This window comes from Halioglobus japonicus (assembly GCF_001983995.1).
Classification (GTDB): domain Bacteria; phylum Pseudomonadota; class Gammaproteobacteria; order Pseudomonadales; family Halieaceae; genus Halioglobus; species Halioglobus japonicus.
The window spans coordinates 2475194-2590536 of sequence record NZ_CP019450.1 but is presented as its reverse complement, the minus strand read 5'-3'; the positions used below and the strand labels follow the sequence as shown (position 1 = coordinate 2590536).

The following is a 115343-nucleotide window of genomic DNA, read 5'->3' as shown; positions in this document are numbered from 1 at the left end:
CTTCCACGGCCTTGTCCCGCTCGCGCTTGTCGCGAATCCCGTCGTAGGTTTTCGTGACCCACGCGCGGCTTTTCTCAAAACCGGTAATCGCCCAGGAGCCGAGCTTGTCCATCAGCTTGAGCCAGCTGAGGTCGGTGAATATGGTCATGCCGAATAACAGCACTGCCAGCAGAATCAGCCGGCTGCCAACCGCACTGAACGCGACCGTAAAGGATCCGCCAATGGCCTGCCCGAGAATACCGCCGGCGCCCTGCGGCAAGGACGACTGCCCGGTATCGTTCATGGCTGCCAGGGCTGTGCCCGCAATCATAACCAATACCAGCCCCAGGGTGCGAATGCCGAACGTGAGCCAGTCGAAACCATGGGGATTATTGCGCTCCAGCAGCAGGATTAGCGCGCGATAGGCCAGCAGAATGGGAAACAGGTAAGCCGCATAGCCAACCAGGGAGAAAAACACGTCTGCCAGCCACGCGCCAGTGGGGCCGCCCAGATTGGAAATAGCGCTGCCGTTGCCACTGGCTGACCAGCCGGGATCAGTGCCGCTGTAAGTTGCGAGTGCCAGCAACAGATAGAGGCACACGGCGCTCACGCCAATAAAGGCCCCTTCGCGCAGTCTTGGCCCCATAAAGGTCTCGCTGTCGGTGGATTCTGCCACGTAGTTATTGTCCCTGGTCCCTGTGCCCACGCTTTTCTATGAAGCGTTGCTATAAATGCTATAGCGACAACTAATTGTCGCTCAATTATTTATTTAATTCAAAGGCTTATGTTTGTCTTTTAGAATTCTCCGAGCCTTTGCCCGACGCCTGCCTTTAAATTACCATAGTCCGCCCCCATTTCGGAAACCAACACAACCTCAATCCAGGACCAGCAGTAATGAGCGAAGCCAGACATATTCCCCTGATCATCCTTGGCAGTGGCCCCGCCGGCTATACCGCCGCAGTCTACGCCGCCCGCGCAAACCTCAATCCCGTCGTGATTACCGGTATGCAGCAAGGTGGCCAGCTGACCACCACCACCGAGGTAGAGAACTGGCCCGGCGGCCACGCGCACCTGCAGGGACCCGAACTGATGCAGAACATGCAGGAGCATGTTGAGCGCTTTGACACGGAAATCGTGTTCGACCATATCGACGAGGTCGATCTGGAAGCGCGCCCCATGGTGCTCAAGGGCACCTCCAGCTACACCTGTGACGCGATGATCATCGCCACCGGCGCCTCCGCCCAGTATCTGGGCCTGCCCAGCGAAGAAGCCTTTATGGGTAAAGGCGTATCCGCCTGTGCCACCTGTGACGGTTTCTTTTACCGCAGCAAAAACGTTGCAGTGATTGGCGGTGGCAACACCGCTGTAGAGGAAGCGCTGTACCTTGCCAATATCGCCGAGCACGTCACCCTGGTTCACCGCCGCGACGCCCTGCGCTCCGAGAAAGTGCTGCAGGACCGCCTGTTCGCCAAGGAGAAAGAAGGCAAGGTCACCATCATGTGGGACCATACCCTCGATGAAGTCCTCGGTGACGATTCCGGCGTAACCGGCATGCGCATCAAGTCAGTGAAAGACGACAGCACCCAGGACATCGACCTGGCGGGCGTGTTCATAGCCATTGGCCACAAGCCCAACACGGATATGTTCGTCAACCAACTTGACATGAAAGACGGTTACATCGTCATCAAGAGCGGTCTGGATGGCAACGCCACCAGCACCAGCGTGCCGGGTGTCTTTGCCGCAGGCGACGTCGGCGATCACGTTTATCGCCAGGCCGTCACCTCTGCGGGCTTCGGCTGCATGGCGGCGCTGGATGCCGAGAAGTATCTCGACAACCTCTAACAGCCTGTGTTTCGTCAAAAAGGCCGCCTCTGCGGCCCTTTTTTGTGACTTCGTGCCCCGCAAAGTCACGGGCGCGTATAATGCGTGTATGCGCGCTATCAGCCAACTTGCCGACAACGAGCCCTTCCCGCCCACGGGCGAGGCCCTGGATTACCCCAACGGTCTGCTCGCAGTGGGCGGTGATCTGTCGCCCAGGCGGCTGCTGGAAGCCTACCGGCACGGTATATTCCCATGGTACGAAGAACCCCAGCCGGTGCTGTGGTGGACGCCAGATCCCCGCTCTGTATTGCTGCCCGGGCAACTGCACATCTCGCGCTCGCTGCGCAAAACCCTACGTCGCAATCGGTTCCGGCTGTCGGTCGACCTGCACTTTGAATCAGTGATGCGCCACTGTGCGCAGCTGCGCGGCGACGGCCTGGGCACCTGGATAGGCGACAATATGCTGGCGGCCTACTGCGACCTGCACCACATCGGCCACGCCCACTCTGTCGAGGTATATAACCCCGCCGGTGAACTGGTGGGGGCCTCTATGGTATTGCCATCGGCAGGGCGTATTTTGGCGAGTCCATGTTCAGTCTGGAGGCGGATGCTTCCAAAGTTGCCCTGGTGGGGTTGGTCAACATTCTGACACGGGGCGGCTTTGAATTGATTGACTGCCAGGTAGAGAGCGAACACCTGAACAGTCTCGGGGCATTCAATATGCCCAGACTAGACTTCGAACAGCGGCTTAGGGACACTATAGATGTCGCGCATGATCCGGAGATCTGGCGCCTACCGGCAACTTGTGGAGAATTGTTGTGACGTCTTCCCTGCGGGACCTGAAGGTCTACACGACCTACCCCCATAGCTGTAGCTACCTGGAGGAACAGGAGGCTACGACGTTGTTCGTAGACCCGCGCCAGGAGATTGATCAAGGTCTTTACAGCAACCTGTCGGTACTGGGGTTCAGGCGCAGCGGCAACCACCTGTACCGCCCTCACTGCTCCAGCTGCGATGCCTGTATTCCCGCGCGCATTCCCGTGAAACGTTTCAAGCCCAACCGGAACCAGAAGCGGGCCCTGAAACGCAATACCGACCTGGAAGTGGAAGTCACCAGCGATATCCGCGATCACTCAGCCTTCGGGCTTTACCAGCGCTACATCGAACAGCGTCACGCCGACGGCGATATGTATCCGCCCGATCGCGAACAGTATCAGTCATTTCTCGACAATGCCTGGGAATGCACACGCTACTACCGCTTTTACCACGGCGGCCAACTCACAGCGATCTCGGTCGTGGACGAGTTACTGGATGGCTTATCGGCCATTTACACGTTCTTCGACCCCGACCTGGTCGACCGCAGCCTGGGGCGCTATGCGATTCTGTGGCAGATAGAGCGCACCCGGGAACTCGGCCTGGACTACCTCTACCTGGGCTACTGGATCAAGAATTGCCGCAAGATGAGCTACAAGTCGGAGTATCGCCCTCTGGAGCTCTATCTCAACGGCCGCTGGAGCCTGCTTACCTGAGGCAGGCCACGGGCTCGCACCTGCGCGCCCTATCGCGATTCCCGGAGACAATTTCACGCTTTTTGCGGTGGCGCATCGCCTGGCTTTGAGGCAAAATGCGCCCCTTATTTTCATCCGAGGAATACTGCCGCATGGCGAAAGAAGACCAGATTGAAATGGAAGGCGAGGTGATCGACACCCTTCCCAACACCACGTTCCGGGTCCAACTGGAAAATGGTCACGTGGTAACCGCACACATCTCCGGCAAAATGCGCAAGAACTACATCCGCATTCTCACCGGCGACAAGGTTCGCGTCGAACTGACGCCCTATGACCTGACCAAAGGCCGCATTACCTACCGCGAGCGTTAATCAGGTCGCTGACTGAGGCATCTCAACTCTCAGCCAGCTCCACCTCTTCCTCTTCTACCAGAACATCCAGCTTATCGTCCGCCTTATTCAGGCGGACGAGCGCAGTGCCGCCTGACTGAGCGAGTTCGCCAAACAGGACCAGCTCCGCCAGGGGCTTCTTGATATGTTCCTGGATAATGCGGGCCATGGGACGCGCGCCCATATTCCGGTCGTAGCCTTTTTCGACCAGCCACAAACGCGCATCTTCATCGACATCGATAGTCACGCGTTTCTCATCCAGCTGGCCCTGCAGTTCGGTGAGGAATTTATCCACCACCGTGAGAATCACCGCTTCATCGAGAGGCTCGAACTGGACAATGGAGTCCAGGCGGTTGCGGAATTCGGGGGTAAACATCCGGTTGATCGCCTCGAGGCCATCCGTGCTGTGATCCTGCTGGGTGAAACCAATAGTACGGCGGCTGATATTCTCTGCGCCGGCATTGGTGGTCATAATCAGGATAACGTTGCGGAAATCCGCTTTGCGACCGTTATTGTCGGTCAGCGAACCGTGATCCATCACCTGCAACAGCAGATTGAACACTTCCGGGTGTGCTTTTTCGATCTCATCAAGCAGCACTACCGCGTGAGGATTCTTGGTGACGGCGTCAGTTAACAGCCCGCCCTGGTCGAAACCCACATAGCCGGGAGGCGCACCGATCAGCCGCGACACAGTGTGGCGCTCCATATACTCGGACATATCGAAGCGGATTAACTCCAGACCCAGCTGCATTGCCAGCTGGCGCGTCACCTCGGTTTTGCCCACACCGGTGGGACCGGCCAGCAGGAAAGAGCCGATTGGCTTGTCCGCAGCCTTGAGCCCGGCCCGGGCGAGTTTGATCGAAGTGGCCAGGCTGGAGATCGCCTGATCCTGACCGAACACCACCATCTGCAGATTCTTCTCCAGTTTCTGCAGTACTTCCTTGTCGTCGGACGACACGGTTTTGGGAGGAATACGGGCAATCTTTGCAATCACTGACTCAATGTCGCCCACGCCGATCACTTTCTTGCGTTTGGAAGCACTTTGCAGTTGCTGATAGGCCCCTGCCTCGTCTATTACATCGATGGCTTTGTCCGGCAGAAAACGGTCGGTAATATAGCGATCTGAGAGTTCAGTGGCGACCTTCAGTGCCTTGTCGGTGTAGCGCAGCCCGTGGTGCTCCTCAAACCGGGACTTGAGTCCCTTGAGAATCTTGTAGGCGTCTTCGACAGAGGGCTCCATGACGTCGACTTTCTGGAAGCGACGGCTCAGGGCTTTGTCCTTGTCGAAAATGCCGCGGTACTCCTGGAAGGTGGTTGAGCCCACACAGCGCAACTTGCCGGAACTCAGCAGCGGCTTAAGCAGATTCGAGGCGTCCATCACCCCACCAGAAGCGGCGCCAGCGCCGATAATCGTGTGTACTTCGTCGATGAACAGAATCGCGTGATCGCGCTTTTTCAGCTCCGCAAGCAAACCCTTGAAGCGCTTCTCAAAATCGCCGCGGTACTTGGTGCCCGCCAGCAGTGAGCCCAGATCCAGGGAATAGACCACCGCATCTTTCAACGTCTCCGGCACCTCACCGTCGACAATCTTCTTGGCCAGACCCTCGACAATCGCGGTCTTGCCCACGCCCGACTCTCCCACCAACAGCGGGTTGTTCTTGCGCCGCCGGGCCAGAATCTGGGCCACTCGTTCCACTTCCGGTGCGCGCCCGATCAGAGGGTCAATGTGTCCTTCGGCCGCTTCCTTGTTGAGGTTGGTGGCAAAGCTGTCCAGGGGGTTGCTGTCCGCCTCTTCGCCGATGGCCTCTTCGCCACCGGTGGAATGTTCAGCCTCCGAGGAATCACCCTCGCCCTCGACCTTGGAAATACCGTGGGTGATGTAGTTGACCACATCCAGGCGCGCCACATTCTGGGTTTTCAGGAAGAACACGGCCTGGCTTTCAGATTCACTGAAGATCGCCACCAGCACATTGGCCCCGGTGACCTCACTCTTACCGGATGACTGCACGTGGAAAACGGCGCGCTGCAGCACGCGCTGGAAGCCGAGCGTTGGCTGCGTGTCGCGGTCTTCCTCTTCCTCGGGAATCAGCGGTGTAGTTGCATCGACAAACTCTACCAGGTCGCCGCGCAGCCCACCGATATCGGCGCCACAGGCCTTTAACACCCGGATGGCGTCGTTGTTGTCCAGCAACGCCAGCAATAAATGCTCTACGGTCATGAACTCGTGCCGCTTGGACCGCGCACTGCGGAAAGCGTCATTCAGTGACTGTTCCAGGTCATTACTCAGCATATACCTCTCCCGGGTTCCTAACCTTCAGATGCTTCGATCTCGCACAACAGGGGGTGTTCATTTTCCCTGGCGTACTGATTCACCTGCGCCGCCTTGGTCTCGGCAATGTCGCGGGTGAAAATACCGCATACCCCTTTTCCCTGGGTATGCACAGTGAGCATTACGTGCGTGGCCTGTTCGCGGTTCATCCTGAAGAAGGTCTCCAGGACTTCCACGACAAATTCCATAGGCGTGTAATCGTCGTTAATCAGGACAACTTTGAACAGCGGTGGGCGCTTAAGTTCCGGTTTGCTCTCCTCGAGTGCGAGGCCGCCGTCGGAGTCGTGCTGCTCCTCACCCATGCGTATGGTTGTGTTGCTCCGAATGTACTCCAAGATACTGCTCACTACTGTTGTTGCGTCTTCAACTACTGGATATGGATACAATACCCGCCTTTTCAAGGGGTAGCAATGAGACTCAGTGTAGCTGGATGGGAGGGAAAGTGAGGCCTCAAAAAGACCTCACTGGAGCGTTCAAATCGGTCAATCGGTGGGCGCGGTCACCTGAATGCGGTCAATACTGAAGTCGACCGCGGTAATAGTGTATCTGCTGGCACCGGCTACCCTGCCCCAGTAACCTGCACTCTGAGCCGTCTGGCGAAATACGTAGACCAACGCCTGGCCCCGAGCATCGATGCTCCAGCGGCGCAGTTCCTGTGCGGCCCGGTTATCCAGCAAATCGTTGCCTAACATTTGTTCAAGTGTCTGATTGGGGAATGCCATACCACCGCCTGCGCGCAGGCTGTGACCAAAATATTCCTCCCCGACTGTCGGGTCACCGACAATCGTCAGCGGCTTCCCGGTTGCCAAGTCGAACCTACTCCCAGCGGGATACAGGCTCAACTGCAGGGTGCGGGCCAACTGCGGCCCCGGCCAGTGATAACGGGCGTTGCCCGCGTCGAGCACGGTAATGCTACCGCTGCCCACCACCGAGGCGCGGCCGCTGGCAAGCTCAACCACCATCGCCGTATCTTCATCGACACCATACCCCCATGCTGCGTCCGCGAGATCCAGGGCGCGGACCAGGCGCCCCAGACGCGCCTTGCGATCAAAGTGTTGATCGACCAATCCCTGGCTGAGAAAACCAAGACCGGCCGTCATACTGAGGTGGCCGCTTTCCTGCTCCTCTATGGCTTCATAATCCACCGGGCCCGGCTCGATCAGTGCGGTAAAGCTATCGCCACCGGTAATCATGCGCTCGCTCATAATGGCGGCGCCGGCAGAGGTTCCTCCCACCACAGCGCCGGCCTGCAAGCGCTGATGAATTAAGCTCAATAGCGGCGACAATTGTCCGCTCTCGCTGCGCAGCAAAGAGACAATGCGCATCTGGTCACCGCCGGTAAACCAGAACCCGGCAGCGTCGCGCACCAGCGCAACCCGCTGCTCGTCCCAGGCGTGCTCCTGCCATCGACTCTCGTCCACATCCTCTGTAGTGGAGTCATCGCGCAGGGCCACGGGAAACACCGTCAGCCGGTCGGCGTTCACGCCAAAGGCTGTGAGACTGTCTGCAACGTCGCGAGCCGAGCGCGAAGGCTGTCCACTGGCGGCGGGCACAATGACAACCGGGCCATTGGCCGGCAGCGCGCGGATAAACGCGCCAAACACATCAGCGTTATCCGCCCTGACGGCACCACCGGCGATGACCAACGTCCCTTTGTTGGCATTAGCCTCTGCCGGTGCAGCCGCCACAGGCAAACTGCACAGCAGGAGAACCCACATTGATAGCAATGTTTTCACGCGGCTACCCCTCAGAACACGTAGGTGTAGCGCAAGGTAACATAGCGACCCAGGGAGTCATGATTGATGTAATCCACGTTCGAGCTAAGGCCCAGCACCTCTGGCGGTTCTTCATCGAACATATTGCGCACGGTTAACTGCAGATAGTTATGTTCGTTCACATCGTAGTACAGGTTGAGGTCAAACACGGTCCAGGAATCCACATCCACGGTGGCGTCTGCGGGAAGACCGACGGCCTCCAGCGTGCGATTGGAGGGATCATCCTTGTAACCATCGGTGTAGCGCAAGCCCAGTGACCCGCCCCAACGATCCATGCTGTAGCGCACCTTGGCATTCGCCAGCCACTCCGGGTAGCGGAAATCACCCACCTCATCGATGACGGGCGAGGCATCAGAGGCGCGGCGCTCGTACTCGAGCAGGTAGGTTGCGTCGGCAATCAGGGTCAAGACACCCGGTCCTACATCCAGCGACTGGGTGTATGTAAGGTCCACGCCACGAACATCTTCATAGCCCAGGTTGGTCAGCTCAAAGTGCGCATCGATAACAAAGTCACCCTCCACTTCCAGACCCGCGGTACCGGTGGGTAGCTCACCCTCGCCAACAACGGGGAACTCACCGCCAAGGGCTCTGCGGATAAAGTCGTCCTCGTCGATACCAATAACATCGTCGTAACTGATATCCCAGTAGTCGACAGTGATATCAATGCTATCCGTGGGCGTCCACACGAAGCCTGCACCCCAGGTATCGGCCGTCTCGGGCTTCAGGTTGTCATTGGCGACCTCTTCAGAGAGCAGGTTCTCACCATCGGCGCTGGCATCACCTCCGCAGGCTGCGGGTGTTTCAGCACAATCTACGGTAAATGAACTCAGCAGCGTACCTGCACCGACCTGCGCAAGCGAGGGCGCGCGATACGAGGTGGAGTAGTTGCTGCGCAGGATCAGGCTGTCAACAGGCTGCCAACGCAGTGCCACTTTGGGGTTAAAGTCGTCACCGAAGCTATCGTAATCGTCGTAGCGACCCGCCAACGTCAGATCGAGGTTGTCTGTGAGGGGAATGTAGAATTCCGCAAACAGGGCCCATTGATCACGCTTCGCATCCGCAGAGGTGGAACTGAACCCGAGTATGGGTTCGGGGTTGCCGGTAGTCGCCAATGCAATCCCCGCGGGAACGTCTTTCACTTCTTCATGGCGCCACTCTGCGCCGAAGGCGCCCTGCACTTCGCGACCATTGAAATCGAACAGCGGCCCAGAGGTCACCAGATCGATGGCGTACATTTCTGACTCACCGCTGCGCTCTGCCTCGGTCCGAATGAACTCGTCGATACCCTCAGCCTGACTGGTCTGGCCACCAAAGGGGTTGTACCACAGGGTGGTTTTGCCGATGTCTTCGCAGGTGTCGCCAACAAAGGAAGCGCTCGGCCGTGCGGGGTTTACATCCCAACGATTCACGAGAGTACCATCCGCACAGAGATTGCCCAAGCTGGCGTCGTAGAAGGCTTCAGACACAAACAGGCCACTACTGCCCTTTTGCTCGGATTCGTTAGAGCCGTAGGTCAGTGCAGACTCAAGATTCCAACCGGAGTCAAAATCCATTTCTATGCCGGATACAATCCGATAGGTTTCCGATTCCACACTGACAGCACGGGGCTCGGGGAACTTGCCCCAGCCATAAATCGGGAAACCGTAGAAGTCGGTCCAGTCTTCCAGCCCTTCGAAGCTGCCCTCTTCTACCATGTCATCGATCAGCGCCTGGGGCCACAGAGGGCTCTCGGGGTCAAATGGTGCGCGCGAGAAGTTGGCCGGCGAACTGGTGCCGTCAGATTCGGTGCTCTGATAAAGCACTTCGTTAAACCAGGTTGTCGAATCGTTGATATTGAACTGGTAGGTGAATACGCCGCCCACGCTTTCGTAGTTGTCCATCACCGAGGTAAACGCATTGGTATTCACCTCACAGAACTCACCAAAATTGCCGAAACCGAAATCATCGGCAGCACAGCCGCCATCCTGGGGTTCTTCGGTCTGGTCGTAGAACATCCAGAACAGGTCGTTGAATGAGGGGTGGAAGCCCTGCTGGCTGGGCCTTAATGATTCCGCACTCACATCGCGGTCACGATCGTACATGGCATTGCGCTTGTAGTAGTCAACAATACCCATAAAGCGATGCTGCTCATTCCCACCGCCAAACACCATATTTAGATTGTAGCGGCCCTCGTCAGTGCTCTCGGTGGAATCTCCGTAAGAACCGGAAATCTCGAAGCCCTCATAGTCTTCACGCAGCACGTAGTTGACGACGCCTGCTACCGCATCTGCGCCGTAGGTCGCGGACGCGCCGCTGGGAAGAATCTCGACACGCTCGATAGCCGATCCGGGAATCGAGTTCACGTCAATAAAGGATGCCTGGCCATTGGCAAACGCACTCACCGATGAGCGGCGCCCGTTGATCAGGGTGAGTGTCGAACCGGTTCCAAGACCACGCAGTGACACAGCTGAGGCGCCAACAGGTGTATCCCCTGACAGCGCGCCTGCGGTAGATGTTGTAAATGTTCCCGTGCCGCCACCGGTAATGGTCAGATCCTGCATTAACTCGCCGATGCGCTGTGCGCCAGACTCCAGAATATCCTCACGCGTCAGTTGCACCGCCTGAGTGCCGCCTTTCAAGTCCAGGCCCTTGATATGGGTTCCGGTAACCAGCACCTCCTCCACGGCTTCCTCCGCCCAGGAGGCAGGGTTCTGGATTAGTAATGCAACAGCACTTGCACAGGCAAGGCTGAGTGGACGCCGTTTATAGAGATCGAAAGCGCGTTTCATGAATGTGTATCCTCAGAGAAGTGTGGTGTTTTTTAAAAAGAATCAGGTGTCTGCAGCCAACGGCCATTAGCCATCACGCCAGCCAGGGAGCGGCCGGATGTGTCGAGCAGCAATAAATCGGCGAAGCCGCCGGCGACGAGCGCACCGCGATCAGTCAGCCCCAGCGCAGCGGCAGGGTTTGCGGTCAACGCAGGCAGGAGTGCAGAAAAAAGTGACTGACAGTCGTTAAAGGTCTGTAGCGCCAGCTCCAGCAATACCCCGGGCGACGCCGCCTTTGAGCCAAGCAGCTGGTCGCCTTCGTAGTGCGGCAGTGAACCCCCTGCGTCCGATGACACCGTCAGCCGGTCTAGCGGTACGCCCTGCTCCAACGCCTGCGACAGCGTCTCCAGGACAGACACCTCGCCGGCCTCAATAAACTCGGGAATGGTTGATGCAGTCAGGTCGATCCAACCACCTGCAACCGCGTGGCGAAAACTCTCCTCGAGTAACGCCTGGCTGCGGTTGCAATGTGTAGGATAAAAACTGTGGGCAGCGAGATCACTGTTCTCCAGCGCGGCTCGCATCACCTGCAGTCGCCCCGGGCCGTCGCCCAGGTGCAACATAACCGTGCCACCCTTGCCGCTGATGGTGCCACCGAGGCGGGTATCCGCCGCCAGTCGGCGCAGTTCCGCAGCAGACGGTTGTGAACCTCGATGATCGGCGATGGCCACCTCGCCTACACCAATCACAGGTTCAATCAGTACCAGATCTCGAACCACATCACCGGTCAGTGTCACTGCGGGCAAGCGGTAAGAACCACTGTACATGAACGCCGCCAGCCCCTTGGCGCGCAGCTCCATGACCTTGCCAAAAAGTACGTCGAGCGAGCGCGTCACCGCATCGGTGCCCAGGGCACCGATAGGCGTGGTAATACCGGCGGCGATAAAACTCTCGGCGTCGATTTCCCTGGTCCGATTCCCGTAGCCTCCTTCACCTCCGCCACCGGCGGGGTGCGTCAGGGCATCTACAAAACCAGGCCATACCGTCCGACCGCCCGCATCAATCACGTCCACTGGAGAACCTGACAGCTCGATACGTTCGGCGATTTCGACAATACGCTCGCGTGCGATAAGGATGTCCCGCCGCCCAAGGGCTTCGGGAGTGTAAAGTTCTGCATCGCGAATCAGCGTGAGCATGAAAATTCCTATTGATATCCGAAGAGCACGGCGCCGATGACACTGACGCTGGCGGGTAACAGCAGCCATCCGTAGAGTCGCGCAACCGCGCGGACCCAGTCGAGCCAGTCGAGTTTGGCGGCACCGAGGCAGCCCATGAGTGCCGCAGAAGTAGGCACCAGCATATTGGTCAGACCATCGCCAAGCTGGAAAGCCAGCACGGCCACCTGGCGCTCAATACCGAGCAAGTCCGCCATAGGCGCCATTAACGGCATGGTCAGCGCCGCCTGGCCGGAGCCGGAGGTCACGAAAAAGTTGAACACACTCTGACCGAGCAGCATGAACCAGGCTGCGAGCCAGTCGGGCAGCCCTGCCAGCGCAACGCTGCCAGCGTGCAGCAGGGTGTTGAGAATACTGGGAGTCGCAGGATCATCGCCCCCCATGAGATAGACAATACCGCGGGCAAAGCCGACAACCAGGGCGGCCGGCAGCAAATCTGCAGCACCTTTACGAAACGCTGCCATCGCGCTATTGGCCGTCATGCCATCGAGCCTGAACACCACCGCAATAACCCCACTGGCAACACCTAATATGGCGAACTGGGTCGCAATTTCCGGCAGGTAGTAGCCCTGGGCGATAACCCCCCAACTGACCCACACCACGGTCCCGAGTAGCGCCAGCAGTACCAGGCGATCGCCCAGGGAGAGTGTTGGCGCGGTCTGCTCATCTGCACCAGCGGCCTGCGGCGCCCCGCGATGAGCACCGGCATAGCGCAGGCAAAACGCCAGCCCCAGCCCGGTGAACAGACACCAGATACCCATGCGCAGCGGCATACCACTCAACAGCGGCACATCGGCAATGCCCTGGGCGATCGCCACGCTAAACGGGTTCATCCAGGATGTCGCGAAACCGATCTGGGTCGCCGCGTAGGTCACCAGCACGACGGATACCCGGTCGTAGCCCATGCTCAGCATTACAGGCAGCAACATCAGCACGAAGGGAATTACTTCCTCACCCATACCGAAGACAGCGCCACTCAGGGAAAAAATCACGAACAGGACGGCGATGAATGCCCCGCCAGTCAGTCGTTGACCGGCGATGATTCGCCCCAAACCGCGGTGGATTGCACCTGAAGCCATCACCACACCAAAACTTCCGCCGGTGATGAGAATAAACGCCATGATACCCACGGCGCCGCCCATACGACTGCCTGAAACCAGCCCTTCGTATAGTGCGTTGAACAGGCCCGGTCGATCATCGGTGCTGAATAGACTCGCCCCGCCCGCCTCGGGCACACGGCGGAAACTGTCGGGGTCAATAACCTCGCGGGTGCTGTCGCCGACGGCGACTTCGCGAACATCGAACACCCCGGGATCGATTAACAGTGATAGTACGAACACCAGCAGCGCGACGGCGCCGATCACCAGATAGGTGTCTGGCATTCGGGTGGGCAAGGTAGTCACAGGCTGATCAGTCACGGCTCCCCCGATTACCCTCTTCAGCGAGGATCTCGTTAATGCGGCCGATCACCTCCATGCTCTGGTCCTGTTGCGCGGACGCGACTTTGACCGCCAGGGCATTGAGCACGACATCGACGGAAGCGGTGGTATTGGTAAAGGTCATGCCATCACAAGCCACTAATAAGGGCGCGCTGGCAAATGCCGCCGCAGGTGCAGTGGCGCGATCCGTGATCACGACGGTTTGCAGCTCACGCGCCCTCGCCTCCTGCAATACCTCGATGGTTTCCTGGGAATACGGAGGGAAAGACATACCCAGCACCACATCCCCAGGGCGCAATACCACCAGCTGCTCACGCGGTGATGTGAAGCGGGCGTCCAGTGCGGTGCTGCGCACGCCGTGCTCCGTAAATAAATAGGACGCAAGCCCCGCCAGATGCGCCGAGATGCCCAGCCCGAATGTGAAGACGTGATCGGCATCGGCGAGGATCGCAGCTGCCGCGTCAAAGTCGCGGCGATCGATGCGCTGGAGTGTCCGCTCGATGTTCTGGATTTCCAGCCTCGACATCGCCGCCAGAACATCCTTGCCCAGGTCGAGATCAGCGTGGCCTCGCGAAGGTGCTGCGCCGTCACTGATGTCATCGCGCAACATCTCCACCAGGGCCATTTTCAGCTGGGCGTAGCCGTCGTATCCGATGCGCTGGCTTAATCTGACGACGGTCGCCTCGGAGGTACCGGTGCGCTCCGCGACCTCCATGACCGAAAGAAAAGGAATTTCCTGCAAGTGGTTGAGCAAAAAATCAGCAATGACCTGCTGCTGCCGCGAGAGCGTGGCTGCAGACGCTAGCAGCTTGTCCCGAGCCGATGTGCCCGCACTCCCTATAGCGCTTGATTTTGCGTCGTTATTTTTCATGGGTTAATCCTATTTGAAAGTTTTATTTCATGTAAAGAGCTGGCGTGAAATATTTACTCCACTGCCAGTGTAATTGTGAAAGAACTATTTAGCTTCCTAATTTCAATGACTTAAGATGGCAACCGAATGTATATTCTGCGAAATAACGCCACCCCGGGCAAAAAAAACCCGGGCAATGCCCCTAGGCATTAAATGTTTCTGGATATAACAGAAATGTGTACCTAAACTCACTCCTATAGGGAAGCAATCCTATCAGGAGTGAGTTTTTTAATGCCCGATCACAAATCTGATCAGAAAAGGGACAGAATCCCGCCTGAATACGATGGCATACAGGTAAACTCCTGCAAGAATCCCAGGTGCAAGAACTTTGGTGTACCAGCAGAAAACTCAAGATCTGATCCTAACTATCGCGTAAGTGGGAGCAAACGCCCGGTTCGTGAGAATTTCGAGCTAACCGGAGCGGGTTCAGCAAAGTCGGCAAGGGTCATTATCTGCAAATCCTGCAATGAATCTATTCCCCTAAAAAACAATCAGGCAATTGTCGAAACTATACATTCACTATCATGGTCGCCTGACAATCACTACTGCCCAAATATTGAGTGCAGCAACAATATCTCTAAGGTCGGCTTGAATGGCAGCACTGGTGCGTATGTAAAGCGGGGCCGTACAGAAACAGGCTCTCAGCGATGGAAGTGCAAAGGCTGTGGCAAAACTTTCGTTGTGCAGCGAGCCCGCTACCCTGCAACTCATGGGCGGAAATCCCACAAATATGTGGAATCAATTCTCCACCTATTGAATGGTCTTGAGATTAATCGCATTCAAGAGACTACAGAATTATCCCCTCCCGTCATTTATCACAATATGGAGCGGGCGTACAAAGCCTGCCTTCGCTTTAACAGAGAACGGGAAGCCAATTTCAAGCAACGATCTGGTCGCCATGAGGAACTATTTCTTTGTACTGATCGACAAGCCTATTTGATCAACTGGGACAAGCGAAAAGACAAACGTAACATAGCATTTCGTTCAACGATTAGTGCCGACTGTAGTAGCGGTTACGTCTTCCCAATCCATCTATCCTATGACCCCCGCGCTGATCGAGACTTTATTCATATCGAGTCATGGAAGCGGGGTGATCAAGACTACACAATGGCATTGCGTAGATATTCTCAATATTGGCTGGATGATGACTATCAATCACATGATACAAACGCTCGGTCACCTCTTGAGGCATATTCTCCGGACGCCCTGCAAAGGTTACGGGCAAGATATGAAGATGCTGATCAGAGGGACGATGTCGAACTCCCAAGTGATCAGTTGTCACTTGAGAGCATGCTGCCCCGCAAAGGCATGCAGTTCAGGGAAGACTATGTCCTGTACGCACACTTTCAGATCATTCGCTCTCTGCTGAGTGAGTCTGAAAAGGTCCACTTCTTTACTGAACAGGAGTCTGGGATACGAGCCGCCTACATGTCTTCCTTTGGCGATATGGTACGAAATGGGGACAGTGATCTCTTCTATGTGGCAATTAAAGATGGCGCCACTAGAGATGAGAGGGAAGAAGCGACACGAATTGGCCGTCGTGCAATAAGATCAGCTCAGAGGCAGCTTGGCCGAGTAACTGAGCTCGAGGCCACTTGGTATCTTGTGGAACAGACGATGAACGCCCACCTTCGAGGAGAAGGAAAGTGGAAGGATCGATGGGCGCTTTATCCAGTGCCTACCCGGGGAGAGGTGCAGAAAAGGTTTTCTCACATGACGTCAATGGAGGATGAAGACATACACGAGAAAGCTAGAGTCGCCGCGCATTGTTCGATGCTCAAGGTGGACAACTTCATGCAGTTTGCAAGAAGACGATCATCAATGCTGGAACGACCAATTTCATCCCCAGCAGGTGCAGGTAGAAAGTGGTATGGGAAGTCTCCATATAATCCCTATCGACCAGTACAGTTGCTGGAAATTCTGCGAACCTACTTCAACTACTCCCCGATCAACAATAATAAGAAGAGGGAAACACCAGCGATGAAAATTGGATTGGCTGATGGGCCGGTTGATCTGCGCAAGATTTTATTGCCATGACAAACAAGAATGGGAGTATCATGTCAATGTCCGCTTTCGTCCACAAAGCGGACGTGAATTGTGCACCAGACAAACATCCTCACCGCTCAAAAAATAGCGCCCAGTGCTTCTTAAATTCGTGTGTAATGATCATAATGCAGAGAAATTTATTATGGTTCGTATTTTTGAACCGGATGCCAGCTCATTTCTGTCGCGTGATCAGGTAGCCTGAGAGGGTCAGCGAAGTGAAAGTAGATCTAGCAGTTACTAGACAACCAAGCGCTGGTAAGTCAGAATTTTCAAAAAAAACAAGATGGCAAACAGGGGCGATAGCATGAGCATCAAGCACGTATGGGCGGCGAGTTCATCGCTGACCCTCTCTTCAGTCGCATTCGCGCAAACAAGCGGTACCCTGACATATGGGCCTGCTTCAGTGACCGCTGCTCCGACTCCCGTTGATTCAGTCGCACCGGCAGTGCCCGTGCCGATTCCTTCGTTACTGTTGGTACCGCTTGGCGTTTTGATGGCGGTCATAGGTTATCGCGCATTGCGCGGCCCGCAGGGGCGTAAATTATTGAGTGTGATGTTATTGGGGGCGGGTCTAACCCTGAGCGCACTGGGCAGCCTGAGCATTCCCCAGGCATTGGCGAGTATGCTTGAGCTTGACAACCCTGAAGGCGGGGAAATTGATCTACCTGTCGGCCAGGTAGAAATACGTAATACCTCAGGTGTGGCACTGAAGCTAGATGCCATAAGCATTGAATCCAGTTGTCTTTCGCAGGACCCAGCTAATGAGTGCGCGTCCGGCCAGATACTTGAAGCTGGTGATAGCTGCATGATCGACAACGCCTGTGCCTCGGAAACGCAAAAAGTCCTTTTTGTGACCAGCCAGACTTACACGGGCGACTTGCGGGAGAATGGTCAGGGCTCAGGTATCGAAGGAGCGGACGCGAAGTGCAACGCCCTTGCCACCGAGGCCAATTTACCAGGCGAGTTCTTCGCTTATTTATCCTCGGAGGGGCTCACGTTCAATGACAGGTACGGTAGCTTGGATGCTGTAGGCGTACCGTTTTACAGGACTAACGGGGACATTGTAGCGTCGACGGGAGGCGCTTTGATACGCGGCCCCGCCTTCTGGGAGCTATTCCCTACTGTCATTTACGACGAACGCGGCACCATACTCCCCGACGATAGCAGATTATTTTTTTGGTCGAACAGTCTTGGACCCGATACTTATGCGCCATCCCTTGATCCCCTTTTCAGTGATTGCAGCAACTACACTAGCAATGACCCCGCTCTAACCTTCCCGTCATCGTCAGAAGCCAACTCACAATTCTACGGCAATTTTTTCACCGGTCTTTCCCGCGGATTTATTAGCGACTGTTCAAGCAACTCGCGCCTGCTTTGTATAGAGCAATGATCTAACACCCGCTTTTCCGCACGCGCTGGGGGATCTTGAATCGCCCATTGAGCCTGTGAGTGTTCTCTGTTGGACCAGCACTTGTGTCCTTGGCTGGCTTCGCGCCAGCACGGGTGTGGTGGTAGCTCAAAAACGCGAAGTCCCGGTTTTATAACCCTGCGCCGGAGCGATATGATCTACAAGACCAAAGCCGGCAACGAGGGAGTTTGCCCGACGTCCGCTTTTGGCCCCAAAGCAGACAGGAGATTTTCGCTATCACTGCATCGAGCGTATCAGCCCGATTTCAAAACTGGCGTGGAGTTGAAGTTAGGTACAGCTGCGCTTGGTACAAACTAAGCCCCAAATTTGGAAAGGAAGCCTTATGATTGAAGTTCTGTACGCAATCGCTCTGGTAATGCTGGTGGCGGCCGCTTTGCCAGCACTTTTTGAGTGGCTGTGGAATATGACGATGCCAGAAGTATTTGGCATGCCAGCCTTGAACTATTGGCAGTCGTTCAGGCTGTTGTTGATCGCTCACATCCTTTTTGGAGTTCCCATTGTCACGCTGTCAATTGGATAGGGAAGCGATAAACCGGGCACCAGACGTTTGCGTCCGCTACTGGCCCCAAACCTGCCGTCAGATCACATATGCAACTCCGATACTTAGTTGAGTAGTATTACCAATGACTAGGCCAATGTTCCTCGCCTTCTTCAGCCTATTGCTAATGGGGGAGGCAGTTTTGCTACCGCTAATTATCGGCTACTTTGCTTTTGCGAGTGGGGATACTGGTGTCACACTAAATGGGGTCGAAACAAGTATCGGTGAGGTGAGGTTGGAAATTGTTCTCAGCTTATTTGTTGGTTGGCTGTTCGTGGTGGCATTTGCTGTAGGCTTCTGGAAGGGAGTACCAATTGCCAGACATGGGTTCGTAACAATTTTTGTCGTGTTACTGGTAATCATTGCTGTCAAATCATCGAGCTTGGACGTAATACCAGGTATGGCTCTCTGGACAGGATTGCTTTACTGGTACTTCTACCGGAAAACGAACGTATCCAACTATTTTTCGCCAAAATGAACGTCCGCTTTTGGCCCCAAAGCTGCCGGTGATACAGCTAGATTCTTTGCCTATAAATTATTTCATGATATAAAAAAGGCCCAGCATCATTTCCGATGCTGGGCCTTTTTTGTCCGACTAAGCTTAGGCACGCCATATCCAGAGATATTTAATGCCTAGGCAATGCCCGGGTTTATTACACTCCTTATGCCCTACATTGCGCCGACGATCGCCTCGCCAAATTCTGAGCAGCTCACCAGGGTCGCCCCTTCCATCAAACGCTCGAAATCATAGGTGACGGTGCGCGCCTGAATGGCACCGTTCATACCCTTGATGATCAGCTCGGCGGCTTCATTCCAGCCCATATGTCTCAGCATCATCTCCGCCGACAGGATTAAGGAACCCGGATTTACCTTGTCCTGGCCCGCATACTTGGGCGCTGTCCCGTGGGTGGCCTCAAACAGCGCCACGTTATCGGACAAATTAGCCCCTGGCGCAATACCAATCCCGCCTACCTGAGCTGCCAGGGCATCTGACAGGTAGTCACCATTGAGATTCAGTGTGGCGACGACGCTGTAATCCTTTGGCCGGGTAAGCACCTGTTGCAACATGGCATCTGCAATCACGTCCTTAATGACAATCACACCGCCCGTATTGGGATTTTTGATGCTCACCCAGGGACCACCATCGAGCAATTCGCCACCGAATTCCTGCTGCGCCAATTCGTACCCCCAATCGCGGAACGCGCCTTCGGTGAATTTCATAATATTGCCTTTATGGACCAGCGTAACCGAAGGCAGATCCTGGTCGATGGCATACTGAATCGCCTTGCGTACCAGGCGCTTGGTGCCCTCTTCCGATACCGGCTTGATACCAATGCCCACGTTGTGCGGGAATCGAATCTTGGTGGCGCCCATTTCATTGATAATGAAGTCCACAACCTTCTGTGCCTCGGCCGTACCGGCGGCGTATTCGATACCGGCGTAAATATCTTCAGAGTTCTCGCGAAAGATCACCATATTGCACGCACCCGGGTCGCGGACCGGAGAGGGAACTCCCTCAAACCACCGCACCGGGCGCAGACAGGTGTAGAGATCGAGCTCCTGACGCAAAGCCACATTCAGGGAGCGAAAACCGCCACCTACCGGCGTGGTCAGCGGTCCTTTAATCGCCACGGAGTACGTCGTGATGGCCTCCAGCGTCTCTTCGGGAAACCAGTCCCCCTCATACAACTCCGCCGCTTTTTCACCGGTGTAGATTTCCATCCAGGAAATCTGGCGGGCCCCACCGTAGGCCTTGGTAACCGCGGCATTCACCACATCGATCATGACTGGGCTGATATCAACCCCAATACCGTCGCCCTCGATATAGGGAATAATGGGATTGTCCGGAACATTCAGGCTGTTATCGTCGTTCACTGTGATCTTGGCGCCACTATCTGGCACCTTTATCTGCACATAGCCCATGGGATTTCTCCTGTAATGTGTTGAATAACAGCGGCGCAGACGCACCGCTGGGGGACGCTCAAAGTTTAGCAGTTCTGCCCAAATTGGCCCTTGCCCCGCTTCTTTTTTTAGTCGACCATCTCCACGCCATGGCCAAAGTCATTCTGTTCAACAAACCCTTTCGGGTACTCAGTCAATTCAGCGATACCGAGGGGCGTGAAACCCTGGCTGATTACCTCTCTGCGCCCGGTTATCGCGCTGCCGGCCGTCTGGATTACGACTCGGAAGGCCTGTTATTGCTGACCGACAACGGCAGCTTGCAACAGCAGATCGCCAACCCCAAACACAAACAGTGGAAGACCTACCTGGTTCAGGTGGAAGGCGAAATCAGCGACGACGCCCTGACAGCCCTCAGCGAAGGCGTTGCGCTGAAGGATGGGTCGAGCCTGCCCGCTCGCGCGCGGCGTATTATCAGCCCTGATATCTGGCCCCGTCACCCGCCCGTACGCGAACGTAAATCAGTGCCTGACAGTTGGCTGGAGCTCGCGATCCGCGAAGGACGCAATCGCCAGGTACGACGAATGACAGCTGCGATGGGCTTCCCCACGCTGAGACTGATCCGGCGTCAGATTGGCGACTGGGACCTCGCAGGTCTGGCACCCGGCGAATTTCGTACTATAGACGTACACGTTGCCCAATCGACCAAACCGCGAAGACCGCGCCCCCCATCTCGCAGGAGACGCTAATACCATGTCCGACGATCATAGCTGGCCGCCACATGTCACCGTAGCTACCGTTGTTGAACAGGACGGCCGCTACTTAATGGTCGAGGAGCAGGACGATCTGGCGGGCGGCCTGGTCTTCAACCAGCCTGCAGGGCACGTCGACCCCGGTGAAAAACTGCTGGCTGCCGCGCTGCGTGAGACACTGGAGGAAACTGGCTGGGAAGTGGAGCTTACCAGTGTGATCGGGGTTTCGTTTGCGACCGCGCCCAATGGCATTACCTACTACCGTACGAGCTTTGCTGCTCGCCCTGTCAGGGCCCTTGAAAATGCAGTGATCGACCCCGATATCCACCGTGTGCACTGGCTGAGCTACGAGGAATTACTCGCCAATTCTGCTAGAATGCGCAGCCCTCTGGTACTGCCCACCATAGAGCAGTATCGCAAGGGCCACCTCTTTCCCTTGGATTTTGTGTATATCGATGAACCTCAGGTTTGGTAAGCATGAACCACGCCACTAAAGTGATCGTCGGCATGTCCGGCGGCGTCGACTCGTCTGTCTCTGCTCTGCTACTCAAAGAGCAGGGCTATGACGTGGAAGGCCTGTTCATGAAGAACTGGGACGAAGATGACGGCACCGAGTACTGCACCGCCAAAGAGGACTTTGCCGACGCCCAGGCCGTCGCTGACAAGCTGGGCATTAAATTGCACGGCGCCAACTTCGCGGCTGAATACTGGGACAACGTGTTTGAACACTTCCTGGAAGAATACCGCGCCGGCAGAACACCCAACCCCGATATCCTGTGTAACCGGGAAATCAAGTTCAAGGCATTTCTCGATTACGCGCTAATGCTCGGCGCTGACAAAATCGCCACCGGCCACTACACCCGGCGCGGCGATGTCGACGGTAAGGCAGCGCTGCTCAAAGGCCTCGATGGCAACAAGGACCAGAGTTATTTCCTCCATGCCGTCGGCCATGAGGAGCTGGCTCGCACGTTGTTCCCTGTGGGCGAAATCGAAAAGCCCGAAGTTCGGGCACTGGCCGAGAAATACGAGCTCGCCACGGCCCGAAAGAAAGATTCAACCGGCATCTGCTTTATCGGCGAACGCCGTTTCAAGGACTTCCTGCAGCAGTACCTGCCCGCGCAGCCCGGCTATATCTACAGCCTGGACGGCGAGCATCTGGGCTGCCACCAGGGCCTGATGTATCACACGATCGGCCAGCGCCAGGGGCTCGGCATTGGCGGCCTGGCCAATCACTCGGACGCCCCCTGGTACGTGGTGGATAAAGATCTCGAGCAGAATCGCCTGCTCGTCGCGCAGGGCAACGATCACCCTGCCCTGTTCAAATCTTCTCTGACAACCGGCGATATCTATTGGGTCGCCGGCACACCGCCCGCCCTGCCCCTGCAATGTCACGCCAAGGTCCGCTACCGTCAGTCTGACCAGGCCTGCACCGTGTCCCGAGACGGCGCAGGCTATCGCATCGACTTTGACGAGCCACAGCGCGCCGTCACCCCGGGCCAGTCGGTAGTGTTGTACGACGATAACATCTGCCTCGGCGGCGGCGTCATCGAGCAAACATTCGTATGAGTAAATCGCTCACCGGAATTGAAAAGCAGGCACTAGCCCTCGCCGGTGTTGCTCAGGTTGCCCGCATGGTCGACCAGGTGTCGAAAACCGGCACCTACCCCATTGAATTCCTCGAGTCGTCAATCCACAGCCTGTTCGAATTCGACGCATCTGACATCGCCGGCGTCTACGGTGGTGTGGCCGGCGTTAAGCTCGGTCTGAACAACTTGAGCGCGTTGCTCGCCAATCGCGACGCCAACGAACATCGCGACGTCGTGCGCTATGTCTTTGGCATGCTATATCTGGAAAGGCAGTTCTCCTCCAGGCAGGAGATGATGTCGGTGGTGCGCAGCCGTCTCGAACATACCCAGTTCAAGGCCGAGCACTTTACCGGCCATGTAGGCGAGGTTTGCCACAGTGTTTCCGGCATTTATCAAGACACCCTGAGCAAGCTAAAGTTTCGCATAAAAGTGACTGGCAGCGCCCAGCACCTGCAGGATGATGCCAACGCCGATATTATTCGCGCCTTGCTACTGGCCGGCATTCGTTCTGCCTACCTGTGGCGGCAAATGGGCGGCCATCGCTGGAAGCTGTTATTTCAGCGTCGCAAGCTACTGGAAGCCAGCCAGCAGCTATCACGTGGCATAAGCCTGGTGTAGAATTCGCACCCCATTATCTTTGGAGCCCCTCATGGAATTATCAGCCCTGACTGCAGTGTCGCCCGTCGATGGTCGCTACGGCAGTAAAACCGCCGCTTTACGCGGTGTTTTCAGCGAGTACGGCCTGATCAAGCGCCGGGTGCTGGTTGAAGTTCGTTGGTTGCAGTGCCTGGCCGCGCATCCGGGGATTCCAGAGGTACCCACACTTTCAGGTGCCGCCAACGCGCTGCTTGATAGTATTGTCGACGAATTTGCCGAGTTGGACGCCCGCCGCATCAAGGACATCGAAGCGACCACGAACCACGATGTCAAAGCCGTTGAATACTTCATCAAGGAACGCTTTGCCGGCAACGAGGAGCTGGAAGCCGTCTCTGAGTTCGTGCACTTTGCCTGTACCTCTGAGGATATTAACAACCTGTCCCACGCCTTGATGCTGCGCGACGGTGTCGACGCTGTGCTGGTGCCGGAAATGAACGACATTGTCAGCGCGCTGACCGCGCTGGCCACCGAGGCTGCCGCCGTACCCATGCTGTCACGCACCCACGGCCAGACTGCCAGCCCCTCTACCATGGGCAAGGAAGTGGCCAACGTGGTGGCACGCCTGCGTCGACAGCTCAAGCTGATTGGCGAAGTGGAATACCTAGGCAAGATCAACGGCGCCGTAGGCAACTACAATGCGCATTTGTCCGCCTATCCCGAGGTGGATTGGCAGGCCAACGCCGAGGCCTTTGTCACCTCCCTGGGCCTGAGCTGGAACCCCTACACCACCCAGATCGAACCACACGACTACATGGCGGAGCTGTTCGACGCCATCGCGCGCTTCAACACGATCCTGATCGACTTTGACCGCGATGTGTGGGGCTATATCTCAATGGGCTATTTCAAGCAGAAGACCGTCGCCGGTGAGGTGGGCTCCTCGACCATGCCGCACAAGGTCAACCCCATCGATTTCGAGAATTCCGAGGGCAACCTGGGGCTGGCCAATGCCGTGTTTGGTCACCTTGCGGCAAAACTGCCGATCAGCCGCTGGCAGCGCGACCTGACGGACTCCACCGTATTGCGCAATATGGGTGTCGGCGCAGGCTACTCACTCATTGCCTATCAGGCCTCAATGAAAGGCATCGGCAAGCTGCAGCTTAACGAGCAGCAACTCGCTGAAGATCTCGACAACAGCTGGGAAGTACTCGCTGAGCCGATCCAGACGGTGATGCGCCGCTACGGCATCGAGCAGCCCTACGAAAAATTGAAGGAACTGACCCGCGGCCAGGATATGAGCAAGGCAGTCATTCAGGACTTTGTCAGCAAGCTGGATATCCCCGACACAGCCAAGCAGGAATTGCTTGCACTGACGCCTGACAGCTACATTGGCAACGCTATCAGCCAGGCTCAGGCCATCGAATAAATGTCGATGACAGCGGGTGCAGCGATGAATCTCGACACGGACGATTTCCTGGCCCGCTACTGGCAACAACAGCCACTGCTGATACGCCAGGCAGTGGCAAATTTTGTCCCCCCTGTTTCCAGCGACGAACTCGCCGGCTTGGCGCTTGAAGAGTCCGTCGAGTCGCGCATCATTGAATCTGTCGGCGGCAACTGGCAACTCTTTCACGGCCCCTTCTCCGCGAGCGACTACACGCGACCCAATCCATGGACCCTGCTGGTGCAGGCCGTGGATCACTATGTTCTTGAGGTCGCGCAACTGCGCAAGCTGGTCGATTTCATACCGGGCTGGCGAGTCGATGATGTCATGGTCAGTTATGCGGTAGACGGCGGCAGTGTCGGCCCCACTACGATAACTATGACGTTTTCCTTTTGCAGGGCGAAGGCAGGCGCCGCTGGCAGATCGGCCAGCATTGCGATGCCAACACTCCGATACTCCCACAGGACGACCTCCGTATTATTCGCGATTTTGACGTGCAGGCGGAGTACGTTTTGGAGCCCGGGGATATGCTCTATGTGCCCCCCGGCGTCGCGCACTGGGGGATTGCCGAAGGTGAATGCACCACCTTCTCTATTGGTTTTCGTGCCCCGCGTATCGACGATCTGGTGGCTCGATTTACAGATGCGCTCCTTGCGGCCCATGCACAGGGTGAGGCGTTTTTCCGCGACAGCAACCTGGAAGCTGCCGCGCGCCCCGGCGAGATCCGTGTCCAGGATATTGCCCGCATGCGCGCCCAGTTGCGGGCGGCGCTGGACCAGGCGGTCGACGAGCGCTGGTTCGGTGAACTGGTGACAGAACCCCGCTACGATGCCATGCCGGCAGAGGACGAACTGGCCGAATCGCTTCACACACTGCATGCCGGTGCAACCGCGCTGTTTCTCGCCCCCGAGAGCAAGCTGGCCTGGCAGGCAACCGTCAACGGAATCGATGTGTTCGCTAATGGCGCCAGTCGATCGTTTAGCGCGGGCATTCTCGAACTGATCACAACCGTGTGTGGCGAATGGGAATTACGAGACGTCATGTTTGCCAGCGCCCGGGACAATGCTGAGCAATGCGAACTGCTATGCTATCTGCTCGCAACCGGCTGTGCCTATGTCGAGTGATGATTCATTTATCAGCGGTGTGGCTTATCCTCAACCGTTTGCCGAGCTTGCCATCGAACTGGCTGAAAGCGCTTCCCGATATCTCCATATACTCAGCCCTGCTCTGGATCACGATGCCTTTGGTAGCAACGCCCTGGAGAGCGCTATCAGCGGCCTGGCGCGCAGCAGTCAGCAGACCCAGGTACGCATACTCATCAAAGACAGTCGCGCTATGGTCAGTCGCGGCCACCCGCTGCTGGTGCTGGCGCGGCGCATGCCCAGCTCGGTGAGCATTCGCAAGCTGACCGACCACCCGGACTGGCACGGCCAGACCCTGGTGATACGCGATCGGGACGGGGTGTTATTCAAACCTGGTGAAGCCAACAAAGACGGCTTTTACGAACCGGATTCAAGGGCCTCGACCGAGCGTCACTACGAGTTGTTTCAGGAGCTCTGGCGTTTCAGCGAAGACGACCCAAACCTGCGAACACTGTCGCTGTAGATACAAAAAAGGCGCCCGAAGGCGCCTTGTCATTCCACCGCTGCTCAGGCGTTGGCGTCCGCCAATACTGCATTGAGCGTTGCACTGGGTCGCATGATGCGCTTAATCGCAGCGCGATCGGCGTGGTAGTAGCCGTATCCCTCTTCCTCAACAGGCTTGCCCTGGGCCTTTTCAAGCTCCGCTACAATCGTTGCTTCGGCTTCCTCGAGGGCTTTGGCAAAAGGCGTAAACTTGGCTGCCAGTTCGGCGTCTTCGGTTTGCGCCGCAACGGCCTGCGCCCAGTACAGGCCCAGGTAGAAATGGCTGCCGCGGTTATCGAGCTCGCCCACTTTTCGCGACGGCGACTTGTTGTTTTCGAGCAACTTGCCGGTGGCCGCATCCAGAGTCTTGGCGAGGATAGCCGCCTTGCCGTTGTTCTGCTTCAGACCCATGTCTTCCAATGAGACCGCCAGGGCCAGGAACTCACCGAGGGAATCCCAGCGTAGGTGGTTCTCTTCCTGGAGCTGCTGTACGTGCTTGGGCGCAGAGCCGCCGGCGCCAGTTTCGTACATGCCGCCGCCCTTGAGCATGGGCACGATCGACAACATCTTGGCGGAGGTGCCGAGTTCCATGATCGGGAACAGGTCGGTCAGATAGTCACGCAGCACGTTACCAGTGGCAGAAATGGTGTCGCGACCACGAAGCATGCGCTCCATGCTGCGACGGATCGCTTCGACATAGGTCATGATACGAATATCCAGGCCTTCAGTGTCGTGCTCGGTCAGGTAGGTGTTCACCTTCTTGATCAGCTCAATATCGTGAGCACGATTGCGATCAAGCCAGAAGATAACCGGCGTGTCGGACTGGCGAGAGCGCGTTACCGCAAGCTTCACCCAGTCGCGGATCGCTTCATCTTTAGTCTGGCATGCACGCCAAATGTCACCTGGCTCCACCTCGTGTTGCATGATCACGTCGCCAGCCTCGCTGACCACGCGCATGGTACCCAGTTCCTCGATCTCAAAGGTCTTGTCGTGGGAGCCGTATTCCTCGGCCTTTTTCGCCATCAGGCCAACGTTTGGCACAGTACCGCAGGTGGTGGGATCGAAGGCGCCGTTGGTCTTACAGAAGTTGATCATCTCCTGGTACAGCACGGAGTACGTGCTCTCGGGCATGACAGCCTTGGTGTCCTTGGGTTTGCCGTCGGGGCCCCACATTTTTCCGCCGTTACGAATCATGGCAGGCATGGAGGCATCGACAATCACGTCAGAGGGAACGTGCAGGTTGGTAATACCCTTTACGGAATCCACCATGGCCAGTTCGGGACGGTGCTCGTAGCAATCGTGGATGTCCTGCTCAATTTCCTCGCGCTTGGAGCGCGGCAGAGACTGAATTTTTTCGTAAACGCTGGACAAGCCGTTGTTGGGATTTACGCCCAGCTCGTCAAACAACTCGGCATGCTTTTCGAACAGGTCTTTGTAGAAGACGGTCACGGCGTGACCAAAAACAATGGGGTGCGACACCTTCATCATGGTGGCCTTCACGTGCAGAGACCACATAACGCCGGAGTCTTTGGCGTCCTGCATGGTTTCCTCGAGGAATTCGCGCAGCATGGCAGCGCTCATGCGCATGCTGTCGACTACCTCGCCCTCAAGCAGTGCCAACTCTTTCTTGACTGAGACTGTGCCGTCGGGCGCGACGAATTCAATGCGGATATTGCCGGCCTGCTCCATGGTGAAAGACTGCTCGGCGGAGTAGAAATCGCCGCCGCGCATATAGTCTGCATGCGAGCGTGACGCCTTGCTCCAGGCACCCATAGAGTGCGGAAATTTTTTCGCGAACTGTTTGACCGCGCCGGGTGCGCGGCGGTCGGAGTTACCCTCACGCAGCACGGGGTTAACCGCACTGCCCAGTACTTTCGCGTAGCGCGCGGCAACGTCTTTCTGCTCCTCAGATTCGGAATTCTCGGGATAATCAGGCAGCGGATAGCCCTGCCCCTGCAATTCCGCAATACAGTCTTTCAGCTGTGGCACCGAGGCACTGATATTGGGCAACTTAACAATGTTGGCGCCGGGATCCTGGGTCAGCTCGCCCAGGAATGCCAGACCGTCCTGAACCCGCTGTTCTTCAGCTAGGTAGTCCGGGAAACCGGCGAGAATACGGCCGGCGAGAGAGATGTCGGTGATTTTTACGTCGATACCTGCGGCGCTGGTGAAGGTGCGCACAATGGGTAGCAGAGAGCAGGTAGCCAGAGAAGGTGCCTCATCCGTGAGCGTGTAGTAAATCGTATTAGCGTTGCTTGACATAGTGTCCTCTGATCGGGTGAATGACGTCGCACAACCGAGCGGTCGCGGCGAAATAAACGGGCGACATTGTACAGTATTTCTCAAGGAAATTGGCGGAATACCTGCGGTGAATGGCGTTGAATTTCCGCCGAAAGTGCTTATTTTTGGACCGGTATCCACTGAGACCGCAGCAGTCCCCAGAGATTGACGTCGACCACCTCGCCCTTGAGCACCTGCCGCTCCCGCTGGCAGCCCTCAAGGCTAAAACCCAGGGCCTTCAGCAGTGCATTCGAGCCGTCATTGCGCGGGTCCACCCGCGCGTCCAGGCGGCGGATCTGCATGTCATCAAAGGCGTAACTGACCAGCCGGCCAACGGCTTCACGGGCAATGCCCCTGCCCCAGTAATCTCGCCCCAGGCCATAACCGATTTCAAGGCGCGCATGATCGTGCTCGTAGCCAAACATAATGCAGCTACCCACGACCTGGCCCGCACTGCGTTCGCAAATCACCCATTGCACTGCTTCGCGGTCCTGGTGGCGCTGCTTCACACGCTCATACCAGATCTCGGCGTCTTCCATACCCTGCCAGGTTTCAAACGGCAGATAGCGATTGACCTCGTCGACCCGATGAATTTTCAGGAGTGCCTGCAGGTCGCGGTACGTCACCAGGCGCAACTCGAACCGGTCGGAGAATATCGACCCGGAGGGCAATTCCAAGCGTTCTTCCTCCGGCGGCAGCCCCTTACTCATTGCCCGGCCCCGCAGCTATCATCACGCCCACTTCATTGCCTTCATAGACCAGTTCCCAGGTGCGCAGGCCTCGGCAGGGTTCCTCGGTATGCTGCAGGAGGCGCCCGTCATCCAGCGCAAACCGGTAGTGATGGGCGGCACACTGAATTTCGCCGCCGCCAATAGAGGCCAGGTCGAGGGGATGCTCGCGGTGAGGGCAGACAGCCTCTATCAGGTAGCGCTGCCCGTCGCTCTGCAGGAGCAACAGCTGATGCTGGTCGATTTTATAGGTACAGCTATAGCCGTCGTGCAGGTTGATCAACTTTTCCAGTGGCAAAAAGCGCATACAAAGAGACTCGATCGCGAGATATCCAGCGAGACTAACCGGTTTTCACGCGCCGGGCCAGCCGGCGTCTTTATTGTACCTTCGGCCATAGCCAAACCCGCCCAGCAAGGTATACTCACGCCATAACGACTCAAAAGAATAAGCAACCGTGAGGAAAGCTTCATCCGCTCATGGAAGATTCCAAGCGCCCACTATCCACAGGTGCCCCCCAGAGAGATATAACCGAAGGTTATAGATTCTCCCGATTGACGACAGTGTTCTGGGCACTGGAGTGGTCATTGTTTGCCCTGTTTATCGTCCAGGTCATCCTCGGACGCTACGACCTGGCAGCCGTACTGGCTGGCCTGGCAGTTGCGTTGTGCTGCATCCCCATCCTGAAAAAACTTGGCAGGCCCGATATCGCGGTCAATGCGCTCATTATCATTCTCACCATTCCTGTATTTGGCCTGATGTGGATGCATAAGGGGCTACACGATGAAGCAGTGATCGCCATCCCTGCGCTGATCCTGTTCTCCGCCGTGGTGGGCAGCCGCTGGCTGTTCATGGCGGTCACCGTCTCATCTATCTTCACGGTATTTCTCATCGGGCTCACCAATACCACCGGCCTGCATGTCCACGAGTTGTCGCCCGGGAATCTGACCACAGCCTCTTTTATTATCGTGATCCTGATGGTTACAGGCTTTGCGGTGTGGCTGTTCGCGGAAGACATGCGCGAGAGCATGAATCGACTGAGCCGCGAAATAGAACGGGTGAATGAATCGCAGTTCATGATCCGCGAGCTCGCCCACCACGATGCGCTGACCAGTCTACCCAACCGGTTGCTGGCCCGGGAGCAGTTCGAACACGCCCTGGCGGTCAGCCAGCGCAATGGCACCAAGGTGTGTCTGATGTTCATGGATCTTGACGACTTCAAACACGTCAACGATTCCTTTGGCCACCAGGGCGGTGACGAGTTTCTCAAGGAGACGGCGCTGCGCCTTATGAGTACCGTGCGGGCCACGGATTGCGTATCGCGTCTGGGTGGCGACGAGTTCCTGATTATTCTCGAGTCCGTCGACGACGCCGAACTCATGACCAGCGTGGCGAGCAAAATTCTCCAGGAAGTCAAAAAACCGGTATCGATCGGCAGCTCGGAAATTGTTGTCACCGCCTCCATTGGCATCGCCATTGCACCCAACGACGGCGAGGATTTCGACACTATCTGCCGTCAGGCCGACATCGCCATGTATCACACCAAGGACAGCGGCCGGAATAACTACCATTTCTTTAACGAGAAAATGCACGAGCGTGTGCAGGACCGCCTCAATATCCTGTCCTACCTCTACGAAGGGCTCAGTCAACGTCAATTTGAACTATTCTATCAGCCCAAAATTGACCTCGAATCCGGCCGTGTCATTGGCGCCGAGGCGCTGATTCGCTGGCACCATCCTACGCGCGGACTGATTGCCCCCGCCGAATTTATCGGCGTTGCCGAACAATCAGGTCTGATCGAAGAAATGGGCAGTTGGGCTATGGAAGAAGCCTGCCGCTACTGTAAACAGTGCCTCGACCTCGGGCTGGTGGACAGCGGATTCACTATGGCAGTCAATATCTCGCCGGTACAGTTCGCCCGGGGTTCAATTACCAAAGTGGTGAGCGACGCGCTCAAGAAGAGCGGGCTGGATGCCGATCAGCTGGAACTCGAGCTCACTGAATCCCTCTTGATTGATAACAGCACCTCCATTAAGCGCGCACTGCTACAACTGCGCCGGATGGGTGTTGAACTGGCTATCGACGACTTCGGCACCGGCTATTCCAATCTCGGCTATCTCAAGGCATTCGAGGTTAGCGTACTGAAAATCGACCGCTCCTTCATCAGCCGTATTCTCGAAGCCGAGCAGAGTCGCATTCTTGTCGAGGCGATTATTCAGGTCGCCTCTCGCTTGAATATCAAGGTTGTGGCAGAGGGCGTGGAGAACCAGAAAATGGCGGAAGCGCTGTCTATGCTCGGCTGCGACCAGGCCCAGGGGTACTACTGGTCCCGCCCCCTAAATGCCATGAAATTCGAGAAGTTCATGCGTAATCACCAGCGTGATATACGCCGCAATGGCGGCGTACCAACCCTGCGTGCAGTGCCCTCAAAGCGCGCTGACACCGCCACTCCTTCCTGAGGGCAGGATCGCCCTAGAGCTTTTCGAGAATCTGCTGCGCCGCCGCGTAAGCCGTCAGGCGGTGGCTCTCCACGCCCGCTTCCAGAGTGGGCATTAACTGCTGTACCTCCGTGTTCTGGGACAGCTTTAAATGCAGCATTTCGTTCACCAGCTGATGCATCCAGTCACGGTTTTGCTGGGCGCGTTTGGCGTCAAAGGCGCCTTTCTGGCGGGCCTTGATCTGGTAGTCAACCAGCATGCCCCACACGGCGTCGATATTGATATTCTTGAGCGCCGAGCAGGTCATGACCTGAGGTGTCCAGAAACTGGTGTGGCGCAACAGGTTCATGGCGCTGGTGTACTGCTGTCTCGTCAGCGTGGCAAGCCTCTCGCTGTCGCCATCGGCCTTGTTGATGACCAAAGCATCCGCCAGTTCCATTATTCCCTTTTTGATGCCCTGCAGCTCATCGCCGCCGCCCGGCAGCATCAACACCATAAAGAAATCAACCATGCCAGCGACCTGGTATTCACTCTGGCCGACGCCCACGGTTTCCACCAGGATCACATCGTAGCCAGCGGCTTCGCAAAGTAGCATGGTTTCACGGGTTTTCTGAGCCACGCCGCCAAGCGCGCCCTCTGATGGTGAGGGCCGGATAAAGGCCTCTTCCCTGCGCGACAATTCTTCCATGCGCGTCTTGTCGCCCAGTATCGAACCGCCCGCGATCGGAGAGCTTGGGTCTACCGCCAGCACAGCTACCCGCTTGCCCTGCGCAATCAGGAACAGGCCAAAAGCTTCAATAAAGGTGGATTTGCCAACACCGGGGACACCGGTAATACCGATGCGAATACTGTTGCCGGAGTGCGGCAGCACCTGTTCGAGAATGTGCTGGGCTTCCACCCGGTGTGTATCCAGTTTGGATTCCACCAGCGTAATCGCCTTGGCCAGTGCCCGGCGATTGCCGGATAAGAGCTTTTCTAGGTCAAATATCATCAGAGCAGCGACCGGGGCGCAGTGCCTTATGACACTTCGCCCCGTTGATTGATCAGGCCTGTTGCGAGTTCACCGCGTCGAGCACCTCACGTGCGCAAGCGGGAATCGGCGTGCCCGGGCCGAAGATACACTTCACGCCAGCACCGTAGAGATAGTCGTAGTCCTGGCGCGGAATCACACCGCCGGCAATGACGACGATATCGTCAGCGCCCTGCTTCTTGAGTTCTTCAACCAACTCCGGCACCAGGGTCTTATGGCCGGCGGCGAGTGATGATGCGCCTACCACATGCACGTCGTTCTCAATCGCCTGACGCGCCACTTCTTCCGGCGTGGAGAACATAGGCGACAAATCAATATCAAAGCCGACATCAGCAAAGGCAGTGGCAACCACTTTAGCGCCGCGGTCGTGACCGTCCTGACCCATTTTGCACACCAGCATCCGCGGACGGCGGCCGTGATGATCCACAAAGTCGTCGATATCCTTGCTAATACCCTGCCATTCTTCGTCTTCGGCAAACGCTGATCCGTAAACGCCTGACACGGTCTGTGCCTGGGCATTAAAGCGGCCGAACTCACGCTCCATGGCAAAGGAAATTTCGCCGACCGTGGCACGGCGACGAGTCGCCTCTACGGCCAGGGCCAGCAGGTTGCCTTCGCCGCTGACCGCGGCCTGGTAAATGTCTTCCAGAATCGCTTCAACCGCAGCCTCATCACGAGACCCCCTGATTGTGGCGAGCCTGGCCAACTGCGATTCGCGCACTGCCTGGTTGTCGACTTCCAGGGTTTCGATCGCATCTTCTTCGTCGAGGGTGTACTTGTTGACACCGACGATCACGTCATCGCCGCGGTCGATACGCGCCTGTTTGCGCGCGGCAGCCTCCTCGATCTTAAGCTTGGGCAAGCCGGTCTCGATGGCCTTGGCCATACCACCGGCTTCCTCGATCTCCTCAATCAATTCCCAGGCCTTGTCGGCGATATCCTGAGTGAGGCTCTCCATCATGTAGGAACCGCCCCAGGGATCGACAACGTTGGTGATACCGCTCTCTTCCTGAATGATGAGCTGGGTGTTACGGGCAATACGTGCCGAGAACTCGGTGGGCAGAGCAATGGCCTCGTCCAGTGCGTTGGTGTGCAGTGACTGAGTACCGCCAAAAACGGCGGCCATCGCTTCAATCGTGGTGCGCACCACGTTGTTGTAAGGGTCCTGCTCTGTCAGCGACCAGCCGGAGGTCTGGCTGTGTGTGCGCAGCATTGAGCTCTTGGGGTTGCCGGGGTTAAATTCGCCGACAATCTTGGCCCACAGCAAACGCGCTGCCCGCATTTTGGCGATCTCCATATAGAAGTTCATGCCAATGCCCCAGAAGAAGGACAGACGCGGTGCAAACTGGTCGATATCGAGGCCGGCGGCCAGGGCTGTGCGAATATACTCCTTGCCGTCTGCCAGGGTGTAAGCCAACTCCAGCGCTGCGTTCGCTCCCGCTTCCTGAATGTGGTATCCCGAGATTGAGATGGTATTGAACTTGGGCATGTTGCCGGAACAGTAGGCGATAATATCGCCGATGATTTTCATGCTCGGTGCGGGCGGATAGATATAGGTATTGCGAACCATGAACTCTTTGAGAATGTCATTTTGGATCGTGCCCGCGAGTTGATCCTGGCTTACGCCCTGCTCTTCTGCAGCCACGATATAACCGGCTAGTACCGGCAGAACCGCGCCATTCATCGTCATAGACACCGACACTTTGTCCAGGGGAATGCCGTCGAACAGAATCTTCATGTCTTCCACGGAGTCGATCGCTACACCCGCTTTACCCACATCACCGGAGACACGGGGATGGTCGGAATCGTAGCCTCGGTGGGTGGCAAGATCGAAGGCCACCGACACGCCCTGACCGCCAGCGGCCAGTGCCTTGCGATAGAAGGCGTTGGATTCTTCGGCGGTTGAGAACCCCGCGTACTGACGAATGGTCCACGGGCGCCCGGCATACATTGTCGCCTGCGGGCCGCGAATATAGGGTGACATGCCGGGCATGGTGTCCGCATACTCGAGATCTTCGGTATCGGCAGCCGTGTACAACGGCTTCACATCGATATCTTCAGGTGTCTGCCAGGTGAGATCATCCAGCGGCTTACCGCGCAGTTGCTTGGTGGCAAGCTCAGCCCAGGCGTCGGGAGTGGCGGTGTTCTTGTCGTACATCTTGTCGTTGCTCATGATCGTGTGTCTCGCGTGTAATCGCTGTCGGCGTCACCTGTTAGCAGTATCGGCGACGCCCCAGTTATGGCTCTTGGCCCACCGCTTAGTGGTGGTCGTCGGCGGGCTGATTAATCTCAATCAGCACACCATCACAGCTCTTGGGATGAATAAAAATCACCTTCGAGCCGTGTGCACCCGGCGTAGGTGCATCGCCCAGGAACTGATAACCCTTTTCCTTCAGGCGCGCCACGTCCTCTTCAATATTGTCGGAGCGGAAGCACAGGTGATGCAGACCACCGCCCTTCTTTTCCAGATAACCAGCTATCGGCCCTTCACCATTCAAGGGGTGCACCAGTTCGATCTGGGTTTCCGGCAGTGGGAAAAAGGCCGTGCTGGTCTTTGCCGCCACAACGTCTTCCGTGCCATTGAAGGTTAGTCCAAAGTCTTCCATAAAGCGCTTAATCGCCTTCTCGAAGTCCGGTACGGCAATGGCGATATGATCAAGTGCGGTAATCATCGGATAGTCCTCATACAAGCTGGGCAAGGAATTCGTCGGTCACACCACGGCGGCGCGCAGCCACCTCCTCGGCAGATTCAACAACGATAACCTCGTCCGGGGTGATTTTGAAAATCGGCTGGCCCTTGCTGATGATCACGCCATCGGTGTCGACCAGCACCTCTTCGATGGTCCCCGAGAACGGCGCATACACCTTGTTGAACATCTTCATCACTTCAACAATAAACAGTGGGTCACCCGCCTCGAAGTGATCGCCCTGCTTCACATACACGTCGTGCTCCGGTGTTTCGCGGCCATAAAACATGCCGCCGCTCTCAGCGAGAATTTCGTCGGATTTGGCAACCGGCGGCGGCACCAATACTTTCGCCATTGCTTCCTGAAGCTCGGTATCTTCGAGACGCTCGGGAATATTAATCGTCAGGTCTTCGTTCACACACAGGCTGTAGTAAGACGTGGCTTCGGCAATGTTGGGCAGTACCGCCAGGATGTCGACACCGGCCTGGAAGCCTGCGTGGGCGCCACGAATCTCGCCCCACATTGACGCACTGATACCTTCTGGCGCATCGGCGGAATCCAGCACCGACTGCAATTCAATCCAGTCCTGTGCATCGAGACGATTATTGAGCTCCTGATAAAACGCCAGGGCGTCGCCGAGGATGTCATCGTCGTGATCCCAGATCATGCTCGAAGCAGGCTCACCTTCGACATAATCCATGTTCAGGAAGTGATAAGTATCGTCCAGCAGCTCGATCGGGTTTTCATTCCAGCTGATTTTACCGTCTACCATGGTGTAGCTGTCGCGGTTAACACTCAGCCAACCGGCGAGAATATGCGGCTCTTCCAGCAGGGTTTTCAGGGGGCGCAGCAACAGCGTTTGCTTCAACTCCAGAGCCGTTTTCAGGGCCTTGGCGCTATCGCCTGCGGCGCCCGCCAACTGAGCCTTGCAGATTTGCTTCCACGCGTAGTCCACGTCAAGGTTGTTGGCCCGCTGCTTCAATTCACCTACCGCCGTCAGGTAAGGCACGATAAAGCGCGTGGTGGGTCGGGCATTAATGTTCTGGCCGATAAACCAGTTCACCAGACCGTAGTGGAACTCCAGATTGGTCGCCAGGTCCTTACCGCGCATGTTGGTCTGGCGAATCACTTCCGCCATACGCTCATAGGTGTCAAGGCGTGTATCACCGACAGTCAGCAGCAGCGCGATATTGGAATCGTAGGCGCCGGCCAGGGTGTACTTCATAAAGACATCGGTGTCGGGGTTGTGCAGGCTAATCCCCTGGTCGTCGCGAATTTCGCCTTCGACGGCGTCGGACCAATACTCGATGACACCGCCGGCACTGGGCTGCAGCGCCTGGTTGGTGGCGTTGAGACGTGCTTCAACCGAATCGTTGTGGCGCAAAATACGCTCGGGCTTCGGTAGCTTGGGGCCGTGCGCCGCAAGCAATACCATCAGTTCTACCAGCGACTCCACGATAAACGTGTCATCGGGGTTTTCCGGGTTAGTGAACTTCAATGTGTAACACAGCTCGGTTACCCGGTGCTCCACCTGAATACGCGTGTTCATTTCCATGAAGAAGTGCTTGTCGCGATCGACGATACACTCGAACGTAGAGACAGAGTCCAGGCCCACAGCCTCACCAAAACGAGTCGCCTCATCTTCCATGGCAATCAGGGTTTTCAGGTCTTGCTCAAGTACGCGTTGCTCAGTCGCGTTACCGGATGCCTTGGCTTGCTCGATAGCAGCCTCCAGCGACTCAACAGTTACAGACACCTCGAGCAGCTTCTGCTCATGCATCTGCAGTGAGCAGTCGCGGCCGCCCATGGTCATGGACCACTCGCCGTTGCCCAGCACCTGAATTTCCTGGTGACGCGTTGTTTCAATATTCAGTTCAACCAAAACATTCTTGTTGTCACCAACACCGGTGGTTTTGACCTCATTGAGGATCTCCCGCACCAGCTCCGGGGTGCGCGCAGATTCACCAATACCGAGAATGCGCTGCCCCTTGCCGCCGCCGCCTGAAATAGCCTTGAGGCGCACCCGGTTTTCGGGGTACTCAGCTGCCATCTCCTGTACCGCTTCGGTCAGCGTTTCACAGAGTTCATCAACCGTGTAGATATCAACGCCTTTCTCATAGGACGCGGCCAGCACCAGGTCAGCCTTGTCAGCCAGCTCAATGCTGTCGTCATCCAGCTTAGCCTCATCAACTATGAGACCGTGTTCGGCCGCAAGGGCTTTTAACGCGGCTGCATCGGGGTGCTTCTTAAGCAGCGTAAGAGCGGTGCCATTGTCGATACCGGGAGTGACCGACACACCGTGCTTGAGTGCGGTACGCTTGGCCTCATCCTTCAGGCCTGCATCGTGAACCGTGCGCGAGCAGGGGCCGATGAAATTCAGGCCGGCTTTTTCCATGGCGGCGACCATGGTTTCGTCCTCAGCCATAAATCCGTAGCCGGCGAAGATAGAGTTGTAGCCGTTCTCGCGGGCGATATTGATAATCTGGGCTATGCGCTGATCGCGCTCTTCCTTGTTTGCGCCGGTGTAATCAGGCACGCGGTGGACGCGATTAGGATCGGTCAGTGAGCGCAGTTCGGGGCAAGTGCATCCTGATAGATAATGGAGTCTTTCTCGGACAGCAGAATACCGAAATCGGTAATGCCCATTTCGCTGAACACGTCCATGGCCTCCTTACGGATAGGACCACGGCAGATAATGAGCGGACGCATATGGGTGCAGTCGAACTGGTTGACCCATTCAGTGTGGCGACGCCCCAGACGACGGTCGCGGTGAATCAGCGGGTTGTGCAGATAGTGTTCGTTGGACACGGGAAATTCCTCTGTAATTCTTTTGGCCGGGGCTTAGTGGAACTCGCGCTGCACGGACTGCAGCGGGCTGGGCTCGTAGTGACGCAGACAGAAATCCATCTGCTCGGCCAGTACCTGGCGCAGATCTGATGGCATGACAATCTGTGAAATCGAACCGAGGCTAAGCGCCTCATTCGGATTCATCAGCTCGCGCTCATAGCGCTGGGCGAGAAGTTGCTCTTCCGCTTTCACCCAATCTGCTACCAATGTTTCTGCGGCTTCAGCAGCGGCCTCCTCAGAGAGACCTGCGGCCAGCTGTGCTTCGGTTTCCTTGGCCACCTTGGCCTTGACTGAACCGCGAATTTTCTTGAGCTCGTCTTTGTAGACGTACTCAACACCCGCCGGGCCCATAACAGCCACGCGTGTAGTGGGCAGCGCCACCACGAAGTCGGCACCCGTGGGGTAGTTGTTGTAGGAGGCATAGGCGCCGCCAAAGGCGTTGCGCACCAGCACCAGGAAGCGCGGTGTGCGCAGATCGACGATCGCATCCAGCATAGCTCGTCCGGCCTGCACAATTCCCCTGCTCTCCTGCTCTCGCCCTGGCAGGAAGCCCGTAGTGTCCTCGAGGAAGATAATCGGAATGTTGTACAGGTTGCAGAAACGAATAAAGCGGGCGTTCTTATACGCCGCGTCAATGTCAATCTGGCCGGACGCCACGGCTGAGTTGTTGGCGACAAAGCCCACAACGTTGCCGCCCATACGTCCCAGTGCAGTAATGGTATTCCTGGCGCGCTCGGGCTGGATCTCCAGGAAGTCGCCGTGGTCGCACAACTGCTGGATCAGAATGCTGATATCAACCGGGGTGTTAAAACCGGTCGGTGAGTTAAAGGCTTTCTTCAGCAGAATGTCGATGTCCCAGGTTTTGCGGTTTACCGGGTCAGACGAGGGCTGGTGAGGGGCAAGCTCACCGTTATGCGCCGGCAGGTAGTTCAGCAGCTCGCGCACCTTGCGCAGCGCTGCCACTTCATCGGGTACCACGAAGTCAGTCACACCGCTCTGGCTGTGCACGCCGGGGCCGCCCAGCTCGTCGGGGGTCACATCTTCGCCCAGCACCGACTTGACCACGCCGGGGCCGGTCAGGCCAAAGAAGGTCTCATTGGGCTGGATCAGGAAAGAGCCCTGACGAGGCAGGTAAGAGCCACCGCCCGCATTGAAACCAAACATACACATAATGCTGGGCACGACACCGGAGATCTTGCGCAGAGCGGTAAAGGCATCGGCATAGCCGTCGAGGCCGCCCACACCGGCGGGAATATAGGCGCCCGCGGAATCGTTAAGGCCTACGAGAGGGATCTTGCGCTTGGCAGCAAGCTCAAATAGGCGCGCTAGTTTCTTACCGTTGGTAGCATCCATTGAGCCGGCACGCACGGTGAAGTCGTGGCCGTAAATCGCCACATCGCGGCCGTTGACCTTGATAATGGCAGTGACCAGTGAAGCACCATCCAGGTTGGGGCCCCAGTTCTGAAAAAATACCGTGGGCTCGTCATCGGCCAGGCAGTCGATGCGCTCCCAGATGGTCATCCGTTTCTTCTGGTGCTGGCGCTGGGTATTTTTGACGCCCGCGGCGCGATAAGGGCGCTGCTGCAGTTCCCAACCCGCTTTCAGGGCTTCTTCATAAAGACCGGGCTCTGCGGCGACCTGGCCCGGCACCTTGAACTCCTGCTCTTCATTCATCGAGAACGGGTTGTCCAGAGATGCAATCAGATCATTGCTGCTGTTCTTTGTCATAATCCTTGATCCAATAATAGGCCCGCGGGCCTGGGAGAGCTTGCGGAATCTTCTCAGAGATTTCGTGTGCAAGACGTGACAGGCGAGCAGCGTCCAAACAGCGTACTCACCAGAATTTCGGCGTGTTACATTAAGTGCCGGGTTGGTCAAAGTCAATTAAGCGACACGCGTAAGACTATGTTTTCACAGCAAATAAACCGACCTGAAGCACGGTTTAGGACATTAGTTTACAATACCGAACAACCGAATAGACTTTCCAAGACATTTGCCTTGCGGTGTTATCGGTGTCAACATTTGTCACTTCGCAGCCCAGCGAAATAAGGCCGCACGCCCGCACATGAACAAAACCGTCTCGATCGAAGAAATTAGCTACTCTCCCGACAGCTGTGAGCTGTTTGAGTGTCTGCGCGATCTGCCCGGTGCCGCGCTGCTCGATTCGAGCTATCCCTACGCCCAGAGCGGCCGGTACGACATTCTGGCGGCAAACCCAGTTTGCGCCGCTCCGCTTCCGCCAACAGGTACCAATAGCGCCACCTGGCGCAACTATTTCGATGAACTGGCTGACTTTCACCGCGATCGTTACGGCGCCAGCCAGGGCGTGGCCCAGGACCTCCCCTTCTGTGGCGGGATACTGGGCTACCTGGCCTATGACCTGGGTAATCCCCTCAACCAGGTCGAGGGTTCCACGGGCGACTACTCAAGTACAGGGTTGGCCGCCTATGACTGGGCGGTTGTTCAGGATCATTTGCTGCAGCGTGCAGTGGTAGTTACCCAGCCCACTGTGTCCGCCGCCACCCAGCGCGATATCCTGAGCCGACTACGCCGGCGCAGTGATACGCCCGGCAGCGCCTTCAGACTAAAGGCGCCATTCAAATCCAACCTCTCCGAGACGGAATATCGCGAGGCATTTCATCGCATCCAGGCCTATATTCAGGCCGGAGACTGCTACCAGGTCAATCTCGCCCAGCGCTTCCAAAGCACCTATGAGGGCGACCCCTGGCAGGCTTACCGACAATTGCGCCAGGTCGCCGCAGCGCCGTTCTCCGGCTTCCTGACCCTGGGCGATGATGACGCACTGCTATGCCTGTCTCCAGAACGGTTTCTGTCGTTACAGGGACACCATGTACAGACCTCACCCATTAAAGGCACGCGCCCACGGCACCACGACCCGGCGGCTGATCACCTCGCTGCCGCGGAACTGCGCCGCGCCGAAAAAGACCGTGCGGAAAACCTGATGATTGTGGACTTGTTGCGCAACGACCTGGGGCGCAGCTGTGTGCCGGGCAGCATTCACGTGGACGCGCTGTTTGAGGTGCAGAGTTTTCCCACCGTACACCACCTGGTCAGTACCATTAGTGGGGAGCTGAGCCCGGAGCGTACGGCCTACCAGTTACTGCGCGACTCTTTTCCCGGAGGCTCGATCACCGGCGCACCGAAACGCCGCGCCATGGAGATCATTACCGAACTGGAACCGGATCCGCGGGAAGCCTACTGCGGTTCTCTGATGTATATCAGCGCCGATGGACGCATGGACAGCAATATCGCCATTCGCAGCCTGCTGTGCAGTGACAATCAGATACGCTGCTGGGGTGGTGGCGGCATTGTCGCTGACTCGCAGTGGCAGCAGGAATACCAGGAAACCTTCGACAAGGTGGGGAAATTCCTCACAGCACTGGAAGCACTGTGAGGCTTACGTTGCAGGCCCGGGCGCTCGACGCGAGGGCCTGCCTCGCTACTAGAGACTCAGCTCTCGATTGGACGCCTCGAGGAAGGCCACTTTGAGATCGGCCAGAGAATCCACCGAACGGAATTGGGGGAATTCATCCTTCACGTTCTGCGGTGCGTGAATAAGAATGCCCACATCCGCCTCTCCCAGCATCGTGGTGTCGTTATAAGAATCGCCGGCGGCAATCACCCGATAGTTCAGGGTGTGCAGCGCCTTCACCGAAGCGCGCTTGGGATCTTCCTGGCGCAGCTTGTAGTCGACCACCCTGCCCTCATCGTCTGTTACCAAACGGTGACAGAATAACGTGGGCCACCCCAACTGACGCATCAGCGGCTCGGAAAATTCGTAAAAGGTATCTGAGAGGATAATCAGCTGGAAGCGCTCCCGCAGCCAGTTGACGAAATCGATTGCACCGGGCAGTGGCTCGAGGGTGGCAATCACCTCCTGGATATCATCGATCTTCAGTCCGTGCTGATCGAGAATATCGAGACGCTGCTTCATGAGCACGTTGTAATCGGGGATATCGCGGGTGGTTGCGCGCAATTCTTCGATGCCGGTTTTCTCGGCAAACGCAATCCAGATTTCAGGGACAAGGACCCCTTCCAGGTCCAGGCAGGCCAGTTCCAATGTTCTACTCCTTAGGTGGCTGAGCGAGAGCGCAACAATCTAACCACCTGGCCCTGGCGAGACAAGCCCCAGGAGTAAAAATCAGTAGACCGGCAGCTCCAGGTGCGAAAACAATTCCTCGAGTTCCGCCTTGGTATTGCAGGAGAAGGCCTCGGTGACCACATCGCGCGTCAGGTGGGGGGCGAAATCCTCTATGAACTCATACATATAGCCACGCAGGAACGTCCCCTTGCGACAGCCGATGCGGGTGACACTACTGGCGAACAGATGGCTGGCATCCAGAGCCACCAGGTCCGGGTCCACCTCCTCGTCGTGGGCCATTCCCGCGACAATGCCAATACCCAGCCCGAGCCGCACATAGGTTTTAATGACGTCGGCATCGGCAGCAGTAAAGACCACCCGCGGCACCAGGCCGCGTTCGACAAAGGCCTCGTCGAGTTTGGAACGCCCGGTAAAACCAAACACGTAAGTGACTATCGGATGCTCGGCCACATCCTCAAGTGTCAGCTCAGACACCTGGGTCAAAGCGTGATCGCGAGGCACCAGAATACAGCGATTCCAGCGATAGCACGGCATCATGATCAGGTCTGAATACAGCTCCAGGGCCTCGGTGGCAATGGCAAAGTCCACTGAACCGTCAGCGGCCATTTCGGAGATCTGGACAGGTGTACCCTGATGCATATGCAGGGACACTTCAGGATAGCGTTCAATGAAGGCTTTAATCGTCGCGGGCAAGGCATATCGGGCTTGGGTGTGGGTCGTGGCGATCGAGAGGCTGCCTTTGCGCTCGTTGGAATACTCCTGGGCAACCTGCTTGATGCTCTCAACCTTGCGCAGCACCTCGCCGGCGGCCTCGAGAATAGCCTCACCGGCCGGGGTCACATGGGTGAGATGTTTACCGCTGCGGGCGAAGACCTCAACGCCCAATTCGTCCTCTAACAGGCGAATTTGCTTGCTGATACCGGGCTGCGATGTATACAAACTCTGGGCAGTGGCCGACACATTGAGATCGTGATGGGCGACTTCCCAGATATAGCGCAATTGCTGCAGCTTCATCCCTGCCTCCGGTGGCTCCAGGCTATTTCAGGCGCCAAATGGGCCCCAACTCTTATGAAGAATAGCCATTAACCCGAGGTTATGCCAAATTAAAAAGGAATAACCCTGAACGGGCGATTAATCCCACTCAGGTGGGTGGATTTGCGACCCCATGGGGCACATGGCCGGTGGCGATATGCGGGCTGGCGGATTCACAATGAGACTGCTGATCGTCAAAGAAAACGTCCGCCTGGTAGGCTCTCAGGAAATCGGTCTTATTCAGGCCGCCGAGAAAGATCGACTCATCAATACGGATATCCCAGGCGCGCAGCGTACGAATGACGCGCTCATGAGCGGGCGCTGAGCGCGCGGTGACAAGGGCCGTGCGAATAGGTGCTTCTGTGGCAGGGAAAGCCTGCTGCAATCGATGCAGCGCCGCAAGAAACGGCTTGAATGGTCCGCCGGCCAGTGGTCGCTTGGCAGCGGCGACCTCGCTAGCAGTGAAAGCATCCAGGCCCTCGCTCTTGTAGACCTGTTCGGCTTCATCCGAGAAAATCACCGCATCGCCATCAAACGCAAAACGCAGTTGCTCCCCGGCCTTGCCTGCACCGCCCTTATTCGACACCAGCGTTGCGGCAGCTACGCCGCAATCGAGCGCGTAGCGCACATCCTCGGCTTCGCTGGACAGAAACAGCTGACAGCCAAAGGCGTTGATATACCGCCAGGGACTTTCGCCGCCGCAAAACGCCGCCCGCGAGATCGCCAGGTCGTAGTGTTTAATGGAGTTAAATACCCGCAAACCGGTGTCGGCGCTGTTGCGTGACAACAACACCACTTCCACCTGTTGGTCGCCGCCCAACTGCTCGTTGAGTCGCAGCAGCTTGTGCACCAGCGGAAACGCCTCACCCGGCTCGAGGGGTTGCTCCTCACGCTCGACCTGATAGGCAGAGTATGCTTCTAATCCCTCCTCCTGATAAACCCGATGACTGTCGTCGAGGTTAAACAGGGCCCGGGAAGATATCGCGATAACGAGCTTGTCTTCAAGCGTAGATGGCATGGTGACAGAATACAGGCTCAGCTGACTTTTAACAGCCCCCGCTCCTCCAGCTCCATCATCAGTAATTGCTGCACAATGAATTCCCGCGGCGTTTCTGGATGATCGAGATGGACCCGTTCCAATAGCGGCCTGGCGGCTTCTTCATCAGCGTGGTGGAGCAAGGCCTTGAAGGCCGAGGAAATGAATTGCGTCGGTTCTTCACTGAGCGCTTTGATTTTGCGCAGGCTGGCACCGAGAGCAATTTCCTGCTCCGTCAACTCTGTACCAAAGGGGTAATCCGGCAGCAGACCGGCCTCCAGGTAAGGCTTCAGTCGCTCCGTCAGGTGCTCAGGCGTGTTGTCGCGCGCGTGAGCGGGAATCTCGTAGTCGGCCGGCAGTTTGCCCTGGCGTTTGGCCGCTTCAAGCAGCTCCGGCTGAAAACGCGAGTCGGCGACGTTGAGCATCTGCTTTGCCACCTCGGCGTCGCTCTTGCCGCGCAGATCAGCAATGCCGTATTCGGTGACGATAATGTCGCGCAAATGCTTGGGTATGGTGGTGTAGCCATAAGCGCCCACAATATTGGACTTGAGCTTTTTGCCCTGGCCGCGGGTGCTGCGCACACACAGCACGGAGCGAGCACCGGGCAAATCATGCGCCATGGCCACAAAGTTGTACTGCCCGCCAACACCGCTGATTTGCGTGCCGTCCTCGAGGGCATCCGAAGCGACGGCGCCATTGAGTGACGCAATCATGCCGGTGTTAATAAAACGTGCCTGGGTGCGTTGGGCGCAGTACAACGGGTAATCCAGCAGGAGTTGGTTGGTGCGCCGCACGCCGGTCATGCAAATCTGTGCATGCAGGTCCGAAGGCATCTCCCTAAGGCGCTGGTAAAAGCTGCGTGGCCCCAGGAAAAAACCACCGTGGAGCACGCGGCCATGACGCAGTTGGCCACCTTCGACCCGGGTAAGCAAGGCGGCGCGGGTCTGCGGCTCATCCAGGTCATTTGCCAGGGTGACGCCCGCCAGCTTCAGCCCATCCTCATCTATCTCAAGCTCTGCGGGCAAGATCCCCCAATACTTGAATTCACTAATGGACGCAGTCTCAAGATTGCGCGGCATAATCTCGCGCCGGCGCAAATAGGTATACATCGCGGCGTCCACCTGCTCGCTCATGTCGCCACTGTTGAGACCTTGCTGTAACTCAAGGTGATCATAGACCCGGCGCTTGACGATGCCGGCATCAATCAGCGCCATCATGCCGTTGACGAACATCTCGGTAGAGACGTACAAGCCCTGCTGAAAAGGCGCAGGATCGCCTGCCGGACTGTGCGGCAACCGGGTCACATCCGCCAGCAGAGCACGATAGGCGCTGTTGTTCTGATCGCGAAGAATACAGGCATGAGCGAGTGCATCACCCAGCGCACCAATCCCAATTTGCAGTGTGCCGCCGTCGCACACCAGAGAACTGGCATGGATTGCGGCGGCATAATCCTGCAGCGGTACCGCGGCATTGGGCGCGGCGAACAGGCACCGGTCATACCTGCCATTGCGGACAATGCTGTCGAATCGGTCTGCACTGACCTCCGCGTCGTGCTCCATGAACGGCATATCAGCGTGAATCTGTGCGGCACAGAACACATCAAGTGACTCTGCCTCAATGCGGTCAAACACCTCCAGGGTAATGTCGGGATTACTGGACAGGCTGAGTTGCAACTCACCATCGATATCGCGCGCGGCCACCATCTGGGCCATAACGTTGACGCCAGCGCCGAGCATATCCCGGGCAATATGCGTGTAGTTGCTCGAAATATAGTTCTGCTGTGCCTCAGGCACATTCTTCATGGCGCCCGCTTTGAAATACAGCTCGGAAATAGAAACATTCGGGGGCAGCTCGCCGCGGCGCAGCGGCTGCATAAAAGACAGCTCTTCGTAGTCGCCGAACAGGCGCGCAACAATAGGACCCGCCAGCCCCTCCTCGATATGGCTTGTGGGCGTCGGCACCTCCAGGCACAGCGCGGTGTAGATACTGAGCGACAGTGAGGGGTCGTCCACTGCCCGCTGGTAGAATGCATTGATCAGTTGCACCGGCTTGCCCAGGCCCAGCGGCGCACCCAGCACAATGTGCTTGCCGACCCGGGCAATCGCCTGATCAACACACTCCTCTACACTGGCAACAATCTGGCTCACTCAACGTCCCTCTAGACTGGGCTCACCGGGGCTGTCTGACTAGCGTAGCGCAGCCAGCCCCGGTGAGCCGACTGCACGACAGGCATCAGGCGCGCTTATTGAAATAGTCGCGGGTCAGCTTGAACACCAGCGGCCCGAGCAGCAGCAAGGCGACCAGGTTGGGAATCGCCATAAAGGCGTTGAGTGTATCGGCTATCAACCACACCAGGTCCAGCTGCACCACGGTGCCTAGCGGGATGGCGACAACCCACAAGATCCGAAACGGCACAATACCGCGGGTACCCACCAGGAACACCACACAGCGCTCGCCGTAGAACGACCAGCCAATCATGGTCGTAAATGCAAACAGGCACAGGCCCAGTGTGACGATGTACTCGCCACCCGGGAAGGCATTGCCAAAGGCCAACGACGTGAGGCTGGCACCGGAGATGCCCGTGGGCAGCACGTCCATGATGACGATGACCAGACCGGTCATGGTGCACACAATCAGGGTATCGATAAAGGTTCCCAGCATGGCAATCATGCCCTGCTCCACTGGCTGATCTGTCTTGGCCGCTGCATGAGCAATCGGCGCGCTACCCAGGCCAGCCTCGTTGGAGAAGATCCCCCGCGCCACACCAAAGCGCAGCGCTGCCCAGACGGTTGCGCCTGCGAAACCGCCCGCGGCCGCTGAGCCAGTCAGCGCGCTATCAACGATAGTGGCGATAGCAGCAGGCACCGCCGTGATGTTGAGCAGTATCACCACGAGGCTAAGCATGATGTAGGCAAGTGCCATCATGGGCACTAACAGGCTCGCCACACTGGATATCCGTTTGATCCCGCCAAGCACGACGGCCCGACCAGCACCATAAGTACCAGACCGGTGGCCAGTGGCGGCACGCTAAAAGCATCGTGTAATACCTGGGAGACAGAGTTCGACTGCACGGTGTTGGCAATACCAAAGCCCGCCAGGGAGCCAAACAGGGCAAATGCGTAGGCCAGCCAGTGCCAGCGTTTGTGCAGGCCGTTCTTGATGTAGTACATCGGGCCGCCACTGAAATTGCCTTTGTCATCCTGCTCGCGGAAATGCACGGCGCACACCGCCTCGGCAAATTTGGTCGCCATGCCCACCAGCGCGGTAATCCACATCCAGAACAGCGCCCCGGCCCGCCGAGGGCGACGGCCGTGGCCACGCCGGCAATGTTGCCGGTGCCTATCGTGGCTGACAGCGACGTCATCAAAGCACTGAACGGTGAAATATCGCCCTTGCCGTCGCCCTTGCGACCGGACAGTAACAGGCGCACGCCAGAGGGGATTTTGCGAATCGTGGCAAACTTCAGGCCAGCGCTGAGGTACAGGCCCGTACCCAGCAGCAGCACCAGAGTCACAGGCCCCCATGCCCACCCATTAACGGTATTAATCAGGTCTACCATGTGTGCAAAATCCTTTTATTCAAAAGACGAAAGTTTACCAGCGGAACCCTTCCCCTTGGGGGAACAGACCAAAAATTCCGCCTGTATGCATGAATACGATATCTTGACAGCCGGCGAAGCGGCCCGCCTGTATTTCCTGCACCATGCCGTGGAAAGCCTTGCCAGTATAGACCGGGTCCAGGGCCAGACCCTCCAGGGCCGCGAGTTCGGCAATGGTATCAAATACTGCCTCGCTAGCCCGACCATAGCCCTCTCCGACATGGCCATCGAGCACAAGTGTGGTGTAGTCCACGCGCGGGGCATCGGGATAGAGCGCATACCAATGCGCGATATCCTGGTCGACTTTATCGAGAAAATACTGCTCGTCATCACAGACATTGACACCCCAGATCTGGGCATCCAGCTGGTGTAATGCCGCACCCAGGGTGAGGCCTGCCTGGGTGCCGCCAGAACCTGTCGCGCTCACAATATGCGCCTGCCCAATCTCGGCAGCGGCAAAGTCTGACCGCAATTCCTCGCAGGCGGCAATATAGCCCCAAAGACCAATACCGTCACTGCCGCCAGTAGGAATCGCCAGCGCCTTGCGCCCTTGGGATGCGTAGTGCTGTTGCCAATGCTCAAACAGGGACTCGAGCCCGGTGACATATTCGCGCACGGGATAACAGCTGACCGCGGCGCCCGCCAGGTAATCGAGCAATAAATTGCCCTGACGAGGACCCTCATCGGTACCACGCAGAATGAGATGAACCTGCATACCAAGCTGCGCACCGGCAAATGCCGTGGCCCGGCAGTGATTACTCTGGATACCACCACAGGTGATTAGCGTGTCGTAGCCGTGATCCTGAGCATAGGCGGTGATGTATTCGAGCTTGCGAACCTTATTGCCGCTTAGGGTACTGCCGGTAAGGTCGTCGCGTTTAACCCACAAACGATGGCCACTGCCCCAGCGCTCACTGGCGCGGTGCATGGGAACAAGCGGCGTAGGAATCTGGGCCAGGTCATTTTTGCGCGGATAGTTCAGCAATGGCCTGGCCCGGAGAGTATCAGCTGATGGACTTCAGCGTGCCCTTGGGCAGCACGGCGTGCACATGGATACGCTGGAACTTCATTTCCACATTATTGGCCACATTCAGCACCATGTAGTTGTCATCCAGCGAGGTCACCTTGCCGAGAATGCCCGAGCTGGTAACGACCTCATCGCCCTTAGAGAGCGCACCGACCATTTCCGCGTGCTCTTTCTGGCGCTTGCGCTGGGGCCGGATAGCAATGAAGTAGAAGAGAACGAACAGCAGTACAAGAAAGCCGATCTGGAACAACTCGCCACCGGCGGGAGGCTGACCGCCCGCCGTCTGGGCGTGGGCGCTGGCAATAAACAAACTCATGCAAAAAATTCCTGTTTTCATGGTGCTCCCTGCGGGAGCGTGAGGCCGCGCTAATGTAACCGGTTTCCGCATCCCCCGCAATGAAGTGCGTTCAGCCTTTAATGTCGAAGTCATACTCCATGATTTGCGGCGCGTGGTCTGAAAAACGCTCGTCCTTGTAAATATCCGCGGAAAGCACTTTATCACCCAGCTTCGGGGTAATGACCTGGTAGTCCAGGCGCCAACCCACATTATTCGCCCAGGCCTGGCCACGGTTCGACCACCAGGTGTACTGGTCGGAATCCTGGTTGATCAGCCGGAACGAATCGATATAGCCCACCTCGTCATAGAGTGTATCCAGCCAGGCGCGTTCGTGGGGCAGAAAGCCGGAATTCTTCTGGTTACTCTTCCAGTTTCTGAGGTCGATTTCGCGGTGGCAGATATTCCAGTCGGCGCAGATCACAAACTCGCGGCGCTTGCGACGCAGCACTTTGAGATGGTCGAGGAATAGCTCCAGGAAACGATCCTTCTTGGCCTGCACCGCCTCACTGCTGGAACCGGAGGGCATGTACAGGGAAATAACACTGAGGCCGTCGTAGTCAGCTTGCAGATAGCGCCCTTCGGAGTCAGCCGGGTCCCAACCGAGGCTTGATATGACCTTACGCGGCTTCACGCGGCTATAAATAGCAGTGCCGCTATAGCCTTTTTTAATCGCATCGTTGTAATAGCAATGATAGCCCTGCGGATGAAACACCGGATCTTCCAGCTGATCCACCTGGGCCTTGGTCTCCTGAATACAGACCACATCCGCATCCTGCTTGGGCAGCCAGTCGAAAAAACCCTTGCGCGCAGCAGCGCGAATCCCGTTGGTATTTACAGTAATAATCTTGGCCAAAATTCGACTCCCTCAGGTAAGGCGCCGAAGTGTAACGCGCCATCTGACGAGTATCCAATTTTGTGGCGAATTGCGTACTTTGTTAGACCTGCAAGCCTATCCAAATGGTCAGCTTGCGCTAGAATATCCGGTCAATTATAAGTACAGGGGCCGGACGCCCCACTCAGGAGTTCACTGTGAGCAAGTCCACGGCTGAGGCCAACAAGGATATCGCCTATCGCCTCTCCAACAATCTGGCGCGGTTGTTGCGCGAATTCAGCAAGGACTTTGAGCGACGCATATGGCGACAACTCAACGAGCAGGGATACCCGGAAATCCGCCCCGCGCACGTCCAGGTGTTCGCCAACCTCGGTATGGGCTCAGTGCGTGTGTCGGATCTCGCTGAGCGAGCACAGGTGACGCAGCAAGCCATGGGAAAAATGCTCAAGGAGCTGGAGAGACTGGATTTTATCGCCCGCGACATCGACAGCGCCGACAAGCGTGCCAAAGAGATTCGCCTCACCGATAAGGGCATCCAACTGGCGGTCGACAGCATGAAAATTGTGGATGAGGTGTACGCCCACTACCGCGAGCGTGTCGGCGCCGAGGAACTCACCGCGCTGGAAACTCAGCTACGCCACGTGGTGGACAAACTGGAGCTGGAATACCTGCCCGAATCCTGGACCGCCGAACAGGACTAGAGGTTCATAAAGTCCGGGGCGTTAAATACCCAGCTTTTCTCCTCGCGCCGGCTGCAAATGCGCCACCCCGCCTCGGTGCGCCGATACTCATCGACGTACCAGACACCGATAAAGTAGGTTTGCGTCTCGCTCTCAGAAAGCCGCATTTCCATAGGGTTAAAGCACATAACACGGCCTTGACCGGTGTCGCCGTCCACACGAATCTGGAGATTGGCATTGAGGTGCTGCGAATTGGGGAACAGCTCGCGGGTCAGCGATGCCTTGAGAAACTCAAGCGTGATGTCCAGGTCGCCCACGCTGCCACCGACTGCGGAATAGTCGATCTGCGCATCTGCCGTGAAAACACTGTTTCGCAGCTCATCAATCTGTTGTTTATCGATAAGATCCGCGTAGTGATAGAGAAGGTCCTGGATCTCAAAGCGATCAGAAATTTCTTGCTGGGAGAGCATTATTTGTCCTTTGTTCAGTCGTCGATTCGCATGGAATAGGCCCGCTCATGCAGGCGCTGTGCCAGCGCCTCCAATTCAGCGGGATCGCCGGGTACGCGCGAGTGAATGTTCAGCTCTGTACTTTTCCAGCGGGGGATGACATGCATATGGTAGTGGAACACACTCTGCCCGGCAGAATCTCCGTTGAGCTGGTAAATGCCCACACCATCGCAGCCCAGCTCCTCGCGCAGCGTGTGGGCGATGAGTGTGGATACATGCCCCACCATCCCCACAGCCTCCGGCGTCGCTTCAAAGATGTCAGTGAAGTGTTCCTTGGTCACGATCAGACAGTGCCCGGGATCAGCGGGAAAGATATCCAGAAAGGTTTTCGTGTACCGGGTTTCATGCACCGGGTAACAGGGCGCCTCGCCGCTGAGAATCTTGCAGAAAATACAATCGTCACTCATACGGCCAGGGCCTCCGCTGGTGTTAGCCGTTTGCCACCTCGAACTTGATGGGCATGGATTTAATGCCACTGATAAAGTTGGAGCGCAGCCACTGAATCTCGCCATCCATCTGAGGATTGCGAATACGACGGGTAATTTCCTCGAAAATCACCCGCAATTCAAGCCGTGCAAGGTGTGATCCCAGGCAAAAATGCTGGCCAATCCCAAACGCACGGTGCTCGTTGCGCACGTCTTCACGCTGGTTACGAGTGATATCAAAGGTATCCGGGTCGTTGAACACTGCCTCGTCGGAACAAGCCGATCCATAGTACAAGTGCACCCGGTCGCCCTTCTTGATCTGCGCGCCCGCCAGCTCCAGGTCTTCCATGGCCGTACGATTGAAGGCAATGACCGCCGGGTTGTAGCGCAAGAACTCCTCGATGGCGTCATCGATGAGCGAGGGATCGTCAACCAGTGCCTGGTATTGTGCCGGGTGTTCCATCAACAAACGCATACCGTGGCTGGTAACTGTCCGGGTGGTTTCATTCCCCGCCACAATCAGCATCAGGAAAAAGTTGCAGAAGTCTTCCTCGCTGAGAGGTTCATCTTCCACGGTGCCACTTAACAGTACATTGACGATGTCGTTTTGTGGATTAGCCTTGTGATCGGCGGCGATCTCCATAGCCATCATGAACATCTCGGCGGCGGCATTAACGCCGTCTTCCTTGGAGGTCGAAAGATCCGGGTCGTCCATGCCGAGCATGATATTGGTCAGTTCGAACAGGCGCTGGCGCTTCTCGAGAGGCACACCCATGAGTTCACAGATTGCCACCAGGGGCAGATCCACCGCGACGTCCTGCACAAATTCACACTTCCCGTCCGCAATGGCCGCTTCAACCAGCTCCCGAGCAATCTCACGGAAACGAGCCTCATAGCTATCGACCATTTTGGGAGTGAACGCTTTGCGCACAATCCGGCGGTACTTGAGATGCTGGGGCGGGTCCATATTGATGAGCTGGGTGCGCACCATGGCGAGTTCGTCACCTTCCATTTCATTGAGCAGGCAGGATCGCTCTGCAGAGGAAAACAACATGGGGTTCTTGGAAACGTAATCGAGCTCCTGCTGGCGGCTGACCACCCAGTAACCGCTGGCACCGTCTTCACCTTCGTGCCAGTACACAGGCTCGTCGCTGCGTAGGTAGCGAAAGACCTCGCGAGGCAGGCCTCCCTGAAATGTCTCGGGGTTTGTGAGGTTAATATGAGGGCAACCGGTCACGACAGTACTCCTTTTTAGTTATCCGCTGTGAGCTACAGGCTAATAGTAATTAGTCTAAATCAAAGATCAATGGGTAGAGGTGTCCAGAGCGGCCGTTTGCAATGGGCAAAGTCTTCTCGTCGGGCACAGTAGAACCGCGATATCACTTTAAATATCGCGCCTAAATATCTGTTTTAATGGTTAAACCTGAACAGGAAGCTCGGTATCCGCCTGGTGCTGGCGTTTGCGCAGGCGCATCGGCAGTGTGTCATCCACCGCCAGATAGCGATAACGACCTTCATCATCGACACTGCGCTCCAGCTGACCGCGGTGATAGAGATAATTGAGATGCGCAATACACTCTCCGAGGGCGAGCCCGATCTGGCTGTCACTTAACTCCCGCTTGAACAGCACTGGCAGCAATTCGACAGCCGTCTGCGCGATGTCGGAGCAGGCTTCTTCCAGCGCGAGCAAGTGGTCTTCATGGTGCTCGATCAGGTAGCGCAGGCGATGATGCAAACCATAGAACGGCAAATTGTGTGCGGGCAGCACAAGGACATCATCCGGCAACACCTGGAGGAACCGCTCGTGGGACTGCAGCCATTCGCGCAGCGGATTCCCCTCGGGCTCAATACCGGAAACACTGATATTGGAGGTGATACGCGGGATAACTTGGTCACCCGAGATAAGGACATTGAGGGATTCGCCATACAGGCAGGCGTGTTCCGGGGAGTGGCCACTACCAACCACGACGCGCCAGCGCTGACCGTTAATCGTCAGCCGTGTGCCCTCTTCCAGACGACGATATGAGGTGGGCAGGGAACGGGTAATGTGCCCGGCACCGCCCATGCTCTTGCGCGCGGCATCGGCGCCAACTTGCCCTCTTCCGGCCCGAATCTGATGCTGTTCATTCGTCCAGCCGAAGTGCTCCGAGGTGGCTCGGGTATACACGAGGCCAGTGAGATATTCGCCCTGGGTACAGTAGAAAGGCACCTGCCAGCGATCGCACAGCCAACCCGCCATGCCGGTATGATCGGGATGCCAGTGCGTGGCAACCACCGCCTTAACCGGCTTGTCGCCCAGCTGGTTGGCAAAAATCTGCTCCCAGATTTCTTCGGTGGGCCCCAGGGCTATGCCGGAATCAATAATCCACCACCCGTCCTCGTCTTCCAACAGGTAGAGATTGATGTGATCCAGAGCCAGTGGCAGCGGCATGCGCAGCCAATAAACACCGGGGGCGACTTCGCACAGCTCGCCATGCTCGGGCGCGGCCTCAAACGGGTAACTCAGCACGGGTCGTAACTCAGAGACCGAGTTCCTGGATAAGCGCCATGACGTCATCGTGATGGGTTTTGGTCTTCACCTTGTCCATAACGTGCTTCAGCCTGCCGTCCTTGCCAATAATAAATGTGGTGCGCAGTACACCCATGAACTCGCGACCCATGAATTTCTTGAGCCCCCAGGCGCCGTATTTTTCGGTAATGGCATGATCTTCATCCGACAGCAGTGTGAAATTGAGATCCTGCTTATCGATAAAACGCCCCAATCGGGCCACAGGATCAGGACTCACGCCCAGTACCACCGTATCGAGCTTTGCCAGCGCCTTCTTGCTGTCGCGAATACCACAGGCCTGGACTGTACAGCCCGGGGTCATGGCCTTGGGGTAGAAATACAACACGACGTTCTTTTCATCGCGAAATTGCTTAAGACTGACCTTGTTGCCGTCCTGGTCCAACAGGGTGAACGCCGGCGCCATGTTGCCGATTTTAGGAAATGCCATGAATTACTCCTTGTTACGGCGCTTGTATTCGATAGCCGACACGCGCACCGGAAAGCGGCCCTCGGCCACATCTTGAAAATACTCTCGAAGGGTTTCCTTCACCGCGGGAAAAGCGATTTCATCCCAGGGAATTTCAGCCTCGCTATACAGTGCCGACTCCAGGCTCTCCGGACCCACGCCAAACGCGCCGTCATCGATCTCACAGCGGTAAAACATATAGACCTGACTGATGTAGGGCACATCAAAAACGCGGTAGAGCTCAAGCCCACTGACACGTGCCCGGGCCTCTTCCCAGGTTTCCCTGGCGGCGCCCTCGGGGGTAGTCTCACCGTTTTCCATGAAGCCTGCTGGCAGCGTCCAGTAGCCATAGCGCGGTTCAATGGCGCGTTTGCAGAGCAGCACCTTGTCCTGATAGACCGGCACACAGCCTACGATTACGCGCGGATTAACATAATGGATTGTTTCACAGTTGACACAGACAAAGCGCTCGCGGTCGTCCCCTTCGGGGATCTTCAGCGCTACCTTGCTGCCACAACTGGTACAGAAATTCATAATATTGACCGTCCCTGGGCCATTAGCTTCGATAAACGCCGAGGAGTATAGAGCTTATCCGCAGTGGGGGCGAGGTATCAGCGAATTTCCGCGTAGCGCCCGGCGTGGAACAACAGTGGCTCTCCGGTTGGCCGGCTTACGACGTCTTCGACCTTACCGACAATGATCAGGTGATCGCCGCCTTCGTGCGTCTGGTGGAGTGTGCATTCAAAGCTGACTAGCGCGCCACGCAGAATCGGTGCCCCGTTACGGCCCATACAATAGTGCGCCTCATCCATCAGGTGGTCGCCTTTTTTGGCGTATTGATTAGACAGCCCTTCCTGGTCCAGCGCCAGGACATTGATCGCAAAGCTACCCGGATTGGCGAAGGTGTCATACATGTCGGAGTTGTTCTGCAGGCTCCAAAGTACCAGTGCCGGATCCAGCGATACTGACGAAAACGAATTGGCGGTCATGCCTACCGCCCTGCCCTGTGCATCCAGTGCCGTCACCACGGTCACTCCGGTTGCAAAGCGCCCCAGTGCATTTCTCAGTTCTCGTCCGTCCAGGCTCATCCCCTGCTCCTTAATATCGGTATTGTGTAATCAAAGTCACTATTGGAACGCAGTCGCCGCCCAACCGCATCCCCTGTTTCGGTTACCAGCGCCCTGCCCGGGCACTATCGGACGCACGTGCCTCAACCCAGGTCGCCCCATCGGGACCCAGCTCCCGTTTCCAGAACGGGGCTCTGGTCTTCAAATAATCCATGGCAAATTCGCAGGCCGCAAACGAGGCTTCACGGTGTGCCGAACTAATACCCACCCACACTATTTGCTCCCCAGGCATCAGTTTGCCCACCCGGTGTACCACACTCGCCGACATCACTGGCCAGCGCTTACAGGACTGCTCGAGAATGTCGCGAATGCTTTTTTCTGTCATACCTGGATAGTGTTCGAGCTCCATGGAGTACACATCCCTGGCAACATTCTCTGCGCGCACATAGCCGGTAAATGTCGCGACAGCACCCTCCGCATTGGCGCCGGCCAACAAGTCACGCTGCAGCTGGCGGACATCAAAGTCGTCAGTTTGGACTGACACACTCAAGTGAGGCACGCCATTACCCCCGGTTACCGGTGGAAAGAAGGCTACTTCATCGCCTTCGGCCAGCTCGGGATTGCCATCGACAACCTCGTGATTAATCGCGCGAATCATGTTTTCTTCCGTCAGCACGTCGCCCCAGCTGGGGCCACCTTCCTCAATCAGCGCCTGCTGCAACGCATCCAGATCGAGACCCGACGTAAACGGCACCGCTTGCTCTGCACAATCGAGGGATTCACGCACGCGACCAAAGAAAAGCACTTTAATCATGCTGTCGGATCCAGTCGCCGGATTTACCGCCCTGCTTCTCCTGGAGGCAAACGCTATCGATGATCATGGCCTTGTCGACGGCTTTACACATGTCGTATATCGTCAATGCCGCGACTGAGACTGCCGTCAGGGCTTCCATTTCCACCCCGGTTTTACCGGACACCTTGCAGCGCCCTTCGATATTCACTGCGCCTGCGGCTTCGTCGAGTTCAAAGCTGACCTCGACAGCGTTCAACATCAATGGATGGCACAGCGGAATCAGATCGGCACATTTCTTCGCTGCCTGGATACCGGCGATGCGCGCAACTGCGAGTACATCTCCCTTGGCAAAACTGTTGTCGCGCAACAGGCCCAACGTCTCGGCAGACATCAGCACGCGGCCGCTGGCAACGGCCACCCGCTGGGTCTCGCGCTTGTCCCCCACATCTACCATGTGAGCGGCACCCTGATCATTGATGTGGGTAAGATTTGCCATAATTAATCCAGAATCGAGCCGACGGCAGAGTCTACCAGCCCCTTGAGCATTTAGACCATGCAATTTGGCCTCGAAATACTTATAACTTTGAGCGCGTATCGCATACAGTGACATTTATCAAAAGGAGCACCGAACATGGCAAAAATCTCTCTAGGACTTAACCTCGGCTACTGGGGTGCATTGTGCCCCGGCGAAAACCACACCGTTATGGCTCAGGAGGCCGAGCGCCTCGGCTACGATTCAGTTTGGATGGCCGAGAGCTGGGGCAACGACTGCTTTACGCCTCTGGCGTGGATTGGTGCCCAGACTTCAACCATTCGTCTGGGCACGTCGATCGCCCAGCTCTCCGCGCGCACGCCCGCGGCCTGCGCCATGGCAACCCTGGCAATTGATGCTTTGTCTGGTGGCCGATTTAGCCTCGGTCTGGGTGTTTCCGGCCCGCAGGTGGTTGAAGGCTGGTATGGCCAGCCCTACTCGAAGCCTGTCACCCGCACCCGCGAGTATGTCGACATTGTCCGTAAGATTCTTGCGCGCGAAGCGCCCGTGACCAGCGATGGCGAGTTCTATCCGCTCCCCTATGATGGACCTGGTTCCTGGGGCATGGGCAAACCGCTGAAACCGATTACCCACCCGATTCGCAAGGACGTACCGATTTTCATTGGCGCTGAGGGCCCGAAGAACGTCACCCAGACCGCCGAAATTGCCGACGGCTGGCTGCCCCTGTACTACTCGCCCTATCGCCAGGATGTCTACGCCGATCAGCTGACCGCGGCTAAGCCGGGCTTTGAAATCTGCCCCACGGTGTTGGTGAACATCAACGACGATATGGAACAGGCCCTGTATCCGGTTAAAGCCATGCTCGGCTTCTACATCGGCGGTATGGGCTCAGCCAAGCGCAATTTCCACAAAGAACTGATGGCGAGAATGGGCTTTCCAGATGAGGCTGACGAGGTTCAGCGCCTGTTCCTGGAAGGTAAGCGAGACGAAGCCATCGCCGCTGTCCCGGACCAGTTCGCCGACGACATTTCCCTGGCCGGCCCGAAAGACCGGATCAAGGAGCGACTGGTGGACTGGGAAAACTCCCCGGTGACCACCATGCTCGTAAACGGCGATGTGAACTTCCTGCGCGAGATGGCCGAACTCGCACTCTAACGCGCCTCAGAGCGCCGCCTGAATACGCCCCAGTTGCTGACTGTAGGGATATTCGGTGGCGCTCCAACCCAGCCGCACTACCACCGCGTTGTGCTCAGGCAGCATCATGACAACCTGGCCGCGATTACCCATCATGGCGTAAGCGCCGGGCTCCAGTGCGGGCCAGCGAGGCTCCTTGGTACCGCGATTAAGCCAGAACTGGTAGCCATAGCGAGGATCATTGCTGCTGCTGTTAGGCGCCGTGGCTCTGGCCACCCAGCCCGCGGGCAATAATTGTTGATCGCCCAGCCTGCCATCATCCAGCATCAGCTGCCCCAGGCGCGCCCAATCCCGCGCAGGTGCGTACAGGTAGGAACTGCCCACAAAAATACCCGAGGGGTCCATTTCAAAGGTAGTCCCTGCCAGCCCCAGAGGCCCGGCCAGTTGCGTTGACCAGAAATCAATAGCAGCCTGGGGGGCTGCCCCCAATTGGAGTTGGGCATAGCGCGCCAGAAGATTGGTGGTGCCCGAGGAATAAGCGAAATGGCTTGCCGGGGGATGCTCCTGCGGCTGAGCCAGGGGAACAGCCGACGCGTCGACCACCGTAAATAGCATGCGAGTGGCGTCAGAACCCGGCCCATAAACCTCCTCAAAGGCGAGGCCGGAAGACATCTGCAGGAGATTGAGCAAGGTAATGTCGCGCCGCTCGTCGTCGCGCCACTCGGGAAAGAGGTTTGCGGATGAGGTCGCCGCCAGCCCCAGCGCTTCCATTCTAGCCAGCATCATCGCGGTCACGCTCTTGGCCATGGACCACCCCAGCAGCGGCGTTGCCGCGCTAATGCCATCACGGTAGGCCTCGGCCACCAGCTCGCCATCACGCAGCACATAGAGCGCACGGGTATCCAGGCCTGCAACGTTGTCCTCGGCCATAACCGCATCCACAATAGACTGCAGTTGCGTATCAACGGCCTGCTTCGGCCCTTCAGTAGCTGCTATAACAGGGACGGCAAGAGCGTCGCGATCAATCATACCCGGTAGCTCAAGCGCACACCCGAGACCGGGAATATACCGGGCCCGCGTAACACTCATACCGTTAATATCCGCCTCTACCGTTGTCGCATCAATGCGTCGCAAAGAAATCGCTTTGGCCGCCGGTGAATAGCTCGCCAGGTCATCGAGGATTTCATCGTCACTGAAGCCGGACAGATGTATTCCAGAGCACCCAAGTTTGGCCGTCATGCCCGTACCCATGGTCATGGCCTCGCCAAGGCCGAGCGGGCTTATGTCCAAACGATGCAGAGCAATGAGTGGCAATGCGATGAGTACCAGGGCAATAACGAGAATTTTTTTCACGGTCAAATTCCAGGCAATAAAAAAGGAGCCGAATAGGCTCCTTCAGGATATGGCGGTGAGGGAGGGATTTGAACCCTCGAACGGTTTCCCGTTACACACTTTCCAGGCGTGCGCCTTCGACCACTCGGCCACCTCACCGTTGAGGGCGCGCATCATAACACAAGCCGTGGCAGTTTCCAGTCCCTGGCAAACGAAATTTTGGGCTACTGGCGGTTGAGCCTCGGCAGGGGCTGAGCGCCGGCTTCAGTGCTGCGAAACGGGTTGATATCCATACCGCCGCGGCGGGTGTAAAACGCCTGTATTTGTAGCCGCTGCGGCCGGCAATGGGCCAGAATGTCGATGAACATACGCTCAACACACTGCTCGTGAAATTCCTGGTGATTGCGATACGCCACGATGTACTCAAGCAGCGCTGTGCGATCCAGAGTTGGCCCTGTATAGTCGATCCAGACGGTCGCCCAGTCGGGCTGTCCGGTGACTGGGCACAGTGAACGCAGCAAGTGGCTGTAGAGACGTTCTTCAATGACGCACTGCCCCACCTTCAATCGGGTCGGATCGGGTTCGCCGGCGACCACGTCAATCGGGGCATCATCAATACAGCTGCCCTCAAGGCTTGTACCGGCAAGCGCGTGGTTATCGGGACCCAGAAGCTCCAGATAAACGCGGGCACCAGCGGCTGCGCTGACATCGCGCACTATCACTTCACACACGGCCTCCTCAGACGCGTAGCGGGTACTGTTGAGCGAATTCAGGTAAAGCTTGAAGGACTTCGATTCCACCAGGTTAGGCGATTCACAGGGAATCCTGAACTTGCCCACCCGGACCTGGGGCACACCGCGATCGTTTAGCCAGGAAACCTCGTAAGCATGCCAGATATCCGCACCGTGGAACGGCAACGGGGTGGCCACGCCAATCGCCGCCCTGCCCTGGCTGCGCGGTATCGGGAAAAGTAATTCGGGGCTGTAGGTATCGACAACTGGCGTGGTCTTGCCCAACAACAGGCCTTCCAATTCATCAGCCATCGGTCACTGCCTCAAGCGCTTGCCAGTGTTCAACAAGTGCATGCAGTAGACAAATGCCAGCACTGTGAACACCGCGATCATTCCAAAAGCGAATCCAACACTCACATCAGAGACTCCAAGCACGCCATAGCGGAATGCATTAACCACATACACCAACGGGTTCAGCTTGGACACATTTGCCCAGAACTCAGGCAACAGGTCCATCGAGTAAAACACGCCCCCCAGATACGTCAGGGGTGTGAGTACGAACGTGGGAACAATCGAAATATCATCGAAGCTGTTTGCATACACTGCATTGATAAACCCGGCCAGCGCGAACAAGGTCGAGGTCATTAACACGATGGCAATCACGATCGAAACACTGTGAATCTGCATGCCGGTGAAGAAGAACGAAACGATCGTGACCACCAGCGCCACGAGCAAACCACGGGTTACACCGCCCACGACATAGCCCATGAGAATAATGTAGTTGGGCGTGGGGGATACCAGTAGCTCTTCGACGCTGTGATTAAACTTGGAACCGAAAAATGATGAGACCACATTGGCATAGGAGTTGGTGACAATCGCCATCATAATCAGGCCGGGCACCACAAACTGCATGTAGCTGAACCCACCCATATCGCCGATACGCGAACCGATGAGTGAGCCAAAAATAACAAAATACAGCGACATGGTAATGGCCGAGGGCAGCAGTGTCTGCGTCCAAATGCGCATGTAGCGGCGCACTTCCTTGCGCAGGATAGTCATGAAAGCGCGATACTGTTCCTGTGCGTTCACGATGCAGCCTCCACAAGATTAACAAACATTTCTTCCAGTCTATTTGCTCGATTGCGCATACTGCTCACGTGAATACCCTGCTGATCGAGGGCGGCAAAGACGTCGTTAATGTGCTGCCCCTTCTCCACCTCTACCTCCATGCTGTGCAGGTCCATGCGCCTGACAACAAACCCTGGCACGTCCAATTGCTCGGGCAGGTCCTCCACGCTGTCGAGAATGAAGACCTCGCGATGCAGGCGCCTTAACAGTTCCTTGATCGAGGTGTTCTCTACGATCTCACCATGGTTAATGATACCGATGTGCCGACACAGGGCCTCCGCCTCTTCCAGGTAGTGTGTGGTCAGGATAATCGTCGTGCCCTCGGCATTAATTTTCTGCAGAAACTCCCACATCGCCCGGCGCATCTCGATATCGACGCCGGCGGTGGGTTCGTCGAGAATCAACAGTCGCGGCTCGTGCACCAGGGCGCGGGCAATCATCAGCCGGCGTTTCATCCCACCGGACAGATTGCGCGCCGCATCGTCGCGCTTTTCCCACAGGCCGAGCGCCTTAAGATACTTTTCAGCCCGCTCTGCAGACAGCGCACGCGACATGCCGTAGTAACCGCCCTGGTTAACGACAATATCCAGCACGCGTTCAAACATGTTGAAGTTGAATTCCTGGGGCACGATGCCGATGTACTTCTTCGCCGCCGCGAAATCACTATCGATATCTGCATCGAACACCTGCACGCGACCGCCGCTCTTGGCGACCAGAGAGCAGATAATACCGATGGTCGTAGACTTACCGGCCCGTTGGGGCCCAGCAAGGCATAGAAGTCGCCCTGCTCCACGGAAAGGCTCACGCCCTTTAGGGCCTCGAAGCCATTGCCGTAAACCTTCGAGAGGTTTTCGATGTAAAGTGCTGGTATCATGCGGGCTCAATGCGCTGTCAGAAAGGCGCGTTATTGTACCCGCATTCTTGTTGCCAGACGATAGACACCATGGACGATACTCAATACGCCACTTACTGCCGCGACCAGATGGCTCAGTTCGCCGCAACGCTTGAAAAGCGCACCGCCGATCTGGGTGAAAACGATAGCCTGAGGGAACTTGCCGCTGCTTTCACAGCGCTGGCGAACGGAGAGAGGGACCTGTACAGCGATGGTCCGGGGCTGGTGTCCCGCCTATTCACAACCTACCCTGATTTCGCGCCCACCCTGCCGCGCGACCTGCTGTGGTTTCTCGGCGGCGAATGCCTGCACTACATGCCCGATGAAGAAATCAATCGCTACCAGCAACTGGACGAGCTGCGCCATGAAGCCGCCGAGCAGGGCAAAGTGCTGGATATACAACAGGCTCGCGAAAGCCTGGGGCGCTTGCAGTAGCGCCAGGGCGATTTACTGCTTGCAGTACTTGCCGTCGGGATCGTCCTCCGGCTTGACGGTTACCGGCACACCCTCAGCGCCGGCATAGAACACCACGATTTCAGCTGGCCCCTCCAGAGCGATCCCCCTGTGTACGGTATTCATCACCTCTACCAGCGGATCGCCGGCCGTCAGCACGACACTCTTGCCTTCCACCGTATCAACGCGCACTTTGCCCTTGAGCATGTAGCCCATGGTAGGTACCGGATGACAGTGGAACGGAGGTTCCTGCCCCTCCTCAATACGCAAAATAATCGACGTGATTTCTGCCTGGCCATCCGGATAGGCGATCGCGCCGTCATCCCAGGAGGTGGTCGCCTTGAGAATGGGTTCGGCATGGCTAGCGCTGGCCGCCAGCAGCAGGCAGGTGAGCAATGTCTTTTTCATGATCTTCTCCTTGTTATTGTCGTAACTGCACGGGCCGATACACGTTTCAAGTGCATTATCAGGCTCAGACTTTATCCATTGCTGCGAAATTCGGTAGCGCTTCAATTCGGGCCAGCCATGCGCCTATGGCCGGATATTGCACCAGCTCAAAACCGCCTTCCGGGGCGACATGGGTGTAGGCATACAGTGCCACATCGGCCGTACTGAATTGCTCACCGACCAGAAACGGCGTACGAGCCAATTGTTGCTCCATGACCGCCAGCGCCTTGTGTCCACCTGCTTGTTTGGCCCTGAACTCTTTCGCTCGCTCTGCTGGCATACCCTGGTACACGGCGATAAACCTCGCCACTGCAATATACGGTTCATGACTGTATTGCTCAAAGAACTGCCACTGCTCAACCAGGGCCCGGGCATAAGGGTCCTCCGGCAGCAAGGCCGAACCGTGCGCAAGGTAATTGAGAATGGCATTGGACTCCGTCAGACAGCGGCCATCATCGAGCTCCAGCACCGGAATTTTGCGATTGGGATTAAGCTGCGCAAACGCTGGCGCCTGTGTATCGCCGGACAGAATATCGATATCCACCCACTGGTAGTCGATACCCAGAAGACTCGCTGCGAGCTGCAATTTGTAGCAATTGCCCGACCGCCGGTCACCGTAAATCTTCACCTGTCACTCCTTCCGAGAAGCCTTACTAAGCTGCTGAAGTTGCAGCAAAAAACAGCGGGAAAAAATCTTCCCCGCGGGCTTGACGCCCTGCAGCGCGGTCCCTAAAATGCGCGCCTTCTCGATTGAGACCGGCTTTGTCCCCTTCGTCTAGTGGCCTAGGACACCGCCCTTTCACGGCGGTAACGGGGGTTCGAACCCCCAGGGGACGCCACTCAGTGCGAGTATCGCCAAGCACGGCGCCACGGCGGTGGTAAAACGTACATTCCTAAGCGGGAATAGCTCAGTTGGTAGAGCGCAACCTTGCCAAGGTTGAGGTCGCCGGTTCGAACCCGGTTTCCCGCTCCAATTTCTCTCAGAATCTTTCCGATTTCCTCAGCCTTGAAGATTGAGATGTTCGAGGTGGGTCGCCACCCCGGCCGTTTCCCGCTCCAATTTCCTTTCCACCCACGCGCCACCGAAGCAGCACTCTGCTCCGGCAGTCACAGGGCAATCGTAATCAGTCGGACTTCTCCAGCTTGACCGAGAGGCTGTTCACGCAGTAGCGCAGGCCTGTGGGATTAGGGCCATCTTCGAAGACGTGCCCGAGGTGCGAGCCGCACTTCTTGCACATGATTTCCGTGCGTGTCATGCCCAGGGTGTGGTCCGGGCCTCCTCGATAGCGCCACCGTCAGCGGGTTGGAAAAAGCTCGGCCAGCCGCAGCCTGCGTCAAATTTGCTGCCAGAGAGAAACAGCGGCTCTCCACAGCAGCGGCAGTTGTATACGCCCTCGTCAGTGGTATTCCAGTACTCACCGGTAAAGGGGCGCTCGGTGCCCTTCTCGCGACACACCTCGTATTCCTCGGCCGTCAGTTTGTCGCGCCAATACTCGTCATCTTTCATGCATTTATTCCTTCTACCGATGTGGCTACAAGATACAGAATTCGATCATCATAGCCGGTTATTACCTCGCGGTAACCGCTGATTTGTTTGTCTAGCAGTGGGTCGTTGCTGTCCGCCAGCAACGGACGTCCCTGCAGCGCCGTAATTTTGGATTTTGCCGCAACAATCTGCAGATTCTCAAGACCCACCCTGCGCAACACGGCGGGGCTGAGCTGCTGGTTGCCGCGACCAATAACATGCCCCTGGCCACCAATGGCAGTGACGAAAATACTGGCAGATGCCTGCTCACGCTCAAGTAGCGCGAGTATCGCTGATTCGTCCAGATCGCTGCCCAGCAACTGTCCCGCTCGCAACGCGTCGACGCCCAACAGCGTGTTCTCAAGACCCAGGGTATCCATGATTGCCGCTGTGGTTGAGCCCGGGCCTATGAGATACAGCGTGTCAGGATCGAGCTGTTCCACAACCCACTCGGCAATTTCTGCCGCCACCAGCTCCTGGCTTTCGCGACCGCCTATCTTGGTGTGTTGCAGAAACCGGCCTTCCCCGGGCACCTGCATCTCGCCGTAAAAACGGCTGCGCACCACGTCCTCGCGGAAAGCTTCCTCGTCTATATCCCGCACTTCCTGGGTGCGAAGCCCCACCAGGCCGCCCTGCCCCAGTTCACGCAACAGCTCACCGGCGGCTTCGGGGGACACCGCAAACACGCCTGAGTGCATTTTCACCCCGGCGGGTATGCCGAGCACAGGCAGGCTGGCACCCACGGCGTCATAGACATCCCGCGCTGTTCCGTCCCCACCCGCAAACACCAGCACATCGACACCCGCGTCGCGCAGCAATGTCGCGGCACGACGCGTATCCTGAGGCGCACTCGGATAATCCTCGGGCTCACCCAGCGTGCGTGCGCTCAGCCCCAACTGCTCACATACCTGCGCGCCCATGGCCCCACCATAGGTGCTAACGGTCAGATTCGGGAGCCCTGAAATGAGCTTCAGGGCGCGCTCGGCTCTTTCCTGGGAGCGACGCAATTCCTCGGGGGTCAGGGCAAGCGCCAGCTCACGTACAGCGCGGCCGTCACTGCCCTTGAAGCCGCGACTACCACCCAATCCTGCCAGGGGGTTGATCAGTAATCCTATGTGCATGTGATTCCTAAAGCCCTGGCGGTCGTCGCAACCAGCGCATCATGCTGCAGCAGTTGCAGCGTGGCTGAGGTCAGTTCGCGTCGCACACGATAGCTGCGGCGCAGCCCATCAAAAGCAGTGGCTATCGCTTCGGGTGCCTCGGCCACGGCTTTGCGCAGCAGTGTGTCGTCCTCTTCGATACGGTAAACCTGTGCCAACAGTTCACGCACAGCCGCAGCGCGTTCAGGCGCAGTGGGAGCGACGAGGGGCAGCGATGGTGCCGCCGTCCCGGGCCCGCCAGACAACTCAATATGAAATTCATCGGCCATGGCATCGAGGAGCATCCGGGTAGCCAGCAGTTTGCCATCGAGACTATAGCCGGCAATGTGTGCGGTGCCGAAAGCCACGTTCGCCAGCAGCTGCGTATCCACCTGCGGCTCCCGCTCCCAGACATCGAGCACAACACGCGGAGCTGCGTCTTCAAGCAAACGTCGCAGTAACGCCTGATTGTCCACCACCGGCCCCCTGCTTGCGTTAATCAGCAACTGGCTCGACGTCAACCCCGCTAATGCCGCTTGATCAAACAAGTGGCGACTCGGCCATGGCTGTGCATCGGTGAGCTCAGCATGGACACAGATCACGTCGCTGTGAAGAATCTCAGCAAAGCCCGCCGCTGCTGGGATATCGCTCTCGTCCAGCCAGGGATCGTAGGCCTGCCAGCGAATACCCAGAGCCTCGAATCGCCTGGCCAGCAGACGGCCAACATGACCGAAGCCGACTATTCCGGCGACACCGCCGCTGAGCAGGCACTCCAGAAACTGTTCAGACTGCGCTATGGCGGCCAGTACATACTCAACCACGGCATTGGCATTGGACCCTGGGGCACTGCAAAAACGCACGCCCAGCGACGCCAGCGCTTGCTGGTCGATGTGGTCCGTACCAGCGGTTGCCGTGCCAACAAAACGCACCTTGGTGTTCGCGATAAGCGCTGCGTCGACGCGAGTCACCGAACGCACCAACAGCGCGTCGGCCGTACGCAGCTGCTCTGGCTGAAGCGACCTGCCGTTGACCCGGGTTACTTCAGCGCCCGCCCCCAACAGCGCCTCTACGCCAGGGATATTCTCGTCGGCGACAACGCTCAGTGTCATTGCAAGCCCCCTATGGGCAGCTGCTGCCAGCGTCGCTGCATCGGGCCAGCCAGGCCCAGCGCATCCAGATACTCACAGACCGCAGCAACATGCTCGCGGAGCAACGTATATTCCGGCAGTGCATCGACGCCCGGCACCCTGTCTTCCAGGGTGGCCAGCTGGTGTGACACCCTCACCTGCTCCCAGTGAGCGGGAAGCCTTTCTGCCAGTTTTTTCGCGCCGCGCACAGGTAAATCAGCCACTGCCTCAAAACGAGCGGCAATAGCTTCCACGGAACCGAACTCGGCCAGTAACGCGGCAGCCGTTTTTGGGCCGACCCCAGGTACCCCCGGAATGTCATCCACCGTATCCCCGACCAGGGCCAGGTAATCTGCGAACTGGCATGGACGCACGCCAAATCGCTCGAAAAAATCCGCTGCGCCCAGCTGCTGATCGGCGGCAAAATCCCACCACAGTGCGCCTTCGTGCAACAGCAGCTGCCCCAAATCCTTGTCTCTGGTGACCACGGAAAATGGGGTCGACTGCTCTGCGGACAGCCTTGCCAGGGTTGCCAGGAAGTCATCGGCTTCGTAGCGCTCACTGGCGAAACAGGCAATGCCCGCACATTCGGTCAATTCGCGACAGGCCTGCAACTGAAACGCCAGGGCTTCGTCAGGCAGTGCCCTGCTTGACTTATAGTCGGGATACACCTCATTGCGAAAACAGCTGCCGAGACTCTCATCAAAGGCGGCTGCCACGGCGTCGCCATGTTGCACCCGGGACAACAGGTCAACAAGGAACCCGGCGTAGCCATACACGGCATTAAGCGGCATCCCCGCATCGGTATGCCAACGATCGGGTATGGAAAACCAGGCCCGGAAAATATAGATGCTCGCGTCTACAAGCCAGCTACGCCGCTCCATGATCAATCCAGATCTGCTGCTGTGAAACGCTGATCCGGGAGCGCCATGGTGGTACCGAACTCATGACACAGCGCTGCATAGATTTGCTGTGCCCGAGTGGGAAGCCCGTGCAACTGCCAATGCTGGGCCTGGGCCAACACCTGCGCGCGGAACCAGCGCGTATCCGGGAGTGTGCCGTCCGGCGTGAAATTATCGACACTGACACGAAACGGGTAACCACAGGCACGGGAGAGGCACCACTCAATAGACTGAGGTTTTATCTCGACCTGCTCGAATGCACGCTGTTGCTCGGGAGTGCGACCCTCCGGCGCATACCAATAGCCAAAATCGGGCAGCTGGCGCCGCTCGATGCCGGCGAGGCACCAGTGGGAAATTTCATGTAATGCGCTCGCGAAGAAATCTTCCCGGTAATACAGCAGGTGTTGAGATTGTGGGGAGTCGGCGGGCCGGTAGTAGGGCTCGCTGGCTCCTCCCGCCAGCAGCGTTTGTTCAGTGGCCTCAAAACATCGCGCAAAAACGTGTTCAAGTCTGCTGCACTCACAAGCAGTAAATTGCAGCGCCACATTCATTCAGGCGTCGCCCTGTTTTCGCAACCAGTAGCGATACTGGCCATCCTGCTCGTCCTGCTGCAACAGTTCGTGGCCGAGAAAGGTGCAGAACTTGGGAATGTCGCGCTGTGTGGAGGGATCGGTAGCCAACACCTGCACCACCTCGCCCACCTGCATATCGCGCACCTGATTGTGCAGCAACATGACAGGCTCCGGGCAGAACAACCCGCTGGCGTCGAGAATGTGATCAGGCTCTAATGACATGCCATTATTCGCTCAATAGGATTTCCGCCTGCTCCCGACTCACCAGGTCCCAGGCCTCACTTTCAGAATGAAACAGGATACACAATTCTCCCGTATCCAACAGGCGGCGCAGGTTGCCTGCCTTCTCATCCAGGGTCAACTCCCGCTCGCCGTAGTCTGTGCCATCCCGGCTGGCAAATTCTTCCAGCACGGCCTGCAACACCTCCTGTGGCAATCGACCGGGGGGACTTCTAAATAGCCAGGCATTTGCACCCTGTTCCTTCTGCATTGACGCGATGCGGGTTAATATAAGCGTTGCTTAGCCCAAAGTGGAGACACCATCGTGGAAACCTCTTTCATCATCACCTTCATTGGCGATGATCGCCCCGGCCTCGTGGAGGCACTCGCGAGCACTATTGAGAAGAACCAGGGTAACTGGCAGGAGAGCCAGCTCTCGCAGTTGGGTGGCAAGTTTGCCGGTCTCATTCTGGTCAGCCTCCCTGAATCTGCTGCGGACACGCTCCAGGCGGAGCTTAAAGCGCTTTCCAGCAGTGGTCTGAGTGTACGAGTCTCGCCCGCCAGCGCTGCGGACACCGCCCACGGCAAACCCATTGCGCTTTCAGTACTGGGACCCGACCGGCCCGGCATCATCAAAGAAATTTCCCGTGAACTTGCCTCCCATGACATTAACGTCGTGGAGATGGACAGCCAGGTAGAAAGCGCGGCAATGAGCGGCGAACCCATGTTCCGGGCAAAAATCGACGCGGAAATTCCTGAAAAGACCGACCGGGATGCACTCGAAAGTGCGCTTGAATCCGTCGCCAATAAAATGACCCTGGACATCGATCTCGACTAATCATGGGGCTTGGGGCCCCAACTACTCCCGGGGCCCGCGAATCAACCTTCGCAGACCCACAACCAGACCAAAGCAGACGGCGGCTGCGACGATAATCGCGAGCATCATCAGCAGCGACGCCAACAGCAGGTCAAGCATATCCTCCCAGGGAATGCCAAACTGATCCACCGCCGCCCAGATAAGGGTCGCCATAGCGGCCACCCCTAGAAAGATGGTGCGGTAGTACTTTCGATTGGCTTTCTTCAAGGCTTACTCAGGACAACTAGCGGAGATAACGGGGGTATCACACTGCACATCCGCATTCTGGCCACGATGCCTGAGCAGATGATCCATGAGCACAATCGCCAGCATGGCCTCGGCGATTGGCGTGGCGCGAATACCCACACAGGGATCGTGTCGACCGTGAGTCACCATATCCATAGCATTACCCTCGGTATCAATCGTCGCGCCAGGCTGACGAATACTGGAGGTCGGCTTCAGCGCAATACTCACCAAAATATCCTGACCGCTGGAAATACCGCCCAGCACACCGCCGGCGTGATTACTGATAAATCCTTCCGGCGTCAGTTCATCGCGATGTTCCGTGCCTTTTTGTTCCACACTATCGAATCCGGCGCCGATCTCCACGCCTTTGACCGCATTAATGCCCATCATCGCGTGGGCGATATCCGCGTCGAGTCGATCGAACACCGGCTCTCCGAGGCCGGGCATAACATTACTGGCAACCACGTTAATGCGTGCGCCAATGGAGTTACCCTCCTTATTGAGCGCCGCCATATAGGCTTCCATCTCCGGTACGGCATTCGGATCGGGGCAGAAAAATGGGTTGGTCTCGACCACATCCCAATTCAACGTCTGGACACGAATAGGACCAAGCTGGGACAGGTAGCCGCGCACTTCAATTCCGTATCGGGTCAGCAGATACTTCTTGGCGATAGCGCCCGCTGCAACGCGCATGGCCGTTTCCCGCGCAGATGAGCGGCCACCACCACGATAGTCGCGAAACCCGTATTTCTGGTTGTAGCTGTAATCGGCGTGCGCCGGGCGGAAAGTATTCGCAATATTGGAGTAGTCCTTGGAGCGCTGATCCGTGTTCTCAATCAACATGCCAATAGATGTACCGGTGGTTTGTCCTTCAAACACGCCCGACAGAATACGTACCTCATCGGCTTCGCGGCGCTGCGTCGTGAACCGCGACGTGCCGGGTTTGCGTCGATCAAGGTCACGCTGCAGATCTGAAGCATCCAGCGCCAGTCCGGGAGGACACCCATCGACAATACAGCCCAGAGCCGGGCCATGGCTTTCGCCAAAGGTGGTGACGGTAAACAGTTTACCTATGGTATTGCCGGACATGTGCAGCTGCGCCTGAGGATTAAATCCGGGGCATTATACCGATTCTGGGCGCAAACTGGCGGCATATTCCTGTAATTCCTGCGCAGTCAGGGCAAAAACGCCATGGCCACCGTGTTCGAATTCAAGCCAGGTAAACGGGACTCGCGGATAGGCGCGCTCCAGCGCTGGCCAACTATTGCCCAGTTCCACCACAAGCAGCCCTGAAGGGGTCAGAAAATCGGCCGCCTGGGCCAGAATCTGTCGGGTCAGATCGAGGCCGTCGGCGCCACTGCCCAGGGCAATAGCGGGTTCGTGACTGAACTCTACCGGCATGGCGGCAAGATCGCTTGCATCGACGTAAGGGGGATTACTGAGGATCAGGTCATATTGTTGACCGTCGGCAGCGGTAAACAAATCTGACTCAAGCGCCCGGACACGGTTTCCCAATCCCATGTGATCAATATTCTCTTTCGCCAGCGCCAGCGCATCGCGGTCCAGATCGAGTAAATCGACACTGGCACCCGGTGTGTAGTAGGCAGCCGCCAGCCCAATACAGCCACCACCACAGCACAAATCGAGAATGCGCTTTGGAGCGGGCCCACTGTACCAGGGCTGATAATCGTGCAGGATTAACTCTGCCAGCGGTGATCGCGGGACCAACGCGCGATGATCACAGATAAATTCAAGGCCCGCGAACCAGGCTCGACCGAGCAGGTAAGGCAACGGTATCTGCTCGTCGATACGCCGTTTCAGCAATTGGCTGATCTGCCGCCACTGAGCGTCACTGACGGGATGCGGAAGATGACTCTCGTCAGCATCCGCAGGCAGGTCGGCGACAGCCAGCACCAGCTGCACGGCTTCATCCCAGGGATTGTCCGTTCCATGCCCATAAAATACGGGACTCGCCAACAGCGCATCATGGCAGTGGTCGATGGCCTGCCCTACAGTCATATCAGTCATGCACCAAGTGTAAGTCCGCCGGCGCTTGTTTGCCATGCAATGGGCCGATTGTTACTATCGCTGGCCCCAATTTGAGGAATATTCCGTGGAAAAAAACTGGGCTAGCATCATCGAAGCGATTGGCGAGGACCTCAATCGCCCAGGACTTGTAGACACACCCAAACGGGCCGCCAAGGCCTTTGAATTCCTCACCCGGGGCTACCACCAATCCGTCGAGGAAGTGGTCAATAACGCCCTATTCCCTTCAGACTCGAGCGAAATGGTGCTGGTGCAGGACATCGAACTTTACTCCCTGTGCGAGCATCACCTGTTGCCATTCATCGGCAAATGCCATGTCGCCTATATACCCACCGGGCAGGTTCTGGGGCTTTCCAAGGTGGCGCGTATCGTCGATGTATTTGCCCGCCGCTTACAAATTCAGGAGTCCCTGACCACCCAGATCGCAAAGACGATCATGGAAGTCACCGGCGCTGAAGGTGTCGGTGTTATTATCGAGGCACGTCACATGTGCATGATGATGCGCGGCGTAGAAAAACAGAACTCCGTCATGAAAACCTCTGCCATGCTGGGGAGTTTCAGGAAATCCCAGGTGACTCGCGAGGAATTTCTGCAACTGTTGCGATTAAGCACCTAGGACAGGTGCGCTATGGCGTCGCGATGCGATATAGCTCCGCGTGCAGATACTGGCGATCGGCCGTACGCGCAGAGCTGAACAAGACCAACCGATACGACTGATCGGCGTCAGCAAGATCGTATACACGATAACGCTGTAAATCATCGCGGCCGTATAGCACCCGTTCGCCAAACACCCTGTTAGCCCACTGTACACCCTGACCGCAGCTGCGCCCCTCGCACGCAAACAGCACACCTTCACTGTTCAACTGCGCTTCAAGCCCATCCAGCACTTCATTGGACGTAAAGCCATCGCGCACTTGCCAGGTGTAGCGTACTCGCTCGCCAGTGACACGCTCGCTGCCCTTGAAGCGCCAACTGCCGCGAATTTTCTGCATGGCGCCGAGCCCGATCTCGTGTTCGATCACCGCGTCGCTGCTATGACTGACCTGCTGCATATGCGGCGACGCGTCCAATGTCTCCAGCAGTGTGTGAGGTGGCTCCGCCATCGCCTGCAAGGTCATCAGTAACAACACTGCCAACAGCGACCAATGGACGCCCCCTGCTGAACTACGCATTGGCCCCCTCCTCGGTGGAAAATCGGATAATCTCGGTACCTAAGTGCTCCGCACCGGCCTCCATGTGAAAGTGGTGACCGCCTGGAAATTGGGCAAGGGTCGGTCTTGGAATCATAGCGCGAATTTTCTCACTATAGCCCTCGTGTCTTGTCATCATGCCGCGCTCTGCCTGGAGCAGCAACGTCGGCATCGACAAGGCTCCAAGTGCGGCCTCGATGTGGCCCCAGGTAAGTTTAATGGCAGACCCGCCGCGCAGGCGTGGATCAGTGTGCCAGGTATAGCCACCTTCGCAGGCATGCAGGTTGCGGCTTGCTATCAACTCGGCTTCCTCGCGATCCAGACCCTGCTCTTCACGAGCCGTAATTGCCGCTTCACGATCGCTATACACCCGGGTCTGACGTCCCTGCAGGCGCCGCTTCTCCAGGACGAAGTTGCGCAGCTGATGCGCAAATTCACTGGCGTCCAGTGGCGTGGGCGTCGCCCCATCGAGCAATATCAGACGCGTAACCTGCTCTGGAAATGCAGCGGCATACATGACGCTGATCGCCGCGCCGCGAGAGTGGCCCATCAGAGTGAAGCTATCCCACTGCATGTGCTCGACCAACGCATGTAACTGCGGCACATCGTCGTAAATATGATAGGTGGCATCGGCGGAACGCCAGTCAGTAAGACCGTGTCCAGACAGATCAGGGGCGACAACGTAGTAGCCGCTCGCCAGTTGCTCCGCCAGGCGCTGGAAGCTGGTGGCGTTATCGAGCCAGCCATGCAGGGCCAGCAGCGGCGAATGGGTGGGGTCGCCCCAGGCGAGCCCTGCATAATTTAACCCATGCAGTTGCCAGTTCAGCGCTTCTCCGCTCACATCAAAACCTCGTAATCCGGTGGCTGGGCACACATTACCGGGGTAGCGGCATCGGGACCCGGGTAGGCCATTTCCAGTGTTGCAAATCCACCCGGCACCAATCCCGGCAGACGCCCCGGAACACCGAGATAAGCGTCGACCAGCCGCGAGACCAGCGGCTGGTGAGAAATCAGCAGCACATGTTCGGGCAGTTCGGCACCGAAACGCTGGGCCAGCGCCGGCTCTATATCGTCAGGCTGCCGACCGGGTATCAATGCCTGCTCGGCAGCGAGCTGAGATCCAGGAAGCGCCTCAGCGACGATCATCGCCGTCTGGGCAGTGCGCACCCATTCACTGTAGAGCAACACCTGTGGCGACGGCAGCTGTCGCTGCGTGCAATAGAGCAGCAGCAGCGTCCCCCCGAGACCAACGTCCGCAACACCGCGCTCGGTCAGCTCGCGCATGCGATCGGTAACAGCCATTCCCGCTTCACCGTGGCGCATTATCGTCAGGTACATGCTTAACCTCTATCTCAGCGCACTACGAACTCAACGTCCTGCGCTTCTTCTGTGCTCATCATAGCATTGAACACCGCTTCGACCGGCTGCTTCTCGTGGAGCATCTGGTACAGCCCTTGAACCAGCGGCATCTCCACTTCACGGCGGTCGGCTTCACGCTTTAACAGCGCCAGGGTATTAATGCCCTCTGCCACCTGATCCATACCAGCGAGCACGGACTCAAGGCCCTCGCCCTCGGCAAGCGCCATGCCCACACGGTAGTTACGTGACAAAGGCGATGAACAGGTCACCACCAGATCGCCTACACCGGAAAGACCCAGGAAGGTCATTGGGTTGGCCCCCATATGCACAGCAAAACGTGACATTTCCGCGAGTGAGCGGGTGAGCAACATACCCACCGTATTTTCGCCAAACGACAGCGACGCGCCGATGCCCGCGAGAATCGCATAGACATTTTTGAGGGCGCCGCCCAGCTCCACACCGAACATGTCATGTGAGCTGAAAATCAAGAATGAGCGACAATGCAGCAGGTCATGTACAAGCCGGGTCACCTCTGGCAGCTCGCTGGCGATAACTGAACCTGATATATGCCCGGCTGCAATTTCACGAGCCAGATTCGGGCCGGACAGAACTCCGATCGGATGCCCGGGCATTTCTTCGCGCAGGACCTGGCTCATTAGCTTGAAGCCGCAAGCTTCGATACCTTTGGTCAGGCTGATAATGACCGTGTCGGGCGTCACCCGGTGCTGCAGGTCCGCCACCACCTCGCGAAACGATGCACTGGGTACCGCAACAAAGACCAGATCTACGTTCTCTACCGCCTGCTCCAGTTCCGCATAAGCCTGCAGGTGATCGCTCAGCGTATAGCCCGGAAGATATTCCGCGTTCTCACGTTCAGCGTTTATTTGTGCCGCGCGCGCGGTATTGCGCAGCCAGAGACGTACCTCGTGACCGTTCTCGGCAATCATATTGCCGATGACGGTTCCGAAACTACCACCGCCGAGAACGGCAACCCGGTACATTCGATCCATATATATCCTGTTATGCTTTTATAGGCAGCGCCGCAGTCTAACAAAAAAGCGGGCTATAAAGCCCGCTTTCCCGTGTAGCGCTGTTGCTAGCGACCCGCCAGGGCCAGTAGCAATTTATTGAGTTTGGAGACATACGCCGCAGGGTCGTCGAGTTGACCGCCCTCTGCGAGGTTCGCCTGGTCGAAGACTATGCCCGCCAGATCAGCGAAACGATCCTCGTCCTGCTCGCTATCGAGCATCTCCAGAATCGGATGCGATGGATTGACCTCCAGAATCGGCTTGGACTCGGGCACCGCCTGCCCCGCCGCTTCCATGATTCGCTTCATCTGCGCACCCATATCGAAGTCACCCACAACCAGACAGGCCGGTGAATCGGTCAGACGCGACGTGGCGCGAACCTCGGCAACCTTGTCGTCGAGCACCTTTGACAGACGCTCAACCAGGCCTTCCGCTTCCTTCTGAACCTTCTCCTGCTCGGCTTTCTCTTCCTCGGAATCCGTGGCCAGATCCAGCGCGCCGCGCGCCACATCCTGGAACGCCTTGCCGTCAAAGTCCTGCAGGTGATTCATCAGCCAATCGTCTACGCGATCAGACAGCAGCAGCACTTCAATGCCCTTCTTACGGAACACCTCCAGGTGGGGGCTGCTCTTGGCAGTATTGAAGTTCTCCGCTACCACGTAGAAGATCTTGTCCTGCCCTTCGGGCATCCGAGACACGTAATCTTCCAGAGACTGGTCCTGCGCCTCTGCGTCAGTGTGAGTGGTGGCAAAGCGCAGCAACTTGGCAATTTTTTCCTTGTTGGCAAAATCTTCCGCCGGACCTTCCTTGATCACCTGGCCAAACTCAGTCCAGAACTGGGCGTAGTCGTCGCCCTCTTTCTTGGCCAGCTTACCCAGCATATCCAGCACGCGCTTGGTCAGCGCACTGCGCATGGAATCCACCGATCCTTCCTGCTGCAAAATCTCACGCGAAACGTTTAGCGGCAGATCGTTTGAATCGATAACACCCTTCACAAAGCGCAGGTACAGCGGCAGGAACTGCTCAGCCTCATCCATGATAAAGGTGCGCTGAACATAGAGCTTGAGACCGCGCGCCATGTCGCGGTTCCACATATCAAAGGGCGCCTTCTTGGGGATGTACAACAGGCTGGTGTATTCCAGCTTGCCCTCGACCTTGTTGTGGCTCCAGGTCTGGGGCTCTTCAAAGTCGTGGGAGATGTGCTTGTAGAATTCCTTGTATTCCTCATCCGACACTTCCGCGCGGCTGCGAGTCCACAGCGCCGTCGCTTCGTTGACCGCCTCGTACTCAGGCACCTCGACAACCGTCTCTTCTTCATCTTCAGCCGCAGGCATGGCCGGCTTAAGCATCATGACCGGCACAGCGATGTGGTCTGAGTACTTCTTGATCACGCTGCGCACGCGGAAGTCCTCAGCAAACTCCTCACAGCCCTCTTTCAGGAACAGGGTAATGCTCGTGCCACGATCCGCCTTGTCACGCACTTCCACCGAGAACTCAGACTCGCCCGCGGATTCCCAGATAACGCCCGTATCGGCCGCCTCGCCCGCCTTACGGGTATGGACTGCAACTCGATCGGCCACGATGAATGCCGAGTAGAAGCCCACACCAAACTGACCAATCAGCTGCGAATCTTTCTGTTGATCACCCGTCAGGCTCTCAAGGAATGCCGCGGTGCCAGACTTGGCGATCGTTCCCAGGTGCTCAATCACCTCGTCGCGATTCATGCCAATGCCATTATCGGAAATGGTGATCGTGTTGGCGTCCTTATCGACATCGACCTGCACCTGATAGTCGCCCTGCCCTTCAAGCAGGCCGCCATCGGACAGCGCGGCGAAACGCAGCTTGTCGATCGCATCAGAGGCATTGGAAATCAGCTCCCGCAGGAAGATTTCCTTGTTGGAGTACAGGGAGTGAATCATCAGGTGAAGCAGTTGCTTCGCCTCGGTCTGGAAGCCCAGAGTTTCCTTATTGGCGTCGGCAGTCATTACGTTTCCTCGAGTGCTAACTGACTAAAAAAAATGCTCCCCTCAGATATGGGGCAAAAACAATCAAATTCAACCCACTCGAGAGAGATATCTGCCAGGCTGGTGTACCTGGCGGGGATGTGCGAACCCATGGATAGCGCAGCCCAAGCCTGTCATGGATGACGCCGTTTGGCGGTCCCCGTCAGGTACCCCAGCCGGGCAGAGATCGGTATAGATGCGAACCCAACCCATATTGATTTCAAGTGCTTCCAACAGAGATTGCTGTGCGGCCGGAGGGGTATTCCTGGGATGTGCGGAGCCATGGATGGCGGAGCCGCAAGCCTGCCACGGAAGGCGCTTTTGGCGGTCCCAGGAATACCCCTCCGGCCGCACAGTAATCGGTATAGATGCGCCGAAACCAAAAAAAAAGGGCCCATCTATCAGATGAGCCCTCTTCCTCACTGGATCCCGGCCTCCGCCGGGATGACAGGGGTAGCAGCAATTACCAGCCGGTAATCTCCGCCAGCGCCTTGCCGATGTCCGCCAGAGAGCGAACAGTCTTCACACCAGCGTCTTCCAGAGCCGCAAACTTCTCGTCTGCAGTGCCCTTGCCGCCAGAGATGATCGCGCCCGCGTGCCCCATACGCTTGCCTTTCGGTGCAGTAACACCGGCAATGTAGGATACGACCGGCTTGGTGACGTTAGCCTTGATGTAGGCTGCCGCTTCCTCTTCCGCAGTCCCGCCGATTTCACCGATCATCACGATTGCTTCAGTCGCAGGATCGTTCTGGAACATCTCCAGGATGTCGATGAAGTTGGAGCCAGGGATCGGGTCGCCGCCGATGCCGACACAGGTAGACTGGCCGTAGCCCGCGTCTGTGGTCTGCTTGACCGCTTCGTAGGTCAGGGTACCGGAGCGAGACACAATGCCTACCTTGCCCGGCAGGTGAATGTGACCCGGCATGATGCCGATTTTGCACTCTCCCGGTGTGATAACGCCCGGGCAGTTGGGGCCGATCAAGCGTACGCCCAGCTCGTCACATTTTACTTTCGCATCGAGCATATCCAGCGTGGGAATGCCTTCGGTAATGCATACGATCAGCTTGATGCCGCCGTTGGCCGCTTCAAGGATGGAGTCCTTACAGAACGGTGCAGGCACGTAGATAACGGACGCTTCTGCGCCTGTGGCTTCTACCGCCTCGGCAACCGTGTTGAATACCGGCAGGCCCAGGTGTTCCTGACCGCCCTTACCGGGGGTCACACCGCCAACCATTTTAGTACCGTACTCAATCGCCTGCTCAGAGTGGAAAGTACCCTGGGAGCCAGTGAAGCCCTGACAGATAACCTTGGTATCCTTGTTAATCAGAACGCTCATTATGCCGCTCCTCCTGCTGCTTTAACTGCCTGCTGAGCAGCGTCAGTGAGGCTCTCTGCAGCGATGATGTTCAGACCGGACTCAGCCAGTACTTTCTTGCCCAGTTCGGCGTTGTTGCCTTCCAGACGCACAACGACGGGCACTTCCACGCCCACTTCTTCGACCGCGCCGATCACGCCTTCTGCGATCAGGTCACAGCGTACGATACCGCCGAAGATGTTGATCAGTACCGCTTTTACGTTGTCGTCAGACAGAATGATCTTGAACGCCTCGGAAACACGTTCCTTGGTAGCGCCGCCACCCACGTCCAGGAAGTTGGCCGGGAAACCACCGTGCAGTGCAACGATGTCCATGGTGCCCATGGCCAGACCAGCACCGTTGACCATGCAGCCGATGTTGCCGTCCAGGGCCACATAGTTCAGTTCCCACTGGGCAGCGTGCGCTTCGCGCTCGTCTTCCTGTGAGGGATCGTGCATTTCACGCAGATCCGCCTGACGGTACAGGGCATTGCTGTCGACGCCGATCTTGGCGTCCAGGCAGTGCAGGCTGCCTTCATCGGTGATCACCAGCGGGTTGATCTCGATCAGCGCCAGGTCCTTGTCGATGAACATCTGGGCCAGGCCCATGAAGATTTTAACGAACTGCTTGATCTGAACACCGGTCAGGCCGAGCTTGAACGCCAGGTCACGGCCCTGGTAGGGCTGCGGACCCGCGAGAGGATCGATGGTCGCCTTGAGGATTTTCTCGGGAGTTTCCTCGGCTACCTTCTCGATTTCAACACCGCCTTCGGTAGACGCCATGAACACGATACGACGTGTGGAGCGATCCACCACTGCACCGAGGTACAGTTCTTCGGCAATGTCAGTGCAGGATTCCACCAGGATCTTGCTTACCGGCTGACCATTTTCGTCAGTCTGGTAGGTCACCAGGTTTTTGCCGAGCCAGTTGGAGGCGAATTCCCTGATCTCATCCTTGGACTTGACCAACTTTACGCCGCCGGCCTTGCCGCGACCACCTGCGTGTACCTGGGCTTTAACCACCCACATATCACCGCCAATCAGATCCGCCGCTTCTGCCGCATCCTCAGGGGAGTCTACTGCGTACCCCTTGGATACCGGCAGTCCGTATTCGGCAAACAGTTGCTTGCCCTGATACTCATGAAGATTCATGTGCTGTCCTGCTTTTCTCTAAATAGCTATTGCTGCTTAATTAACGGGCCCAATGAGTTTCCCCATCAAGCCCCCTGTTTACCTGTGCACGCCGGCGATTGGTCTTATTGTTACGTGCGCGGGCGAATTCTACTTGCGTTTCTTCCTGTTGGCGATATGAATCGCCCCACCATCCACAGCCAGTGCAGCTTCGTGTACCGCCTCTGACAGGGTCGGGTGACCAAACACCGTCAGCGCCAGATCTTCTGCGCTGGAGCCGAATTCCATGGCGATGACCACCTGCTGGACCAGATCAGCCGCTGAAGGGCCGACAATATGGCAACCCAGGATGCGGTCGGTCTCTTCGTGGGCCAGGAGCTTGACCAGACCATCGGAGTCGTTGGAGGCCAGTGCGCGACCATTGGCCACGAACGGGAAAGTGCCCGCCTTGTAAGGTACACCTTCGGCCTTGAGTTCCTGCTCGGTCTTACCGACGGCAGCAACCTCAGGGTGGGTGTAAATCACCGACGGAATGCAATCGTAGTTCATCTGGGCTGGCTTGCCGTGAATACGCTCGGCGACCATGATGCCCTCTTCCGATCCCTTGTGCGCCAGCATCGGGCCGCGCACGACATCGCCTACCGCGTAGACGTTGGGGGCTTCTGTCTCACAGAAGTCGTTGACGAAAATAAAGCCACGCTCATCGAGTGTAATGCCGGAATCGGAGCTGAACAGCTCTTCTGAACGCGGGCGACGACCGACTGCGACAATAAGCTTGTCGAATGTTTCGCTGTGCTCACCATCGGCAGTGCTGTATGACACGACCACTTCTTTGCCCTTGACCTCGGTGCCGGTCACTCGCGCACCCAGGCGGATATCCAGGCCCTGCTTCTTGAAAATCTTGGCCGTTTCCTTGGAAATCTGCTGGTCCATCATGGGCAGGAAATCGTCCAGCGCTTCCAGCACCACAACCTCGGCGCCGAGACGGCCCCAGACCGAGCCCAGCTCCAGGCCGATCACACCGGCGCCGATGACACCGAGGCGCTTGGGTACTTCGGAGAATTCCAGAGCACCGGTAGAATCTACGATGACGTCACCGTCCACCGGCGCAGAGGGGATGTTGATGGGCAGTGAACCGGCCGCGATGATCACATTGCTCGCTTCTACGACCTGGACGTTACCGTCCTTGTCCGTCACCTCAACCTTGGTACCGGCGAGCAGCTTGCCGGTGCCCTGCAGGGTGGTAACGCCATTGTGCTTAAACAGGCCGGCCACACCGCCGGTCAGCTGGCCGACGATCTTTTCCTTACGCGCCAGCATGGCGGGCACGTCGATCGCCGTTTCACCCACGGAAATGCCGTGCAGGCCAAAGTCAGCTTTTGCTTCGTGGAACTTGTGGCTGGAGTCCAGCAGTGCCTTGGAGGGGATACAGCCGACGTTCAGGCAGGTTCCGCCCAGCTTGATCTTGCCTTTGTCATCGAGCCACTGCTCGACACAGGCGGTGGACATCCCCAGTTGCGCCGCCTTGATTGCAGCCACATAGCCTGCGGGGCCAGCGCCAATTACCACTACATCGAATTTCTCAGACATTTGTTTTCTCGTATCAAGTCCAGGTCAGGCCCGCCGCAGCGGGGCCATTTAAACATTAGAATTACAGTTGCAGCAGGATACGCGCAGGATCTTCAATCAAATCCTTGATCGCCACCAGGAACTGTACCGCTGTCTTGCCGTCGATCAGACGATGATCGTAAGACAGTGCCAGATACATCATGGGCAGAATCACCACTTCGCCATTAACTGCCATGGGGCGCTCCTGGATCTTGTGCATACCCAGAATGCCGGTCTGCGGCGGATTGAGAATAGGCGTCGACATCAATGAGCCGAACACGCCACCGTTAGTCACGGTGAAGGTGCCACCGGTCATATCTTCAATCGTCAGCTTGTTGTCGCGTGCGCGCAGTCCAAGATCCTTGACCGCTGCTTCCACGTCAGCCACGCTCATAAAGTCAGCGTCTCGCAGCACCGGTACCACCAGGCCACCCTCGGTGGATACCGCTACACCGATATCCTGGTAGCCGTGATAAACAATGTCGTTACCGTCAATCGACGCATTGACCTCGGGGTATCGCTTCAGCGCCTCACAGGCGGCCTTCACAAACATGCCCATAAAGCCAAGGCGCGTACCGTTATGGGTCTTTTCGAACTGCTCTTTGTACTTACTGCGCAGAGCCATCATCGGCGCCATGTTCACCTCGTTAAAGGTGGTCAGCATGGCGGTTTCTTGAGTGGCATTGAGCAGGCGCTCGGCAATCTTGGCGCGCATGCGGGTCATCGGCACGCGCTTCTCGATCCGCTCGCCAGTGGGCGCAACAGGCGTGGCGGGTACTGCGGCAGGCGCAGGAGCAGCGGCCGGGGCAGGCGCACTGGCAGCAGCGGCATCGCCACTTTTTATGTACATCAGAATATCTTCTTTGGTAATACGGCCGTTCTTGCCGGTACCAGTTATGCGGGAGATATCGAGCTTGTGCTCTTCAACCAGCTGCCTCGCAGCCGGGCCCAGCAGCGCAGCGAGGTCTTCGACAGCTTCCGCCGGCGTGGCAGCTTCGGCAGGTGCGTCGCTCGCGGCGGCCGCAGGCGCGGACGCGGCAGCACCCTGCTCCAGGCTCGCCAGCAATTGCTCAGACTCGATGGTATCGCCTTCCTGAGCGTGGATCTTGGTAATGACACCGTCCTCCGGTGCTACCACCTCCATGACTACCTTGTCTGTCTCGATCTCGACAATCAGCTCGTCGCGAGAAACAGCCTCACCCTCCTGCTTGTGCCAGGCGGCTACTTCGCCGTCTGCTACGGATTCGGGAAAGGCCGGTGCCTTGATTTCAATCGCCATCTCTTTTCCTTCGCGCTTAGTGTTCCCAGGGCGTCTCGGGCGCCAGGGCTTTGTTGATAAATGCTTCCAATTGTTCCAGGTGCAGGGCCATGTAACCCGCCGCCGGTGACGCTGAACTGTCGCGACCGACGTAGTGCAGGTACACGTCTTGCTTGTGCTTGAACATGGCTCGGCGCATGTGGTGCTGGCTGGAGTACCAGGCGCCCTGGTTCATGGGCTCTTCCTGACACCAGACCGCGTCCTTGATGTTCGGGTACTGCGCCAGTACTTCTACCAGGTCCTGCTCAGGGAACGGGTACAGTTGCTCAATGCGGATGATCGCAATATTGTCGATTTCGCGCTCGCGACGCGCTGCGCGCAGGTCGTAGTAAACCTTGCCGCTGCACATAATCACGCGCTCTACCTTGGATTTGTCCAGATCATCGGTCTCGTCCAGCACGTTATGGAAGTAGCCCTCGGCCAGATCTTCCAGGGTGGATATCGCTTCCTTGTGCCGCAGGAGGCTCTTCGGCGACATGACGATGAGCGGCTTGCGCAGCGGGCGGATGGCCTGGCGGCGCAGCATATGGAATACCTGGGCTGGCGTACTGGGCACACACACCTGAATATTGTGTTCCGCACACAGCTGCAGGAATCGCTCAAGACGCGCCGACGAATGCTCGGGGCCCTGCCCTTCATAGCCGTGAGGCAGCAGCATGGTCAGGCCGCACAGGCGCTGCCATTTGTGTTCGCCAGAGGTAATGAACTGGTCAATTACTACCTGGGCGCCGTTGGCGAAGTCACCAAACTGCGCCTCCCAAATGACCAGGCCCTTGGGCATGGTGGTGGCATAGCCATATTCGAAAGCCAGCACCGCCTCTTCAGACAGCAGTGAATCGTGAATTACAAAAGGCGCTTGGGATTCATCGATATGCTGCAGCGGCACGTGGCAGCTTTCATCCTTCTGATTGTGCAGCACTGCGTGGCGGTGCGAGAACGTGCCGCGACCCACATCCTGGCCCGTCAAGCGAACCGGATAGCCGTCTTCGAGCAGCGTTGCATAGGCCATGGTTTCCGCAAAACCCCAGTTAACAGGCGCTGCGCCGGCGGCCATCTTGCGCCGGTCTTCAATAATCTTGTTGACGGTGCGCTGCAGCGGAAAATTCTCCGGCGCTGCGTTGATCTCCTGACCCAGGGTCTGCAGACGCTGCATATCCACTGTAGTATCTGCCTCATCGGTCCAGGTGTGGCCGATATAAGGCGACCAGTCGACAAACAGGGTCTTGTTAGGCTCTGACACCAGGCTACTGACCAGTGGCTCGCCCCGGTCGAGTGAATCGCGGAAGCCGTTGACGAGATAATCGTCTTCTTCCTTGCTCAAAACACCCTGGCCAATCAATTTGGCGGCATACAGGTCGCGAGTGGTCTTGTGCTTGCGAATGGTCTGGTACATGAGCGGCTGGGTCACCGAGGGCTCATCCGCTTCGTTGTGACCGCGACGGCGGTAACAGATAAGATCGATGACGACGTCCTTCTGGAACTCGGTGCGATAATCCACCGCCATCTGGGTGACAAACAGCACCGCCTCGGGGTCGTCCGCGTTAACGTGGAAAATCGGCGCCTGAACCATCTTCGCTACGTCGGTGCAGTACTCAGTAGAGCGTGCATCTTCGCGACGGTTGGTGGTAAAGCCCACCTGGTTGTTCAGGACGATATGAATCGTGCCACCGGTCTTGTAAGCGCGGGTCTGGGACATCTGGAAGGTTTCCATGACCACACCCTGGCCGGCGAATGCAGCGTCGCCGTGAATCACAATCGGCACGACCTTGTCGCCGTCGGTATCGTTGCGACGCTCCTGGCGTGCTCGCACACTGCCCTCCACTACCGGAGATACAATCTCCAGATGTGAGGGGTTAAAGGCCAGGGCCAGGTGCACCTCGCCGCCAGGGGTCATCACGTTGGAGGAGAAACCCTGGTGGTACTTCACGTCGCCAGAGCTCTCGTACTCGGCTTTACCTTCGAATTCGTCAAACAGGTCTGCCGGGTTCTTACCAAAGGTGTTTACGAGTACATTCAGGCGCCCGCGGTGGGCCATGCCGATCACAATTTCCTGCACACCGTAGCTGCCGGAGCGCTGGATCATCTCGGCCAGCATGGGAATCAGGCTCTCGCCGCCTTCCAAGCCAAAGCGCTTGGTGCCGGGATATTTCGACCCCAGGGACTTCTCCAGGCCCTCTGCCTTGATCAGGCGACGCAGCAGCGTGAGCTGAACCTCGGCGCCAAAATCAGGTGCGCTGCGCACTGACTCCATGCGGGTCATAATCCAGTGGCGCTCATCGGTGTTAACGATGTGCATAAACTCAGCACCGATGGACTTACAGTAGGTGCGTTCAAGGACATCGTGGATTTCACCGAGAGTGGCATCCGCTTTGCCGATGTGCAGGCTGCCGGTCTGGAAGACCGTATCGAAGTCGGCTTCAGACAGCTCGTGGAAGGACAGCTCGAGGTCGCGCACATGTTCGCGTTCCGCAATACCCAGTGGGTCGAGGTCCGCCTTCTGGTGACCGCGCTGACGGTAGGCGGAAATCAGCTGCACCACGCGAACCTGCTTGCGCTCGTATTCGGTGGCCTGGGAATCGTGCTGCACGGTGGCTTCGGTGCGTACACGCATCTTGCTGATCTGGGCAAAACGATCGCGCACGACTGAGTGGGGTATGTCCTCAATCTGGGTGTGATCGGATTCCACCCGGGGCAACTTGTCAAAATATTCGCGCCACTGTTCAGGCACGCCGTTCGGGTCCTTGAGATAGGACTCGTACAGGTCTTCTACATAGGTGGCATTGCCACCAGCAATATGAGAACTCCGCCATAGGAGTTCCATTGAGCTCTCTTGCATTTCAGCCCTTCCGGAGAGGAGGTTAATGCCCGTCATTGGGCAGATATATCCAGAGTTTAGCAGTGACTGGCCATGGTCGCCGATAAGACCAAGGTCTAGCCCCCTAAAAAAGTGTGCCGCTGCATCGGCAGCGGCGAACTAAAACACAAATGGCTCTCTATTACAGTGACTTATGCCACAAAGGCGATCACTGAATGGCGCGATATCAGGATGCGCGGTTGCGAGAGAGCAGCATGTGCTTGATGTGCCCGATGGCGCGGGTCGGATTGAGACCCTTGGGGCACACGTTTACGCAGTTCTGAATGCCGTGACAACGGAATACGCTGAACGGGTCGTCCAGGTTGGCCAGGCGATCACGGGTAGCGGTATCGCGGCTGTCCGCCAGGAAGCGATAAGCCTGCAGCAGGCCGGAGGGGCCCACAAACTTGTCGGGGTTCCACCAGAATGAGGGGCAGGAGGTAGAACAACAGGCGCACAAAATACACTCGTACAGACCGTCGAGCTTTTCGCGCTCTTCGGGTGACTGCAGGCGCTCAATGCCCGGGGCTTCAGATTCATTCAGCAGGTAGGGCTGAACCTTCTCGTACTGGCTGTAGAACAGCGCCATATCGACCACCAGGTCACGAACCACCGGCAGGCCGGGCAGCGGGCGAATAACAAGCTTATTGTTCTTCACAGTCTCAGATAGCGGCGTGATGCACGCCAGACCATTCTTGCCATTCATGTTGAGGCCGTCAGAGCCACAAACACCTTCACGACAGGAGCGGCGGTAGGCAACCGTCGTATCCTGGGACTTAATCAGTTCCAGTACGTCGAGCACCATCAGGTCTTTACCAGCGGTGTCTACCAGGAACTCCTCCATTTTTGGCTCAGAGTCGGCTTCTGGGTTATAGCGGTAGATACTTACATTCAACATCGATCAAAACTCCTAGTAAGTCCGTGCCTTGGGCGGGAATGCTTCAACGGTCTCGGGTTCAAAGTTCACATCACGCTTACCCACGCGCTTCTCGCCGGGGTAGTACATGGAGTGACACAGCCAGTTCTCATCATCGCGCTCCTGGAAGTCGTCGCGAGCATGCGCTCCGCGGCTCTCCTTGCGCCCCTCAGCAGTAATCGCGGTCGCTTCTGCTACTTCAAACAGGTTGTGCAGCTCCAGGGCTTCGATGCGGGCCGTGTTATAGGCCTGGCTCTTGTCCTCGAGGTGAATATTTTCGATGCGGCCGCGCAGGTCAGCCAGCTTCTCAATGCCTTCAGCCATGAATTCACCGTTGCGGAACACGCCGAAGTGGTTCTGCATGGTGTTTTGCAATTCTTTGCGAAGGTCGGCGACCTTCTCGCCACCGGTGGAATTGTTCAGCTTATCGAGGCGGGACATGGCCTGCTCAATATCGGTCTCGGAGGCGTCGCTCATCTCAATGCCGTCTTTGAGGGCATTCTCGATAAACAGGCCAGAGGCGCGGCCAAACACCACCAGGTCCAGCAGCGAGTTGCCGCCAAGACGGTTGGCACCATGTACTGATACACAGGCCACTTCGCCACAGGCGTAGAGGCCTGGAATGATCACATCGTTGCCGTTGGCGTCCTGGGTCAGGGCCTGGCCGTGAACATTGGTCGGGATCCCGCCCATCATATAGTGACAGGTGGGTACCACGGGTACGGGCTCTTTCACCGGGTCTGCGTGGGCAAAGGTGCGCGACAGCTCACAGATACCGGGCAGACGCGACTCAAGCACATCTTCGCCGAGGTGATCGAGCTTGAGGAACACGTGATCACCCTCGGGCCACAACCGCGGCCTTCAATAATTTCCATGACCATGGAGCGGGCCACTACATCGCGGCCGGCCAGGTCTTTGGCATTCGGGGCATAACGCTCCATAAAGCGCTCGCCGTCTTTATTCACCAGGTATCCACCTTCACCGCGACAGCCTTCGGTGACCAGCACACCCGCGCCGGCAATACCGGTGGGGTGGAACTGCCACATTTCGATATCCTGCACGGGATAACCGGCGCGCAGGGCCATACCAATACCGTCACCGGTATTAATGTGGGCGTTAGTGGTAGAGGCGTAGATACGGCCGGCACCACCAGTAGCGAAGACGGTCGCCTTGGATTTCACGTAGACGGTTTCGCCGGTTTCCATGCAGATAGCGATGACACCCACCACTGCACCGTCCTGGTTCTTTACCAGATCGGTGGCGTACCACTCGTTAAAGAACACGGTATTGTTCTTCATGTTGCCCTGGTAAAGGGTGTGCAACAGTGCGTGACCGGTGCGGTCGGCCGCAGCACAGGTGCGGGCAGCCTGACCGCCCTCACCGAAATTCTTTGACTGGCCACCGAAAGGGCGCTGGTAAATACGGCCTTCCTCGGTGCGTGAGAACGGCAGCCCCATGTGCTCAAGCTCAAAAATGGCCTCGGGGCCAACGGAGCACATGTACTCGATAGCGTCCTGGTCACCGATATAGTCGGAGCCCTTAACAGTGTCATACATATGCCAGCGCCAATCGTCATTGGGGTCAGACGAGGCGATGGAACAGGTAATGCCGCCCTGGGCGGACACCGTGTGAGAGCGAGTGGGAAATACTTTGGAGATCACCGCAGTCTTATAGCCAGACTGGGCAAGTTGCAGAGCAGCGCGCATACCAGCGCCGCCGCCGCCGACGATAACGCCGTCAAAAGAGATTGTGCGAATTCCGGACATAGTGTTTAACCCTTGAGGATCTGGGTCCCCTGAACGGGGTGAGCAGCGCCATAGACGCGAAGTAAAAAGGACGGTTGCGCGGAGGAGATAGCAATCCGCTGGCTACCGGTGTCCAGACTAACAGGACGATTGTCTTTCACATTGAATACCATTGTTGCGCCACAAGACGATTAATGTGTACGGCGTGAAGCCCGCTTTGGACGCCCACCCGGACGGTCGGCAAGTCCAAAACGCGCGAAATTATAAGGACTTAGGGCGCCAATTACAAACCCGGCGCCCCCCCGGGGGCAATTTCACGATTTACGCCTATCTGCGTCGATCATCGAAAAACCTGTTTGCCGATTTTACGCCCAAACTGCGCACACGATAGGCGACATTAGTCCTTGATTGATTGACAAAAAGTGCTGAATCACTATAGTGGGCCACCCTACTGATATCTCACTGCAGGACCCCCTTATGAGTGACAAAAAAGCCACCCTCACGATCGATGGAATGGACGAGGCAGTCGAGCTGCCCATCTACTCCGGAACCATCGGTCCGGACGTTGTGGACGTTGGCAGCCTCACTGGCAAAGGCATGTTCACCTATGATCCTGGCTTCGTATCAACCGCTTCCTGTGAATCCCAGATCACCTACATCGACGGCGGCAAGGGCGTTCTGCTGCACCGCGGCTACCCCATCGAGCAGCTGGCCGAGCACTCAGACTACCTCGAGACCTGCTACCTGCTGCTGTACGGAGAGCTCCCCACTAAGGAACAGAAGGATAAGTTTGTCAGCACCGTCACCAACCACACCATGGTGCACGAGCAGCTGGCTCACTTCTTCAACGGCTTCCGTCGCGACTCCCACCCCATGGCCATTATGTGTGGTGTTGTCGGCGCCCTGTCCGCCTTTTATCACGACTCACTGGATATTTCCGATGAGCAGCACCGCCAGGTGGCGGCGTTTCGCCTGATCGCCAAGATGCCTACCCTGGCCGCCATGAGCTACAAGTTCTCCATCGGCCAGCCGTTCATGTACCCCGATAACAGCATGGGTTACGCAGAGAACTTTCTGCACATGATGTTTGGCGTACCCTGTGAAAAGAGCAACATCAGCCCGGTACTGGCCGATGCCATGGATAAGATATTCCTGCTCCACGCCGACCATGAACAGAATGCGTCCACCTCCACTGTACGTCTGGCCGGCTCCTCCGGCGCCAACCCTTTCGCCTGTATCGCTGCAGGTATTGCTGCGCTGTGGGGCCCCTCTCACGGCGGCGCCAACGAAGCGGTACTGGATATGCTGCAGGAAATCGGCGATGTCTCGCGAATCGACGAGTTCGTGGCTCGCGCCAAAGACAAGAACGATCCTTTCCGCCTGATGGGCTTTGGTCACCGCGTGTACAAGAACTTCGACCCGCGCGCCAAGGTAATGAAAAAAGCCGCCGACGAAGTGCTGGCGGAACTGGGCCTGGAAAACGATCCGCTGCTGGCTATCGCCAAGCGCCTGGAAGAAATTGCCCTGGAAGACGAGTACTTCATTGAGAAGAAGCTCTATCCCAACGTCGACTTCTACTCCGGCATCATCCTCAAGGCCATCGGCATTCCCACCAGCATGTTTACCGTGATCTTTGCTGTCGGCCGCACCATTGGCTGGATTGCCCACTGGCACGAGATGATCAGCGGCAGCTACCGCATCGGTCGCCCCCGCCAGCTGTACACCGGCCACGACAAGCGCGACTTCGTACCCCTCGAGGACCGCTAAGGCATGTGGGAGCGAGCGCCACAGCAAATCGCTCCCACAATTACCAAACAAGAAAGCCGCACTGCGGCTTTTTTTGTGAGTAGAATACGCAATCAATAATTTTTGGACCTGAAGCATGACCGATATTGTCATCAGCGGCACCGGCCTCTACACCCCGCAAGAATCCATTAGCAATGACGAACTCGTTGCTTCCTTTAATGCCTATGTTGAGGCCTATAACGCCGCCCACGCCGCCGCCATTGAAGCCGGTGAACTGGCGCCTCTGCAGCCCTCCTCGGCAGAATTTATCCACAAGGCGTCCGGCATCAAGTCGCGCTATGTAATGAACAAATCCGGCATCCTGGACCCCGAACGCATGGTGCCTTCGCTGCCCGAGCGCCCGGACGACGCACCGTCCATCCAGTGCGAAATGGCTATCGCAGCGGCTCGTGAAGCCATGGAACAGGCCGGCAAAAACGCGGCTGATATCGACGCCGTCATCGTCGCCGCATCCAACATGCAGCGCCCCTACCCCGCCATGGCGGTCGAAATCCAGGACGCCCTGGGCATCACCGGTTTTGGCTTTGATATGAACGTAGCCTGCTCCTCAGCCACCTTCGGCATCCAGCAGGCCCGGGATATGGTCGCCGCGGGCAGCGCCGGTTGCGTGCTCATGTTGAATCCGGAGATCTGCAGTGGACACCTGAATTTCCGCGATCGCGATTCCCATTTCATTTTCGGTGATGTGTGCACGGCAGTGATTGTTGAACGGGCCGAGCAGGCCAGCAGCGCCCATCAGTACGTGATCGTCGATAGCGTCCTGCAAACCATTTACTCCAACAATATCCGCAACAACTTTGGCTTCCTCAATCGCGGCGACGAATCCGGCATCGGCCAGGCCGACAAGCTGTTCGTGCAGGAGGGACGCAAGGTATTCAAGGAAGTGTGCCCGGCCGTGGCCAAGCAGATCAGCACCCAGCTCGACGCTCTGGGCATCCCCGCTGACCAGCTCAAGCGCATGTGGCTACACCAGGCCAACCTGAGCATGAACCAGCTGATTTCCAAGCGCGTACTAGGCCGCGAGGCGAGCCCCGAGGAAGCGCCGACGATCCTGGACGAATACGCCAACACCAGCTCAGCGGGATCCGTTATCGCCTTCCACAAGCATCGAAGCGACTTTGCGGCAGGTGAGCTCGGCGTGCTGTGCTCCTTTGGTGCCGGCTACTCGATCGGCAGCGTGGTGTTGAAGAAGGTGTAAGTACCTCGCCCAAAAAAAAAGCCCCATGTCTGGGGCTTTTTTTTGGGGTTGTGAAAAGGCAGTGGCTACATCGCCAGTATCTCTGCCAGTGCGGCAAAGAGCTCGTCCATCTCCTCGTCCGTGCCAATGCTAATGCGCAGAAACTGGTCGATCCGCGGCTTACTGAAGTAGCGCACGACAATGCCCCGCTCGCGTAAGGCGGCAAAAATCTGCGCCGCGTCGTGCCCCGGATGGCGGGCAAATATGAAATTGGCCGCCGAAGGCAGTACTGCAAATCCCAGATCGCGCAACACCTTATCGGTGCGCTCCCTGGTCGCCACAACCTTGTCACAACACTGCCTGAACCACGCCTCATCAGCCAGCGACGCCAGTGTCGCGCGCTGGGCAACTACATCCATGGGGTAGGAGTTAAATGAGTCCTTCACCCGCACCAAGCCCTCAATAAGCGGCGCCTGTCCAAACGCAGCGCCTACCCGCATGCCCGCCAGGGAACGCGACTTTGACACCGTCTGAATCACCAGCAGGTTGTTATGCTCGGCAATCAGTGCCGTGGCAGATTCGCCGCCAAAGTCGATATAGGCCTCATCAATGACCACAACCGACTCCGGGTGTGCGCCAAGCAGCCGTACAATGTCCTCTCGCGGCAACAGTACACCGGTGGGAGCATTGGGATTAGGTATGAGAATCCCGCTATTAGGCGCGCTATAGGCGTCTACGTCGATAGTGAAATCGTCGCGCAGCGGCACCGGCTGATAGTTCACCTGATACAGTTCACTCCACACGGGGTAGAAGCTGTAACTGATATCGGGAAATAACAGCGGCTTGTCGTGCTTCAACAGCGCCTGAAACGTGTGAGCAAGCACCTCATCTGAGCCGTTACCCAGGAACACCTGTTCCGGGGTAAGCCCCTCACGCTCGGCGAAAGCCGCTTTGAGCGCGCTGGAATCGGGATCCGGGTAGCGCTTCAATTCCGACGCAGAGGTGCCAGCAATCGCCTCCAGCACCGCCGGTGACGGGCCATAGGGATTCTCATTGGTATTCAGTTTAACCAGGCGCTCTGCTTTAGGCTGCTCCCCCGGCACATACGGGGTCAACTGGCTGGCGAGGTCACTCCAAAAACGGCTCATATAAAATCTGACTCTCCAAACAAATCACAGGCAGTGTAACCGAGCTGCGCAGAGGTGTCGCCAATATCGCCGCCTGATATCGAGCAGCGCAGGCGCGATCGCGACAGTGCCCTTCGGGTCAATAACAGGACAGACGGCGCAAGCATAAAAAAAGCCCGGCTCAAAGAGCCGGGCTTTTGGTGTTGGCATCCCGTAGGGGGTTCGAACCCCTGTTACCGCCGTGAAAGGGCGGTGTCCTAGACCACTAGACGAACGGGACGTTGTACTGGCCTCAACCAGACGACGCGCATTATAAGGAACAGGCCGGGCATTGCAACACCCTGAGGGCGAATTCGACATAAAAAGTTCACACTGATTATTCCTTGTTCAGTTTCGCTGCATCTCTGTCATACAGGCATAAAAAAGGGCGCCGAAGCGCCCTCTCCTACTCGCCAGGCCTAGTACTTGAACTTGGCGTCGATCATCAGGCGATCGTAGTCGCGCACATCACACTTCAGGCTGTCGGTGCACTTCTCACCGTCGAAGTAAGTGAAGCCCAGCACCCACTTGTCGACAATGGTATAGGCGCCGCTAAACTTATGACCCTTGCCATCGGTACCGCCACCCATGAAGTCCGAGTCGGTCAACAGACCCACAGTCGCGTCCGCTTCCAGGTCCTGGTACTGGTACTGGAGTTGCCAGGTACCCTGGGCCTTGGCCTTGCCAAGCTTGGCGCCGACGATGTAACCCGTATCGAAATCATCTGCGTCCCGGTTCTGCACGACATCACCGTACACAGACAGTGGCATGTCGCCGATGTTAAAGCTGGCGTCCGCACCTACGAAAACCAACTCGTAGTTGTAGAGATAGTTACCCATCTCGTCGGCGGAGTTACCGAACAGCGCGTCATCGTAGAACGCCGGGAGCCCCTTGATCGGGAAATCCAGATAACCTGCGGCTACTGTCACAGGGCCAAACTCGCTGCCGATCTGGGCACCCCAGAACGACTCGTCCAGGCCGTTGCGGGTATCACTCTCCAGGTGAGAGTAGGATGCATTTGCAAAGAAGTGCTTGCCCTCGTAGCCGGCAAACAGACCTTCAGGACGGTAATCACCATCCCAGATCAATCCACTCTTGGCGGGGTTGTAGAACGGGTTGCTGACCTTACCGCCAGACAGCCAGAATTCGTTGGGCTGATAGCGGAAGTAGGCTTTGTCCAGGCGCACGTCCTTGGTGGAACCGCCGCCGCCCAGGGTCTGGTTAGTGGACACAGGGTCGTCGCCACCTGTCGCAATACCCAGGCCAACGGTAATGGCATCGCTCACGTTGGCGCCAAGTTCGGCGCGCGCGCGAATACGGCTGCGCTGGCGGTCGTTGCCACCATCGTCAATGTCTTCGTAGCGGTAGCGGAAATCGCCCTTCCAGAAGAGCTTCTCGGCCCAGGCGCTGGACTCGTTCTGCGCCTTGAGGCTGGCTATGTCCGATTGCAGAACTGAGAGATCTTCCTCGGGGACGGTCGCGCCGGATTTCAGCGCTGCGTTCTCTGCTTCCAGCGCCTCTACCCGGGCAGCCATCGCGGCAAACTGGGCCTTGAACTGCTCCCACTCAGCCTCCGGAATAGCGGCCTGGGCACTGATGCTTGCACCACTTGCGAGCACACCAGCCACTGCAACACTTAACAATTTGTTCATATTTCCTAGCCTCGAATTTGGCCACTAAATGGCCGTTTTGTCGTGTTCGGGCGCAGAATACGAAGTTAATGTGACAGTAGTGTTACAGGAGACGGAGAATTACGCGGGAAAAAAGGCACTATTGCCACAATCGAACTGCGATTGTGGCAGCTTTATGACAGGGGTGTAGATTCAGGCGATCCAGCCCACCCAAAGGTAGCTGACCAGCAACAGGCCGCAGGCCTCTGCCAACAGCAACGGAAGCCCTACCCTGGGCGGTTTACGCAGTTCATTTTTCGCCGCACGCAAGTTCACACACACCCTCCACTCAATCGATATCATTTGTATATACATACAATAGACAATAAATGAGCCGTGGCCAAGCCGGAAGGCTGTGCTAAAGTACCGCTTCTTTGTCGCATTTAAGCGTTTCTCGAATGTCAAAAACCAAGATTCTCAACGTCCGTATCGACCCCGATTTGAAGAAAAAGGCGAAAAAGCTCGCCGAAGCCGACGGCCGTTCACTGTCCAACTGGGTGACAAAGCTGATTAAGGACACCGTCAAAGCCGCTGAGAAGCAGGGGCAGTTCGACGCCAAGGATGAGGAGGCTTAAGCCAGCGGTGAAAAGGCGCCCCTGACAGGGTTGCCTACGCTTGCAAGTAACGACGGCCGCCGTAGCAGGCAGCCATCGCTTATCAGATTAACCGAAGCGCCCGGTAATATAGTTCTCGGTCAGGGTGTGTTTCGGCATCGTGAACACCTCTTTGGTGTCCCCTACTTCGATCAATTTGCCCAGATGGAAATACGCCGTGCGATCGGATACCCGGGCAGCCTGCTGCATGGAGTGGGTCACAATGGCAATGGTGTAGCGGGCCTTAAGCTCATCGATCAACTCTTCAATGCGCGCGGTGGCAATCGGATCCAGTGCCGAACAGGGTTCGTCCATGAGGATGACCTCGGGGCTAACGGCAATGGCCCTGGCAATACACAGACGCTGCTGCTGACCACCCGACAGACCCGTACCCGGCTTGTCCAACACGTCTTTTACTTCCGACCAGAGGCTCGCACGCTTTAGGCTCTTCTCGACAATCTCATCAAGCTCAGCTTTGCTGTGGGCCAGGCCGTGGATACGCGGCCCATAGGCGACGTTCTCATAGATCGATTTGGGGAACGGGTTAGGCTTCTGGAACACCATACCGACCCGGGCGCGCAGCAAAACGGTGTCCTGGCTGGCACCGTAAATATCTTCCCCGTCCAGAGAGAAATCCCCCTTCACCCGACAAATGGGAATGATGTCATTCATCCGGTTGAGCGTGCGCAGAAAGGTCGACTTGCCACAGCCGGAGGGGCCGATCATGGCGATTACCTCGTTCTCGGCAATATCCAGCGACACATCCATAATCGCGTGCTTGTCGCCGTAATAGACATTGACGTTGCGCGCTGACATTTTGGCGTTCTCGACAAACGGCTCGCCGACTGTTTCGTAGCCGCTGACATCGCTGTGCTGGTGAATATCCAACGCCGGCGTGTCGCTGCCGGCCGCTTCAGGAATTGCAGTCAATTTCGCAGACTCTTCCATGTTTAATGCTCTTTCTATTTCAGTTCGAAGCGCTTGCGAAGGTAGATAGCCAGCGCATTCATAATAATCAGGAAACCCATCAGCACCATAATGGCGGCTGATGTCTTTTCAGTGAAACCTCGCTCCGGGCTGTCAGCCCACAGGAAGATCTGCACCGGTAATACCGTTGCGGGATCGGTGACCCCACCGGGCACATCCATAATAAACGCCACCATGCCAATCATCAGCAGGGGCGCTGACTCGCCCAGTGCCTGCGCCATACCGATAATCGAACCTGTCAGAATGCCGGGCATAGCCACGGGCAGGACATGGTGAAACACGGTTTGCAGCTTTGAGGCACCCACACCCATGGCGGCTTCACGAATGGATGGCGACACGGCCTGAATAGCGGCCCTGGAGGTAATGATAATGGTCGGCAGCGTCATCAGCGACAATACGATACCACCTACCAGCGGCGCCGAGCGCGGCAGCTCAAAAAAGTTGATAAATACCGCCAGGCCCAACAGACCAAAGACAATCGAGGGCACGGCGGCGAGATTATTGATATTAATCTCGATTAAGTCGGTAATACGATTCTTGGGGGCGAACTCCTCAAGGTATACCGCGGCAAATACACCAATTGGAAACGCCAGCAAAAAGGTCACTATCAAGGTAAAGAAAGAGCCGTGCAGAGCGGCGCGAATACCGGCGAGTTCAGGCTCGCGCGAATCACCTTCGGTGAAGAACAGCACGTTAAAGCGGGTTTGCGTCCGATCCTCGCTATCGAGCCGATCGAGCCAGTCCATTTGCATGTTCTTAACACGCCGCTCATCCTCGGGCTGATCCCGGGTCACCTGCCCTTTAAGATAACTGGCCGCTTCCGAGTGTGCCAGCAGCCATACATCCTTAGCCTGGCCCAGCAGGCTGGGATCGGTCATCACCATATCCTGCAACTGATACTCCGCGCCGAGGCTGAGCAAGCGATAGAGCTGGCGTTTGTCCTTGCGCCCGGTGACATCGGGAAACAAATCGCGCATCGAGGCCTTCGCTAGACCAGCATAGTCCCCTGCCCTGAGCTGCTTGGCATCAGACTCCGGTGTTACCCCAATCCTGTCGGCATCAAAATGGATTGGCACCAACAGATATTTCTGGGTGAATGCGGGCGTGCCTTTGCTGACGATATCGAACAGCAAAATAAACAGAAATACGAAACCAAGCATTACCGCCAGGCGGCCGTACCACTGAAAGCGCTTTTCGCGGGCGTAGCGTTTCTTCAGCGACGCCTGTATCAGCTCGGTGTTTTTGAAGCTTCGCTTACTCATATTGCTCTCGGTAACGGCGCACGACATACAGCGCGATAATGTTCAGTAACAGGGTGACGAAGAACAGCACCAGACCCAGCGCAAATGCCGCCAGCGTCTTCGGGCTGTCGAACTCCTGGTCACCGACCAGCAGAGTGACGATCTGTACGGTAATGGTTGTCACGGCCTCCAGTGGATTGGCCGTCAGCTTTGCGGACAAGCCCGCCGCCATTACTACAATCATGGTCTCGCCAATGGCACGCGATACGGCAAGCAGAATACCGCCCACAATACCGGGCAAGGCCGCAGGGAGAAGCACCTTGCGGATGGTTTCACTCATCGTGGCGCCCATACCCAGCGAAGCCTCTCGCATACTGTCCGGCACCGCGTTGATAATATCGTCAGACAGCGACATCACGAACGGGATAATCATAATGCCCATCACCAGGCCAGCCGCGAGCGCACTCTCCGAGGCTACGGTCAGGCCGAGACTCTCACCGAGATTGCGAATAAACGGCGCCACGGTCAAGGCGGCAAAGAATCCGTAAACGACCGTGGGAACACCCGCGAGAATTTCCAGCACTGGCTTGGTCACAGCGCGAAAGCGGCGTGTCGCGTATTCAGACAGGTAAATGGCCGACATAAGCCCTACCGGCACCGCGATCAGCATAGCCACTGCAGAGATTAACAACGTGCCCACCAGCAGCGGTACGAAGCCGAAAGATCCCGACGCTCCGACCTGATCTAGACGAATAGCCATCTGCGGGCTCCACTTCAAGCCAAACAGAAATTCCTGAACAGGAATCGTCTGGAAAAAGCGCAGCGCTTCGAACAATACCGACAACACGATGCCCAGTGTGGTCAGAACCGCGATCGAGGAACAGCCAAACAGAATCCAGGTAAACGTTGACTCTACCGAGTTTCTTGCGCGCAATACCGGACTGATCCGAAGCACCGTGAGCGCGCCACCCAGCACCGCAACAACCACCACTAGCAACAACTTCAGCTTGCCACTGCTCACCAGCAGCTCGTTGTAAAAGTCTGCCGCGGCAACTTGTGTCGGCTCAAGCATACTTGCATCGCCACCACTGACAGCAAAGCTGACCATCTGGTTGTAATAAAGACCGATTTCATTCTCGCTTAGCGCGCGAATTTCTGCAGGGAACTCTGCAACGATCAGGCCGCGAATAGCCGAGCCCTCCAGCGCCACCCAGAAAATCAACACCAGCATGGCCGGCAGCCCAGCCCACAATGCGGTCATATATCCATAGTGCTTGGGAAGCGAGTGCAGACTTTGCATACCCCCCGCGGCGGTAGCAACGATTCGGGAGCGCTGCCGTCCTACCAGAAAGCTGACAAGGCACAGCGCTACCAGGGTGATAAAAACGGTCGATGTGGGCATTACGGGCCTTTCAAAAATAACGTGCGCCGCTCAAGGGCGGCGCACCAGTTTACAGCATGTGTAACGGATTTCCTCGTTACATCTTCAGCAATTTCAGACTCGCAACGTCCTTTTGAGCCTGGGCCAATTCCTCATCACCCAGGGGGATCAGGCCGCGCTCAGGAAGGTAGCCGTCTTCGCCCATCGCTTTGTTGGAAGCGAACTCAGCAGCGTACTCCTGAATACCTGGAATCTTACCTACGTGGGCAGCTTTGACATAGAAGTACAGGGGGCGAGACACCGGATAGTCGCCATCCGCGATGGTGTCGAAGGAAGGTGCTACGCCATCAATCAGCGAGCCCTGAACCTTGTCTCCGTTCTCATCCAGGAAACTGAAGCCGAAGATGCCCAAGGCATTGGGATTGGCTTCCAGCTTCTGCACGATCAGGTTGTCGTTCTCTCCAGCTTCGATGTAGGCACCATCTTCACGCACCGCGTAGGCCACTGTCTTGAAGATGTCCTTGCCCTTGGGTGCTTTGCCTTTCTTCTCAAGATAGGAATCGTAAACACCGGCAGGAATGCCCAACGATGCCATGGCTGCCTTGAGGGCTACCGCATCGTCAGCACCCATGCCACGCAGGGTCTTGAGAGCCGGTACTGCCTGAGCACCGCCGCCCAGGGCAAGCTCAGCAAACGCATCACGGGTACCTGATGTGGGGGGCGGACCAAGCACTTCAATCTTGATAGCCGGCAGCGCGGGGTTCACATCCTTCCAGGTGGTATATGGGTTGGGCATCAGCTTGCCGTCGGGGCCGGGAATATCCTTGGCCAGCGCCATGTAGATATCTTTCAGGCTAAGTTCCATCTGATCGGCCTTGCGGCTGTTGGCAATGGCAATGCCATCATAGCCTACCAGAACTTCCAGAATATCGGTCACGCCGTTCTGCTGGCAATCATCAAACTCGCTCTTCTTGATGCGGCGCGATGCATTGGTAATGTCGGGGGTACCGGCACCGAGGCCCTTACAGAAAAGCTTCAGTCCGCCACCGGAACCTGTCGACTCGATTTTGGGAGTCTTGAAGTCTGTGGAACGACCAAAGCGCTCTGCGACGACGGTGGCGAACGGATAGACCGTGGATGAACCGACGATACTGACGGTATCGCGTCCTTGGGCTTGCACATTTGACACAACCCCGATGGCCGCGGCCAGTGCAATGACACTTGCAATTTGCTTTTTCACTTGCTGAGAACTCCCTGAGTCTTGGCGATATTTCCCCGCCAACTGGCAGGGATTCTGGAGCAGTCTATGGCGAAAATGTTACGGGAATATTACAGTCGTATCCTATTGTTTTATATGAAAAATTAGCGACAACAAGGGCTACTGGGGCGGGCTTTCATGTCAAATCTCGACCGACTTGTGGGCGAGCTTGTGAGCGTTGTTTTCCCAGTCCTGGCCATCGAACTCGACAATATTCACCTGCGCCGGCATTTCGTCGAGACAATTCAGGTTAACGTCGATGCCATCGGGATTGGAACGCGGCGTATAGAAGGGTTTGATACCGCAAATCTTGCAAAAGGTATGTTGGGCTATGCCACTGTTAAACGTGTATGTGGTGATGTGCTCCTCGCCCGCCAACAGGGTGAAACGCGAGCGGGGGACAATCAGGTGCAGGTAGCCGGACTTGCGGCAAACAGAGCAATTACAGCGCTCAATTTCCACCGCTGCCGGGGTTTCAACCTGAAACCGCACGGCCTGGCAGTGACAGCTACCCTGATAAATCAAATATCGCCAACCTGCTCGATGAAATCTTCCAGGCTGCGATGACGCACATCCTGTCCGCGCACCAGATAGACCACGTGCTCGGCAATATTGGCCGCGTGATCGCCGATGCGCTCCAGACTGCGCAGTGCCCACATTTCGTTGAGAATCGGCCCGATATCGCGCGGATCCTCCATCATAAAGGTCATCAGGGCGCGCATGGCACTGTCGTACTCCTTGTCGACCGCCCGGTCTTCCTTAACCACCTCTACCGCAAGCTCCAGGTCCAGGCGAGCAAAGGCGTCGAGCGATTTGCGCAGCATGGAGGCCACATGACTCCCAATATGGCGAATCTCGACGTAGTTGCTCGGCGAGATGTTTTCCTCTGCGAGGCGAATGGCCTGGCGGGCGATTTTGGCTGCCTCATCACCAATGCGCTCAACGTCGGTATTTACCTTCATAACCGCCACAACCAGGCGCAAATCGCTGGCCGCAGGCTGACGCCGGGCCAGGATAGTGGCGCACTCGTCATCGATGGCCATCTCCATTTCGTTGACCTCGTGATCGCGCTGCACAATGGTCTCGGCCTCACCCGTGTCACGAGAGACCAACGCCTCTACCGCCTCACTGAGCTGCTGCTCTACCTTGCCGCCCATTTCCAGCAAGTGATTTTTGATGGCCTCAAGTTCAGTATTGAACTTCTCGGAAATGTGCTGTTTGTAATCGTCCTGCTTAAGCATATCCTGTTCCTCGGGGCTCTAGTCTTGCGAAGGGAATACCAGAGAGAAGGTACTCCCCGACCCCAGTTTGCTATCAATATCCAATTGCGCACCATGCGCTGCGGCCACGTGTTTCACAATGGCCAGGCCGAGACCGGTACCCCCCGTCTCGGAAGAGCGACTATCGTCCACACGATAAAAGCGCTCTGTTAACCGGGCAAAATGACGGGGATCAATACCAATCCCCTGATCGACGATGTCCAGTATCAAATTCCTCTCATCCTGGCGCCAACGAGCCGTGACAGGAACACCCTCATCACTGTACTTAAAGGCGTTGAACACCAGATTAGAGACAGCGCTATACAATTCCCGATAATCGCCGGAGACCTTGCCCTGACTCTGTATATCCAATTGTAGCGGATTGTCCGGATGTGTGTTGCTCACCTCTTCCTTCAACTCCTCCAGCAATGTGGCCACGTCGACAGTCTCTCCCTTGGCCTGGCTCTCGGTGCTCTCAATACGCGACAGCCAGAGCAAATCCTTGAGCAGGTTTTCCATCCGATCTGCCTGCCCGGCCATTTGTGTCATTGCGCGCACATACTGCTGCGGAATGTTGCCAGGGTCAGCGATGAACGTTCCGAGGTAACCGCTTATCACCGTCAGTGGGGTACGCAATTCGTGCGAAACGTTGCCGACAAAGTCGCGCCGCATCTGCTCTGTGCGCACCACATTGGTTACATCCCGGACGAATAACAAGGTATCGCCCTCTGCAAACTGGGTAACCACCAGCTGCAGGTGAAACTTGATAGGCCCGCTGGTCTCAAATACCAGCGGATCGCCATAGTCGCCCTCCGTAAGATATTCGGCAAACTCAGGCTGGCGCACGATATTGGATATGGCCTGGCCAATATCGTCCGGATAGCGCAGCGTCAGCAAGCCCTGGGCAGCATCGTTACACCAGCGCAGCGCTCCCTGACTATCAATAATCACCACGCCATCGCGCATCGCGGCAAATGAATCCAGAAGATAATCCACCGTCGACTGCAGTCGCTCTTCAGTGGCAGTTGCCTTGCGCTGACCCTTGTAGACGCGGGCGACAACCTCGCCCCACACACCAAACAGGTCTGGCGGCGCCTTACTACTGTCAGCGAGCCATTCCTGGAGCCGCCACAACTGCAGCGACCAGAACAGCAGCAGACCAATTGCAGCAAGCAGCGCCCATACCAGTGGATTACCGAAGTAAAAGCCCGCCAAGGCCGCGAGTGCGATCGTGCCTATCAGCCGAAATACCGATGCCAACCACTCCATAGGTTCCGGCGTTGCCCCCTATATCCCGCGTGATGAAAAACGATAGCCCGTGCCGCGCACGGTCTGGATCAAATTACTGTGGTCGGCATCCGCGCCCTGCAACGCTTTGCGCAACCGGCGGATGTGGACATCCACGGTGCGCTCTTCCACATACACATTGGCTCCCCATACCTGGTCCAGGAGTTGGCCCCGGGTATAGGCGCGCTCCGGATGCGACATAAAAAACTGCAGCAGCTTGAATTCCGTTGGCCCCATATCGACGGCGTCGTCGCCCACGAACACCCTGCGACTTTCCCCATCCAAAATGAGGCCGTTGACCTCCATCCGGGCATTTTCCTCACCGCCCACCGTACGGCGCAGCAACGCCTTGATCCGGGCAATTAACTCACGGGGGGCAAACGGCTTGGTGATGTAATCATCGGCGCCAACATCAAGCCCCTGAATGACGTTATCCTCCGCTGTCTTGGCGGTCAGCATAATCACCGGTATCTCACGGAACGTGTCGTCGCGCTTAAGCCTGCGCAGCAGCTCCAGGCCACTGCCGCCGGGCAGCATCCAGTCGAGCAGGATAATGTCGGGGCGATGATCGACCACAGCGGCATACGCTTCCTGAATATTAGGCGCTTCCAGGCAACGAAATTCAGCGATCTCGAGCGCCATGCGCAGCATATCGCGGATCGCAAATTCATCATCGACAACCAGAACAGTACGTTCGCCAATCACAGCCCATTTCCTTCATTCACCTGAATGCAGGTATTAGATGATGAAATTATGACAACAAAATGACAATCGGCCAAAGAATTACAAACAGGACCATAAAATCGCCCGGTGGCCCCGCTTTTGGCTAAACAGGGCACCGGGTGTCGAATTAACGCAGGCTTGCGTTAATGTTCTTGAGCATCTGGTTGCCGGGGCAAAGATCCTCGGCATCCAGGGTGTTGAGAGGACGTCTGGAGGTCTCCAGAACGTCGTGCAGGTCGCGGGAATCCTTGTCCATATAGATCAGCCCCGTCAGGATATCGCCGGCAGTGCGGTGCTTCTCCATATTCATCAGGGCGGAAGTACGGTCAAAGGGATCCAGGTCTTCGCTCATCTTGTAAAGATGAATGGAAGAGCCATCGTGCAGAGTCACCTCATGACTGGAGCCGGGCGCGTAGTCGGTGGTGATTTCCTTCTGCATAGGCACAAAGTCGACCGTGCCTGTAGCCTCTGCGTGTTCGCGCACAAACTCGTAGCTTTTGGTCGAGCCGGCGTTGTTGTTGAACGTCACACAGGGAGATACCACGTCAATCAGCGCAAAACCGCGATGACTGATCGCTGCCTTGATTAGCGGCACCAGCTGCTCCTTGTCCCCAGAGAAGCTGCGAGCGACGAAAGTCGCGCCCATTTGCAGCGCGGTGGAACACAGGTCGATCGCACTGAATACGTTGGCATCGCCCTTCTTGCTGACGGAACCCTCGTCCGCGGTGGCAGAATCCTGGCCTTTTGTCAGACCGTAGCAACCGTTGTTCATGACGATATACACCATATTCAGGTTGCGGCGCGCGACATGGGCGAACTGCCCCATGCCAATGGAGGCGGTATCACCGTCACCGGACACACCCAGGTAGATCAGGTCGCGGTTAGCCATAGCGGCACCGGTAACCACGGACGGCATGCGCCCGTGCACCGAATTGAAGCCGTGGGACTTACCCAGGAAGTACGTGGGCGACTTGGACGAGCAGCCAATACCGGACATCTTGGCAATCTTGTGCGGTTCTATAGAGAGCTCGTGACAGGCCTTGACGATAGCACCGGAAATCGAGTCGTGACCGCAGCCGGCGCACAGCGTGGAAATGGAGCCCTCGTAATCGGCCTTGGTATAACCGAGGTCGTTGACGGGCAGTTCTGGGTGGCGAAACTTCGGAATTTGATAACTCATGCTGACTCTCCCGCCTGGCTGGCAATCTTGGTGCGGTGCAGAGGCTCAATCGCCCCTCCGCTGAGATGCTGCCTAATCTGCTTGCTGATATTACGTGCACTGATTGGCGTGCCATCGAAACACAGCACCGACTTGAGCTTGTCCGGACCAAACTCAAACTCTGCCATTAGCAATGTGCGCAGCTGTGCATCGCGATTCTGCTCGATCACAAACACCTGCTCGTGGTCTTCGATGAACGCTTTCACATCGTCGTTGAACGGGAAAGCCCGCACGCGCATGGCATTCAGGTGAATGCCTTCTCCGGCGAGATGATCGAGTGACTCGCGGGACGATTCTTCACTGGTGCCGTAATAAAGCACCGCGACGTCGGTCTTCTCGGAGGCCTCGACAACTTCCGGCTGCGGGACATATTCCTTGATGGTGTCCCACTTGCGCATAAGGCGCAGCATGTTCTTCTCATACTCTTCGCCCTTCTCGGTATACACCGCGTACTCATCACGCGAAGTACCGCGCGTAAAGAAGGCGCCGCGCTTGGGGTGGGTGCCGGGATAGGTGCGATAGCAGATGGCATCGCCATCCACATCCAGGTAGCGACCGAACTCAATGCCGTCCTCGAGTTGCTCTGCCGTCATGACTTTGCCGCGATCGTACTGGCGTGCATCATCCCACTCCAGCGGCTCGGACATATTGTCATTCATGCCCAGGTCTAGATCTGTCATCAGAATGATCGGCGTCTGTAGGCGTTCGGCCAGGTCAAATGACTGGGCGCCAAAATCGAAACATTCTTTGGGCGTAGAGGGAAACAGCAACACTTGCTTGGTATCCCCGTGCGACGCATAGGCCGCCGACAGAATATCGGATTGCTGAGTGCGCGTCGGCATACCGGTGGAGGGGCCGGCACGCTGTACATCAAACAGCACCGTGGGAATCTCGGCAAAGTATGCCAGCCCCAGGAATTCACTCATCAGTGATACACCCGGGCCACTGGTGGCAGTAAACGCACGGGCACCGTTCCAGCTCGCGCCAATCACCATACCAATCGCCGACAGTTCATCCTCGGCCTGAACAATGGCGTAGTTCTTTTCGCCGGTACCTGGATCAATCCGAACACGACGAACGTACTTTTCGTAGGCATCAACGACGGATGTCGAAGGCGTAATAGGATACCAGGCCGCCACGGTGGCGCCGCCGTATATCGCGCCCAGGCCAAGCGCCGTATTGCCGTCGAGCAAAATTTTGTCGCCGACCTTGTCGGACGTTTTCACCCGAATGCCAATGGGACACTCGAGATTCGCCTTCGCGTACTGATGGCCGAGTTCCAGGGCATGGATATTGGGCAGGATCAGTTTCTCCTTGCCCTTGAATTGGTCCTTCACCAGATCGGTCAGCACCTTGAAGTCCATATCGAGCAACGCGGCGAGCGCGCCGACATAAATGACGTTCTTGAACAGCTGGCGCTGGCGAGGATCGGAGTACTCATCGTTGCAGATGCGCGTCAGAGGAATGCCGATAATATTGACATCGTTGCGCACCAAACGCAGATCGAGGGGCTTGGTATTGTCATAAATGAAGTAACCGCCCTCTTCCACTTCCTGAATGTCCTGGGCCATGCTCTGCGGATTCACCGACAGGGCGATATCCACCCCACCGCGGCGACCGAGGTAACCCTTCTCACTGACTCGCACCTCGTACCAGGTGGGCAGACCCTGAATATTCGAGGGGAAGATGTTCTTGGGCGACACAGGCAGGCCCATGCGGAACAAGGCCTTGGCGAACATATTGTTGGCGCTGGCGGAGCCGGTGCCATTGACGTTCGCAAACTTGATGACGAAGTCGTTAACGGATTCTAATCGTTTCATAATTACTGCCCCGCCTTCATGACATTGTAGAGGAACTTCTGCATATCCCAGGCGGAAGTGGGACAACGCTCGGCACACAGGCCACAGTGCAGACAAACATCCTCATCCTTGACCATGACCCGCGCGGTCGGCAGATCGGCGGACACGTACAAGTCCTGGGCCAGGTTACCTGCCGGGCCCGTCAGGCGCGCACGCAGGTCGGTTTCTTCACCATTGTCAGTGAACGTAATACAGTCCGTCGGACAGATATCCACGCAGGCATCGCACTCGATGCAGCGCGGCGCGTCGAACACCGTCTGCACATCGCAGTTCAGGCAGCGCTCGGCTTCCTTGAACCCGGTGGGCTTGTCGAAACCCAGTTCGGCTTCCACCTTGCGATCAGACAGTGCTACTTCCAGCGGTGCCAGCGGTACAATGTGGCGCTGGTCGGACTCTACCGAGTTATCGTAGCTCCACTCGTGCACACCCATCTTCTGGCTGGACAGCGTCACGCCCGGCGCCGGGCGCTGGGTAACATCCTTGCCCTGGCAGAAAAGGTCGATGGAAATCGCTGCCTGGTGCCCATGGGCCACGGCGGTAATCACGTTCTCAGGACCAAAGGCCGCGTCACCACCAAAAAACACCTTGGGGTTGGTTGACTGGAACGTCACCGGATCAACCACCGGCATATCCCATTTGCCAAATTCAATACCGAGGTCACGCTCCACCCAGGGGAAGGCGTTATCCTGGCCGATCGCCATGAGCACGGTATCCGCTTCCATAAAGACCAGCGGCTCATCGGTAGGTACCAGCGAACGTTTGCCTGCCTCGTCGTAAACGGCCTCTACTTTTTCAAAATGCATGCCCAAGAACTTGCCGTCCTTGATGACGAACTCTTTGGGGACATGGTTGTTGTAGATGGGAATGCCCTCATGCATGGCATCCTCTTTCTCCCAGGGAGAGGCCTTCATATCTTCAAAGGGACTTCGAACAACCACGCGAACGTCCTCACCACCGAGGCGCTTGGAAGTTCGGCAGCAATCCATGGCGGTATTACCACCGCCCAGCACCAGTACTTTCTTGTCGACACTGTCACGGTGCTCGAAGGCAACACTCGCCAACCAGTCAATACCAAGGTGAACGTGCTCGCTGGCATCTTCAAGGCCTGGCAGGTTCAGACCGCGGCCTTTGGGTGCACCGGTGCCGACGAATACCGCGTCGTAATCTTTATCGAGAATGCTCTTGAGGCTGTCAACGTAGGTATCAAAGGTCGCGTTAATACCCATATCCAGGATGTAGTTCACTTCCTCATCAAGCACTTCCGCCGGCAGGCGGAACGAGGGAATCTGGCTGCGCATCATGCCACCGCCAGCAAACTGGTTATCGTAGATGTCGATACTGTAACCGAGGGGGCCAGACCACGTGCCACCGTTAACGACGCGGGACCAGCGCCAATCAGCGCTATGCGCTTGCCGTTTTTCTTGCTGGGAATTTTCGGCAAACGATCAGAAATATCTTCCTTGTTATCCGCAGCCACCCGCTTCAATCGGCAAATCGCTACCGGCTCCTCTTCGACCCGGCCACGCCGACAGGCGGGTTCACAGGGGCGATCGCAGGTGCGGCCCAGGACACCGGGAAACACGTTGGATTCCCAGTTGACCATGTAGGCGTCGGTATAGCGTTCTGCAGCAATCAGGCGAATGTATTCAGGCACTGGGGTGTGCGCGGGGCAGGCGTACTGGCAATCCACAACCTTGTGGAAGTACTCCGGGTTCTGAGTATCAGTTTGTTTCACGTGAGCAGCTCTGTGTGGTTATTGGGCGCTTTTGGTCCGCTGCGCCTAAAGCGCTAAGAGTGTGGCACAGCTGCGGCGCTATTTCACCACGCAAGCGGTCTGATATTCGTTACTTTTCGGTTACTTATGCGAACTTTCGCCACAGATTGTTAGCTATTGCGAACGATTCGCAGCAAGGGGAGATGACACGGGATCATCAGCTGATTCAGAACCAGCCGAAGAACCAGCCGTCGTCCTTGAGGTCTTCTTCACACGAGCGTAACTGGCCGCCATAGGTATCTGCCTTTTTCTGCACCTTGCGTGCGACACCCTGCAGCCAGTCCTTGCTTCGATAGCTGCCCCGGCTATATCCACCGTGGCCCTCGTGATACGCCAGGTACAGGCGATAGGGGTCGGACTTGCTAATACCATTGCGGCGGTTGGATTGATGGTTGTACCAGCCAATGAAATCGATGGCATCGGCGAAATCGTCGCGATCGGCCCCGTAGTTACCGGAACTACGTTTGTAGTCCTTCCAGGTCGATTTCTTGGCCTGGCTGTACCCGTAGGCGTCCGAGGGACGCGGCCCTGGAATGAAGCCAAAGATCTTCTTGCGCGGCGGCTTGGCCTTCGCCACAAACCGCGACTCCTGGTACATGATGGCCATCATGACGGAGATGGGACTACCCCATTCCTTGCGCGCGTCGGCGGCGTCGTCGTACCAGCCCTTTTTCTCGCGAAAAATCTCACATAGATTGTTTTGATTCGAGGGCGGGCTGGTGGCGCAGCCGGACAGTATCAACAGCAGCAATAAAGCGACAATCCGTATCATGGGGAAACTCCGTGATTGGCTAGCAAAGCGAGAAATGCCTCCTCATCAATAACATCAATGCCAAGCTCCGAGGCCTTGGCGAGTTTCGATCCGGCGCCCGGGCCAGCGACAACACAATGGGTTTTAGCGGAAACACTGCCAGCCACCTTGGCACCCAGAGACTGCAGCAGGCTTTTTGCCTCGTTGCGGCCCACCGCTTCGAGCTTGCCCGTCACCACCCAGGTCTGGCCGGCAAACGGCAATTCTGCAGCGCTCTTTACTTCGATGGCCGGCCATTCAACCCCGGCGTCCAACAGCGCCTTCGCTACTGCCATACTGCCTTCAGAATCAAAAAACTGGCGCAGGTGGTCGGCCACTACCGGCCCCACATCATCGACCTCCAACAGAGCTTCTTCCGGGGCGGCTACCAGATCAGCCCAGGAGCCGAAATGATTCGCCAGATTCAATGCGGTGGCCTCGCCTACCTCGCGGATACCCAGCGCGAAAATAAACCGCGGCAAGGTCGTTTGCTTGCTCTGCTCGAGCGCTTTGAGGAGCTTGTCGGCAGATTTCTGCCCCATGCGCTCCAGCCCCACCAGTTGATCAAAGGTGAGCTGGTACAGGCCCGCCACATTTTCCACCAGACCCTCGTCAACCATCTGATCGACCAATTTGTCACCCAGGCCGTCGACATCCATTGCCCGTCGCGACGCGAAATGCCGAATAGCGGCTTTCTGCTGGGCAGCGCACACCAGCCCGCCCAGGCATCGCAGCACCGCCTCGTCCGCTTCGCGCTCTACCGCCGAACCACACACCGGACAGGCATCGGGAAAGCGGATAGCCGCCGCATCGTCCGGGCGACGCTCGGTCACCACGGAAACCACCTGTGGAATCACATCCCCTGCCCGGCGCACAACGACGGTATCGCCAATCATTGCTCCGAGCCGTTCGATCTCATCCTGGTTGTGCAGTGTCGCGTTACTCACCGTAACACCGCCAACAAACACCGGCTCAAGTCGTGCCACAGGGGTTATCGCGCCGGTGCGCCCCACCTGAAACTCGACATCGAGCAAACGCGTTACCTCTTCCTGAGCAGGGAATTTCCGGGCAATGGCCCAGCGCGGCGCCCGCGAAACAAAACCCAGCTGCGCTTGCAGCTCAATACTATCGACCTTGTAGACAATGCCGTCGATGTCATAGGGAAGCTGATCACGCTTGGCGGCCAACTGCTCGTAATAGGCTTCGCAGGCCTCAATGCCCTGCACGACATCCGTCTCAGTGTTGGTGCGTAAACCCCACTGGCCGAGACACGCGAGGATGGCCGAGTGATGTTCGGGAAGTTCGCCACCTTCCACCAGGCCCACACCATAGCTGCACATTTCCAGCGGGCGCTCCGCGGCAAGCCTGGCATCGAGTTGACGCAGACTGCCCGCGGCGGCGTTGCGGGGATTCACAAAAGGTTTGTCACCGCGCTCCCGCGCACGTGCATTGAGTGCTTCAAAGCCGGCCCGGGGCATATAGATTTCACCGCGCACCTCGAGTACGGCTGGGTAACCTTCGCCCCTCAGACGCAGGGGAATGGAGCCAATGGTGCGCACGTTGTGGGTAATGTCCTCACCGGTGGTACCGTCACCGCGGGTTGCCCCGCGCTCCAGCAGGCCATCGCGATAAAGCAGACTGACCGCGATGCCATCGAGCTTGGGCTCGCAGTTATAGGTGAGCGGCGCTGCGTCGGCACCCAACCTGTCCAGACAGCGACGTTCAAAATCTGCGAGTTCAGCGGCGTCGAAAGCATTGTCCAGTGACAGCATGGGCACTTCGTGTGCCACTTGCGAGAACTGATCGAGGGGTTTGTCGCCAACACGCTGTGAAGGTGAATCGGGGGTGACCCAGTCGGGGTGTTCAGCTTCAATCGACTGCAGACGCCGCATGCTGCGATCGTATTCTGCGTCCGGCACGCTGGGATCGTCGAGGACGTAGTAGCGATGATTCCAGTCGCGCAGTTCGCTGCGCAGCCTGTCGAGCTCCGCCCGCAAATCCTGTGTAGACACTGCGGCTATCGCGCCCTGGCGAGCATGCGACGCTCGAGGTCACGGATTTGCTGGCGGCAGTGTTCCAGGGTTTGCTTGGTTAGCACACTGCGCGACTCATCGAGCACGTCGCCGCCGAGATTACGGGACACCGCCTGGGCAGTCTCCAGCATGTAGTCGAACGCTTTCATCATGTCCTCGGGACCTGGCAGCGTCAGGAAAAACACCAGGCCGGGGGTATTGAAGTCGGCCATGTTGTCGATATCGAAAACACCGGGTTGCATCATATTGGCCACGCTGAATTGAATCGCGCCGCGGCCTGCTTCGAACTCGTGGCGATGGAAAAAGTTCATATCGCCAAAACGCAGATCGCAGGCGAGGAGGATGTGCAGAATGTCCTCGCCGCGAAAGCCTCGCGGATCACGCGCTACAACATTAAGCATGAACACTTCGGGGTCGATGTCTCTCGGCAAAACACCGGGGGCCTCTTGTGCAACAGGCTCAACGAGCGGCTCCTGGGCGGCAATATCGTCCAGCCAATCCACATTTTCAGGCTCAGCAATAGCATCGTCGGCTGCCATGCCCGCCATCAACGGCACCTCTTCCTCAGGCGCGTCGACGACCTCCTCTGCTGCCTGCGAGGGCTGTGCTTCTGCAACGAGTTCTGATTCAGGCTCCGGTTCCGGTTCACGGCGACCAGCGGCGCGCAACAAGTCTCCCCTCTCCACGACCCGGGCACCGCCATTGGGCAGCTCCTTCAGCCAGGCCAGCTCTTCGTCGCGAGCATCGCCTTCGTCTTCCGAATCCGCGAGATTCATGGTCACTCGCGAATAACGTTCGCTGCGCACCCTGCGCCATGCATCCAGCAATACGGCCACAATCAGCAGTACGCCAATGATGACCATCCAGTCCCTAACGGTGAGTTCAGTTATCGCCATGCTTTATCAGCTCGCTGCCAGTTCTGCTGCTTCTTCTACGTCTACAGTCACCAGGCGCGAAACCCCCGGCTCGTGCATGGTGACACCCATGAGTTGATCCGCCTGTTCCATGGAGATCTTGTTATGGGTAATGTAAATAAACTGCACCTTCTCTGACATCTCTTTCACCATTCGCGCATAGCGACCGGTGTTGGCATCATCCAGCGGTGCATCAACCTCATCCAGCATACAGAAAGGTGCCGGGTTCAGCTGGAAGATGGAGAATACCAGGGCGATAGCTGTCAGTGCTTTCTCGCCACCGGACAGCAGGTGAATAGTGCTGTTTTTCTTACCCGGTGGTCTGGCCATGATGGAGATACCCGTGTCGAGCAGATCCTCGCCCGTCATCTCCAGGTAGGCACTACCGCCGCCAAACACGCGGGGGAAGAGTTCCTGAAGCCCCGTATTCACCTTGTCGAACGTTTCCTGGAAACGGTTGCGCGTTTCCTTGTCGATCTTGCGAATGGCATTTTCCAGGGTATTCAACGCGGTTTCTAGATCGTCGTTCTGCGCGTCGAGATAGTTCTTGCGCTCTGACTGCAGGTTGTACTCATCAATCGCTGCCAGGTTAATCGGGCCGAGACGCGCAATCCGATTAGCAATGCGCTCCAGCTCGCGCTGCCAGGCTTCCTGATTGGCCTCCTCCGGCATACCGCTGAGCACGGCCTCCAGATCCTGCTCGGCATCACGCAGCTGCTGGTGAATGTTCTCGCGCTGCACCTGTAGGCTTTGGTTGCTCAGGCGCTGCTTCTCCAACTGGCTGCGCACCGACTCGGCGCGGTGCTCGATACCAGCGCGCTGCTGCTCGGCTTCGCGCAGTTTGTGCTCCACCTCCGACACAGCCTGGCGGGCTTCGGTCAGCTCGCCCTCTGATTGCAGGCGCAATTCCAGTTGCGCCTCGAGCTGCTCCTGCAGTTCGTCCAGGGGGTTGTCATTGTCGCGCATGGTCTGTTGCAGCTGGTCGCGCCGCTCACGCAGCTGGGCCACCTGCCGATTGGTGCGGTCGATAGAGTCGCGCATGGAATCCAGTTGCGTGCGCAAGGATTGATGACGCATGGCCGCCTGATGCGAGGCGTCCTTGTCATGCCGCGCTTTCTGGCGACAGGTATCCAGGGTGCCTCGGGTTTCATCGCGAACCGACAACAAGTCTTCTCGCCGCTGTGAATCTGACTCCATGCTTTCAATGGCTTCAGACAGCAATTGCCTCGCCTCGGCAATGGATTCCTGCTCGTTGCGAAACTGCGCGCGGGCGTCATCGATATCCGCGTTGAGCCGCTCGCGCCGGGCACTTATCTGCTCTACTTTGGCCTGCATGGCGGACAGCTGCGAACCCAACTCAGCGTGCTGACGGGTGGCCACCTGCAATTCGCGCTGGCTGTTCTCGCGCTGTTCTTCGCAGCGTTTCTGCTCTTCCTGGCAACGCGCCAGCTCCGCTTGTACCTGTTCTTCGCGCGCATCGGAGGCAGCGATCTGCTGCTCTAGTTCTTCCAGCTCCTGCTGGCGGGCAATCACCCCGCCCTGCTGGTCACTCAGGCGCGTAACACGCAACCAGTTCGGTCCGACCCAGACGCCATCGCGAGTAATAATAGATTCCTGGGCAGTCAAAGCAGCGCGCATAGCCATGGCTTGCGCCAGGTCATCGGCAACCTTCACGCCGGCCAGCAAGGCCGAGGCCGCGCCACTGCTGCGCACCTTGGACAGTAGGTAGTCACCGCCCGCAGGTGTCTCTGCACCTCCTTCCACCAGGGCCAGCTGACCCTGCTCGAGTGAGCCCAACATGGTTCCCAGCGCACCCAGGTCATCGACACAAACAGCCTGCAGGTAGTCGCCCAGCACGGTTTCTACTGCCAGCTGCCAACCATCATCGACCTGCAACTGCTCCAGCAGGCGGGTTTGTCCGCCACCTGTTGGGCCTGCAGCCATTCGCCGACGTCGGCGCTACCGTCTTCCATCGCCGCTTGTTGCAGTGCTTCCAGGGAAGCCTGGCGGCCGCGCAGTTGCTGCAAGCTGGAGCGAATATCGTTCAATTCGCCAGACAGCTCGCCGCTGCGCTGGCGGTTGCTGTTGATCTGCTCCACCACGGTGTCGCTGCTGTTTTCGTGCTCCGCCATGACCAGCTCGATCTCGGCGATCTGCTCGCCCAGAGTCTCGATCTCGTCGTCCGCAGGGCCCGGGGCGAGCGCCTCCTTCTCCTGCTCAAGCTGACCGGTGCGATCCTGGAGCCGCTGCAAAACCTGCTCCAGATGCTGAATGCGTGACTGCTGTACTTCTGCCTGCTGGCGCGGGCCGCGGCGGTGTGGTTAAACTCATCCCACTGGTTCTGCCAGGTGTGCATGGCCTCCTCGGCCTGCACCAGGGCCTCGGCTGAGGCTTCTTCCACTTCCTGGAGCATTTCCAGTTCCGGGCTGAGTGTTTCGATTTCCTCTTCCCAGACCACCAGCTTGTCGCGGTCTTCGCCGAGGTGCCCTTCGGCCTGCTGCAAACTGGTGGACGTTTGCTGCAAATCTTCCTGCAACTGGCTGCTGCGCTCCTGCTGGTGCTTGATGGTTTGCTCTATGCGCGCCACTTCTGAGCCCAGCGCATAGTAATTGCCCTGCACCTTGTTAAAGGCGTCGGTGCGATCGGTGTGCTCCACGCGATACTGTTCGATTGAGGTATCGACGTTCTGGTGTTCCGCGTGCACCGCCTCAAGCTTGACCTCCAACTCGCCGATCGCCTGGGTGATCTCGCGAACCTGGCCGTCAAGTTCCTGCCATTGCAGGGCCTGCAGCTGCGCCTTGTAGCTGCGTTCCTCTTCCTTGTATTCGGCGTATTTCTCGGCGGCCGCTGCCTGGCGCTTCAGGTGTGAAAGCTGGCGTTCCAGCTCCTCGCGCAGATCGGTGAGACGTTCCAGGTTCTCGAGGGTACGCCGCATCCGGCTCTCGGTTTCCTTGCGACGCTCCTTGTACTTGGAGATGCCCGCCGCCTCTTCGATGAAAATCCGCAGCTCTTCGGGCTTGGACTCAATCAGGCGCGAGATCATGCCCTGTTCAATAATCGCGTAACTGCGGGGTCCGAGACCGGTGCCGAGGAAGATGTCCGTAATATCGCGGCGACGGCATTTGGTGCCGTTGAGGAAGTACTCGGACTGGCCCTCACGGCTGACCTGGCGCTTGATGGAAATTTCCGCATAGCTGGCATATTCGCCGCCCACGCCACCATCGGTATTGTCGAAAATCAGTTCGATGGACGCCTGGCCCACCGGCTGGCGATTCACGGAGCCGTTGAAAATAACGTCCGTCATCGATTCGCCGCGCAGGTTCTTGGCGGAGCTCTCGCCCATCACCCACCGCACGGCGTCAATTACGTTGGATTTTCCGCAGCCATTCGGGCCTACGACAGCGCACATATTGCTGGGGAAATTCACCGTCGTGGGATCGACGAAAGACTTGAACCCTGCCAGCTTGATCGACTTGAGTCTCATAGAACTTTAGGTGCCCGCCCTATCTTGCTGTTTTTTATAACTTTTCCCGGGGAATTGGATAAATGCACCCTTCCCTGGAAACACAAGATGTAGTGTATAGGCTTTGCTGGTACAACACTATGCCCAGAGGGCAAAAAGGCTGAAATTTAGCGATAGCTACAGGGGCTAGCCCCGGGGTGCGAGCACGATCTCGACCATGTCGGCCGCGTCACTGGGCGCCAGGGGTCCGGCCTGCCCGATCCAGCTTGCATTAACCTCACCAGGCTGGCCCGAGGGCGACACCTGGACGACAACCACGACCGAAGCAGCTTCTGACAGCTTCTGTCCAGCCATGGAACTGCCATCGTCCAGGCGCAATTCGAGTGGCAATTCAGCGCCACTGCGACGCTGTACTGCAATTGGCATACGGCTGTCAGACTCCGCGTTGCGCGCCAGCACAAACACGCTGT

At 57.2% G+C, this 115343-nt stretch carries 100 protein-coding genes, 4 tRNA genes and 8 pseudogenes (2 of these 112 running past the window's edge); 28 read left to right on the top strand and 84 right to left on the bottom strand.

From position 1 onward, the window contains the following. Positions 1–625, bottom strand: partial view of a DNA translocase FtsK gene (locus BST95_RS12290; protein ID WP_084201158.1) — the 5' portion only. The gene continues 1661 nt to the left of window position 1, outside the view; only the first 625 of its 2286 coding nucleotides appear in the window; it begins with the start codon at positions 623–625; the stop codon falls past the left edge of the window. Positions 626–873: 248 nt separating this feature from the next. Between BST95_RS12290 and trxB the strand changes: the two genes are divergently transcribed. The 4 genes and pseudogenes from trxB to infA all read left to right on the top strand — a co-directional run bounded on the left by trxB (position 874) and on the right by infA (position 3679). Then, the gene (gene trxB, locus BST95_RS12285) at positions 874–1821 is read left to right on the top strand and encodes a thioredoxin-disulfide reductase (RefSeq protein ID WP_084199791.1); all 948 of its coding nucleotides are present in this window, start codon (positions 874–876) and stop codon (positions 1819–1821) included. Then, positions 1793–2622, top strand: a pseudogene (aat, locus tag BST95_RS12280) (leucyl/phenylalanyl-tRNA--protein transferase). Before trxB ends, aat begins: the two are co-directional and overlap by 29 nt. Continuing rightward, the gene (locus BST95_RS12275) at positions 2619–3329 is read left to right on the top strand and encodes an arginyltransferase (RefSeq protein WP_066058988.1); all 711 of its coding nucleotides are present in this window, start codon (positions 2619–2621) and stop codon (positions 3327–3329) included. The pseudogene aat and the gene BST95_RS12275 overlap by 4 nt, the downstream one beginning before the upstream one ends. A gap of 131 nt (positions 3330–3460) precedes the next feature. After that, positions 3461–3679 (top strand): translation initiation factor IF-1, encoded by a 219-nt coding sequence (gene infA, locus BST95_RS12270; protein WP_027948202.1) that lies wholly within the window; start codon positions 3461–3463, stop codon positions 3677–3679. A 22-nt stretch (positions 3680–3701) separates the two neighbouring features. Here infA and clpA read toward each other — a convergent pair whose 3' ends face one another. From clpA to BST95_RS12235, 7 genes are all read right to left on the bottom strand, one after another. Beyond that, positions 3702–5987 (bottom strand): ATP-dependent Clp protease ATP-binding subunit ClpA, encoded by a 2286-nt coding sequence (clpA, locus tag BST95_RS12265; RefSeq protein WP_084199789.1) that lies wholly within the window; start codon positions 5985–5987, stop codon positions 3702–3704. 17 nt (positions 5988–6004) lie between these two features. Beyond that, positions 6005–6328, bottom strand: a complete 324-nt coding sequence (clpS, locus tag BST95_RS12260; protein ID WP_066058981.1) for an ATP-dependent Clp protease adapter ClpS — start codon at positions 6326–6328, stop codon at positions 6005–6007. Positions 6329–6508: 180 nt separating this feature from the next. After that, positions 6509–7762, bottom strand: a complete 1254-nt coding sequence (locus BST95_RS12255) for a cyanophycinase (protein WP_146004168.1) — start codon at positions 7760–7762, stop codon at positions 6509–6511. Positions 7763–7773: 11 nt separating this feature from the next. Further along, positions 7774–10569 (bottom strand): TonB-dependent receptor, encoded by a 2796-nt coding sequence (locus BST95_RS12250; protein ID WP_084199785.1) that lies wholly within the window; start codon positions 10567–10569, stop codon positions 7774–7776. Between the two features lie 32 nt (positions 10570–10601). Beyond that, positions 10602–11744, bottom strand: a complete 1143-nt coding sequence (iadA, locus tag BST95_RS12245) for a beta-aspartyl-peptidase (protein WP_084199784.1) — start codon at positions 11742–11744, stop codon at positions 10602–10604. Between the two features lie 8 nt (positions 11745–11752). Beyond that, positions 11753–13201: a putative basic amino acid antiporter YfcC gene (gene yfcC, locus BST95_RS12240; RefSeq protein WP_205737270.1), complete on the bottom strand. Its 1449-nt coding sequence runs from the start codon at positions 13199–13201 to the stop codon at positions 11753–11755. After that, entirely contained in the window at positions 13194–14093 is a 900-nt protein-coding gene (locus BST95_RS12235; protein WP_084199783.1) for a MurR/RpiR family transcriptional regulator, read from the bottom strand. Before BST95_RS12235 ends, yfcC begins: the two co-directional genes overlap by 8 nt. A 270-nt stretch (positions 14094–14363) precedes the next feature. Between BST95_RS12235 and BST95_RS12230 the strand changes: the two genes are divergently transcribed. The 4 genes from BST95_RS12230 (at position 14364) to BST95_RS12210 (ending at position 18623) form a co-directional block, all read left to right on the top strand. Next, positions 14364–16169: an IS1/IS1595 family N-terminal zinc-binding domain-containing protein gene (locus BST95_RS12230; protein ID WP_157114464.1), complete on the top strand. Its 1806-nt coding sequence runs from the start codon at positions 14364–14366 to the stop codon at positions 16167–16169. Positions 16170–16482: 313 nt separating this feature from the next. Next, entirely contained in the window at positions 16483–17568 is a 1086-nt protein-coding gene (locus BST95_RS12220; RefSeq protein WP_169843929.1) for a midcut-by-XrtH protein, read from the top strand. A gap of 361 nt (positions 17569–17929) precedes the next feature. Next, positions 17930–18127, top strand: a complete 198-nt coding sequence (locus BST95_RS12215) for a hypothetical protein (RefSeq protein ID WP_084199780.1) — start codon at positions 17930–17932, stop codon at positions 18125–18127. Between the two features lie 115 nt (positions 18128–18242). Beyond that, entirely contained in the window at positions 18243–18623 is a 381-nt protein-coding gene (locus tag BST95_RS12210) for a hypothetical protein (RefSeq protein WP_084199779.1), read from the top strand. A gap of 191 nt (positions 18624–18814) precedes the next feature. Here the strand turns inward: BST95_RS12210 and icd are convergent, their stop codons facing one another. After that, on the bottom strand, positions 18815–20068 hold the full coding sequence (gene icd, locus BST95_RS12205; protein ID WP_084199778.1) for an NADP-dependent isocitrate dehydrogenase: 1254 nt from the start codon (positions 20066–20068) through the stop codon (positions 18815–18817). A gap of 128 nt (positions 20069–20196) precedes the next feature. Here icd and BST95_RS12200 point away from each other — a divergent pair, with 128 nt between their 5' ends. The 8 genes and pseudogenes from BST95_RS12200 to BST95_RS12170 all read left to right on the top strand — a co-directional run bounded on the left by BST95_RS12200 (position 20197) and on the right by BST95_RS12170 (position 26025). Further along, positions 20197–20793: a pseudouridine synthase gene (locus tag BST95_RS12200; RefSeq protein WP_084201156.1), complete on the top strand. Its 597-nt coding sequence runs from the start codon at positions 20197–20199 to the stop codon at positions 20791–20793. Between the two features lie 4 nt (positions 20794–20797). Beyond that, positions 20798–21271 (top strand): NUDIX hydrolase, encoded by a 474-nt coding sequence (locus tag BST95_RS12195; protein WP_084199777.1) that lies wholly within the window; start codon positions 20798–20800, stop codon positions 21269–21271. 2 nt (positions 21272–21273) lie between these two features. Continuing rightward, complete coding sequence (gene mnmA, locus BST95_RS12190; protein WP_084199776.1) at positions 21274–22362, top strand: tRNA 2-thiouridine(34) synthase MnmA; 1089 nt, start codon at positions 21274–21276, stop codon at positions 22360–22362. Beyond that, a complete protein-coding gene (gene hflD / locus BST95_RS12185) occupies positions 22359–23000 on the top strand; it encodes a high frequency lysogenization protein HflD (RefSeq protein ID WP_066058960.1) in 642 nt (213 codons plus the stop codon). Before mnmA ends, hflD begins: the two co-directional genes overlap by 4 nt. Before the next feature lie 31 nt (positions 23001–23031). Then, the gene (purB, locus tag BST95_RS12180; protein WP_084199775.1) at positions 23032–24402 is read left to right on the top strand and encodes an adenylosuccinate lyase; all 1371 of its coding nucleotides are present in this window, start codon (positions 23032–23034) and stop codon (positions 24400–24402) included. Positions 24403–24788: 386 nt separating this feature from the next. Then, positions 24789–25049, top strand: a pseudogene (locus tag BST95_RS21375) (cupin domain-containing protein); the annotation flags it as partial. 117 nt (positions 25050–25166) lie between these two features. Continuing rightward, complete coding sequence (locus BST95_RS21370) at positions 25167–25544, top strand: winged helix domain-containing protein (protein ID WP_420866359.1); 378 nt, start codon at positions 25167–25169, stop codon at positions 25542–25544. After that, positions 25534–26025 carry a DUF7931 domain-containing protein gene (locus tag BST95_RS12170; protein WP_084199774.1) on the top strand — a complete coding sequence of 164 codons (492 nt, stop codon included), beginning with the start codon at positions 25534–25536 and terminating at the stop codon, positions 26023–26025. The genes BST95_RS21370 and BST95_RS12170 overlap by 11 nt, the downstream gene beginning before the upstream one ends. A 44-nt stretch (positions 26026–26069) precedes the next feature. Here the strand turns inward: BST95_RS12170 and BST95_RS12165 are convergent, their stop codons facing one another. The 3 genes from BST95_RS12165 to BST95_RS12155 form a co-directional block, all read right to left on the bottom strand. Continuing rightward, the gene (locus tag BST95_RS12165) at positions 26070–28307 is read right to left on the bottom strand and encodes an NADP-dependent isocitrate dehydrogenase (RefSeq protein ID WP_084199773.1); all 2238 of its coding nucleotides are present in this window, start codon (positions 28305–28307) and stop codon (positions 26070–26072) included. A gap of 137 nt (positions 28308–28444) precedes the next feature. Then, a complete protein-coding gene (locus tag BST95_RS12160; RefSeq protein WP_084199772.1) occupies positions 28445–29035 on the bottom strand; it encodes a GNAT family N-acetyltransferase in 591 nt (196 codons plus the stop codon). After that, entirely contained in the window at positions 29028–29360 is a 333-nt protein-coding gene (locus BST95_RS12155; RefSeq protein ID WP_084199770.1) for a Rieske (2Fe-2S) protein, read from the bottom strand. Before BST95_RS12155 ends, BST95_RS12160 begins: the two co-directional genes overlap by 8 nt. A gap of 254 nt (positions 29361–29614) precedes the next feature. Here BST95_RS12155 and BST95_RS12150 point away from each other — a divergent pair, with 254 nt between their 5' ends. Beyond that, positions 29615–31510 (top strand): putative bifunctional diguanylate cyclase/phosphodiesterase, encoded by a 1896-nt coding sequence (locus BST95_RS12150; protein ID WP_229801927.1) that lies wholly within the window; start codon positions 29615–29617, stop codon positions 31508–31510. A 13-nt stretch (positions 31511–31523) separates the two neighbouring features. On the opposite strand, the gene meaB is transcribed toward BST95_RS12150, so the two are convergent. The 5 genes and pseudogenes from meaB to BST95_RS12125 all read right to left on the bottom strand — a co-directional run bounded on the left by meaB (position 31524) and on the right by BST95_RS12125 (position 39781). Then, positions 31524–32480, bottom strand: coding sequence for a methylmalonyl Co-A mutase-associated GTPase MeaB (gene meaB, locus BST95_RS12145; RefSeq protein WP_084199766.1), 957 nt, complete (start codon positions 32478–32480; stop codon positions 31524–31526). A 52-nt stretch (positions 32481–32532) separates the two neighbouring features. Then, positions 32533–34692, bottom strand: coding sequence for a methylmalonyl-CoA mutase (gene scpA / locus BST95_RS12140; protein WP_084199764.1), 2160 nt, complete (start codon positions 34690–34692; stop codon positions 32533–32535). 85 nt (positions 34693–34777) lie between these two features. Continuing rightward, positions 34778–35191 (bottom strand): methylmalonyl-CoA epimerase, encoded by a 414-nt coding sequence (gene mce, locus BST95_RS12135; protein ID WP_084199763.1) that lies wholly within the window; start codon positions 35189–35191, stop codon positions 34778–34780. A 10-nt stretch (positions 35192–35201) separates the two neighbouring features. After that, positions 35202–38014: pseudogene (locus BST95_RS12130) on the bottom strand (ATP-binding protein). A gap of 33 nt (positions 38015–38047) precedes the next feature. Beyond that, positions 38048–39781, bottom strand: coding sequence for an acyl-CoA carboxylase subunit beta (locus BST95_RS12125; protein WP_084199761.1), 1734 nt, complete (start codon positions 39779–39781; stop codon positions 38048–38050). 337 nt (positions 39782–40118) lie between these two features. Here BST95_RS12125 and pabB point away from each other — a divergent pair, with 337 nt between their 5' ends. Next, positions 40119–41468, top strand: a complete 1350-nt coding sequence (pabB, locus tag BST95_RS12120; RefSeq protein ID WP_084199759.1) for an aminodeoxychorismate synthase component I — start codon at positions 40119–40121, stop codon at positions 41466–41468. 48 nt (positions 41469–41516) lie between these two features. Here the strand turns inward: pabB and thrH are convergent, their stop codons facing one another. From thrH to BST95_RS12080, 8 genes and pseudogenes are all read right to left on the bottom strand, one after another. Further along, positions 41517–42134, bottom strand: a complete 618-nt coding sequence (thrH, locus tag BST95_RS12115) for a bifunctional phosphoserine phosphatase/homoserine phosphotransferase ThrH (RefSeq protein WP_066058914.1) — start codon at positions 42132–42134, stop codon at positions 41517–41519. A gap of 81 nt (positions 42135–42215) precedes the next feature. Beyond that, positions 42216–43190: an HTH-type transcriptional regulator CysB gene (cysB, locus tag BST95_RS12110; protein ID WP_066058911.1), complete on the bottom strand. Its 975-nt coding sequence runs from the start codon at positions 43188–43190 to the stop codon at positions 42216–42218. A 127-nt stretch (positions 43191–43317) separates the two neighbouring features. Continuing rightward, positions 43318–44226: a 5'-nucleotidase gene (locus tag BST95_RS12105; RefSeq protein WP_084199757.1), complete on the bottom strand. Its 909-nt coding sequence runs from the start codon at positions 44224–44226 to the stop codon at positions 43318–43320. Between the two features lie 17 nt (positions 44227–44243). Then, a complete protein-coding gene (locus tag BST95_RS12100) occupies positions 44244–46391 on the bottom strand; it encodes an acetyl-CoA hydrolase/transferase C-terminal domain-containing protein (RefSeq protein WP_084199756.1) in 2148 nt (715 codons plus the stop codon). An 85-nt stretch (positions 46392–46476) separates the two neighbouring features. Then, positions 46477–47803: pseudogene (locus tag BST95_RS12095) on the bottom strand (alanine/glycine:cation symporter family protein). Between the two features lie 34 nt (positions 47804–47837). Next, positions 47838–48827, bottom strand: a complete 990-nt coding sequence (locus BST95_RS12090; RefSeq protein ID WP_084199754.1) for a 1-aminocyclopropane-1-carboxylate deaminase/D-cysteine desulfhydrase — start codon at positions 48825–48827, stop codon at positions 47838–47840. Positions 48828–48846: 19 nt separating this feature from the next. Beyond that, positions 48847–49185 carry a preprotein translocase subunit YajC gene (yajC, locus tag BST95_RS12085; protein WP_066058896.1) on the bottom strand — a complete coding sequence of 113 codons (339 nt, stop codon included), beginning with the start codon at positions 49183–49185 and terminating at the stop codon, positions 48847–48849. A 91-nt stretch (positions 49186–49276) separates the two neighbouring features. Next, entirely contained in the window at positions 49277–50059 is a 783-nt protein-coding gene (locus BST95_RS12080; RefSeq protein ID WP_084199752.1) for an exodeoxyribonuclease III, read from the bottom strand. A gap of 176 nt (positions 50060–50235) precedes the next feature. On the opposite strand from BST95_RS12080, the gene BST95_RS12075 reads away from it, so the two are divergent. Further along, complete coding sequence (locus BST95_RS12075) at positions 50236–50739, top strand: MarR family winged helix-turn-helix transcriptional regulator (RefSeq protein WP_084199750.1); 504 nt, start codon at positions 50236–50238, stop codon at positions 50737–50739. Here BST95_RS12075 and BST95_RS12070 read toward each other — a convergent pair. The 9 genes from BST95_RS12070 to moaC form a co-directional block, all read right to left on the bottom strand. After that, on the bottom strand, positions 50736–51188 hold the full coding sequence (locus BST95_RS12070) for a nuclear transport factor 2 family protein (RefSeq protein WP_084199748.1): 453 nt from the start codon (positions 51186–51188) through the stop codon (positions 50736–50738). The two genes, BST95_RS12075 and BST95_RS12070, sit on opposite strands and share 4 nt — an antisense overlap. Before the next feature lie 14 nt (positions 51189–51202). Next, entirely contained in the window at positions 51203–51634 is a 432-nt protein-coding gene (locus tag BST95_RS12065) for an HIT family protein (RefSeq protein ID WP_084199746.1), read from the bottom strand. A 22-nt stretch (positions 51635–51656) separates the two neighbouring features. Next, entirely contained in the window at positions 51657–52889 is a 1233-nt protein-coding gene (locus BST95_RS12060) for a cytochrome P450 (RefSeq protein WP_084199744.1), read from the bottom strand. 180 nt (positions 52890–53069) lie between these two features. Next, complete coding sequence (locus tag BST95_RS12055; RefSeq protein ID WP_169843927.1) at positions 53070–54161, bottom strand: MBL fold metallo-hydrolase; 1092 nt, start codon at positions 54159–54161, stop codon at positions 53070–53072. Positions 54162–54171: 10 nt separating this feature from the next. Further along, on the bottom strand, positions 54172–54648 hold the full coding sequence (bcp, locus tag BST95_RS12050) for a thioredoxin-dependent thiol peroxidase (RefSeq protein WP_084199740.1): 477 nt from the start codon (positions 54646–54648) through the stop codon (positions 54172–54174). A gap of 3 nt (positions 54649–54651) precedes the next feature. Next, complete coding sequence (locus BST95_RS12045) at positions 54652–55200, bottom strand: NUDIX hydrolase (protein WP_084199738.1); 549 nt, start codon at positions 55198–55200, stop codon at positions 54652–54654. Positions 55201–55277: 77 nt separating this feature from the next. After that, complete coding sequence (locus BST95_RS12040; protein WP_084199736.1) at positions 55278–55754, bottom strand: flavin reductase family protein; 477 nt, start codon at positions 55752–55754, stop codon at positions 55278–55280. A gap of 82 nt (positions 55755–55836) precedes the next feature. Beyond that, on the bottom strand, positions 55837–56547 hold the full coding sequence (moaE, locus tag BST95_RS12035) for a molybdopterin synthase catalytic subunit MoaE (protein WP_084199734.1): 711 nt from the start codon (positions 56545–56547) through the stop codon (positions 55837–55839). Then, a complete protein-coding gene (moaC, locus tag BST95_RS12030; protein WP_084199732.1) occupies positions 56540–57022 on the bottom strand; it encodes a cyclic pyranopterin monophosphate synthase MoaC in 483 nt (160 codons plus the stop codon). The genes moaE and moaC overlap by 8 nt, the downstream gene beginning before the upstream one ends. Before the next feature lie 135 nt (positions 57023–57157). On the opposite strand from moaC, the gene BST95_RS12025 reads away from it, so the two are divergent. Next, positions 57158–58174, top strand: coding sequence for an LLM class F420-dependent oxidoreductase (locus tag BST95_RS12025; RefSeq protein WP_066058856.1), 1017 nt, complete (start codon positions 57158–57160; stop codon positions 58172–58174). Between the two features lie 6 nt (positions 58175–58180). Here the strand turns inward: BST95_RS12025 and BST95_RS12020 are convergent, their stop codons facing one another. The 5 genes and pseudogenes from BST95_RS12020 to BST95_RS12000 form a co-directional block, all read right to left on the bottom strand. Beyond that, positions 58181–59506 (bottom strand): serine hydrolase domain-containing protein, encoded by a 1326-nt coding sequence (locus tag BST95_RS12020; protein ID WP_084199730.1) that lies wholly within the window; start codon positions 59504–59506, stop codon positions 58181–58183. Positions 59507–59556: 50 nt separating this feature from the next. Next, positions 59557–59644, bottom strand: a tRNA-Ser gene (locus BST95_RS12015). Between the two features lie 65 nt (positions 59645–59709). Next, the gene (gene queF, locus BST95_RS12010) at positions 59710–60528 is read right to left on the bottom strand and encodes an NADPH-dependent 7-cyano-7-deazaguanine reductase QueF (RefSeq protein ID WP_084199728.1); all 819 of its coding nucleotides are present in this window, start codon (positions 60526–60528) and stop codon (positions 59710–59712) included. 3 nt (positions 60529–60531) lie between these two features. Further along, entirely contained in the window at positions 60532–61305 is a 774-nt protein-coding gene (locus BST95_RS12005) for an ABC transporter permease (protein ID WP_084199726.1), read from the bottom strand. Then, positions 61302–62218: pseudogene (locus BST95_RS12000) on the bottom strand (ABC transporter ATP-binding protein). Before BST95_RS12000 ends, BST95_RS12005 begins: the two are co-directional and overlap by 4 nt. Positions 62219–62287: 69 nt before the next feature. Here BST95_RS12000 and BST95_RS20145 point away from each other — a divergent pair. After that, on the top strand, positions 62288–62671 hold the full coding sequence (locus BST95_RS20145) for a PA2817 family protein (RefSeq protein WP_066058839.1): 384 nt from the start codon (positions 62288–62290) through the stop codon (positions 62669–62671). 12 nt (positions 62672–62683) lie between these two features. Here BST95_RS20145 and BST95_RS11990 read toward each other — a convergent pair whose 3' ends face one another. Continuing rightward, positions 62684–63097 (bottom strand): cupin domain-containing protein, encoded by a 414-nt coding sequence (locus BST95_RS11990; RefSeq protein WP_066058836.1) that lies wholly within the window; start codon positions 63095–63097, stop codon positions 62684–62686. 64 nt (positions 63098–63161) lie between these two features. Beyond that, positions 63162–63764, bottom strand: a complete 603-nt coding sequence (locus tag BST95_RS11985; protein WP_084199724.1) for a glutathione S-transferase family protein — start codon at positions 63762–63764, stop codon at positions 63162–63164. A 136-nt stretch (positions 63765–63900) separates the two neighbouring features. Here BST95_RS11985 and BST95_RS11980 point away from each other — a divergent pair. Beyond that, positions 63901–63975, top strand: a tRNA-Glu gene (locus BST95_RS11980). A 58-nt stretch (positions 63976–64033) separates the two neighbouring features. Further along, positions 64034–64109: transfer RNA gene (locus BST95_RS11975), tRNA-Gly, on the top strand. Positions 64110–64260: 151 nt separating this feature from the next. Here BST95_RS11975 and msrB read toward each other — a convergent pair. The 7 genes and pseudogenes from msrB to BST95_RS11940 form a co-directional block, all read right to left on the bottom strand. Beyond that, a pseudogene (gene msrB, locus BST95_RS11970) lies at positions 64261–64643 on the bottom strand (peptide-methionine (R)-S-oxide reductase MsrB). Then, positions 64640–65782 (bottom strand): ATP-NAD kinase family protein, encoded by a 1143-nt coding sequence (locus BST95_RS11965; protein ID WP_084199722.1) that lies wholly within the window; start codon positions 65780–65782, stop codon positions 64640–64642. Before BST95_RS11965 ends, msrB begins: the two are co-directional and overlap by 4 nt. Beyond that, a complete protein-coding gene (locus BST95_RS11960) occupies positions 65773–66909 on the bottom strand; it encodes a 4-phosphoerythronate dehydrogenase (protein ID WP_084199720.1) in 1137 nt (378 codons plus the stop codon). Before BST95_RS11960 ends, BST95_RS11965 begins: the two co-directional genes overlap by 10 nt. Beyond that, positions 66906–67811: a 5'-3' exonuclease gene (locus BST95_RS11955; protein ID WP_084199718.1), complete on the bottom strand. Its 906-nt coding sequence runs from the start codon at positions 67809–67811 to the stop codon at positions 66906–66908. Before BST95_RS11955 ends, BST95_RS11960 begins: the two co-directional genes overlap by 4 nt. A 2-nt stretch (positions 67812–67813) precedes the next feature. Continuing rightward, on the bottom strand, positions 67814–68380 hold the full coding sequence (locus BST95_RS11950) for an elongation factor P hydroxylase (RefSeq protein ID WP_084199716.1): 567 nt from the start codon (positions 68378–68380) through the stop codon (positions 67814–67816). Further along, positions 68381–68623: a sulfurtransferase TusA gene (gene tusA, locus BST95_RS11945; protein WP_084199714.1), complete on the bottom strand. Its 243-nt coding sequence runs from the start codon at positions 68621–68623 to the stop codon at positions 68381–68383. 4 nt (positions 68624–68627) lie between these two features. Continuing rightward, entirely contained in the window at positions 68628–68891 is a 264-nt protein-coding gene (locus BST95_RS11940; protein ID WP_084199712.1) for a YheU family protein, read from the bottom strand. A 54-nt stretch (positions 68892–68945) separates the two neighbouring features. Between BST95_RS11940 and BST95_RS11935 the strand changes: the two genes are divergently transcribed. Next, a complete protein-coding gene (locus BST95_RS11935; RefSeq protein ID WP_084199711.1) occupies positions 68946–69458 on the top strand; it encodes a glycine cleavage system transcriptional repressor in 513 nt (170 codons plus the stop codon). 21 nt (positions 69459–69479) lie between these two features. On the opposite strand, the gene BST95_RS11930 is transcribed toward BST95_RS11935, so the two are convergent. Genes BST95_RS11930 through prmB form a run of 3 tightly spaced genes read right to left on the bottom strand, consistent with a single transcriptional unit; the run spans position 69480 to position 71750 of the window. Further along, the gene (locus BST95_RS11930; protein WP_066058811.1) at positions 69480–69704 is read right to left on the bottom strand and encodes a hypothetical protein; all 225 of its coding nucleotides are present in this window, start codon (positions 69702–69704) and stop codon (positions 69480–69482) included. 3 nt (positions 69705–69707) lie between these two features. Beyond that, a complete protein-coding gene (aroC, locus tag BST95_RS11925; RefSeq protein WP_084199709.1) occupies positions 69708–70811 on the bottom strand; it encodes a chorismate synthase in 1104 nt (367 codons plus the stop codon). Positions 70812–70844: 33 nt separating this feature from the next. Further along, complete coding sequence (gene prmB, locus BST95_RS11920; RefSeq protein WP_084199707.1) at positions 70845–71750, bottom strand: 50S ribosomal protein L3 N(5)-glutamine methyltransferase; 906 nt, start codon at positions 71748–71750, stop codon at positions 70845–70847. 34 nt (positions 71751–71784) lie between these two features. On the opposite strand from prmB, the gene folE reads away from it, so the two are divergent. Then, positions 71785–72384 (top strand): GTP cyclohydrolase I FolE, encoded by a 600-nt coding sequence (folE, locus tag BST95_RS11915; RefSeq protein ID WP_268245020.1) that lies wholly within the window; start codon positions 71785–71787, stop codon positions 72382–72384. A 10-nt stretch (positions 72385–72394) separates the two neighbouring features. Here folE and BST95_RS11910 read toward each other — a convergent pair whose 3' ends face one another. The 12 genes and pseudogenes from BST95_RS11910 to sdhA all read right to left on the bottom strand — a co-directional run bounded on the left by BST95_RS11910 (position 72395) and on the right by sdhA (position 88294). Then, on the bottom strand, positions 72395–72940 hold the full coding sequence (locus tag BST95_RS11910) for a DUF4892 domain-containing protein (protein ID WP_084199705.1): 546 nt from the start codon (positions 72938–72940) through the stop codon (positions 72395–72397). Beyond that, positions 72933–73799, bottom strand: a complete 867-nt coding sequence (locus BST95_RS11905; RefSeq protein ID WP_169843926.1) for an alpha/beta fold hydrolase — start codon at positions 73797–73799, stop codon at positions 72933–72935. The genes BST95_RS11910 and BST95_RS11905 overlap by 8 nt, the downstream gene beginning before the upstream one ends. Next, positions 73796–74296: a SixA phosphatase family protein gene (locus tag BST95_RS11900; protein WP_084199702.1), complete on the bottom strand. Its 501-nt coding sequence runs from the start codon at positions 74294–74296 to the stop codon at positions 73796–73798. The genes BST95_RS11905 and BST95_RS11900 overlap by 4 nt, the downstream gene beginning before the upstream one ends. Before the next feature lie 14 nt (positions 74297–74310). Beyond that, positions 74311–75327: an NAD(P)H-dependent glycerol-3-phosphate dehydrogenase gene (locus BST95_RS11895; RefSeq protein WP_084199700.1), complete on the bottom strand. Its 1017-nt coding sequence runs from the start codon at positions 75325–75327 to the stop codon at positions 74311–74313. Between the two features lie 86 nt (positions 75328–75413). Continuing rightward, the gene (htpG, locus tag BST95_RS11890; RefSeq protein WP_084199698.1) at positions 75414–77330 is read right to left on the bottom strand and encodes a molecular chaperone HtpG; all 1917 of its coding nucleotides are present in this window, start codon (positions 77328–77330) and stop codon (positions 75414–75416) included. 481 nt (positions 77331–77811) lie between these two features. After that, positions 77812–78684 (bottom strand): succinate--CoA ligase subunit alpha, encoded by an 873-nt coding sequence (gene sucD / locus BST95_RS11885; RefSeq protein ID WP_084199696.1) that lies wholly within the window; start codon positions 78682–78684, stop codon positions 77812–77814. Continuing rightward, entirely contained in the window at positions 78684–79853 is a 1170-nt protein-coding gene (gene sucC, locus BST95_RS11880) for an ADP-forming succinate--CoA ligase subunit beta (RefSeq protein WP_084199694.1), read from the bottom strand. Before sucC ends, sucD begins: the two co-directional genes overlap by 1 nt. Positions 79854–79982: 129 nt before the next feature. Beyond that, the gene (lpdA, locus tag BST95_RS11875; RefSeq protein WP_084199692.1) at positions 79983–81422 is read right to left on the bottom strand and encodes a dihydrolipoyl dehydrogenase; all 1440 of its coding nucleotides are present in this window, start codon (positions 81420–81422) and stop codon (positions 79983–79985) included. A gap of 61 nt (positions 81423–81483) precedes the next feature. Continuing rightward, positions 81484–82719 carry a 2-oxoglutarate dehydrogenase complex dihydrolipoyllysine-residue succinyltransferase gene (odhB, locus tag BST95_RS11870; RefSeq protein WP_084199690.1) on the bottom strand — a complete coding sequence of 412 codons (1236 nt, stop codon included), beginning with the start codon at positions 82717–82719 and terminating at the stop codon, positions 81484–81486. 16 nt (positions 82720–82735) lie between these two features. After that, positions 82736–85579, bottom strand: coding sequence for a 2-oxoglutarate dehydrogenase E1 component (locus tag BST95_RS11865; RefSeq protein ID WP_084199688.1), 2844 nt, complete (start codon positions 85577–85579; stop codon positions 82736–82738). A gap of 220 nt (positions 85580–85799) precedes the next feature. Beyond that, positions 85800–86510, bottom strand: coding sequence for a succinate dehydrogenase iron-sulfur subunit (locus BST95_RS11860; protein ID WP_084199686.1), 711 nt, complete (start codon positions 86508–86510; stop codon positions 85800–85802). Between the two features lie 12 nt (positions 86511–86522). Then, positions 86523–88294, bottom strand: a pseudogene (gene sdhA / locus BST95_RS11855) (succinate dehydrogenase flavoprotein subunit). Between the two features lie 456 nt (positions 88295–88750). Between sdhA and gltA the strand changes: the two are divergent. Then, positions 88751–90040 (top strand): citrate synthase, encoded by a 1290-nt coding sequence (gene gltA, locus BST95_RS11850; RefSeq protein WP_084199684.1) that lies wholly within the window; start codon positions 88751–88753, stop codon positions 90038–90040. A 115-nt stretch (positions 90041–90155) separates the two neighbouring features. Continuing rightward, positions 90156–91277 (top strand): beta-ketoacyl-ACP synthase III, encoded by a 1122-nt coding sequence (locus tag BST95_RS11845; RefSeq protein ID WP_084199682.1) that lies wholly within the window; start codon positions 90156–90158, stop codon positions 91275–91277. A gap of 65 nt (positions 91278–91342) precedes the next feature. On the opposite strand, the gene hisC is transcribed toward BST95_RS11845, so the two are convergent. The 4 genes from hisC to BST95_RS20975 form a co-directional block, all read right to left on the bottom strand. Then, on the bottom strand, positions 91343–92404 hold the full coding sequence (gene hisC, locus BST95_RS11840) for a histidinol-phosphate transaminase (RefSeq protein WP_084199680.1): 1062 nt from the start codon (positions 92402–92404) through the stop codon (positions 91343–91345). Between the two features lie 183 nt (positions 92405–92587). After that, positions 92588–92663 (bottom strand) — tRNA-Glu (locus BST95_RS11835). A gap of 178 nt (positions 92664–92841) precedes the next feature. Further along, positions 92842–94074: a putative porin gene (locus tag BST95_RS11830; RefSeq protein WP_084199678.1), complete on the bottom strand. Its 1233-nt coding sequence runs from the start codon at positions 94072–94074 to the stop codon at positions 92842–92844. A 171-nt stretch (positions 94075–94245) separates the two neighbouring features. Beyond that, a complete protein-coding gene (locus tag BST95_RS20975; RefSeq protein WP_268245021.1) occupies positions 94246–94368 on the bottom strand; it encodes a hypothetical protein in 123 nt (40 codons plus the stop codon). 122 nt (positions 94369–94490) lie between these two features. Here BST95_RS20975 and BST95_RS11825 point away from each other — a divergent pair, with 122 nt between their 5' ends. Continuing rightward, on the top strand, positions 94491–94667 hold the full coding sequence (locus BST95_RS11825; RefSeq protein ID WP_084199676.1) for a toxin-antitoxin system HicB family antitoxin: 177 nt from the start codon (positions 94491–94493) through the stop codon (positions 94665–94667). A gap of 87 nt (positions 94668–94754) precedes the next feature. Here BST95_RS11825 and pstB read toward each other — a convergent pair whose 3' ends face one another. The 17 genes and pseudogenes from pstB to ccmI form a co-directional block, all read right to left on the bottom strand. Then, the gene (gene pstB, locus BST95_RS11820; protein ID WP_229801928.1) at positions 94755–95501 is read right to left on the bottom strand and encodes a phosphate ABC transporter ATP-binding protein PstB; all 747 of its coding nucleotides are present in this window, start codon (positions 95499–95501) and stop codon (positions 94755–94757) included. Positions 95502–95647: 146 nt separating this feature from the next. Next, positions 95648–96934, bottom strand: a complete 1287-nt coding sequence (pstA, locus tag BST95_RS11815; protein ID WP_084199672.1) for a phosphate ABC transporter permease PstA — start codon at positions 96932–96934, stop codon at positions 95648–95650. After that, entirely contained in the window at positions 96927–98315 is a 1389-nt protein-coding gene (gene pstC, locus BST95_RS11810) for a phosphate ABC transporter permease subunit PstC (RefSeq protein WP_084199670.1), read from the bottom strand. The genes pstA and pstC overlap by 8 nt, the downstream gene beginning before the upstream one ends. Positions 98316–98391: 76 nt before the next feature. Continuing rightward, the gene (locus BST95_RS11805; protein ID WP_084199668.1) at positions 98392–99534 is read right to left on the bottom strand and encodes a substrate-binding domain-containing protein; all 1143 of its coding nucleotides are present in this window, start codon (positions 99532–99534) and stop codon (positions 98392–98394) included. Between the two features lie 159 nt (positions 99535–99693). Then, positions 99694–100077, bottom strand: coding sequence for a GFA family protein (locus BST95_RS11800; protein ID WP_084199666.1), 384 nt, complete (start codon positions 100075–100077; stop codon positions 99694–99696). Next, complete coding sequence (gene phoU, locus BST95_RS11795) at positions 100074–100793, bottom strand: phosphate signaling complex protein PhoU (protein WP_066058743.1); 720 nt, start codon at positions 100791–100793, stop codon at positions 100074–100076. Before phoU ends, BST95_RS11800 begins: the two co-directional genes overlap by 4 nt. Positions 100794–100811: 18 nt before the next feature. Beyond that, complete coding sequence (gene phoR / locus BST95_RS11790; RefSeq protein WP_084199664.1) at positions 100812–102080, bottom strand: phosphate regulon sensor histidine kinase PhoR; 1269 nt, start codon at positions 102078–102080, stop codon at positions 100812–100814. 18 nt (positions 102081–102098) lie between these two features. Then, positions 102099–102800 (bottom strand): phosphate regulon transcriptional regulator PhoB, encoded by a 702-nt coding sequence (phoB, locus tag BST95_RS11785; protein ID WP_084201154.1) that lies wholly within the window; start codon positions 102798–102800, stop codon positions 102099–102101. A gap of 148 nt (positions 102801–102948) precedes the next feature. Then, positions 102949–104001 carry a 2-oxoacid:ferredoxin oxidoreductase subunit beta gene (locus BST95_RS11780; protein ID WP_066058737.1) on the bottom strand — a complete coding sequence of 351 codons (1053 nt, stop codon included), beginning with the start codon at positions 103999–104001 and terminating at the stop codon, positions 102949–102951. Next, positions 103998–105860, bottom strand: a complete 1863-nt coding sequence (locus BST95_RS11775; RefSeq protein ID WP_084199663.1) for a 2-oxoacid:acceptor oxidoreductase subunit alpha — start codon at positions 105858–105860, stop codon at positions 103998–104000. Before BST95_RS11775 ends, BST95_RS11780 begins: the two co-directional genes overlap by 4 nt. A gap of 2 nt (positions 105861–105862) precedes the next feature. Then, positions 105863–107200 carry an FAD-dependent oxidoreductase gene (locus BST95_RS11770; protein WP_240500184.1) on the bottom strand — a complete coding sequence of 446 codons (1338 nt, stop codon included), beginning with the start codon at positions 107198–107200 and terminating at the stop codon, positions 105863–105865. After that, on the bottom strand, positions 107197–107634 hold the full coding sequence (locus BST95_RS20560; protein WP_240500183.1) for a hypothetical protein: 438 nt from the start codon (positions 107632–107634) through the stop codon (positions 107197–107199). Before BST95_RS20560 ends, BST95_RS11770 begins: the two co-directional genes overlap by 4 nt. A gap of 205 nt (positions 107635–107839) precedes the next feature. Continuing rightward, the gene (locus BST95_RS11765; RefSeq protein ID WP_084199661.1) at positions 107840–108445 is read right to left on the bottom strand and encodes a transglycosylase SLT domain-containing protein; all 606 of its coding nucleotides are present in this window, start codon (positions 108443–108445) and stop codon (positions 107840–107842) included. Beyond that, positions 108442–110475: an NAD-dependent DNA ligase LigA gene (gene ligA, locus BST95_RS11760; protein WP_229801924.1), complete on the bottom strand. Its 2034-nt coding sequence runs from the start codon at positions 110473–110475 to the stop codon at positions 108442–108444. Before ligA ends, BST95_RS11765 begins: the two co-directional genes overlap by 4 nt. A gap of 5 nt (positions 110476–110480) precedes the next feature. Continuing rightward, on the bottom strand, positions 110481–111392 hold the full coding sequence (zipA, locus tag BST95_RS11755) for a cell division protein ZipA (protein ID WP_084199657.1): 912 nt from the start codon (positions 111390–111392) through the stop codon (positions 110481–110483). Positions 111393–111398: 6 nt separating this feature from the next. Beyond that, a pseudogene (gene smc / locus BST95_RS11750) lies at positions 111399–114894 on the bottom strand (chromosome segregation protein SMC). A 165-nt stretch (positions 114895–115059) separates the two neighbouring features. Continuing rightward, positions 115060–115343 carry the 3' end of a c-type cytochrome biogenesis protein CcmI gene (gene ccmI, locus BST95_RS11745; protein WP_084199655.1) on the bottom strand. 907 nt of this gene lie beyond the right edge of the window, so only the last 284 of its 1191 coding nucleotides appear in the window; the start codon falls outside the window, past its right edge — the gene reads right to left on this strand; its stop codon occupies positions 115060–115062.

Excerpts from the sequence above, each read along its gene's own strand:
- trxB (WP_084199791.1), top strand. The coding sequence starts at position 874 with ATGAGCGAAGCCAGACATATTCCCCTGATCATCCTTGGCAGTGGCCCC.
- infA (WP_027948202.1), top strand. The coding sequence starts at position 3,461 with ATGGCGAAAGAAGACCAGATTGAAATGGAAGGCGAGGTGATCGACACC.
- clpA (WP_084199789.1), bottom strand. The coding sequence starts at position 5,987 with ATGCTGAGTAATGACCTGGAACAGTCACTGAATGACGCTTTCCGCAGT.
- clpS (WP_066058981.1), bottom strand. The coding sequence starts at position 6,328 with ATGGGTGAGGAGCAGCACGACTCCGACGGCGGCCTCGCACTCGAGGAG.
- BST95_RS12250 (WP_084199785.1), bottom strand. The coding sequence starts at position 10,569 with ATGAAACGCGCTTTCGATCTCTATAAACGGCGTCCACTCAGCCTTGCC.
- iadA (WP_084199784.1), bottom strand. The coding sequence starts at position 11,744 with ATGCTCACGCTGATTCGCGATGCAGAACTTTACACTCCCGAAGCCCTT.
- BST95_RS12235 (WP_084199783.1), bottom strand. The coding sequence starts at position 14,093 with ATGAAAAATAACGACGCAAAATCAAGCGCTATAGGGAGTGCGGGCACA.
- BST95_RS12230 (WP_157114464.1), top strand. The coding sequence starts at position 14,364 with ATGCCCGATCACAAATCTGATCAGAAAAGGGACAGAATCCCGCCTGAA.
- BST95_RS12220 (WP_169843929.1), top strand. The coding sequence starts at position 16,483 with ATGAGCATCAAGCACGTATGGGCGGCGAGTTCATCGCTGACCCTCTCT.
- BST95_RS12215 (WP_084199780.1), top strand. The coding sequence starts at position 17,930 with ATGATTGAAGTTCTGTACGCAATCGCTCTGGTAATGCTGGTGGCGGCC.
- BST95_RS12210 (WP_084199779.1), top strand. The coding sequence starts at position 18,243 with ATGTTCCTCGCCTTCTTCAGCCTATTGCTAATGGGGGAGGCAGTTTTG.
- icd (WP_084199778.1), bottom strand. The coding sequence starts at position 20,068 with ATGGGCTATGTGCAGATAAAGGTGCCAGATAGTGGCGCCAAGATCACA.
- BST95_RS12200 (WP_084201156.1), top strand. The coding sequence starts at position 20,197 with ATGGCCAAAGTCATTCTGTTCAACAAACCCTTTCGGGTACTCAGTCAA.
- BST95_RS12195 (WP_084199777.1), top strand. The coding sequence starts at position 20,798 with ATGTCCGACGATCATAGCTGGCCGCCACATGTCACCGTAGCTACCGTT.
- mnmA (WP_084199776.1), top strand. The coding sequence starts at position 21,274 with ATGAACCACGCCACTAAAGTGATCGTCGGCATGTCCGGCGGCGTCGAC.
- hflD (WP_066058960.1), top strand. The coding sequence starts at position 22,359 with ATGAGTAAATCGCTCACCGGAATTGAAAAGCAGGCACTAGCCCTCGCC.
- purB (WP_084199775.1), top strand. The coding sequence starts at position 23,032 with ATGGAATTATCAGCCCTGACTGCAGTGTCGCCCGTCGATGGTCGCTAC.
- BST95_RS21370 (WP_420866359.1), top strand. The coding sequence starts at position 25,167 with ATGCGCGCCCAGTTGCGGGCGGCGCTGGACCAGGCGGTCGACGAGCGC.
- BST95_RS12170 (WP_084199774.1), top strand. The coding sequence starts at position 25,534 with ATGTCGAGTGATGATTCATTTATCAGCGGTGTGGCTTATCCTCAACCG.
- BST95_RS12165 (WP_084199773.1), bottom strand. The coding sequence starts at position 28,307 with ATGTCAAGCAACGCTAATACGATTTACTACACGCTCACGGATGAGGCA.
- BST95_RS12160 (WP_084199772.1), bottom strand. The coding sequence starts at position 29,035 with ATGAGTAAGGGGCTGCCGCCGGAGGAAGAACGCTTGGAATTGCCCTCC.
- BST95_RS12155 (WP_084199770.1), bottom strand. The coding sequence starts at position 29,360 with ATGCGCTTTTTGCCACTGGAAAAGTTGATCAACCTGCACGACGGCTAT.
- meaB (WP_084199766.1), bottom strand. The coding sequence starts at position 32,480 with ATGATATTTGACCTAGAAAAGCTCTTATCCGGCAATCGCCGGGCACTG.
- scpA (WP_084199764.1), bottom strand. The coding sequence starts at position 34,692 with ATGAGCAACGACAAGATGTACGACAAGAACACCGCCACTCCCGACGCC.
- mce (WP_084199763.1), bottom strand. The coding sequence starts at position 35,191 with ATGATTACCGCACTTGATCATATCGCCATTGCCGTACCGGACTTCGAG.
- BST95_RS12125 (WP_084199761.1), bottom strand. The coding sequence starts at position 39,781 with ATGACAAAGAACAGCAGCAATGATCTGATTGCATCTCTGGACAACCCG.
- pabB (WP_084199759.1), top strand. The coding sequence starts at position 40,119 with ATGAACAAAACCGTCTCGATCGAAGAAATTAGCTACTCTCCCGACAGC.
- cysB (WP_066058911.1), bottom strand. The coding sequence starts at position 43,190 with ATGAAGCTGCAGCAATTGCGCTATATCTGGGAAGTCGCCCATCACGAT.
- BST95_RS12105 (WP_084199757.1), bottom strand. The coding sequence starts at position 44,226 with ATGCCATCTACGCTTGAAGACAAGCTCGTTATCGCGATATCTTCCCGG.
- yajC (WP_066058896.1), bottom strand. The coding sequence starts at position 49,185 with ATGAGTTTGTTTATTGCCAGCGCCCACGCCCAGACGGCGGGCGGTCAG.
- BST95_RS12070 (WP_084199748.1), bottom strand. The coding sequence starts at position 51,188 with ATGCTCTCCCAGCAAGAAATTTCTGATCGCTTTGAGATCCAGGACCTT.
- BST95_RS12065 (WP_084199746.1), bottom strand. The coding sequence starts at position 51,634 with ATGAGTGACGATTGTATTTTCTGCAAGATTCTCAGCGGCGAGGCGCCC.
- bcp (WP_084199740.1), bottom strand. The coding sequence starts at position 54,648 with ATGGCATTTCCTAAAATCGGCAACATGGCGCCGGCGTTCACCCTGTTG.
- BST95_RS12045 (WP_084199738.1), bottom strand. The coding sequence starts at position 55,200 with ATGAATTTCTGTACCAGTTGTGGCAGCAAGGTAGCGCTGAAGATCCCC.
- BST95_RS12040 (WP_084199736.1), bottom strand. The coding sequence starts at position 55,754 with ATGAGCCTGGACGGACGAGAACTGAGAAATGCACTGGGGCGCTTTGCA.
- moaE (WP_084199734.1), bottom strand. The coding sequence starts at position 56,547 with ATGATTAAAGTGCTTTTCTTTGGTCGCGTGCGTGAATCCCTCGATTGT.
- moaC (WP_084199732.1), bottom strand. The coding sequence starts at position 57,022 with ATGGCAAATCTTACCCACATCAATGATCAGGGTGCCGCTCACATGGTA.
- BST95_RS12025 (WP_066058856.1), top strand. The coding sequence starts at position 57,158 with ATGGCAAAAATCTCTCTAGGACTTAACCTCGGCTACTGGGGTGCATTG.
- queF (WP_084199728.1), bottom strand. The coding sequence starts at position 60,528 with ATGGCTGATGAATTGGAAGGCCTGTTGTTGGGCAAGACCACGCCAGTT.
- BST95_RS20145 (WP_066058839.1), top strand. The coding sequence starts at position 62,288 with ATGGACGATACTCAATACGCCACTTACTGCCGCGACCAGATGGCTCAG.
- BST95_RS11990 (WP_066058836.1), bottom strand. The coding sequence starts at position 63,097 with ATGAAAAAGACATTGCTCACCTGCCTGCTGCTGGCGGCCAGCGCTAGC.
- BST95_RS11965 (WP_084199722.1), bottom strand. The coding sequence starts at position 65,782 with ATGCACATAGGATTACTGATCAACCCCCTGGCAGGATTGGGTGGTAGT.
- BST95_RS11960 (WP_084199720.1), bottom strand. The coding sequence starts at position 66,909 with ATGACACTGAGCGTTGTCGCCGACGAGAATATCCCTGGCGTAGAGGCG.
- BST95_RS11955 (WP_084199718.1), bottom strand. The coding sequence starts at position 67,811 with ATGGAGCGGCGTAGCTGGCTTGTAGACGCGAGCATCTATATTTTCCGG.
- BST95_RS11950 (WP_084199716.1), bottom strand. The coding sequence starts at position 68,380 with ATGAATGTGGCGCTGCAATTTACTGCTTGTGAGTGCAGCAGACTTGAA.
- tusA (WP_084199714.1), bottom strand. The coding sequence starts at position 68,623 with ATGTCATTAGAGCCTGATCACATTCTCGACGCCAGCGGGTTGTTCTGC.
- BST95_RS11940 (WP_084199712.1), bottom strand. The coding sequence starts at position 68,891 with ATGCAGAAGGAACAGGGTGCAAATGCCTGGCTATTTAGAAGTCCCCCC.
- aroC (WP_084199709.1), bottom strand. The coding sequence starts at position 70,811 with ATGTCCGGCAATACCATAGGTAAACTGTTTACCGTCACCACCTTTGGC.
- prmB (WP_084199707.1), bottom strand. The coding sequence starts at position 71,750 with ATGACTGATATGACTGTAGGGCAGGCCATCGACCACTGCCATGATGCG.
- folE (WP_268245020.1), top strand. The coding sequence starts at position 71,785 with ATGCAATGGGCCGATTGTTACTATCGCTGGCCCCAATTTGAGGAATAT.
- BST95_RS11910 (WP_084199705.1), bottom strand. The coding sequence starts at position 72,940 with ATGCGTAGTTCAGCAGGGGGCGTCCATTGGTCGCTGTTGGCAGTGTTG.
- BST95_RS11900 (WP_084199702.1), bottom strand. The coding sequence starts at position 74,296 with ATGTACCTGACGATAATGCGCCACGGTGAAGCGGGAATGGCTGTTACC.
- BST95_RS11895 (WP_084199700.1), bottom strand. The coding sequence starts at position 75,327 with ATGGATCGAATGTACCGGGTTGCCGTTCTCGGCGGTGGTAGTTTCGGA.
- htpG (WP_084199698.1), bottom strand. The coding sequence starts at position 77,330 with ATGACTGCCGACGCCAATAAGGAAACTCTGGGCTTCCAGACCGAGGCG.
- sucD (WP_084199696.1), bottom strand. The coding sequence starts at position 78,684 with ATGAGCGTTCTGATTAACAAGGATACCAAGGTTATCTGTCAGGGCTTC.
- sucC (WP_084199694.1), bottom strand. The coding sequence starts at position 79,853 with ATGAATCTTCATGAGTATCAGGGCAAGCAACTGTTTGCCGAATACGGA.
- lpdA (WP_084199692.1), bottom strand. The coding sequence starts at position 81,422 with ATGTCTGAGAAATTCGATGTAGTGGTAATTGGCGCTGGCCCCGCAGGC.
- odhB (WP_084199690.1), bottom strand. The coding sequence starts at position 82,719 with ATGGCGATTGAAATCAAGGCACCGGCCTTTCCCGAATCCGTAGCAGAC.
- BST95_RS11865 (WP_084199688.1), bottom strand. The coding sequence starts at position 85,579 with ATGGAACTCCTATGGCGGAGTTCTCATATTGCTGGTGGCAATGCCACC.
- BST95_RS11860 (WP_084199686.1), bottom strand. The coding sequence starts at position 86,510 with ATGTTGAATGTAAGTATCTACCGCTATAACCCAGAAGCCGACTCTGAG.
- gltA (WP_084199684.1), top strand. The coding sequence starts at position 88,751 with ATGAGTGACAAAAAAGCCACCCTCACGATCGATGGAATGGACGAGGCA.
- BST95_RS11845 (WP_084199682.1), top strand. The coding sequence starts at position 90,156 with ATGACCGATATTGTCATCAGCGGCACCGGCCTCTACACCCCGCAAGAA.
- hisC (WP_084199680.1), bottom strand. The coding sequence starts at position 92,404 with ATGAGCCGTTTTTGGAGTGACCTCGCCAGCCAGTTGACCCCGTATGTG.
- BST95_RS11830 (WP_084199678.1), bottom strand. The coding sequence starts at position 94,074 with ATGAACAAATTGTTAAGTGTTGCAGTGGCTGGTGTGCTCGCAAGTGGT.
- BST95_RS11825 (WP_084199676.1), top strand. The coding sequence starts at position 94,491 with ATGTCAAAAACCAAGATTCTCAACGTCCGTATCGACCCCGATTTGAAG.
- pstB (WP_229801928.1), bottom strand. The coding sequence starts at position 95,501 with ATGTCAGCGCGCAACGTCAATGTCTATTACGGCGACAAGCACGCGATT.
- pstA (WP_084199672.1), bottom strand. The coding sequence starts at position 96,934 with ATGAGTAAGCGAAGCTTCAAAAACACCGAGCTGATACAGGCGTCGCTG.
- pstC (WP_084199670.1), bottom strand. The coding sequence starts at position 98,315 with ATGCCCACATCGACCGTTTTTATCACCCTGGTAGCGCTGTGCCTTGTC.
- phoU (WP_066058743.1), bottom strand. The coding sequence starts at position 100,793 with ATGCTTAAGCAGGACGATTACAAACAGCACATTTCCGAGAAGTTCAAT.
- phoR (WP_084199664.1), bottom strand. The coding sequence starts at position 102,080 with ATGGAGTGGTTGGCATCGGTATTTCGGCTGATAGGCACGATCGCACTC.
- BST95_RS11780 (WP_066058737.1), bottom strand. The coding sequence starts at position 104,001 with ATGAGTTATCAAATTCCGAAGTTTCGCCACCCAGAACTGCCCGTCAAC.
- BST95_RS11775 (WP_084199663.1), bottom strand. The coding sequence starts at position 105,860 with ATGAAACGATTAGAATCCGTTAACGACTTCGTCATCAAGTTTGCGAAC.
- BST95_RS11770 (WP_240500184.1), bottom strand. The coding sequence starts at position 107,200 with ATGATGCGCAGCCAGATTCCCTCGTTCCGCCTGCCGGCGGAAGTGCTT.
- BST95_RS11765 (WP_084199661.1), bottom strand. The coding sequence starts at position 108,445 with ATGATACGGATTGTCGCTTTATTGCTGCTGTTGATACTGTCCGGCTGC.
- zipA (WP_084199657.1), bottom strand. The coding sequence starts at position 111,392 with ATGGCGATAACTGAACTCACCGTTAGGGACTGGATGGTCATCATTGGC.